Genomic DNA, 114,109 nt, shown 5'->3' on the forward strand with positions numbered 1-114,109 from the left:
CGGAGGCCTCGACCTGGGCAGGGGTTCGATAACCTAGCCCCTGGTGGATTCGCTGGCGGTTATAGAAGACCTCAATGTCGTTAAAGATCGCCAGCCACGCATGCTCCCTGCTGTGGAAGACCTTGTGATGCGTTAATTCGTTCTTTAAGTTGCTGAAGAAGCTCTCTGCGACGGCATTGTCGTAGGGATCCCCCTTGGCGCTCATGCTGATGATGATGCCGTGGTCCTTAAGCATGCCTCGGTACTCTGCCGAACTGTACTGCGCACCGCGATCGCTGCGGTGCAACAGTCCAGGATCGGGACGGCGCCGGGCTAGGGCCATTTGAAGTGCATGGACCAACAACCTGCGGTCGGCCTTCTCGGCCATGCTCCAGCCGATCACCGACCGAGAGTAGAGATCCAGCAGTACGGCCAGATATAGCCAGCCTGTCCGTGTTGGTACAACCGTTATGTCGCCCACCCAGACTTTATTGGGACATTGCACGGTGAACTGACGTTGCAGGCGGTTCGGGGCTGGCCCCAACAGCGAATGCTTCTCCAGCCGACGAAACCGCTGCTTGCGCAGCGCCTCGATGCCGGCTTGGCGTCGCAGTCTTGCGACGCGATGCTTGCCGCACGCCACGCCGTTGGCGTTAAGCGCGCGCCAGGTCTTTTCCGCGCCATACGCTTGCCGGCAGGTCTGATGGGTCTGCTCGATGGCCGCGAGCAGCTTGACGTCCTCTTGCTGCCTTGCCGAGGGTTCACGACGTTGTCAGTCGTAATACCCGCTGCGGCTGACGTGCAAGGCCCGGCATAACCGAGCGACCCGGAACTGCTGCTGATGAGCCTGCACAAAGGCGTACCTCACGGCAGTTCCCGCGCAAAGTACGCTGCCACTTTTTTTAAGATATCGCGCTCTTCGGTGACCTCGGCCAACTGACGCTTGAGGCGCTGAATCTCGGTCTGCTCGTCGGTGCGAGCCTTGCCTTTACCGGGAAATGAGACGTCTGGGCCGTGTGTCGCCAGCTCTTTCTTCCATCGGTAAATAATCGACCGCTTCACGCCCAGCATCAGCGATAGTTGCGTGCCGCTGACCTTGCCTTCCTCCAGTTGTCTGACCGCCTCGATTTTGAACTCCCGACTGTGATACTGGCGTTTGGCTTCAAGCGGCTTGCCTTCGGGTTTGGATTTATCCATGGAAGAATGGTGTCAGACTACAATTTCGTCACAATTCCACTTCTGAAACTGTAGCCTGACACGTTTATTTTCGAGCGGAATTAAAAATCGTCTGTTTCCTTATCATCAATTGGACTCCCATAAGCATCCTCATCATCCTCATACTCGAAGACATCATCAAGATCATCGAGTTCCAATAACTGAGAAATCGTATCGAAATTGTGGCGTTCCAGTGCATTCGGCTTAGGGCTAATGAGCGGAGTTATCAGTGCATCCGTATCATAGAAGCGGACCTCAAGCTTGCGGAGTTCATCAAAATGCGGGTCCGCCCTTATGTGCGCGTCCGACATGCCACCCCAGCCTCTCACCCCAGCTTCATAGCTGAGCAGCCATTGCTCTTCCCATAGCGCACTCGTTGCCTCGAATGGCTTCCAGCGGGAGTGTGCAAGCGTCTTGGGCAGGGAACCTGTTGAATCAAGGTCCAGCAAAATTAGCGCGCAGATCGAAGAGTCCATTGCTGCGACCGAGTCAACGTTTGTAGCCGAAATGGTCAAGCCGAGTTCTTTGCAGATCCACAGGCACCATGCGACCTCGCTATGGTGCTCAAGTGGCGCATGCTCTGCTATGAGTGAGTTGACAAGGCGCGACAAGCGTTCCTTGCCAATCGGGAATCCCAACCTTGAATATGTGGAAAGGAGTCTTGCAATCGACTGGAGCGTGACGGGGTGGGAGGCCGCAACAAGACAAAGCTGTGCTTCAAAAACGTCCCAATTCTCCAACCGCAAAATCACTGAGCTGACGCGGCGCAGAGCATAGACCATAACTGCATCGGTTGCATTGCGTCTGGCGAGATCACGCGCCAGTTCGAAGTAGTGGTTGATGTCGGAGCGCTGCCGCTGACCACTGGGAGCGATGGCGACGCTGCGAAGGGCATGCGTCCAGGAATCCTCTTCTAGTTCGTCGATGCGGCATATACGGGTCTTTTCGAAATTTATTTGCAGTTCGAAATCTCTAAGGCAACGCACCAAGCAAGCGAGTGCCCTATCCGCCTCGCCCTGCGTTCCAAAAAACAGGTAGTAGTCGTCTACGTAACGAAACCCAGCGATTTTTCCCTTCAGCTTGCGCTCCAGGTCGACGTCAATCGAAGTCGCGATGCACTCGGCAATGATGTGCGAACTATCCGGACCGATCGGAAGCCCAAATGTCTGTCCGTCCTGACCTTGACGACAGGCGAGGTCCAACAGGTTGCCGAAAAATTTCGCCGTAGGTTTTGTACTCTTTTTGCTTGCCGCCTTTCCGTGCAAGGCCCAAGGAATCGAGTGCGTATAAATAGTAGGAAAGAATCGCGAGATATCAGTTCGAAGAACGTAGCGATACCCCGCACCTTGTAACAGCCGTCGTTCGTATAAACCCTGCATGGACGGCAAACTTGCAGCACGACCAGAGTCGCGTCGAAACCGAGGATGACTTGCACTGATCTGCGAACGGCGAAAATGCGACACGATGTTGGCCCAGTTGTCGACGACGGCCTTGCTCAAAAAGGTCTGGGCGATCGGGTTCGACAAGCTCGTCGCCCGGCGTTGATGGCCAGCCCGCGCGACGCTGAACAATTCTGACTTTGACCGTGGCGACGTCGGAACACTAGCTTTGGAAGGGATGGCGACCCATGCAGCGTACAGATTCGTATGATGAAGCGCCACGTCGCTCGTCTTAAACGCCGGAGGCAATTGGGACGGCAGGTAGCCCAACTTCAGGAGCCTTTCAATTCGGTCCATATTATTCTTTCCGCGTCTTTTATATTAAAGCGAGGCGACTAAATTACCGACTCTGTCGGCATCAATTAATGATTTCAGACTATAATTTCGGAAGGGAAATTGTAGTCTGACATTATTATTTCGAAAACATTGGATCGGCTACACCCACTTCCTTACTCGTCGCTTGGGCAATGTGAACACGGAAATGAGCTTGAATGTGCTGGCCTACAACCTCAAGCGGGTAATGCAAGTCCTGGGCTCCACGCAGACGATGAAAGCGATGCGATCGATGGGCGGCTGAGCCCTTCATGTGCATCAATGATGCGCCTCATGCCCTATCCGACCCGTTCAAACGGTCCTGAATAAGCCTAGCGTCGAAAAATCGAAGGGAAGACCGCTCAAGTTGGTGCGGTCCAGTCGATTGAGCTGTGGCTTTCAGCACGACAGGCGTTTCCACACAACCTCGACCCACAGCGGTCCGTGCTTCCCCGAAGAAGCGGACCTTCTGGCGCGTGAACTAGCCAAATTCACCGCTTTGTCGCTGTCCGCCACTAAGGAGCTGTTCGTTGTCAACGAAAAGTGGACTTTTAACGCTGCATACGAACACTGAGACGACGCCCAGCGAGTTCAATGCTCTGCAGAGACGCAAGCAGTTCCTTGAAGGTTCCCGAAATAGGTTGTACTGTCACGAAAGCATAGCCACGATTGGCCCCAGGATGCTGGATGCTATCAGGTAAATCGACCGACAGGACTGAGCAATATTTTTCCAGCAAAGCGACAACGTCCTCCTTTTTGGATCTGTATGAAATATTGCTGAGATAGAGCTTTGCTTCATTGGATGTTTCGAGAACTCCGTAATCGTACTCCCTGGCTTCCTCTTTCGCCTTTGACTTCAACTCGGACGGTTTTCCAATGACCTTGAACATTGGGACGGAACGCTTTGGAATTTTTCGCGTCTTTGATATCGCAAACGCCTCTGAGTCGTCCTTCGTGCGAACAACTATGCCGAGTTGTCGCAGTGGCGTGAGGATTTGTCGAACCTGGTCCGTGTCGACGATGCCGAGACGATCGATGATGTCTTGCGTAGAAAACTCCTTGCCTTCGAATCCAAGAGCCAAAACCGCCGTCTGATTCTCGGGAAGCTTAAAGTCTTCGAAGAGCGTCAACCAAAGCTTGACACGAGGATCGTATAATGATCGATGAAATAGAGTGACGACAAAATCGTCGTTGTTGCTCTGAAGATCTGGCTCTGCCAGTGCATTACTACGCATTACGTCAAATATGCGATGGATACCCTCGCCCATTTCCCGAACATAGCCGATCTCACGCAGCACCCTAGCAATCAATGGATTGCGAGACTCATGTGCGCCTTTCAACTTACGGATATCATCCAATGATATGGTTGAGAGTATTCGCCCGGGGCTAAGGATTTCGAGACGGTCCGAAAAGATGCTGATCTCGATGCCTCGTCCCTGGACCGCATAGTTTCGATGAACTATGGCGTTAATAAGCGCTTCACGGCATGCGATTTGCGGGTACAGATAACTCTGCTGAAACTTTGCCTTATCGGTCAATGATGTGTGCATCGTAAGCGCATAACTCAGACGCTCCCACGCAGTCTCGACGAGTTTTACTACGTTGTCCGCTACGATGTCATCTTTCACTACATTGAATGCTTCACCCGAACGTCGTTCCTTACCTGCGATAGTAAAGATTCGGACAAAGCATCCAGGGTGAAATTTCCGGACATCCTTCGCGAAGAGAAGCAATGCCGCGGCTTTTAGCTTCAACCCCGCTGGAGTGAACTCCGCAAGGCCCAAGTGTTGCAGACATTTCTCGGCAGTCACTCCATAAGCAATTTGATTAGAAACTTGCTGGAGCGAAGGTATATCTAGATCTTCAAGGGTGGCAGAACCTTCTACTGCCCGGTCCCATGTCCTCGATGCCAGTTCGAGACGCTCAGCCTGAATCTTCTCAGCACCGACTGGAACTGACTCTAGGTCAAGCCGTTTGAGACACTTGCCGTCTGAGGTCAAGTACGCGAACTCATTGCCTTTTGATATCGAGAAGTAGAGAACCTGCTTTGGGCCTATCGCAACCAAGTTGATTGATGGCTTCGGGAGTGGTGTGTCAGCGTGTACGTGCGTTCGATATGCCTGCTTGAAATGCTCAAGTTCCTGTGGCTCGTGTGCGAGGCCCGTGATTTGGCCATCGTCTTCTATTCCAACAAAAAGTTCTCCACCATCAGCATTAGCGAAGGCAACAAGCGTCTTCGCAATGTCCCCACACACATCCCGAGTGGGCCTTTTCTTCTTAGCTCCTGGCGGCCCTTCTAGGGCACTCTTAAACTCTCGGTAGTGGCTTTCTCCTATGCGAGTTGCAAGTTCAACGCGTTCTTGGAGCAAGAGAGGTTGTTCCATCGAGATTCTTCTGAAAAGAGTTTGGATTGAGGGACATTTTGCCATGCTTTGAGCATTCCGAAATGCTCGATGCGGCTGGCGAACTGCTGCGACGATCGGCGCGTTGATCTATATTCTTGTGGTCAATGTAAGCTAACAACATCACGCAGTCCTTTTACCAAATTTTTGTGCAGTCGTATGACCGCCTAACAACAACTTGTCTAAAGGATGGCTCTTGGCCGAAATCAGACTCGTGCAGACGCCGGCTTTCGACCCGCAGCTGACACTAAACTGATCATGGCTAACGGCTGGCCTGAATCACGGGGATAGCATGCTGAAATCATTCCCCGCGCTGGTAACGTGCTCGCGGGCCCGGAGAAGGAAATAAGCAGTATTTTGATCTGCACTAAGCACGTCGGTCGCAACAATATGTCGAGCCATGCCGATTAATCGGGTGATATATTCCTGTTCGAGCTCGTCATCCCCGTGGAGGCGCCAGATAAATGAGCTATGACGGAATAGGCTTAGCATATTTCGCACGTCCCCTTGGCTCTCGAAGAGGTTCCAAAGAGATCTGTGAGCGCTGGAAAACAACGCATCAAAGCGCTCGCCATAAAAGTATTGGTATGCCTTGATAAGGTTCGTAAGGTCCGCAGTGGATAGAGTGGTTGATTCTGCCATCAACCGGGTGGCGAGGCGGACGATTGCCCGTGCAGCGGTATATAAGTCTCCTCCGGCTTTCGCCGTCTTGTAGACCTCCCGCAATGCATCGTGGGCATCCGTACTCTTGCTACCGATAGTTCTACTGAGCACAAGGTTGTTAGCGACGGTGTTATAGCCCCGCTTTCGGGCCTGAACTTCAAGTTTCAAAAGCTTGGCCGCGCTGTCCTCAGCCTCTCGCATTTCGTGAATGATCGATTCAGCTTGCATCGCGACGCTAGTCTTAGGTGTGAGACCCATCACCTGCCGAGCTACCTCTATTGCAGTTGGGTCTTGTAACGACTGAAGGCATAGGGCGAAATTCAGCAGCAGCTGTGCTTCTTCGTCTTTCGATCGACTGCCCGCATCTACGTCGAGCAATCGCTGAAATAGGGCGCGAGCTTCGTCATGCTCGCCAAGCATGCGTAAACTCTTGGCCAGCATGATCTCTATAGTGTCTCGACGAGTGGCGAAGCCTTCGTTTGGAATGATTGATAAAACATCTCGACAGACGATAGCGCAATTGCGGTAGTTTTTTGCTTTAAGAAGTGCTCCGCAATATATTTCGCATAACCTGAGGACCGGATCAGCCGAGGTGGATGATTCCAAAATCGAGGACGTTCTTAGAAGACGAATTACCAAGAAATGCGGGTTCTGAAGCAGGCTGCCATCATCTGAAATGAGCGTTCCATCAACCTTTCTTAAGCTTGTTGTACCGGATCTCCAGCCATCGCCAAAATACAGAGCAGTTGCCTTTTTCACAAAATTGTCAATCTCGTGCTGAGTCATGCACGAAAGCACATAGTCTCGAACTGGTCGAGGAGATACCAATATCTTTATTTTATCCTCCGCCCCTTCGCTTTGCCTAATCATGGAAGTGGCGGAGCGTACTTGTATCAGATCTCTCTCGAGCAATTCCTCGGCATGGCGTGGAAAAATGGGAGTTGCATGCTCAATGCGTTTTAGTCGTTGTAACGACTCGCCGTGTTGCAGAATGGCCAGCACCTTGAGTAACAGCCATGAGCGCTGTGTATCAGGGTCCGAGGAGTTTGCCAGTTCGCTAACCGCGTTCACAAGCGCCATTGGAATTGTTTCGCTCGACGACGAACTGGTCATTGAAGCGGCCTCCGTTGGCGGGCCGAGTTCTGCGAGGCCGACCACGCGAAGTGTGCCAAGTGCCCGATCGATACGTACCGGTAGCCCATCGGTATGACGGAAAATCTCACTAACGCCTCTCGGAGAGCGTGCTTCTGCTGTACCAAATGGATGAGCAAGCAAATACGTCCGAGTATCCGCCTCGTCCAGCACATCGAGACGTGTGACATCGATCGAATGGACCTTTGGCGCTTGCCTCGCAAGCAGAAAGACGATCGCGCTTGGACAGAAGTCGCGGAGCATCATCCCGATTTTTTCGGCATCGTGTCCAGAAGGATGGCCTGCATGGTTCCCGATACTCGTCGGGGCTTCGTCAAGCAGAATGATGCACGAACCTGCCGATGTTAATGCCTTGCAGAATTCCGGAAAAGAACATCCAACTGTCGTTGCGAAACTAGCAAGGAACTCACTGCGCGTCTTATAATTTCCCAAATCAACGCGATAAATAGATTGATTCTCTCTACCCATACGCTTCGCGACAGACCAGAGAAATCCGTCGCGACCAAGTCCCCAGTCCGCACACACCCAAGCCACTCGTCTCTGTCTCAAGCTCTCCATGCAAGATTGCTGCTGTAATGGGCGGATGGATAGATGTTGTTCTTGCTCGGGAAGAGGATATACAGCGGTTTGTAATAGACTTTGCCACTCAACCAGTGTCTCTTCAACGGACGTTGCTAGGTCTGCAGGTTTCGGCGCTTCGGCAATGACGGCCTGGGAAGCAATGGAGTTGCGCTTCAGGACGATTGGTTGTTCTAAATACTCTTTTCCCGGCAACAAATCAAAGCTGTCAACGTCCGGGACGATCCTGCGATCTCCATTCCGTCGATTGACGCGCCCCTTTCGTGGCCACAACTTAAAAGCGCCGCCCTCTTCATCAAGCCGAATCTGGCCTATGGAGTAGCCATGCTCCCTGCTGGTTTTTCCATCACCCAAGTACTCCATACCAAATAGCGACGAACTCTGGAAGGATCTGCGACCAGAGTCTCCTCCATGGGAGATCGTTGTGAGGTCAGGATCGTGCATATGGCCAAAAAAATGCGACGTAAACCGTCCTACTGGACTAATTTCCGTTTGGAAATGCTGCAAGGCTTCGGACGATAGCCAAGCGGGAGGATGGTGTGTCACCAAGAAGTTGACTTCGTGCCTGCTGCACCATTGCGGAGGATTATGCTCTGTCACCGCGTTCAGTTGCCGTAGGTCGAGTGAAAGCCGGCCCATATGATCCTCGTCCCCCAACTGAAGAAACGAAGAGTTTAGCGAAATGAGGCCAACCTCTATCTTGTCAACAGTTATAGATGCTGACATATCACCCGGTATTCTTCCCGAAACGTGGTTTGGAACCAAAAATCCTTCTCTTGAGAGATCCTTCAACCACGAGGAGTAATTACAAAAAGCATCTTGAACAAGATCAATATATTGATTCTTCTCGCTGGACCAGAACTCCGTAACAACGTCGTGGTCTTGCCCCCACTGCGCGAGAACTTTACGGCATGCGTCGTTTTTGGCTGGACGGACCAAATCGTGATTTCCAGGCGTCGGCAAAAGCACGGGGCTGTGCCCGAGCTTATCGAGAACTTCCCATATCTCGGCCAACTCATTGGAAACAGATCTAAACTCTTCGGCGCTACCGCGTTGCGTGAGGTCGCCCGAAAATATCACCAAGTTTATTGGGGCAGCTTCGCCAGCCAAACGCGTGAGGTCTTCCAAAAAAAGTGCTTTAAAGTTTGGCCATAGCCATTGATAAGACTGCCCTATGTGCAAGTCGCTCAAATGCAACCAAGAGATATTTCGGCTCATATTTTTGAAGTTATTAGCTTCTATTTTTAATGCACATTTGAAACGGTTGTGCTAAAGCCCGCAATAAAGGTGTCAGACTACAAATCCGTGGGCTAGTTGCTGATCTGACATCCTTCTATATAGATAAACGAGACAAGCCGACCATCACCCGCATCAAGCCGTCACATCCGTCCCATAGAAGCTCACAGTTTTTCTAAGCGCATCGGAGAGATTGTAAATTTCGTCAATAGACGAGATGGGATGCCGAGTCTCATTTTTGTTCTCGTCAAAAATTCCCACATACTTCTGCGCACGATTGAAGTGAAGACGACAAATGGGCTTCCTGTTGTTGTCATCCAAAAGTATGCCCATATAACTTTGCGTGTCTCGCTGAACGACGCGTTTGACGTCGACCACGGCTCGGACAATTGCTTTGACCACATGGTAGCCCTCGATTTCCTCAAGCGTCGTGGTAATCGAGTCGTCTGACTTATCTCCGATCTCTTCAGCTTCAGGCGTATCAGCCACTACCGATGCGACCGCATTACTATTCATAGCGGATTTAAGTCGCTCATTGATCTGATCATTCAAGAATTGACCAAGAGCACGTTTCGCTAACGAAGAGAATTGATCTCGAACTCGTTGCGTGATCACGCCCTCATACACTCGCGAAGCAAACAGCTTGACGAAATCTTCTTCAGGGGCAACGAATTGATTGGCGACAATCTTCTTGATCTGACTCAGATACTTAAGCTCTCCGGCAGCGCTGATGACCGATTCCAGATCAAACGCGCCTTTGGTGAGCTTCTTCAGTTCAGGGACGATGTAGTCGTCGATATCAAGTAGATCAAGCTCCAGAAATGGCTTCTGGTCCATCTTGTTGGGCGCATCTAGATCGGTGTAGAACTGATAAACCTGCCCATTCGTCAAAATGGATACTCTCGCGGTCGTGACGTGAAAGTAGCGGAACAGCTGAGAGGCGTGGTTTATGTTCAGCGGATCACCGAACTTCTTGCACTCGATCAAGATCTGGATTTGTGAGTTCTGAAGAATCGCGTAATCGACCTTTTCGCCCTTCTTGGTGCCAACGTCGGCAATGAACTCGGGCGTCACCTCGTTGGGATCGAAGACGTCGTATCCCAATATGTTGTGAATGAACGGCATCACAAACGCATTCTTCGTCGCCTCTTCGGTCTTGATTCCGGGGCCTTGCTGACGAATTTTTTCGGAAAGGCCTCTGAGTTTTTCCATCAACTCCATGCTCTGCTCCAATTTGCGTACGAGCTATCGCTCGCGTTGGTTCACAATCTCGAGAAAGTATCTAAGCGCCCAGTAAAAGTGATCGCGAACAAACCAGTTCGTGACAAATATCTACAGATATTACCTGAACTTTACTTTAGGGGCAGAGCGAGGACGGAGCGCTGGAGCAACACAAAAAGATAGGCCAACCAGAACAAGCAGCGTCTTGTGCCGCCAACACCGCTCAAGCTGTAGTGCGGCTAGTAAGTCTCCAAGACTTGAGGATCCGTCGCCAAGTGAGAAATCATGCTCGGGCTGGTGCCTAAAGGCCCATCCCGTGCTTTACCATTTTCCGTATATTGGTATTGCAGGCAGCCCCGAATCTCATCCACGTTAAGGAGACGATCCATGCCTAAGTTTGTGACGATCGGATATGGCGACCAAGAGGGTTACGATCGCACCCCACAGGCCATCCGAAACGCAGCCCATGCGCACGACGCAAAATTGCAGAAAGACGGGGTATTGATGGGCGTCGCAGGCAAGCCCGTACAAGTGCGCAACCACGAGGCCGCTCTCGTCGAAACAACGCCCGGCTCATTCATGAACTCACCCTTGCCAGTGGCCGGCTTCGCCATCATCGAAGCCGCCGACATGGCCGAAGCTATAGTGATGGTGTCGCAAACGCCCTGTGCCGTCGCGCACGGGGTCGTTGAGGTGTGGCCGCTGGAACAGCCGTAGCGACACCCCTCTCATCCGCACCGTAGATTTATGGCCGCAAGATCAAGGGAATAACAGCCCAGCGCCGATCCCCTACCCCGCGTTCACAAATGCCGATGGCTGCAAACCATAGCCTGCCCGATCAGCCCCTCGATCAGCGCGGCAAGCCCCCAGGCACTTCCATCATCCAGCCATTCCGTCCGAACCATCCGAAACCCCATCGCCAAGCTGTACTGCCAATCCAACTCCAATATCCGGTAATCGCGCCCATTCTCCGCACAATGCCACTGCGCAGCAGGATCCTCGTAAGCCGCCCCAATAAAATCAACATGCGAGTCAAACGGCGGCATGGATTCGAGCAGTTCATCTGACCCCGGCAAACTAGGCTCGGAGAGATTCTCCCCCACCGCCACATGCGGCTCAGGCCCGTCATAGGCCAGCAGCATCAACGGAAAATTCTTGGGATCTGCATCATAAGAAGCTCGCGTATCGTCAGTCAGATAGGCACGAGCCGCCGGCCCCAGGCAGTACTGCGGGCTGCTCCAGTCGCTGCCCTCGTTATCCGCATACCGATCCCCCGGCGTAATACCGTGTTCAGCCAGCAACGCCATGGCCTCTTCCATCGTGTCGTTATGGCGTATCGGTATCTCCGCCGGCAAATACCCCGCCCCCACGTACATCGCGATCACGTCACCCGTGGTGCGCAGGCCCTCTTGATACTGGTACGACCCTTCGTTCAGGCTGGCCAGATCGAAGCTCAGATTCAACAGCGCGCGATACGGAACACCGTCGCCGCGCGGTTCCATCACATATCCGCCTTCCAGCAGTTTGGTTTCCAGCGCCCGCCAATCAGGCGGCGGCAAATGCATGTCGCGGGGGCACAGAAACTGGTGGTGTTCAGACATGGGCGGGACTCACTCTGCTGAGGTGGTTGGGGCCGGCGAATTGTAGGCTGGCGCCCCGCGCATTTCCCCAAGGCAGAGGAATCAGGCAACGCAAACACTTAATCCACCTTCGCCCCCGACCGCTGCACCAGCGGCACCCATTTGGCGATATCCGCCTGGATAAATGCCGCCAGTCCGCTGGGCGGCCCGTCGTGGAAGATTTCATACCCCAAGGCCTGCAGCCGCTGGCGCTGTTCTGCGCTATCCATGACTTTGCGTGCCGCGGCGTTGAGTTTCGCCACGACGTCCGGCGGCGTGCCGGCGGGGGCCATCAGGCCGAGGTCGACGGTGATCACATAGCCCGACACGCCCTCTTCCATCATGGTCGGCACGTCTGGCAGCAAGGGGGATCGGGCCTCGCCGGTGACCGCCAACGCGCGCAGCTTGCCTTCCTTGACCAGGCCGGACACGCTGGGCGTGTTGTAGAAGGCGAAGGCGACCTCATGCGCCATGACGGCGGCCACGCCTTGCGGGGCGCCACGGTAGGGGATGTGCGCGGCCTGGGTGCCAGTGATCGACAGCAGCAGTTCGGCCGAGAGGTGGTGCGTGGTGCCGTTGCCGCCGGACGAGTACATCAGCTTGCCCGGTTGGGCTTTCAAGGCCGAGACCAGTTCGGGCACGGAGCGGTACGGGCTGTCGGACGGCACGACCAGCACATTGGAGCCGCCCGCCAGATAGGCGACCGGCACGAAGTCCTTGGTCGGATCGTAGGACAGCTTCGAGAACAGCCCCAGGTTGATGGCCCAGGTGTTGTTGGAGCCCAGCACCAGCGTATAGCCGTCGGGCGAGGCCTTGGCGACGTAGCTCATGGCGATCTGGCCGCCTCCGCCGGGCTTGTTCTCGACGACGACCGTTTGCCCCAGTTGCTGGCTAAGGCCGGGCTGGATCGAGCGCGCCAGGATATCGGCCGTGCTGCCCGCCGCCAGCGGCACGACCAGCGTGATGGGACGATCCGGAAACGGCGCCGCCTCGGCTGGCGTCGCGGCAAACGACGCACAGGCCAGTACAGCCCCCAGTAGAACCCCTTGTAGTGTTTTCATGATGCCTCCGCGCTGGCGCGAGCAATGGAAACCATGCGGGCTTGCATGATGCCGAGCAGCGTATCGGAGGAGGCAACCCCGAAAAATAGGCGGGGTGCTATAGCGTCATGCCATCACGGCATGGCGGCGTCGCGGCGCAGCCGTTGGGAGACCGAGCGGACCACGGCGACGAAGGCCTGGGCCGCAGGAGACAAAGGGTAGTTGGCCAGGCGCGCGATGGAGATCGGCCATTCCAGCGCCGGGTTGCGCAAGGCGATGCCCTTGATGCCGGCGGGCATCTGCCCGCGCGCGATCTGCGGCAGCATGGCCACGCCCATGCCGGCCTGTATCAGACCGATGGCCGTGGACAGCAGGACGACGCGCTGTTCGACGCGCGGATAGATGTTCGCGGCGATCAAGCGGCGGCTGATGTTGAGCCAGGCGGGCGCTTCGGGATTCAGCTGGATGCAGGGCAATTCGGCCAGCACCTTGGCGTCGACCTGGTCCAGCCTGGCCAGGGGATGATCCATGCGCGCGAAGAGCGCGACGCCGCTGTCCGAAAGCTGTTCCACCATGATGCGGGAGTCGTCGTCCTGCATGACCGCGCCCAGGCCGACATCGGCCTCGTGCGAGAGCAGGCGCGTGCGGATTTGCTGCACCATGCAGTCGACGACGATCAGGTCCAGTTGGGGGTGGCGCTGGCGGAACTCCATCAGGATATGCGGCAACAAGGTGGCCGCGCTGACGTGGCCCACGGCGACCATGACTTTGCCGCGCTTCAGGTCGGAGTGTTCGCGGCATTCCTGGATGGAACTGTCGATGGCCAGGATAGCGCGCCGCGCCGCGTCGACCATGGCCTGGCCGTCGCGCGTCAAGGAGACCTCGCGGCCGCGCACCACCAGCGGCTGGCCGACTTCGGCCTCCAAGCGGCGGATCAAGTGGCTGACCGAGGGTTGCGACAGGCCCAGGCGTTCGCCGGCGGCCGTGAAGCTGGCCGTTTCACCGATAGCGACCAGCGCGCGCAGCTGGCGCAGGGAGACGGACTCGATCGGCTCGGTCATGTAGCGACATCATGATGGAATAGTTTGCATACTATAGCTATATGGATGTGCGGTCCCTAAGATGGGATTTCCCTAACCCGCCAGGAACCGCAATGCCCCACTCTTCCTACGCCGCCGACCGCATGGGATCGGCCATCGTCGAACCTACCGGCCGCTTCGAAGCGGGCAGCTTCGCGTCGTTCACGCTGACGTACACCGCAGGCTATTTCGGCATCGACGACACCGGGTCGATCAAGATCGTGCACCGTTTCGCCAGCGACATGGGCAAGCCGCAGTTCGATCAGCCGGACGGCTGGAACTACACCACGGTCGAGGCTTCCAACGGCGCGGTGTTGCAGGTCGAGTACGACGGCAAGCGCAACATCCGGCCCTGGGACAAGACGCTATTCATCCGGGTGGTGCGCGGCTACCTGGAGGAAGGCGATCGCATCGTGGTGCGCTTCGGCGATACGCGGCAGGGCTCGCCCGGCATGCGGGTGCAGACGTTCAGCGAGCCTACGTTCGAATTCAAGGTGCTGGTGGACGCCTTCGCCACCTACAACTACACCGAGCTCCAGCACTCGCCCACCATCGCCGTGGTGGCCGGGCCGCCGGTCGCCTACAAGGCCATCCTGCCCAGCCAGGCGGTCGCGGGCGAGCCCTTCAGCCTGGGTTTCAAGGGCGAGGACAAATGGGGCAACCCCAGCGATCAGGTAGCGGGCGAGTTCACCCTGCGCAGCAGCCTGCCGCTGCGCGGCCTGCCCGCCACGTTCACTATGCGCGAGGGCGAGTTTGCCGCGCGGCTTGAGGGATTGGTGGCCGAGGCGCCCGGCGAGCTGCGCATCGAGGTGCTGCGCAACGGCCTGCCCGTGGCGCAAAGCACGCCCTGCTGCATCGTCGCGGCTGGCGGCGGCACGCGTGGGCACTACTGGGCCGACCTGCACGGGCAGTCCGAGGAAACCATAGGCACCAATTCCGCCGAGGACCTGATCCTGTTCGCGCGCGACCGCGCCTTTCTGGACGTCATGAGCCATCAGGGCAATGACTTCCAGATCACCACGCCGTTCTGGGAACAGTTGAATAAGCTGACCGCGCAATACAACCAGGATGGATCGTTCATCATCTTCCCCGGCTATGAATGGTCGGGCAACACCGGCTTGGGCGGCGACCGCAACGTGCTGTACCTGAAGGAAGGCCGCCCCATTCATCGTTCCTCGCACGCGCTGATCGACGACCTGTCGGACCTGGCGCTGGACGCCAACGATGCCGATGCGCTCTTCGACGCGTTGAAGGACGAGGATGTGGTGGTGTTCGCGCACATCGGCGGCCGCTACGCCGACATTACGCGGTCCCATGACGCGCGGCTGGAGCGCTCCATCGAGATCCACTCCGACTGGGGCACCTTCGAATGGCTGCTGGAGGATGCCTTCCGGCTGGGCTACCGCGTGGGCATCCTGGCCAACAGCGACGGGCACAAGGGCCGGCATGGCGCCAGCCATCCGGGCGCATCGTTGTTTGGCGCATATGGCGGCCTGAGCTGTCTGATTGCCGACCAGCTGACGCGCCAGTCGATCGCCGAATGCCTGCGCCAGCGCCGCCACTACGCCACCACCGGATGCCGCGCCTACCTGGACGTGCAAGCGCATTTCGATAGCCCGGCGCAGCGCTATTCCGATGATCCCAAGCTGGGCGCGCCGGTCACGCGCGAGCCCGTCACGCAGGCCGATATGGGCGCCATCCTGTCGTACGACGGCGACTCGCTGGAGCTGTCCTTCGAGGTCCTGACCCATGGCGCCATCGAGCGCGTGGAAGTCCGCAACCGCATGGACGTGGTGCAGACGCTGTACCCCTACGACGAGGCCGCGCTGGGCAGCCGGATCCGTATCGTCTGGGAAGGATCCGAGTATCGCGGCCGCGGCCGCCAGACGGTCTGGGACGGTAGCGCCACCCTGGAGGGCAACACCTTCGTCGATCCGCTGCCCATCAATTTCTGGAACCTGGACAAGACCTTGACGCAACCTCGCCCCGACATGCTGAGCTGGCGCTCGCTGACCACCGGCGGCTACAGCGGCATCGATGTGCGGCTGAGCAATCCGCGCGCCGGCGTGCTGAAAATCGACACGCCGGTGGTGCGTACCGAGATCCCCGTCGACCAGATTGGACTGGAGCCGGTCGTCGTGGAAAACGGCGGCATCCGGCGCCGGCTTCAAGTCTATCGCCTACCTGACGAGAATCCGGTGCAACGGATGCAGGCGCGGGTGCGCGTGCCGCTGCACACAGACTCCGACAATGCGGTGTACCTGCGCATCACGACCGAGGACGGCTTCTTCATCTATTCCAGCCCGATCTACGTGGAGCGGACCGGGTCCGGGCCCAAATAAGGTGGTCGGCCGCTAGGCGCCGGGGCGCCTGGATGGGCTCCTCGGACCTCTGGCATCGTGCTTTTGGATGGCTAGCCGCATCGGATCCTCGTTGCTACGCTGGCTACCAGCATTCGCCAGAAACGCTCGGTCCAATCATCTCCACCCAAGAATATGCTCAAGCGCCTGAAGGGTAATACCCCTTTTGTTCGGCTATTGCGGCTGTCGGCGCAAGGGACGGCGAGCCGCCATTGGTTGCCATTATTCTTGGTCTCGGTCCTATTGGCCGGCTGTGCCGCCCGTCCTCCTGGCGCCTATCCGATGTACACGCCCGCGCCACTCAAGCCTTTCGCCACCGTCCCCGAAGGCAATGACCGCCTTGTCGCCGAACGGACGGCGTATCAAGACCGCGCGGACCGGGCGCAGCTAGCCTTGTATGAACAGAGCGACTGGACGTTGGCAGGCGTGGTCGTCGGCGTCACGGGCGGCTTGATTGGAAACGTGGCGACCACGGCTACCGGCGCCGGCATTGCGGCAGGTGCGAGTCAATTGGGTGCGCGGTATCACCTGGAGGCTCAGCGCGGCCTTTTCGATACGGCGGCGAAGAAGGCGGGCTGTGTGGTCACGGTGACGTACGCCTTGCAGAACAGCGCCCCATCGGAGTTGAGCGACGAGCTCAACAAGCTACCCATCCTGGTGCGATCCATGAATTTCGCGTCGATGGAGATTCAATCGCAGCTGCGCCAGAATCTCAACGCGCTGACACCTGCTCCCATCGATGCCGCTGCCGTACTGGCTGCGTACAACGGCTATTACAAAATGCAGGGTACGCCGCTAAAAGGTTCAGCCGTGACTGTCCTGGGCAAAACCATTCCAGATTACGCAGCAGCTGAACGGCTCGCCAAGGAGGTAAAGCTGGCCCTCCTGGATATCGACTCATGCGTAAAGACGGGGTCTCCGGTAGTCCCTGCTTCAGTGGCAGCCGCCCTGGCTACCGCCGATACCGCAGCGCCGCTGGCGCCAACCGATCCGATCATCGATTCGCTGCTGAATCCCCCTAAACGCGAGGGCTCCCAGCCCAGCCGGTAAGCAAGGCACCGTGAACACCAGAGATGAAGCAGGCCGACGCCATGTGCCCGAACGCGCGCTCACAGGCAAGATGCCGATGGACTCGCACCAGACCGGCTGACCTACCCGGCCCCTTATCCTCTCAAGCCAACGGCAGCTCCAGCACCTGCTTCGTCGTCATGATGTCGCCGAAGGTGTCATCGATGCTCGCCAGCGCCGCACGATGCAGCATCGCGTGCGGCAACGCAGCCTGCTCCCCCGCACCCGTATCCAGGTCGCGCGTGGCGCAGGCATCAGCCGCCACGATCACCTGATACCCCAGCGGCACCGCGTCCCGGGCAGCGCCTGCAACGCAGGCGTGGGTCATCAGGCCGGTGATCAGCAGCGTGCGCACGCCCGCCGCCTTCAGGCGCTGGTCGATGTCAGTGCTGGGGAACACGCTGACCGTCGATTTGCGCAGCACCGTATGGCCCGCCGCGGGCTGCAGGTCGGGATGGAACTCGATGCCGGCGCTGCCGTCGGCGAAGACCGGGCTGCCGGCCGGCGTGGCGTGTTGGATATGGAAGACCGGAATGCCATGCCGATCGGCATGGGCGACGAGCTTAGCCGCGTTGCGCAGGGCCGCCGGACCTTCGGGAATGGGCAGCCTGCCGCTGAAGTATTCATTCTGGAAGTCGATCACCAGCAAGGCGGTGCTGGCCGGGTCGATGGACTGCGGGGCGGTGGCGCCGGCGATGGCGCGGATGGTCGGGTGGTTCATCTTAGGTCCTTGATCTGTAGGCGTTTAGTGTGCCGTTCACGCACGAGGGCGAACGGCATCAAGAATGCGCCATCGGGTTTGAACCCGAAAGTGGCCCAAATACCAATAAATGATAGGATCGGGCCAAATCCGCATTCCTGCCCATTGCGCCATGCATACCATCGCCGTCGTCGCCTTCGCGGGCATCAGTTCCTTCCACCTGTCCGTGCCCTGCATGGTGTTCGGCGACGACCTGGCCCGGCTGGGCGTACCGCGCTATCGCCTGCTGGTATGCGGCGAAGCTGTCGGGCCGGTCGCGACCATGTCGGGTTTCGATATCCATGTGCCGCACGATTATTCGGCCCTGGCCGAGGCCGACACGGTGATCGTGCCCGCCTGGCGCGATCCGGACGAGCGCCCGCCGGAAACCATGTTGCAGGCCCTGCGCGATGCGCATGCGCGCGGCGCGCGCGTCATCGGCCTGTGCCTGGGCGCCTTTGTGCTGGCCGAGGCGGGTTTGCTCGACGGCCGACCGGCTTCAACGCACTGGGTCTGGAGTGACGACTTCGCCCGCAAGTACCCGCAGATCCGGCTCGACCGCAAGGCCTTGTACGTGGACGACGGCGACATCATGACCTCGGCCGGCACCGCTGCCGCCATCGATTGCTGCCTGCATCTGCTGCGTTGCGACCATGGCGCGGAGTTGGCGAACCGGGTGGCCCGCCGCATGGTGATGGCGCCACATCGCGATGGCGGGCAGGCGCAGTACATCGAACGGCCGCTCACGCGCGAGGACGGCGGCGATCCGATAAGCGTGGCCATGGAATGGGCCATCGAGCATTTGCAGGAGCCGCTGGGGCTGGACCGCCTGGCCAACGAGGCCGGGCTGAGCCGCCGCAATTTCACGCGGCGCTTCAAGCTGAAGACGGGCACGACCGTGACGCAGTGGGTGCTGAACCACAGGCTGGCCGCCGCGCAGCGGCTGCTGGAGACGGGCGGGCTGTCGGTGGACCGGGTGGCCGAGGCCACGGGGTTCGGGTCGACGGTGTCGCTGCGGCAGCATTTCACGGCGGCGTTCTCGGTGTCGCCTGCGGGGTATCGGAAGCAGTTCCGGCAGCGGTAATGGCGGCCCTTCCCGTGCCGCGCGCCGGATAGCGCCGGCCTATCGGAATGATCGCCATCGAACAGAAAAAGATCTTCCAATACTTGCCTAAAGCAAATAATAATATGCCTTAAGCAAGTAATTGGAACTTCCCATGACAGAGCAATCGCTCTACGACCGCGCCGAAGCGGTCCGGTACTTCAACCGCTTCTACACCCGCCAGATCGGGGTGCTGCACGAGCATCTGCTGGCCAGCGAGTTCTCGCTGACCGAAGTCCGCATTCTCTACGAGCTGGCTCACCGGCCGGCGCTCAGCACCTCGGACCTGTGCCGGGAGCTGAATCTGGACGCGGGGTATGTCAGCCGCGTGATCTCGGGCTTCGAAAAGAAAGGTTTGATCGGCAAGACGCGCTCGGCGGCCGATGCACGCGTGGGTTTGCTGGAACTGACGGACGCGGGCCGGGCGGCGTTTGCGCCGCTCAATGAAGCGTCGCGCAACGAGATCATCGCCATCCTCAAACAGCTATCGGAGCCGGCGCAAGCGCAGCTGGTCAATGCCATGAACGAAATCCAGAACCTGCTCGGCGACAAAGCCCCCCTGCCCTACGTGCTGCGCGATCCGCGGCCGGGCGACATGGGGCTGGTAGTGGCGAACCAGGCGAGGGTCTATGCCCAGGAATTCGGCTGGAACTCGGAGTACGAGGCGCTGGTGGCCGAGATCGTGGCGAAGTTCATCCGGGAATTCGACCGCGAGCGAGAGCGCTGCTGGATCGCCGAGAAGGACGGCAAGATGGTGGGCTCGGTCTTCGTGGTGCGGCAGGACGAAACCACGGCGAAGCTGCGCCTGTTGTACGTGGACGGCGCCGCGCGCGGGCTGGGCATAGGGCATCGGCTGGTGGACGAGTGTCTGCGTTTTGCGCGGCAGGCCGGCTACCAGCGCATGGTGTTGTGGACCAACAGCGTGCTGACGGATGCGCGCCGGATCTATGAAAAGGCCGGTTTCGAGCTGGTCGAGGAAGAACAGCATCACAGCTTCGGCAAGGATCTGGTGGGCCAGTATTGGGCGCGGGATCTGTAGGAAGCGCAATGCGTCCCAGCAACCAGATGAAATCCGTGCTTGCGGACAGGCGCGGCTCCGATGAGTGAACGCGCCCAGGCCATTTGCGCCGCCGCGATCACGGGCGCGCTGGTGGGGGCCGCAATGGTCTCGACACGCGCAGTGTCGAACGACGTGTCACCGGAGACCTTGGCTTTCCTGCGTTATGCCATCGGGGCGCTCATGCTTGCCGCGCCCATGCTGCGGCGATGGTCGGTACGGTTTACGGCCAAGGATTTCTGCGCGGTGGCGGGCCTGGGCATACTGCAATTCGCGATGCTGATATTGCTGTTGAACTACGCGCTGGCCCGCCTGCCGGCCGCCACGTGCGCGCTGGTGTTTTCCACGCTGCCGCTGGTGACGCTGTGCCTGGCGATTGCCACGGGACGCGAACGGTTCAGCTGGCCGCGGCTGATCGGCGCGGGCGTGGCGGTCTCGGGGATTGCACTATTGCTGCAACCTTCTGCCGCCGCGGTGGGCAGCGCCGCGGATGGCTGGGCTTGGGCCGCATTGTTGGGCGCGACGTTTATCGGCGCGGCTTGCAGTCTTTTATATCGTCCGTACCTGCGTCGCTATCCATCCATGTATGTCAGCGTGGTGGCGATGCTTGTCTCGGTCTTGTTCCTGGCAGGCGTCTGCCTGGCGCGAAGCGCGCCATTGCTGCCCAGCCTGTCGGGCTTTCAGTGGGCGAATGTGGTGTTCATCGGACTATCCAGCGCGGTGGGCTATTTCTGCCTGCTGTGGGCGCTGAGCCGCCTGGAGGCAAGCCGGGTCATGTCGTTTCAGGCGCTGGCACCGATCACGGCCGTGTTGATCGAGCTATTGAGTGGCTCGTATCCGTTGACCTGGCGCCTGACAGGGGCTTTTGTTCTGGTCCTGTCCGGCGTCTGGTTCGGCACGCACGAACGGCGCGCAAGCGCACCCGCAAGCGCCGCTTGAGCGGCCTCCGGGCCGCCAAACCGTTCAGGCCTCTGGATTGATCCGGGCGCGTGTTTTCTCGTCCAGGACGCTGCGCACCAGCGCAAACAAGGGATCCGCGTCGGTATGCTTCTGGCCGTAGGTCAGATTGAACCCATAATCAAAATCCGGCGGATTCAAACCCTGCGAGTGCTGCAAGATCGTCTCCAGCTTGTCCAGGGCCTTGACGGCCTTGGCTTCCGGTGTGGCGGCATCCTCATATTCCTGCCAAAGCGCCATGATTCCTGCGCGCTGCTTCTCGTCCAGGGACCGCGTCAGATGCAGCAGGTCGGCTTTCTCCTGCTCGCTCTTGTCCGGGTGCTGGTGCTTCTCGATGGCCGGCACGTCGCCGTGTATGGCCTCGCCCAGATCGTGTAGCACGCACAGCTTCAGGACCTTGAGCATGTCCAGGCCGGCCAACTCGTCCTCAAAGGCCATGGCCATCAGGCACAAGCGCCAGCTGTGTTCAGCCGTGCTTTCCGGGCGGCCCGTGGACGTGAATCCGCTACGCAGCACGCTCTTGAGTTTTTCGGCTTCCTGCAGAAAGGCCAGCCGGCCTTTGATTTTGTCGATGTCCATGCTCAATCTCAACCCATTGCGGCGCGGCCTAGCGGCAAGGTTCCTTCGGCAGATCGAACCCGACCTTGACGCTGGTCGCGGCCACATTCCTGAAGGCGGCCTCGGCCACATCGTTGTAGCGGGCGTCGCAATTGAATTTGTTGTTGAGCAGGTAATCCTGGCCTTCGGCCTTTTCCATCTGCGAGGCCCATCTTTCGGCTGCATCCAGCGCCTCGTCTCCGGCCTGCACAAAGCCCAGCATGACCTCCATGCCGCCGGCTGCGCGCGGCGCGGTCCAGCTTGCGTAGACCCAGGGATCGGCGGCATTGCCGCAGTCCGTCAGGCAATCGGCCGTATAGGTCAGGTCCGGGCCAAAGGCGGCGGGGGTGAGTTTCTGCCCTGGCTTGGGCGCATATTCGCCAATGAAACTGGCGAGGTCGGGCTGGCAGGCTTCGGACGCATCCATGCTCAGCGCCGATACCTTGCCCGACTTGATCGTCGCGGTGATCAGGCAGCCCTGCACCTCGAACACGCGATCATCGCCGTAGGACTCCTGCGGCGCGCCGGTTATCGATTCGAAATGCGCCTGGCTCTTGCCCAGCATTTTTCCGTTGAAGACGTCCTGCACCGTGGCGGCCTGCGCAATGTTGCCGCCGGCCATCAGCAGCCCTATGGCCAAAACTCTGAAATGCATACTGGATCAGGCTCCGTCGAATATGGGTCTTGCGGCTGGCAAACCACGCGCGCAAACGGCGCGTATTCAAACACAAATGGCACGGCACGAATGGGCAAAAAATCGGCAATCCATGGGCATATGCCTGCGGATAATCCGAATTCACTGGAAGCTGTGGATTCAAGCAGTAACAACTGCCCCGACGGGGCAACAAGTTATCACGTTTACGACACGGCCCCGGCAGATCGCGGTATGACCGGCCTCCGACTAGCTCTTGGGCGCGAATATCACCTTGACCGGCGCGCCCTGCTTGATCGTGCTGGCCCAAGGGCCATTCTTCGGCTCGAACGCGGGATGCCAGGCCCTGAGTTCCGTATCGGAAATCCATTCAAGCTGCAGTTGCTCATCAGGCGTATACGACCGGAACTGTGTCAGCGCCACGATGAACGCATTGCACTTTTCCGATACGCCTGCCTCGACCACGGATACCTGGGTCTGCTCGTCCCAGGTCAGGGACCCGCGCTGCGGACACTTGCGGACCTCGACGTGATATTTCCCGTCAGGCGAAGGCAGATCGGCGATGATTTTGTCGGGACCGCAAGCCGTCAGCAGCATGGACGACAGCAATACCAGTGGCATGCTTTTTTTCATTGAAGAGCCTTCTGACTGTCAAGGAGGTCGAGCCGTGAAAACCAGCGCATGATACCTTGCGACACACCGTTGAAGCCTGAAGAGCTCCAGCACGGAGGACCTACGAACATGCATTTGCAATATTGCAATCAGAAATTTGCCCTTATGCCCTGGAGGCTCGCATGCCGATAGCCCTGGCCGATCTGGAGCAAGGCGTCATGGAGCGGTTGCGCGCGCAGCCTGCGTTCGCGGGCTGGAAGAAAAAGGGCAAGCGTTGCCTGTGGCGAGCCTGCGGCGAATTGCAGCAAGGCGTGGAACTGATCCGCTACAAGGGTTCGTTCGACAACGCGCAGCACGTGTCCTTGGGCGTCTACGTGTCCTTTCCGTATGAAAAGGAATGGCCGGTCTACGTGCCGGCCGAGGTATGGAACAAGGGGTGCATGTACCGCCGCGCTTATTTGAAACCGGGAGAGGGGCTGGTCCAGGAACCCACCCTGGGCAGCGGCGCTGTGCTCAAGATCAGCGATGCGCAAGACATGGAAGACTGGCTGTCGACCTTGGCGACGGATGTTGAAAACCATCTTGCGCCCTGGTTTCAGCGGTATCAGACGCTGGAGGAGGCATCGTACGAGTATCGAATTCCATCCTGGCGTCTGATTGCGGCAGGCATCAAACCGGAAGCTGTTTGAACCCAACCCAAAGGTCACCTGCCCCCAAAATCCGCCGCCGGAATCTGTTGGGCATCCTCATATCCGCCGCCCTGCCCGGTGAATTCGAATCCGATGGTGGTGTAGCGCAGCCTGCCGGCGTCCACCGACGACGGCCCCTGGGTCAGGGAAAAGTCCTTGGTCCTGTAGAACTTCCTGCTCATCAAGTCTTGGAACGCCAGGTAGTAATCGCCCGGCGCAACATTGACGATCGAGAATTGTTGGTTGGGTCCTACATAGACATGCCTGCTGCTGAACTGGACGCCCCGTGCGCTGCTGACCAGCTTCACAAAGAATGCGTTGCCTGTTTTTTGATTGACCAGGTTGACGACCGAACCACCGAAATCCCGCGACTCATATCCGTTGACGTATCCTGCTCCGGTCGGCCACGTTGCCCCGTTCGGCGCTTTGGGTACGCTGAGCGCCTGCTCCTGCCTCTGAGGGGTACCCATTGCAGCAGGTGCTGGTGGCGTTTGCGCAATCGCGGCGTTGACTGCGGGATTGGCCGGCGCCGACGCGTTCGATGTATCCGGTTTGTTGCCGCTCGAAAGAAACAGGAAACCGGCTAGCACTGCGGCTCCCAATATGCCCGGCCCCACGATTTTCACATCCCGATTGCCGCAGTTCGGACACTTCAGCGAACGGCTGTTGCCCCTTGGATACCAGGTGTGGCCGCATTCGCGGCACGCATTCTGAGGTCGCTTGGTCTTTCTTGCCGCCATACGTACTCCTTGGACAGAAACTTGCCGCGCAGGCTCCTGTCTGCTGCCAGCAACGCAATACCGGACCGATCAATGGGAGCCGATCGGGTTGAAGGTTTAGGGGTTGTGCCAGGCGCCGTCGCTATCTGAATGGAAGAACCGCACGTCCTTGACGCCTATATCCGTAAGCGCTTTGTGCGCGTGGTCGCAATACGTCTGCATGCCTTCGTGGACAGACACGGCGACGCGATCGGGCGCTGCCGCGGCGATCTGATTGAGGATGTGCCCTTCCTGCTTGGCGATGCCCCAGCCATAGATGACGAGGGACTTTCCGACCTCGCTCAAGGGGCCGTTGTAAACGCTGCGCAAGTAATGCGACTTCTGGATGGCGTCCAACTTCTGGTCGGACGTGCCGTCGCACACGAACAGCGGCACGCGGCCGCCCGAGCGCCACTCTTCGAAGATCAGATCAAGCAAGCCCTGCGGTCCGGCTACGAGCTTGTGTTCTTCGAAGGACGGCGTCACTCCCAGCACGATGTTGCCGTGCGGGTAGCAATAGATCGTTGGATTATCGACAGATCCGTAGGATTGCCGATACATCGCCCAGTTATCCGCGAAGGCGTTCTTGTTGAAGCCGTCCTTGAAGTGATAGCGGCTGCCCAGCGCTTCATTGCCCAATTGCGCTGCCCAGTAGACGATGAGGTCGTAGTTCAATGAAACGACTGTGCGGAACCGCCGCATGAACTTGTAGATCGGTTCCAGGTGGGGTCTGGCCTCCTCGTAGGAAACATGTACTTTCCGGACCGTTTGAATGAGCGCCTTGCGTACCGCGGCATAGGCTTCGTCCACCTCTTTCACGGCGATACCCAGGGCGGCATTCACTTGCTTTGCTTGCCAGAGCCGCCGGAGCACGAATTCAAAATCATCGGTCTCAAAGCGCTCGAATACATCCTGCGCCTTGGCGTCGATAAAGCTGTGCACCTGCGCGGCTTCGAACAAGCCCGTGTATCCGAACTCGCCGCTGACGGCGACGCTCGCTCCGTTGCCGACGAGCAAGGTGTCGGAGAAGTCATTTTCGAGGTCCTGCCAATTGAAGATCTTGTGAGCCATGTTGCAGCCTTATCCCTGGTGATTGGGGCGACGCGGGGTATTGGCTGAAGACCACACCGTCCGGCGCCGCCTTGCGCGCCAAACTTGGTCTTGGCTACAAGGCGCTGCGGGCGATGACACGATGCCTGTTCAGCCTCGGCGAAAATACATTTTGAAACCTATGTTCGTATACTGTCATTTTTGGCGAGGCGTTCAACTCTGAAACTAAGGCAGCTTGTGCCCCTTCTTTCCCAGGCCCCAGCAGGGCCTGAACGTGAAGCCGGCGCCCGTTTTCTATTTGTCATATTTTTTGCCATTTTGTCGCATCGGTTTCGCAAACTTGCGCCCAACTAAGGCATCATCTGCCCGCCCCGCCCGCGGGTAAATCACGTCCCCTTCATCAGGTGCCTCCTTGCAATCCCTCTCCTCCATCCGCCGCGACGTCCGCGCCCTGGTTCAATCCCGCGCCTACGCGCAGCTCGACGCCTATTACGCCGACCTGGAACAGCAAGACTGGGCGGACACGGAAAACCCCGGCGCGCCCTATTTCGAGGCGGCCAATTCCGGCACGCTGTTCGACTATTCGACCGTGTCGTACCAGGACGCTTCGGACTTTCTGCAAGCCTGGATAGCCGCCTGCCCGGACTCGTATCACGCGCAGTTGGTGATGGGCAATTTCTGCTATGGCCGCGCGGCCGATATACGCGGTTATGGCTGGGCGGACAGCGTGACCCAGGACCGTTGGCTGGGCGCGGCGCTGGCTTGTGAAAGCTCTGCGGCGGCGCTGCTGCAGGCGATGGCGCTTTCTCCGCGCCCGATTGCAGCCTGCGTGACGATGATGCAGCTGGCCGCGCATTTCAAGGAACCCTACTGGCTGCGCGCGCTGTTCACGGGTAATCCGCCCGCGACCTTGACGCATGACGACATCGAGGAAGAAGGCCTGATGGATGCGGCGCTGGCGCATCTGGCGTCAGTGGGCGTGCCGCGACTCGCGCATGCGCCGCAAGCCTTGCCGGCCTGGCTGGCGCCGCGCGCCGAGCACGAAATGGATCAGGCCAAGGATTACTGGCTGCTGCGTGCGCTGGAACTGCGGCCCGGGCATCTGGGTGCGTTGACGGCCTACGCGCAGTACCTGCAACCGCGTTGGGGCGGCAGCTACGAGGACATCGACGGCATGGCCGGCGGCCCGCTATGCGCGGCGCTGACGGAGCCGCAGCGCAATGCGATCCGCTGGATCGGGATTTATGACTCGCTGGACAGCTATCCGGAACCGGACGACACCGAGGCGGTCGACGAGTACCGCCGCATTTTCGAGTCGTTCCTGGCGCGCGAGCTTCGGCCGACCGAGCGTGGCATGGCCTTGGGCTACTACGCGCAGTTCGCCAGCTATTCGCTGCAGGACCAGGCGCGCGCCCGCGCTTTGCATGGCCAAAGCGTGGCGGCATTCGGGCCGAACGAGTATTTCGCGCAGGTGGACGGGCCGTTCCGCAGCTTCGCGCATGTGAGCATCATCCATCACCAGCCCGACGACGACGGCGCGTTCAAGCGCGTGCTGGAACGCATGTGCGGCTGGGATCAAGTGGCCACGGCGCATGCGCTGGCGGCCGTGGCGCATCAGTTCGGCCGCTGGGGTTTTGCTCAGGATCCGGCGCGAGCTCAGCAGCTGCTGGACCGCGCAGCGGTACTGGCGGCGGACCAGATGGATGACGATTTCAACGTGCTGGCGGCCGCCGCGATGCTATGGGATGGCGGTGACCATGAGCAGGGCTATTTCCTGTCGCGGCAGTTGGCGGATCGGCGCGTGCCGGACGCCGCCTGCAGCATGTACGACATCCACCGTGGGTTCCGCGACAACACGCCCGACAGCTACCTGGACAACGAAGTGCGCGACCATTGGCTGGCGCGCGCGGTGGAGGACGGTTCGCCGCTGGCGAAGTACAACATGGCCCATCGCAATATCTTCGACGGCGAGATGGACTTTTCGCGCCGCGAGAACCTGGACCGGGTGTTGTGGCTGCTGCAAGGCGCACGCGAGGAGCCGCGCGCGGAGGCGCTGGCCCGCCTGCGCATCGGCGTGCTGCTGCGCGACCACGGCACCGAGCAGGAGCAGCAGGAAGGCGTGCGCGCCTACCTGCGCCCGCTGGTCGAGGAAGACGACGACTGGCGCGCCGGGCGCGCCAGCGCCGAGATCGCGCTGGCCTACACGCATGGCCGCGGCGCCAAGAAGAACCGCTTTGCCGCGATCGAATGGGCGCAGCATGCCTGCCGTCTGCAGCCGGACGACGAGGACATCGAAGACATCCAGGCTCAGGTGATGAACTCGCACAGCCTGGTCAAGACCATAGGCACGGTGTTCGGCGCCTATCTGGGCCGCGGCGGCGTGTCGGCCGAAGACCTGCCGCCCAAGCCGGCCGCGCAGTAAGCATGGCGCGCGGCAGCCTGTCGGGATTGAAGCTGTCTGCCCGGCTATGGCTGGGCGATGCCGCCTTGGCGGGCGCCGGCGTGGCGCTATGCACGGCGCCCGCATGGCTGTACGCAGCCTTGCCGGGAGTGCTGGGCATGGCTGCGGCGGCGTTGACGCTGCCCCTGCCGTTCGCGGGCTGGGCGATGCTGCGGCTGCCTTTTGCCGCGCGCCCGCCAGGCGCGGAGGACGGCATACGCCTGCAACCCGAAGACGCTCCCGCGCTGTTCCGCGAGATCGAGCAAGTGCGCGCCCGCCTGGGTGCGCCGGCGCTGGATGCCGTCTACCTGAACGGCGAGTTCAACGCCAGCATCCGGCAGCACCGGCGCCTGCTGGGCCGCACGCGCAACGTGCTGTGGCTGGGACAGCCGCTGCTGGAGATGCTCTCGGCCGAGTCCTGCCGCGCCATCCTGGCGCATGAATGCGCGCATATCGCGGGCAGCCACGGGCGCTACGCCAGCCGGGTGTACTTTGCGCGCCTGCAATGGCAAGAAGCCGCAAGGCAGCTGGAACGGCGCAAGGGGCTGTCGACGGGACCGCTGCGCCTCTTCATGAATTGGCACGTGCCGCGCTTTTTGGCGGCGAGCCTGGATTTTGCGCGGGAGTGCGAGTACGAGGCCGATGCGCAGTCTGCGCTAGCCTGTGGCGCCGATGCCGCAGCGAGCGCGCTGCTGGCCGTGTCCTTGCAGGGCCGGGTCTTGCGCGAGTATTGGCCGGACGTCTACGCACAAGCCTCTGACGCACAGCCACCCTCGCCACATGCGCGGCTGGCGGGCGCGGCCGAGCTGCCCTGCCCTCGCGACGAGGCCGAAGCGCAGGCCTGGCTGCATCAGGCGCTGTGCATCCCAACCGCCGATGACGACACGCATCCTTCCCTGTCGGACCGTCTGGCCGCGCTGCATGCAGCCAGCGCCAGTCCCCTGCCCTGGCGCCGCGCCGCGCCCAATGCCGCTGAAGCATGGCTGGCCGACCAGCGCCTGCCCCTGGCCCGTGCGCTGGATGAATCGCAGCGCGACGCCATTGAGCAGGCCACCCGCGAGGCGCAAAATGAAAGCGACGAAGCCATTGCCGGCCATCACGAGCTGCTGCGCAAGCAGCGCCTGCGCACACTGTCGGCCGACGAACGGGCGCGCATGGCCTGGTACGCCGACACGCTGACCGGCGACGCGGACGGCGCCGCCGCCATGCTCGAACAGAATTTGCAGGATCATCCCGGCCACCTGCCCACGCTGTGCCAACTGGCCGCGCTACAGCTACGACGGGCTGCCCACCAGACCAACGCCGAGACTTCGCGCCTGGAAGCAGGCGCCGAGGCGCTATGGCAGCAAGCCATCGAGCAACCCGGCCTCCATCGCCAGCCCTGCCTGCGCCAGTTGACGGCAGCGGCGCTACGGCGCGGTGATGCCAGCCAAGCGCAAGCTTGGCGGGTGGAGGCGGACAGGCTGCAGCGGCAGCTCCAGACCGAGGACGGCCACGCGCGCTACCAACCGCATGGTCTCAGTGAATCCGAACTGCGCAAATTCGCCGACACGCTGGATCCGCTGCTGCGCGCCGCCACCGGCGTCTGGCTGCTGCGCGACGCCGGCAACGGCCATCTCGCGCTGCTGGTGCTGGCGCGGGATTCGGCATGGGCGCGCGCCATCGGCAAACTGACGGGCGAACAAAGCTATTTGCGGCGCGATTGCGAGATGCTGCTGGCGCGGCTGCTGCCGCGCCTGCGCCTGCCTGTCGAACCGGTGCTTATGGAAGCCGGCGATCCCTTGCTGAGCCAGTGCACACCGGCCGGCCTGCTGCGCCGGACCGGCGCCTGAGCGGCTCGAACACCGAACGCGGCCTATCCTGCCCGATCCGCGAACCGCGATGCCCGATCAGCGGAACCGCAGGTGCCGCCGCTGCAGTTCGGCGACGGTCCTGCAGCCCATCAGCTTCATGGCCCGCTCGATCTCGACCCGCATCAGTTCCAGCGCGCGCTCCACGCCCGGCCGGCCCGCGGCCGCCAACGGGAACAAATAGTAGCGGCCCAGCCCCACGGCCTTGGCGCCCAGCGCCAGGGCCTTGAGCACGTGGGTGCCGCGCTGCACGCCGCCGTCCATCATCACGTCGATGCGGTCACCAACCGCGTCGACGATTTCCGCGAGCTGGTCGAAGGCGCTGCGCGATCCGTCCAATTGGCGGCCGCCGTGGTTGGACAGCACGATGCCGGTGCAGCCGATGTCGGCCGCGCGCCTGGCGTCTTCCACCGACATCACGCCCTTCAGGCAGAATTGCCCGCCCCATTCCTGCACCATCGCGGCGACGTCGTCCCAGGTCATAGCCGGGTCCAGCATGTCGGTGAAGTAGCGGCTGATGGACATGGCGCCGCCGCCCATGTCGACGTGGGTGTCCAGCTGCGGCAGCCGGAAGCGTTCGTGGGTGAGGTAGTTGAGCGCCCAGGCGGGCTTGATGGCGAACTGCGCGATGCCGGCCAGGTTGAGCCTGAACGGAATGGCGAAGCCGGTGCGCTTGTCGCGCTCGCGGTTGCCGCCTGTGATGCTGTCCACGGTCAGCATCATGACCTGCACGCCGGCCTCTTTGGCGCGGGCCATCATCTCGCGGTTCAGGCCGCGATCCTTGTGGAAGTAGAACTGGTAGACCTGGGGGCCGCCGCTGATCTTGCGGGCTTCTTCCAGGCTGACGGTGCCCAGCGAGGACACGCCGAACATGGTGCCGAACTTGCCCGCGGCGGCGGCCACGGCGCGTTCGCCGTCATGATGGAACAGGCGCTGCAAGGCGGTGGGCGAGCAATAGACCGGCAGCGCCAGCTTCTGGCCCATGACCGTCACCGACATGTCCACCTCCGCCACGCCGCGCAGCACGTCGGGCAGCAGGTCGCAGGATTCGAAGGCCGCGGTGTTGCGGCGGTAGGTGGTTTCATCGTCGGCGGCGCCGTCGATGTAATTGAAGATGGGGCCTGGCAGCCGCTGGCGGGCCATGCGGCGAAAGTCGTGGAAGTTCTGGCACTGGTTCAGACGCATGGGTGGACCTTTATCGACACTACACGTACAGATAGCCTGAGCCCCCGGATGGAGCGGGACGAATTGTAGACCGACGGCCGCATTTCCCGGCGCGTCGAAGCGGCCGCCACCAAAGATCGTGTTAAATGCGGGCTCTTGCTTCTTGAACGGACTTGGCCCGCAATGCCCCATCCCCTGCTAAAACCGGCCGCCTGGATCGCCGCCGCCGTGCTGTCGCTGCCCGCGGCAACCGCCTTGGCGCAGCAGAACCTGGAGCGGGCCACCTCCCTGGCCCAGATCCACGCCATCATGGAGTATTGCAAGGTGCTCACCCCTGAACTGCTGGAGATCCTGAAGAAGCGGCAGCAGTCGGCAACGCGCGAGTCCGGCGTGTCGTCGCTGGCATTCGATGCGGAGTATCTGCGCGCCTACACCAAGGCGCGCAAGGACATGGCGGATTTCGGAGAGGAAGAAAAGGAACTGACCTGCCAGCCCATGCGGGCCATGGCCGGCCAGGACTGAGCGGGCATCGCCACGCGCCCGAATGGCTGTGCGGCGCCTTGAAACATGGCGCCGCCAGGCGTAGTCTCACATCGCTGATTCTTCTCCCACTGCCAAAGCCAGGAGCGATTCATGGCGCAAAAAGAACGACACAAGGGCCGCTTGATCGATCACATCGGGCTGGTCGTGCGCGACCTGCCCGCCAGCAAGGCGTTCTACACGGCGGTCTTCGATGCGTTGAAGATTCCCATCGGCGGCTCCGACGGCGCAGACTTCTGGACGGACGAGCTGTTCATTTCGTCGCGCGGCAGCGCCGAGGTGCGGGGCGAACTCACCGGCCGCATCCACCTGGCCTTCCAGGCGGAAGACCAGGCCATGGTGGATGCCTTCTACAAGGCGGCGATGGCGCACGGCGGCCGGGATAACGGCCCACCGGGCGAGCGCGCCACCTACCATCCCGGCTACTACGCCGCGTTTGTGCTGGACCCGGACGGCAACAACATCGAAGCCGTCACCCGCGCGGGCGCACAGCGCAGTGCGGCTTCGGTGCGGATCACTTACTGAACGCACCGCCCGCGCCCGAGGCCGGCTGTCATGTCGCGCCCCGCGGCGCCTGGATCATCTTCCAGCCATTGCCCGCCGGATCGCGGAAGCCCGCGTCCACGCTGCCGTAGCGTTCGATGGGTTCCTGCGTGAACTCGACGCCCAGGGCCTGCAACCGGGCATAGTCTGCGCGGCAGTCGGCCACATGCAGGACCAGGGGCGGCATGGCCCCCTTCGCCACCATGGCGCGCAAGGTCTGCGCCGTGGCCTCGTCGTGGATGGGCGGGCCGGGCGCGAACAGGCCGAGCTGGAACGAGGGCTGGTCCGGATGCTGGACCGTCAGCCAGCGGTACGGTCCGTTGCGCACGTCCGTGTGGACACGGAACCCGAGCTTGTCCACGTAGAACGCCAGCGCCGCGTCCTGATCATCCACGTATATGCCCGCCACATTGATGCCTGAGTTCATGAGACCTCCTTGGTTGATGGCGGCAATTTACCGTCAGCCTCGCGGCGGCGCTTCTCCAAAACAGCGATGTTGAGATCAGGGCGCTGCGCGGCCTTCGCAACGCAACCGGGCATGCGGTCCAACAGCGGCGTTCCCTCCCGCGCCTGCGCCCGCATGGCGCTGGGGCTGAGACCGGTAATGTCGCGGAAGATGCGGCTATAGGTGCCCAGGCTTTCCCAGCCGGTGGCGTAGGCGATTTCCGTGACGCTCCGCTCCGTGTCCCGCAGCATGGCCACGCTTTGCTCGATACGCCGCGTCAGCAGATAGCGGTGCGGCGGCAGGCCGAAGGCGCGCTTGAAGGAATGCGCAAAATGGGCCTTGGAGATGCCGCTGACATCGGCCAGGCGCTCCACCGGCCAGGCCTCGTGCGAGGCCGCGTCCATGCGGTCCTTGACGCGCAGCAGGCGGCGCAGCAAGCCCGGATCCTGCTGCGCGCCCGCGCCTGGCGCGGTTTGCGCCAGCAGCGTTCCCAGCTTCAACAGGGCGTCTTCCTGCACCGTGCTATAGCCCACCACCACGCCCGGCGCCAGATCCACCGTGCGGCAGAAGTCCGCCACCGGCTGCATGCCCACGCCCGCGGCCCGCGCCGCCGCCACGGCCTGCGCCACATCCCAGCCCGGAGGCAGCCACCACAGCAGGTGAAAGCCCGCGTGCTCGCCACCGACGCGTAACGCATCGCTGCCGACGGCCTGGCGCAAGGCGCGCAGCACGGCGTCGCGCCGTCGCGCGTACACGCCGCGCGCCTTGCGCACGTGGCGCGCGAAACTGCCGTCCTGCAGGAACGCCGCCAGCGTCATTTGCTCGATGATGCTGGGCGAGCGCCCCGCGCGGCGGCGCGCCTGCACGAAAGCGGCCGCCAATTCCTTGGGAACCACCGCATAGCCGATGCGCAGCGCGTTGAACAGGGTCTTGTTGAAACTGCCGCAATGGATGACGCGGTCGGCCGTGTCCAGGCTTTTCAGGGCGGCCAGCGGCGCGCCGTCGTAGCTGAATTCGCTGTCGTAGTCGTCCTCGACGATCCAGCAGCCGGCCTGCGCGGCCCAGTCCAGCAGCTCCAGACGGCGGGACACGGGCATGGTGGCGCCAGTGGGCGCCTGGTGCGCGGGCGTGACGTGCACCAGCTTCACGCCGCGCTGGCGCCGCGCCTGCGCCACCGGAAAACCTTCGGCGTCGATGGCCAAGGGAACGATGTGCCGCGTGTACTGGCCAAAGATGGGTTCGGCGTTCAGGTAGCCCGGATCCTCGATCAGCACCTTGTCCTGCGGCTGCAGCAGGAGATGGCCGCAGAGGTCCAGGCCGTCGCGGATGCCGCCCAGGACGATGACCTGGTCCGGATCGCAGCTGATGCCGCGGGCCGCGCCCAGGTAGCGGGCGATCTGCTCGCGCAAGGGGCGCCAGCCTTGTGGTTCATCGTTGGCAAGCTGGGCCGGCGTGACGCGCCGCGCGCTGGTCATCAGCCCCTTGCGCCAGCGTTCCATGGGAAAGAGCGCGGCGTCGGCGCTGCGGGAATAGAACTGGGAGTTGGGCTGCGTCGGCGCGAAGATCGCATCCATGTGCGGGGCGGACCCGGGTGCGCCGACCGTTGGCCCGCCTGCTTGCGTTGCCGGCCGCGGCCCCGGGGTCTGGGACGTTGCGGCGCCCTCGCCCGGCAACCCCGCCCGGAAAAAGTTGTCCGGAATCACCGCCGCCACATGAGTGCCCGAACCGACCGTGCCCGCGGTATAGCCTTCGCTGCGCAATTGATCGTAGGCAGCCTCGACCGTGGAGCGCGCAATGTGCCAGCGCCCGGCCAGGCTGCGCGTGGACGGCAGGCGCGCACCGGACGGCAGCGCGCCCTTCAGTATGCGTTCTCGGATCTCGCGGTAGACCCAGGCCTGCTTGGATTCCCCGGGCCGCGCGGCGTCCATCGGCAGATCCAGGCTGGCTTCCTGGCGTTTCGCGCCTGGCTGCGCTACGGAAAGTGGCTTGTTCATATTGGCAGAAATGGCTCTATTCCACGTAGCCATTCTATCGGTAGATTGACTGCCTGAGCCCCTAGCGGGGCAAATTTCCTGGAACCCGCCATGACCGTCACTGCGCCCTGCCACACCATCACCCTGGAGACCGGCCCCTTCGTCGCGGACGGCACGACCTCGATCCTGGAGGCAGCGCTGGCCCAGGGGATACCCGTGCCCTTCTCCTGTCAGCGCGGGGCCTGCGGCTCGTGCCGCGCCGTGGTCGTGGCGGGCAGCTATGAGCGTATCGCCCCGCCCGCGGACGGCAGCTACCAGACCGCCAGCGACGAGTTGCTGATGTGCCAGTGCCGCGCCGCCAGCGACCTGACGCTGCGCTTCCCGCATTGGCGCGCCCCCGAAGAACCCAGGCCGCCGCGCAGCGCCCGCGTGGCGTCGCGCCTGCCGCTGGCGCCGGACGTCACCCAGCTCATCGTCGAGTTGCAGGACGGGGAAGACTACGGCTACCTGCCCGGCCAGCATGCCCGGCTGATCCTGGACGGCGGCGCCCGCCGCAACTTTTCGATAGCGAATGCGCCCGGCGCGGCGGGGCCTGCCCGGCTGGAGTTCCACATCCGCCGCATGCCCGGCGGCGCCTTCACCGATGGCATTCTTCCCGGTCTCCAGCCCGGCGACATGCTGACCCTGGACGGCGCGCAAGGCGGCTGCACCTGGCCCGCAGAGATGCCTGCCGGCATCGATCACCTGGTGCTGCTGGCCACCGGCACGGGCTATGCGGGCGTGGCTCCCATCCTTATGGCAGCGTTGCAAAGCCGCGCGGTGAAGACGGTGACTTTGTACTGGGGCGGACGCACGCCGGACGATTGCTACGCCGGGCAGATGCTGGATGCCTTGCAGGGCAAGGGCGAGGGGTTCCAGTGGCATGCGGTGCTGTCCCAGGCCGATAGCGCAGGTGGCCGGCCCCGCCGCCACGTGCAGGACGCCGCCATCGCCGCGGGCCATGACTGGTCCCGCAGCCTGGTCTACGCCTGCGGCAATCCGGCAATGGTGCAGGCTGCCCGCGACCGCCTGCTGGCGGCCGGCCTGCCCTCCGAACGCTACCGGTCCGAAGCCTTCCACCCCGCAGCCGGGGACGCGGCCAGCGTCGCGCCGCAGCGCGAGGCGCACCCCTGGGAACGCCTCAGTCCGCGCTATACGCTGGCAGGCATCCTGGACGCGCGCCGGCGATCCATGCAGGCGGTGGCGGAAATCGCCGCGCTGATGCGCCCCGGCATGACCACGCGCGAGGCCATCGCCACGGCGGATGAGCACCTGCGTCAAATGGGAGCATCCAACAACTGGCACCCGACCTATGTGCGCTTCGGCCCGGACACGCAATCGCCGCCCGTCCAGCGCACCGACTACGACCGCAAGCTGCAGGCGCACGACATCTTCGTACTGGACATCGGCCCGGTGTGGGACGGCCACGAGGGCGACTACGGCGACACCTTCGTGCTGGGTGCGGATGCGGACCGCCTGCGCTGCGCCGAGGCCGCGCGCGAGGTCTTCCGGCGCGCACGCCTGGCATGGCTGGAAGGCCTGACGGGAGCCGCGCTATACGACCGTGCCTCGGAATATGCACGCGAGCATGGCTGCGAACTGGTGCGCGAGATTCCCGGACACCGGGTGTCGGATTTCCCGCATGCGCTGTACGGCAAGCATTTGCTGGCGCAGGCGGACTTCGTGCCCGCCGACGGCATCTGGGTGCTGGAGATCCAGGTGCGCGATGCGCAGCGGCCGATCGGCGCGTTCTACGAAGATGTGCTGCTGCGTTAGGGCGGCGTCCCGATCCAGTCCGGCTAGGCCATGCCCTGGTCGTAGATCACCGGCATCCGCCCCTTCCACCGGTTCCATGTGGCCGCGTCGGTGGCCAGCTCGGCCATGAAGTGCGCCACATGGATGCGGCTTGTCGCCCCTGCGTTGAAGATGGCGCTGCGGGTGGGCGAAGGATGCACCTCATAGCCGGTGGCTGCGGCGCCATCGCGCAGGCTGTCGGGCCGGACCACGGCCCACTCGACCATGCCGTCAGCCTGGCCCACTTGCGTGCGCAGATAATCCGAAGCCTGTTCGTTGTCGGCGTGTGGCGGCACTAGCAGACGCACGAACCCGACCACGCATTTCTGGCCGAACGAAACAGGCTCCGCCAGATCGCGGTTGCTGTTGCCCGCCGTGTTCATGAGCACGAATCTGACCGGCGCGTCCGGCCGGTTCGCCCGGATCGCCGTACACAAGCGTCGGGCCGCATCCGCCACCAACCTGCGAGGCGCGCCGTACATGCCCTTCAGGGTCATGTTGTGGCCCAGGCAGGACAGCACCGCTGTGCAGCCGCTGGCGCACCGGGCAATCTCGGCGTCGCCAAGTTCCAGGACGCTGGCCTGTATGAGCGACAGCCTGGCATCGCCAGCGAGGTCCGCAAGCGCGCCGGGAGACCGCAGGATGGCCCGGACTTGCTGCCCGCGATCGAGCAGCTGCCTCACGAGCAGCCGCCCCGTTGCTCCGCTTGCTCCGACCACCAGCACTGCCATCGCCGCTCCGACGGTCATTTCCGTGCTGCGGATTATAGGGGTGGCGCGCCGCCCTAACCGCGCTGGCTCAATGCCCGGCCGATCCGGTGCTTCGATACCGTGGTCTTCGGCACATGGAACGGGAACCAGCTACGCACGTCCTCGTCCAGCCCGATGCCATGCATGTAGTTGTAGATGGCCTTCTTCAGCGCGCGGCCCAGCGCGTCGTGATCCACGCCGGTAGGGTCATGGAAGCCGACGTCGTTCTTGGCGAAGGTGATCGGCGGCAAGGGCTTGAGGGTAACGCCGTATTCCTCGGGGTTCTGCCCCACGGGCGAATGCACTGTACAGGCGAATCGGTGGAAAAAGCCGCTCTGGATGCAGCCATTGTCGAACAGTTGCCGCACGTACTCCAGCGCATCCACGGTATCTTGCACGGTCTGCGTGGGAAAGCCGTACATCAGGTAGGCATGCACCAGGATGCCGGCGTCGGTGAAGGCGCGCGTGACCCGCGCCACCTGATCCACCGAGACGCCTTTCTTCATCAGGTTCAGCAGGCGGTCCGAGGCGACCTCCAGGCCGCCCGATACTGCGATACAGCCGCTGTCGGCCAGCAGTTCGCAGAGTTCGGGGCTGAAGGTCTTTTCGAAGCGGATGTTGCCCCACCATGAAATATCGGTATTGCGCGCAATCAGCTCGGTCGCCAGCGCCTTGAGCGACTTGGGCGGCGCGGCCTCGTCGACGAAATGGAAGCCGGTCTGCCCGGTTTCGCGCACGATGGCCTCGATGCGGTCGGCCAGCACCGCGGCGGATGCGCCTTCGTAGCGGTCGATGTAGTCCAGGCTGACGTCGCAGAAGCTGCATTTCTTCCAATAACAGCCATGCGCCACGGTCAGCTTGTTCCAGCGCCCGTCGCTCCACAGCCGGTTCATGGGATTCAGCATGTCCAGCAGCGACAGGTAGCGGTCCAGCGGCAGCCCGTCCCAGGTGGGCGTACCCACTTCGGCAAAGGCGATATCGGGTTCGACCATGTTCACATAGCGCACCGCGCCGCTGTCCGCGTCGCGCAGGAAGGTGCGCACCAGACGCTGGCGCGAGCGTTTGCCCTGCAGGTGTTCCAGGAGCGACAGCAAGGGACGCTCGCCCGCGTCCAGGGTCACGTAGTCGAAGTAATCGAAGACCCGCGGGTCCTTCAGTTCGCGCAGTTCGGTGTTGACGAAGCCGCCGCCCAACACGGTGACGATGCCGGGATCGTGCGCCTTGATGGTCTGGGCGATGCGGAAGGCGGCATAGACCGCGCCGGGAAACGGTACGGAAAGCAGCACCACGGTGGGCGTGTGGCGGGCCAGCGCTTCCGCGGTCAGGCTGCGCAGCATGTCGTCCACCAGCGTGGGCGGCGCCGCCAGCGCCTGGGCCAGCGGGTCGAACGTGGGCTGGCTGCCCGCCAGCGACTCGGCATAGCGCACGAACTCGAAGCGCGGATCCACCGCGTCCCGCAGCACGTCGGCCAGGTCGTTCAGATACAGCGTCGCCAGGTGCTTGGCGCGGTCATGCAGGCCCAGGGCGCCGAAGGCCCAGCCCAGCGGATCGCCGCCGTCTTCGTCCAGATACGCGTCCAGCGAGCTGAAGCGCGGCCCCTCGGGCAGGAAATGGCGGCCGACGATACGGTGCGCCAGCGTCGAATCGCGGCCCTGCAGGAAGGCGATCACCGGCCCGATGGTCGCCAGGTAGCGCGCCTGCTGCGCCACGAAGGACTGGACCGCGGGACTGTGCTTGTTCGCCGGCAAGGCGGCGACGCGTTCCGCCACGGCGCGCAGGCCGTCGGCCGACAGCAGGCGCAGCACCAGGGCCAGCGCCAGGTCTTCCTGGAACGAGGTCACGTCGCGCGACCGCAGAAAGCCGGTCAGGTAGGCGGTGGACGGATACGGAGTATTGAGCTGCGTCATCGGCGGAATGACCGACAGCACGCGTAGAGGCAAAGAGGACATGAAACACGGCAAGATTGCCGTCGAAGCGAGGATCGGGGCCATTATAGGCAGCGCGGCGGGACCGGCCCCGCCGGCCGGACTACGCCCGACGGGTTGCGCCGGACACAGACCTCAAAGATCGCCGAGCACGCGGGGATCGAATCGCCAGCGGTGGCTGCCATTCACGCAGCACACCGCCATCGTCTCCTTATGGCGCTTCGGACCGATCTCCCTTAGCTTCAATTCCCCATCGCACACCGGGCACTGGCCGCCAATCTCCGTGTAGAAAACCTCGCCGGCGCGATTGGCCTCCAGGCTGCACATCATTAAAAACCGCGAGTAGCGCATGCGATTCAGGTCACGCCCCGTGTCCAGGCTGATGAGGCTCAGGAAAATCAGGATGAACCACCACGTCGACATCCCCCAGGCGTAGACGCCCAGGGCGGTGATCGCCAAGCCTGCCGCGCCGGCAGCCAACAGCCAGACCGTCTTGACGGGCTTGCCGCGCAGCCGCAGGGGCACAATGTGGTAGCGCTGGAATGCTTCAGCCCAGCTGCCGCGAGAGGCCGCGGCAGCTGGCGGACTGGCGGCGGGCTGCGGATTCATGGCCGGCTGCGGACTCGTCACCGCCGGCGGCGTCTGGTCCGTCGAAAAACTGCCGGTGTCCGATGCGAAGATGTTCTTGCTGGGCATGTTGCCCAGCACTCTTGCGCATTCGTCGCATACGCTGTTCTTGCCCTTGTGGGCGGCTCCGCATCTAGAGCAATGCACGCTATCCCCTCGCAGTCGAAACTTTAATCCGGCACCATTATTACCATTATTCTTGGCTTCCCGCCGCAACCCGTCCCGCCAGCAGTCACCTCATGCGCAACCGATCAGACCCATTCGCCCCGCCCCCGAAACAACGGACCGTCCGCCTCAATTCGCTGCTCTGGATCCTGGAACCGCTGGAGCGCGATGCCGGCTACCTGCGCCGCAAGATGTTCGGCTGCGATGCGGCGTATCTGGACGGCCTGCTGTATCTGGTCGCGGCCGATCGCGAGGATCCCTGGAGCGGCCTGCTGGTCTGCACCTCGCAGGAGCGCCATGAGGCGCTGATGGCGGAGTTCCCCGCCCTGCGCGTGCATCCGGTGCTGGGGAAATGGCTGTACCTGCCCCAGACCGACGAGAACTTCGAGACGACCGCAGCGCTGATGGCGCGGCTTGCGCTGGCGCGGGATCCGCGGATGGGGGTGACGCCCAGGCCCAGGTCGCGGCGCCGGACCTGATCCGCGCCGGCTGCGGTCAGCAGTTCACCGCGCTTGCGGCGGCACCCGCCAGTTCCACCCGGTTGCCGCCCAGCGCCTTGGCCTGATACAACGCCCGGTCGGCCGCGGCCAGCGCGTCGGCCAAAGGCGGAACCTTGTCCTCGAACTGCGCCAGCCCGACGCTGACGGTGGCCGGTATGCCCAGGCTGTCGTCCCGCCCGGACACCGTCACGGCGAAGCGTTGCGCCACGGCCGCGCCCAGGACCGTGGCGCGGCGCGCGTCGGGGCCGGACAGCAGCGCGGCGAACTCTTCGCCGCCGATGCGGGCAAGCAACACATCGTCGCCCAACACGCAACGCGCGCTATCCGCGAAGAATTTCAACACCTGATCGCCCGTCTGGTGGCCGTACCTGTCGTTGATGGCCTTGAACTGGTCCAGATCGAAGGCCAGCACCGCAACCGGTCCGCGCCCTGCCCCGCCCTCGATGATGCGTGCGCCCTGTTCGAAGAACCAGCGGCGATTGCCCAGCCGGGTCAGATAGTCCGTCTGCGACTCTCGCAGCAGCTGGCCATGGGTCTCCTCGCGGATCAGTTTGAGCAGCGTCATCGGCAGCACGATCGAATACAGCACGCCTTCGTACATGGTGAGGGTGCTGGCGGTCAGGTGTATGGCCGGCCCGTGCTCCGCCACCCACCACGGCAGGATGAAGGCGCGCGCGGCATAGACCAGTGCGTGGATGGTTACCGCCGCCGTTGCGATGCGCAGCGGCGTCAACGACCTGAGCGACTGGCAGCGCAGCAGTTCCCAAGCGGTCACGCCGCTGACCAACGCGATCGGGAATGCACTGATGTACTTCCAGACCAGGTCCTCCCGCTGGGTGCCGGCCGCCAGCCAGATCAGCGCCATGACGACCAGCAGGCCAATGGAAGCGCCGCGGTGGCGCCTGCCGCTCAACGAGGCCGCGCCGTTCATGAGGAGGAGATAGCCGCTGAGGACGATGAGATTGGCGACGGCCGAGCCCAGCGGGCTGGGAAGCCTCGCGCGAAACAGCGCGACAGTGCAGCCCACGGCCAGCGTGGCGAAACCCGCCGCCAGGATGCGCAATGATCCGCTGCGGCTGGGATGGGTCCGATGCTCCCAGAACGTCAGGCCTGCACTGGCGAGCAGCGTTCCGATAATGATGAAGTAAAGGGTGAGGAGATCGACGTACATCTTGAACGCGTGGGTATCGCGCCGCAGCAATCGCCGCGGCCAGCAAGAATTCTACGTGGGAAATGCCTCATGGAAACATAGCGTAACTACTGTCACAAGCCGTGTTGCGCATCATGCAACACCGGACCTCGCAGTCATCTCGGGAAACGAAAGAATCCGTGCAAGTGGCAAATTTGCCACTCATCTACAATCCGGGGCGGTGCCGATTGCCAACTGCAATCGGGCAGTAGCTCACAGGTAGTAATGACGCGCGCGAAGACACCCGCTTCCAAGAAGAGAAGTCCCCCAAGCAGATCCAAGGCCCGGGCCCGATCCCGATCCAGCGGCCGTTTCCCCCGATTCCTGAAGGCCTTGCTGTTCTCGTCGCTGGCGAGTTTCGGCGCGGCCACCTATATGCTGAATCCGCAGTGGCGGATTCCGGCGCCGGTGCAGGAAGTCATCACGCGCCTGGGCTGGCCGCAGCAACGCCAGCCCGCGGCGCCCGCGGCGGTGCCGACCGCAGCGCGGACAGGGGCGCCTGTTCAAACGATGTTTGCCGAATGCCGGCAGTTCTTTCCGCATTCGCGCCCGCCGGAAGTCCCGGGCGGCCAGAAGCTGCGGGAGGTGTGCTTCTCGGCCTTCGCCATCCTGCACGACGGGCAGACCAAGACGCCGGTATTCGTGGCGGAACGCCTGAATCGCCAGATGCTGACCCAGGCCCAGGGCATGCGCCGCACCGACAAGTTCTACGCCGAAGCGCGGCTGCCGCGCGCCGAGCGGGCCGAGCTGGACGACTACCGCGGCTCCGGCTATTCGCGCGGCCACATGGCGCCGGCAGGCGATATGTCCACGCCGGAGGCGATGGCGCAGAGCTTCTCGCTGGCCAACATGGTGCCGCAGGACCAGATTCACAACGGCGGCGCCTGGAGCAGCATCGAACAGGACACGCGCAAGTACGTGATGCGCGCCGCGGGCGACGTGTACGTCTTCACCGGCCCCGTCTATGCCGACAAGCCCAAGACCATAGGCGCGGGCGTGGCCGTGCCCACCTACATCTACAAGGTCGTGTACGACGCGACCACGGGACGCTCCTGGGTCCATTGGCAGGCCAACGCCGCCAGCACCAAGGCCGGGCCGCCCATCAGTTACGAGGAATTCGTCAAGCGCACCGGACTGCACGTGCTGCCGGCCGCAGGCTGAAGCGCGCGCCGGCAGCCTCAGCCATTCAACTGGTAGATCTGTATCAGGTTGCCGCAGGTGTCCGAGAAGATCGCGATCGTCACCGGACCCGCGGCGGTCGGATCTACCGTGAAGACCACGCCCTTCTGCTTCAGGCGTTGCGCTTCGGCCTGGATGTCGGCGCTTTCAAAGGCGGTGACGGGGATGCCGTCATTCCTGAGCGCGGTCTGGTAGGCGCTGGCCGCCGGATGGCCGTTGGGCTCCAGCACCAGCTCCAGATCGTCCGGCCCCTCGGGCGAAACCACCGTGATCCAGCGCGCGCCGCCCGCGGGAAAATCCTGCTTCTTGATAAAGCCGAGCACCTCGGTGTAGAAGCGCAGCGCCTTGTCCTGATCGTCGACAAATATGCTGTTCAGCTTGATCCTCATCGTCTCTCCTTATGCCTGGGCGCAAAATCCGGCATGACCATGGCCGGGCCGCAAAAGCCCCAGCATGGCTCAAAGCCGGCGCCGCGTCTTCTCGAAAATTGCGATAGCGGCTGGTCCGCCCATCAGCAACAGGCATGCCGGGGGATGCGGCGTCCAGTCGGGGATATGGACGACTTGGCGCAGACTGCGCTGGTATTGCGCGGGCGAGACCCCGATCCTGCGCGCGAACAGCGCGCTGAACGAGCCCAGGCTGCTGTAGCCCAGTTCCAGGCACACGTCGGTCACGGCGTGGCCATGCGCAAGCAGCCGCTGCGCGGCCGCCAGTCTTTCCCGCGTGCGGAACTGGTGCGGCGTTTCGCCGAACGCGGCCTCGAAGCGGCGGATGAAGTGAAATGGGGACATGCTCGCTTCGCGCGCGGCATCCGCGACCGAAACCTGCGCGGACCGCAGATCCGCGAGCAGGTCCCGCGCGCGGCAGAGCCGGGAAAACGCCCTGTGATCCGGACTGGCGGGCAATCGCACTGTCTGCGCTCCGTGGCGTATCGCAATCAGTGCATGTTATGCCAGCTCGCGGCACCCGCACAGCGGCGCGGGCTCACTGGCGTTCGTAGTATTCCACCTCGATGCGGTCCGCGCTGAGATAGCCGCAGAGATTGGCCGGGAAGCGCGCCCGGCTGCATGCGGAATAGGCGTTTCCGTACAGCACCGCGGTCTGGAGGAAATTGCGGCTGAGCGCCGTGCTGTCGGTCTGGATGGTACGGACGAGTTCGGCTTGCATCTGCTCGCTCGCCGTGCGCATCGGCCGCAGGATTTCCGCCTCGAACTTGCGCGCCACGCGCAACTCCGCATCGCTCGCCGGGGCGCTGGAATGCTCGGGGTCATAGGCGTCCAGCAAGTCATTCGGCGCCCGTCGCGCGCAATAGAACGCCTGGTAGTACGGCCCCGTCGCGGGCCGTTTCAGCCGCGCCTGCGCCAGGTAGTTCAACGACGGCACGTGCGAACTCCAGGAAATCAAAGTGCTGGTCGTGCCAGGCTTCACCGTGCTCACGTACACCGCCATGCAGGCGCCCAGAGGCTCGCGCCTGGATTGCAGATAAGCCAGCTTCGCAGCGGCATAGCGGTCGCTGTAGCGCAGCACGTCCTCGTAGTTGCCGCTGAGAAAGCTGCCTATGATGGCGCCTTGCACCGCCCAATTGCAGTAGCCATCGATGGACCGCCCGTCCTGGCAATACGTTGCCAATGCGCGCTGCATGCCAGGCCCCATCGCCTGAAAGCCCTGGTCCAAGGCGCTGGAATAGGCCTTATACAAGGCTTCGCTCCGTTCCGTTCCCAAACCCAGCGGCGCGCCCAAGGTCGAAGACGCCAGCACGGCCGCCATGACCGACGCGAACAATGACATATCACTTCTCCTGTTGGGTGCGTGAAAGCCGGCTTACTGGCGCTCGTAATAATCGACCTCGATGCGGTCGGTGCTCAGGTAGCCGCAGAGGTTGGCCGGGAAACGCGCCCGGCTGCATGCCGCATACGCGTTTCCGAACAGGACGGAGCGTTTGAGCAGGTGACGGCGGCCCGCCGCGCGGTCTTGATCGGCGGTCTGGAGGAGTTCCGCGTGCAATTGTTCATTCGCGACGCGGAACGGCCGCAGGATCTCCGCCTCGAACTTGCGCGCAACACGCACTTCCGCCTCGCTGGCCGGCACGCTGGAATGTTCAGGGTCATAGTCCTCGAACAGATTGTTGGGCCCACGGCGCGCGCAGTAGAACGCCTGGTAATAGGCGCCGCTCGCGGGCAGCCTGAGCTTGGTCTGAGCGAAGTAGACCAGGGACGGCAAAAGAGCGTCCCAGGAGGCCGTAATCCTGCTCGTGCGTGGATTCACCACTGCTGCGTTCAAGGGCATACAGGCGCCGGCCGGAACGCGGTTGGCGCCCAGGTAGGCAAGCATGGCCGTTGCGTACCGGTCGCTGTAGCGCAGCACAGCCTCGTAATTGCCGCTGAGATGACTGCCTATGATGGCGCCGTGCTCCACCATGCTGCAGTAGCCGTCGATGGACAGCCCGTCCTGGCAATAGGTTGCCAGCGCGCGCTGCATGCCAGGCCCCATCGCCTGAAAGCCCTGGTCCAAGGCGCTGGAATAAGCCTTGTACAAGGCTTCGCTGTTTCCCATTCCCGAGCCCTGCGGAGCGCCCAGGGTCGAAGACGCCAGCACGGCCGCCATGACCGACGCGAACAATGACATGTCACTTCTCCAGCTGGGTGGCCGAAAGCCGGCTGCGGTCGCGCGCGCTCAGCACGGTATCGGGATAGCGGTAGGCCCAGCGGCCGTCCTTGCATTGGTAGACGCGTCCGCCGTACACGACGGTCGACCCTTCGCTGTAATAGTTCAGATGCGCGGCATCCGAGGGCCGCGTGAAGTACTCGCAGGCCTGGCCGGCGTAATCGAGCCCCGGGTCCTTGGCCCCGGCCTTGGCTGAAGCCGGAGGGTTCGGCGCGTCGGCGGGCGCATTGCGGGGCTTGTCGCGGCTGGCGGAACCGCTACCCCACGGATTCAGCGCGGGATCGGCGCCATAGCGCTCCTTGATCCGGTCGCGATTCCGCTGATAGTCGGCCTCTTGCTGCTTCGCGCGGGCCTGAGCCGCCGCGCGCTGCGCCTCCTCGTACTGTTGACGCAAGCGGTCCTGCGCGTCCTGATCGAGCAGCGCGCCGTCCTGCTGGTCGGAACTGCGCAGATAATCGCTCAGCGCCTTTTGCGCCGCGTCGATGGCGGCGCCGGTGTTGTTGCTGCGCGAGGACGATGAGGAGCGCGACGTGCCGGTGGCCTCCATGGCCTGTCCGGGCCCCGCATGAGCCGCGGCGCCGCAGCCCGCAAGCACGACAAACGCCATCAGGCGAACCGCGAGCGTGGCCATGGCAAAAGCTCCCCGAGCAAGATAACGCAAGCACTTGCCACCCTCGGGATGAACCATGCGGATGGCTGCCCCGGCGCGGCGCTTCCATGATAGATCGCGCGGTTCCCGCCGGAATCAGCCAAAAGGAGGAATCCTCCCCCTACCCCCGCCGCGCGGCCTCGATGGCCGCGATGTCGATCTTGCCCATGGTCATCATCGCGTCGAACGCGCGCTTGGCGATGGCAGGGTCGGGGTCCGAGATCGCTTCGATCAGCACGCGCGGCGTGATCTGCCAGGACAGGCCCCACTTGTCCCGGCACCAGCCGCATTCGCTCTCCTGGCCGCCATTGCCGACGATGGCATTCCACAGGCGGTCGGTCTCGGCCTGGTCCTCGGTGGATATCTGGAAGGAAAAGGCCTCGCTGTGCTTGAAGGCCGGGCCGCCGTTCAGGCCCACGCAGGGGATGCCTGCCACGGTGAACTCCACCGTCAGCACGTCGCCCTGCTTGCCGGAAGGATAATCCCCCGGCGCGCGCAGCACCTTGCTGACGGCGCTGTCGGGAAAGGTCCGGGCATAGAACTGCGCGGCTTCCAGGGCGTCGCGGTCGTACCAGAGGCAAATCGTGTTTTTGCTGGGCATGCTGGATCTCCTGTCTTTGGGGGGGGACTGGCTTGAAGGCACGGCGGGCTGCGCTGCAGGTTTACGCATCGTCTGAGAATACCCGGCCAGGCCAGCCTGTCCAGTTACCAAGATTTGGAAAATGTTGACTGAACGGCGGGCGATCGGCGCGCGATGCGCCCGCGTCATAGCGCAAGCAAAAACCGTTGCGCAAATCCATCGCGAATAGCTATTGATCGGGTTTCGCGTTGCAGACGGCCGGCTCCCCATTTATTGTTGTCGAACTCAACGCGGTCGATACCCCCCCAAGCATGGAATATTGCACGGAGTCTCGATGAGCCCTCGGTCTAGCCACGCAGGCCTGCGCAAGCGCAAAATCGGCCTGCTTGCAGTGCTGGTCGTCCTGGCCGTACTGAGCGTCGCCGTCGGTTTTTCCAACGCCATGTACTCCAGCTACCAGGTACAGAAGGCGCAGATCATCAAGAATGCGCTGGCCGCCAACCACGCGCGCGCCGAGAAGCTGGCCGAGGTCATCGACGTCTACATTGCCGCCTTGCATCGCCAGGCCCGCAATGCCGCCGGCCAACTCGCTGCCTCCATGGGAAAACCGCAAGCGCTGCAGAACGAATTGCAGCGCCTGGCCGGGCAGGTCGACTCGCTGCACGCGGTCATGCTGGCCGACGCCGAAGGCCGTATCGTTGCCCGCTCGCCTACGGGCCAGCTTGCGGATGCAAAGATCCTCCGTCTTGCCGATCTGGGCGTGAGCGCCCCAGGCTCGGGCGCCTGGGTGACGGAGATACCCGGCGCGCAGGCCGCGGTGCTTACCGTGGCCGAACCCGTGGAAGACGCGGCCGGCGCGCCCCAGGCTTATCTGGCCATTGCCATCACGCTGGATGCCGGCAGCGGCATGGACCGGATCATCGGCGACCGGGACGAAATCGCCGGCATGTCGGTGTTCCTGGTCGGCAGCAACGGCGACGTGCTGTACCGCCGGCACGCCGCGCCCGACACGCTCGATCTGGCCAGCATCGAATCGGCCCGGAACGCCGGCGCCGCCCTGCGTCCTAAGGCGGACGGCGGCGCCGTATTGACCGGCTACGCGCCCTTGCCCAAGGGCAATTGGGCGGTGGTGGCGCAGCGTACGCTGGATCAGGTACTGTCGCCGCTGCGCGAATTGCTGGGGGATGCGCTGCGCTCCGCCATCCCGGCCATCGCGCTCACGCTATTGCTGGTGTGCGGCCTGGCCTATGCCATCGCATCGCCGCTGTCGCGCCTGACGCGCGCCATGACCGCAGGCAAGTCGGGCGGCGTGGACCTCGCGCGGCTCAACGCGTGGTACGCCGAGGCCGACACGTTGCGCGAGGCCGTCCGATCGACGCTGGACCAGCATCAGGACGAAGTGGGACGCCTGAACACCCAGGCGCTGACGGATCCGATGACCGGTCTGCTGAACCGCCGGGCCATGACCGAGGTGCTGAACGCCTACGCGGCAGACGGCGCATCCGTGGCGGTCATCGCCATGGATCTGGACCACTTCAAGCGCATCAACGACAGCTTCGGCCACATGACGGGCGACAAAGTGCTGATCGCGCTGACCGAGGTGATCCGCGCCGGCCTGCGCGACCAGGACCGCGCCTTCAGGGTGGGGGGAGAAGAATTCATCGCCCTGTTGCCCACCGGTTCGGCTGAAAAGGCTTGCGAGGTTGCCGAACGCCTGCGCACGGCCGTGGCGCGCCGTCTCATGCCGGACAGCGTGGGCCGCGTGACGATATCCATCGGCGTCGCGCTCTGGCCGCAGGACGGCGAGTCCGCTTCCGAAGTCATACGGCGGGCTGACGAGGCCCTGTACGCGTCCAAGCAGGCGGGGCGCAACCGCGTCACGCTGTGGCGCGATCAGGCCCAGGCTGTGCCGCCGTACCCGACCAACCGCAATTGAACGCGTGGTGACCTGATGAACTATTCCCTTCTGCTGGCGGGTCTGGCGGTCCTGTTCTTCGCGCTGCTGCTGCTTGCGATGCGCATCGGCAAGCGCCTGGGCCATCGCGCCGACGACAAGAGCGGCGCCGGCGCCGCCGCCATCGAGGCGTCCGTGTTCGCGCTGCTGGGCCTGCTGGTGGCTTTCACGTTCTCGGGCGCGGCGCAGCGCATGGCCGAGCGCCGCAACCTCCTGGTGCTCGAGGTCAACGCCATCGGCACGGCCTGGCTGCGGATCGACATGCTCAATGCCGCGGACCAGCCCAAGCTGCGCGAGCAGTTCCGGCGCTACGTGGACGGGCGCATCGAATACTACAGTCACGTTTCCGACCTGGGCCAGCGCGAAGCGATCGCAGGCCGGGTCGGCGCGCTGCAGAAAGAAATCTGGACCACGTCCATGAGCGCCGCCCGCAATACCGTGCCGCCCTTCGCGGCGTCGTACATCGGCGCGGTCAATGACATGTTCGACGTGTCCACCGCCCAGACCGTGGCGCAAAAGGTCCATCCCCCCGTCGCCACCTACGCGTTCCTGGTGTTTCTGGCGCTGGTGTGCGCCTGCCTCATCGGATCCAAACTGGCTGTCGCCCAGCGCGACAGCATGCTGCACCAGCTGGTCTATGCGGTGGTCATGACGGCGGCGATCTACATCATCGTGGATTTCGAATTTCCGCGGATAGGAACCATCCGCATCGACCAGAGCGACGCTCTGCTGGCAGCCCAGCGCCAATCCATGGTTGACCCGCCTGCCACCGCCCCCTAGATTGCCTGACGCCCCAAGGCTGGCTGCCGCCATTGGACACGCATTCGTTCCGGAGATGACATGCCCCTGCCCCTGAGCATGGCGAAGCGACATATGGGCTGGCTGCTTGCCCTGCTGGCCTGCGCAGCGGCTGCTCCCGCCCTGGCGCAGCAAGGCTTGCGCCTGAGCAAGGACGACCTGCAGAAGCGCGCCAACGGCGTGCTGGCCATCATGTCGTTCTCCATCGTGCCCGACATCACGACCAGCGCCCTGAACATCGGCGCCGGCACTGGATCGGTCTCCGGGTCCAGCGAATTCTCCATGTCGCAGCTGGGCGGCGGCGACACCATTTCCAAATCCGTGCCCATCTACCTTGAAGGCGTGCTGGCCTGGAGCCGCTACGATCCGACTTTCGTCGCCACGCAAGGGGCGGAGTCTCGCACCGTCCCCACCAAGTGGAACAGCGTATCCGCCACCGGCGGCATCGGCTGGGACTTCAAGCTCACGGACGAACTGAAACTGCGCCCCATCTTCAATTTCGCGCTGGGCAATGTCACCAGCGACCTGCGCGCGGCCAGCTGGTATGTGGGACGCCAGACTGGCAAGGACATCGATTTCCTGGACAAGGGTTCGCTCAACGCCTACGGCCTGGGCGGCTCGCTCATGTTGGATTACGAGCACTACCGACCCGGCTACGAGGTCGACGTGGAGCTGCGCTATTCGGACCTGCGCCTGCAGAGCTTCGACAGCTCCGCGGCCGTGCAAGGCCATGCCACGGCGCAATCGGCCAATCTGTGGGCGCGCTACCGCGCCCCCACGGGATTCGTCATGCTGCAACGGCCGCTGCGCTACGTGCTGGAACTGACGCACTCGGAGTTCCTCGGCGACCAGCGCGGCATCCTGGGCTTCGACCGGCTGACCTCGGTGGGCGCCGGCCTTGAGCTGGACTCCAGCGCCTACAACATGATCATCACCCGCACCCGGCTGGTGGGCCGCTATGTGTTCGGCAACAACGTGTCGGGCTTCTCGGTGGGCTTGGCGGTAAGTTTCTGAGCCGGCCGCCGGCGGAATTGCGCCGGATTTGTTACTCCCCCCTCTCTGCCCGGCGATGCCAGACTGTTTCCAGGCCGCCGAGCAGCCAGTCTGCGCGCAGACCCTTGCGCCAGGGCGCCGGCCCGCGATAAGGAGGTAGGAAATCATGACTGCATCAAGCAATGGCACCCCCATGCGCACGCCCCCGGTCGTCTCGCCCCAGGACTGGGAAACCGCCCGCCAGCAGTTGCTGGTCAAGGAAAAAGCCCACACCCGCGCCCGCGACGCGCTGGCCGCCGAACGCCGGCGCATGCCTTGGACGGAAGTGGCCAAGACCTATGTGTTCGAGGGACCCTCGGGCACGCTCGCCCTGCCCGACCTGTTCGACGGCCGCCGCCAACTGATCGTCTACCGCGCCTTTTTCGAACCGGGCGTGTACGGCTGGCCGGAACATGCCTGCCGCGGCTGCTCCATGGTGGCGGACCAGGTCGCTAATCTGGCGCACCTGAACGCCCGCGACACCACGCTGGTCTTTGTTTCCCGCGCGCCGCAGGCGGACATCGCGCGCTTGAAAGCGCAGATGGACTGGAAAATGCCCTGGTACACGCTGACCGACGGCTTCGATGCCGACTTCGGCGTGGACGAGTGGCATGGCACCAACGTGTTCTACCGCGACGGGGACCGCATTTTCCGCACCTACTTCCTCAACAACCGCGGCGACGAGCAGATGGGCGGCACCTGGAACTACCTGGACATCACGCCGCTGGGGCGCCAGGAAGCCTGGGAGGATTCGCCCGAGGGCTATCCGCAGACGCCGACCTACAAGTGGTGGAACTGGCACGACAGCTATGTGCCGGACGCCGCGCCCGACAGGAAATGGGTCGAGATTTCCGATGCGGGCGAAGCCGCCTTCCGGGCGCAGAGCGCAGCCGCCAAACAGTGAGTGGGCGGGGGGCATGGACTGCCGCGGCGTCTGGAGGTATTCATTGGTAATGCAAATAACCAATGGATACACAAGCTCAAACAACAGCAATTATCGGGGTCCGATGACCATGCTAAGTTATGCGCCCGCCGACCCTCGGCCCAGGCGCATCCCTGGCGGCGTCCCCGTCAGGTTGCCCGGACCGGGCGGCCGCGCCCTCCTACCCTTACTTGACGAGAACCATGCACAAGAACCTCGAGCGCGACACCCCCATCGCCCTGGGAAAAAAGCGGATGTCCAGCCTGCTGCTGGCGGCAAGCCTGGCCATGGCCGCGGCTGTGCCGACGATGGCTGCGGCCCAAGTGAGGGCGCATCAAGGCGCTTCTGCCCCGACCGCTGCGGCTGCGGCCCCGGCCGCGGCCGCGCCCTCGGGTTCGGTGCAGAAGACCGACATCCAGAACCAGGCCGCCTACGAGCGCCTGATGAACAACAGCGGCATCACGCTGCAATGGCTCTGGTCCGCGCAGCGCGGCCACCTGACCGCGACGGATGAAAACGACGTGGTCCGCATCGAAGGCACTCAGGCCAACCACGAAGGCACGCTGAAGATCAAGGGCGATATCGTCTCCATCGCCAGCGACCGCTTCATCTTCCGCGGCACGATCCTGATCCTGGACGCGCCGGACAAGGGCCGGCGCTGCGAGCGCAACGGCGAATTCGAGTTCCGCGCGACCGGCAAGCGCAAGTACTGGCGCCTGCAGCAGATGGAAGCCTGCGGCGGGCTGACGGACTACGTGGACGTGTATTACTGAGCCAGCCTGCAACAAGGCTATGCTTGCGGATGCATGCCGGCGGCCTCCCCACCCACAGCCGCCGGTCCCCACGCGCCGCGCGGCATACACAAGGAGGCTCGCATGATTACAGAAACGGACAAGAAGCACCTGGCGCGCTGTATCGAACTTGCCAGACAGGCGCTGGAAGCTGGCGACGAGCCCTTCGGCTCGGTCCTGGTCTCGCCCGACGGCGTGGTCCTGTTCGAAGACCACAACCACGTCTCCGGCGGCGACCGCACGCGGCATCCGGAATTCGAGATCGCGCGTTGGGCCGCCAGCAATGTGCCGGCGGCCGAGCGCGCCGCCTGCACCGTCTATACCTCGGGCGAACACTGCTCCATGTGCGCGTCGGCGCATGGCTGGGTCGGATTGGGCCGCATCGTCTATGCCAGCTCCTCTGCGCAATACCGTGAATGGCTGCGGGAATGGGGTGTCGCCCCCACGTCCAAGGTGCGGCCGCTGGCCATCGCCGAGGTCGTGGACGGCATTCCCGTCGAAGGACCGGTGCCGGAGTTCGCCGAACAGGTCAGGCTGCTGCACCAGGAAAGAATGCGGCGCCGGCCCTAGGCGGCGGCGCCTTGCCCGGATCGCGGTTACCGCCCGTCTCAATCGTCAGCAGCAATCCGCAGTATTCTCGCTGCACCGCATTATGAACAGGACTCCCGCATGCCCTCTGCCCTGACCAAGTGGCTCACCAGCATCGCGTTCGGCCTGCTCGTCGCCTGGGCCAGCGGCGGCGTCGTCAATCCGGTCATGCAGCACGCGTTCGGGCTGGCGGACTTGACTGGGCTTGCCTATATGGCAGCGCTGGACAGAATGCTGATCACGACGGGCATCGTGTCGCTGCTGATAGGCTTGGCGCTCGTCGCGGCGCTGGTCCGTATTCCCAATTTCCGCCGCCTGATCGGCTGGGGCTGCGCCATGCTCGGCCTGGCCGTCCTGCTGAACCTGCTCGGCGCCCTGCTTGCAATGGAACCCGGCATCTTCAATCCGGCCACCGGCGGCAAGCAGGCGGCCAACGACGCCTATACGGCGCTGTTTTTCTGGGCGCTGATTTTCGGCTTGCCTTATTTGGGGGCCGGCCTGGCGCTGACCATAGGCGGCTGGGTCCTGATCCGCAAGAATCCCGGCCCCGGCGCCGCCAAGCCGGCATGACACGGGTGCCACGCCCCCTTACAGTGTGAATTTACCGGGAGCCTTGGCGGCTCCCCTCCCTCTTTCTTTTCGTCCTACTCGCTCCATGTCCAACCTCATCGTCCACGGCGGCACCCCATTGCGCGGCCGCGTCATCCCTTCGGCCAACAAGAACGCGGTCCTGCCGGTGCTGTGCGCCACCCTGCTGACGGACCAGCCGCTGCGGCTGCACGGCGTGCCCGACATCACCGACGTGCGCAAGATCCTGGACATCTTCCGCACCCTGGGCAGCGAGGTGCGGCTGGACGAGTCCACCCGCACCCTGGACCTGCACCACCGCGACACTGCCTTCGACGCCGCGCGCCACCGGCTGCCCGAGGAAATGCGCTCGTCCATCATGCTGGTGCCGCCGCTGCTGGCCCGCTTCGGCGTGGCGCGGCTGGAAGACAACGTCAAGGGCTGCACCCTGGGCGTGCGCGAGATCGACCCGCACGTGGACATCTTCCGCTCCTTCGGCGGCGAAGTGGAGCGCGCCAGCAGCTCGCTGCTGGTCCGCAGCAGCGGTCCCCTGAAGCCGACCCACCACTGGCTGGACTACGCCTCGGTGACGACCACCGAGAACTTCGTGCTGTGCGCCGCCGCCGCGCAGGGCGAATCGACCCTGACCAACGCCGCCTCCGAGCCGCACGTGCAGGAGTTCTGCCGTTTCATGGCGATGATGGGCGCGGACATCGACGGCATCGGCACCTCGCGGCTGACGGTGCGCGGCGGCGCCCGCCTGGGCGGCGGCGAATTCACCTTCGAGGAAGACTTCCACGAGATCACCACCTTTCTCGCGCTGGGCGCGATCACGGGCGGCGACGTGGTGGTGCGCAACAGCACGCCCGCGAACTTCCCGCTGATCGACCGCACCTTCGCCAAGTTCGGCGTGCAGATCGTGCACGAGAACGGCTGGTCGCGCGCGCTGCGCTCGGGCCCGCTGAAGGTGCAGACGCCCTTCACCAGCAATGTGCTGACCAAGGTCGAGGCGGCGCCGTGGCCCTATTTCCCGGTGGACCTGCTGCCCATCTTCATCGCGCTGGGCGTGTGCGCCGAAGGCAACGCCATGTTCTGGAACAAGGTCTACGACGGCGCGCTGGGCTGGGCCAGCGAACTGTCCAAGTTCGGCGCGCACGTGTTTTCGTCCGATCCGCACCGGCTGATCACGTTCGGCGGCCGGCCGCTGACGCCTGCAGTGGTCGAAAGCCCCTACATCATCCGCGTCGCCATCGCCCTCTTCATGATCGCCAGCAGCATCGACGGCCGTTCGGAAATCCGCAACGCCACGCCGATCCGCCGCGCCCATCCGCGCTTCGTCGAAAACCTGCGCAGCCTCGGCGTGCAGGTGGAATGGACCAGCGAGGAGTAAGCTTTCCAGATACGCACGCCACGGCGCGCAAAACGGGAGCGGGCCGACCGGCTCCCGGCGCGGCGCGCCGCCCTTTCCGGGTCATGGCCCTCTACCCAGGAGGCGTCTCCCATGCCGCGCCCGAACCCATAGGCGGCCAGGGCCTGCTACGCAGGCCCCAGTTTCAGAGGTTGTTCACGAAGCAGCACCTTCAAGGAGGTGTGTGATGAGCAAACTTTCCGATAGCGCCCTGGATGATCTGAAAGCCTCGGCCCGAGGCCAGGTCCTCTGCCCGGGCGACCCCGGCTACGACGACGCCCGCAAGATCTGGAACGCGATGATAGACCGCCGGCCGGCGGTGATCTTCCGATGCGCGGGCGCGGCCGACGTGCGCCGCGCCGTGGATTTCGCGCGCAACAACGGCCTGGTCCTGTCCGTGCGCGGCGCGGGCCACAACATCGCTGGCACCGCGGTCTGCGACGACGGCATGATGATCGACCTGTCGCCGATGAAGTCGGTGCGCGTCGATCCCTTGCGCGCCCGGGCCTATGTGGAGCCCGGCGCGACGCTGGCCGATTTCGACCACGAAGCCCAGGCCTATGGCCTGGCCACGCCGCTGGGCGTGAATTCCACCACCGGCGTGGCCGGGTTGACGCTGGGCGGCGGCTTCGGCTGGCTGACCCGCAGGTTCGGCATGACCATCGACAACCTGCTCTCGGCCGATGTCGTCACCGCGGACGGCAAGCTGCTGCACGCCAGCGAGCAGGACAACCCGGACCTGTTCTGGGCGATCCGGGGCGGCGGCGGCAATTTCGGCGTGGTCACGATGTTCGAATTCCAGCTGCATCCGGTCGGCCCCGAGGTGTATGGCGGCTTGGTGGTGCTGCCGCTGGAACAGGGCAAGCAAGCGCTGTCGAAGTACCGCGATGCGCTGGCGACGCTGCCCCAGGAACTGACGGTCTGGGCCGTGCTGCGCCTGGCGCCGCCGCTGCCCTTCCTGCCTCAAGATGTGCATGGCAAGCCCATGGTCGCCTTCGCCATGTGCTATTCAGGGGATCCGGCGCTAGGTCCGGCCGCGGTCGAAGTGGTGCGCGGCTTCGGCACGCCTTATGGCGAGCATCTGGGCCCCATGCCCTATACCGCCTGGCAAAAGGCCTTCGACCCGCTGCTTACGCCCGGCGCCCGCAACTACTGGAAGTCGCACAACCTGGGGGGCCTGGAAGACGGGCTGATCGACGCCATCGTCGCCGCGGTGGAAAACCTGCCGTCGCCGCAATGCGAGATCTTCCTGGGCTACATCGGCGGCGTGGCCGCGCAGGTGCCGGTGTCCGCCATGGCCTATCCGCACCGTGCGGCGCAATTCGCCATGAACGTGCACGGACGCTGGGACTTTCCGGAAGAAGACGAGCGCTGCATCGCCTGGGCCCGGACGCTGTTCCGCACCACCGAGCCTTATGCGCAAGGAGGCGTGTACGTGAACTTCCTGACGCAGGACGAACCGGAGCGGCTGGGCGCGGCCTACGGCCCGAACTTCGACCGGCTGGTCCAGGCCAAGACCCGCTACGACCCGCACAACCTGTTCCGGCACAACCAGAACATCAGGCCGGCGGGGGCCTGACATGATCGGCGCGCCCGTTTGTCCTGGCTGCTATCCTGATGCCCCGGCATCCGCCGGGGCACGGGACGCCAGGGTGGAATTCCTGGCGTGCGTGGCAACGACATCCGAGGTTTGCTTCCCTGCATGGCTTCCCGCTTTTCCCTACGCCGCATTTTTGCCGTCGGCTTCTCTCTATGGGCGTCGTGGTGCTCCGCCCAGACCGTGGCCCTGACCTTTGACGACGGACTCGATCCCGATAAGCAGCCCCAGGCCGCGCTATGGAATTCCCAACTGCTGGAGGCCTTGCAGAAGCACGGGATCCAGTCCGCGCTGTTTCCCGCGTTGCGCAGCATAGGTGGCGCCGACGGGCTCGCGCTGGTGGCGCAATGGTCGAGGGCGGGACATTGGGTTGGCAACCATACGGCCAGCCACCGCAGCCTTGCCGACCCCAAGGTGTCGCTGGAAGCGTTCATTGCCGATGTAAAAAGCGCCGATGGCGCCCTGCGGAGCCTGCCTACCTTCGTGCCGATGCTGCGGTTCCCGTACCTGAAAGAAGGCGATACGCAAGCCAAGCGGGACGGCATGCGGGACTGGATGGCGCAGAACCGCTACAGGAATGGGCTGATATCCATAGATGCCAGCGACTGGTACTACAGCCGCGTCTATGCCGATCACATGAAGGCGGGCGACACCGCCCGGGCCCAGCGCGTGAAACAGCGGTACGTCCGCCATTTGCTGGACCGGGCGGCCTATTACGACGGGCTGGCCCGCGAGGTGCTGGGCCGCAGCCCCAAGCATGTCATGCTGCTGCACACCAACCAGCTCAATGCGGCAGCCCTGCCGGACGTGATTGCGGCGCTGAACGCCCAGGGCTGGACGATCGCCCCGGCGAGCGCCGCATTTGAAGATCCGCTGTACGCCCAGGCGCCCGACACGCTGCCCGCCGGCGAGAGCATCGTCTGGGCGCTGGCCAAGGCCGGCAAGCTTGCGGACCTGCGATATCCGGCGGAAGGCTCCGAGTATGAGGAGCCGCTGTTGCGGGAGGCCGGGCTGTTGCCCTGAACCTCAGGCGCGAGCTATTTTTTCGCGCCTGCCGATTTCCCCGCCGCATTCAGGCGCACCGCGGCGCGGATCAGCGCAGCCAGGGCCGTTTCGTCCAGGGTTTCACCCTGGCGGATATCGATGGCGCGCCGCGTGTTGCCGTCCAGGCTGGCGTTGAACAGCCCGGTGGGGTCCTCCAGCGCCGCACCCTTGGCGAAGGTCAGTTTCACGGCGCCTTTATAGGTTTCGCCAGTGCAGATGATGCCGTCGCGCGACCACACCGGCACCCGCCACTTCCATTCCTCTACCACGCCCGGATCGGCCTGCCTGATGATGGCCCTGACCCGCGCGAGCGTCTGGCCGCGCCAGTCGTCCAGTTCGCGGATCCTGGCGTCTATCAGGCTGGAGGGTGTCTCTTGTGTTGCCTCTTTTGTTGCGCGGCTGGTCTTGGTGTTCATGCCATGTCCCGGGAAAGATCGCAGACGGATGCGTCAGGAAGAATACCTGCATAGCTGCCGGAAAATTTGTTAACTTGGTTAGCAAACCAAATATCTAGCACCGTAACGGGGTCACGGAAGAGGAGAATCAAGCGCAATGGCCAATCTGGTTTTGCTGCTGCTGGGCGTGGACTATCTGCGCAAGCGCGCCCGCGGGCTGTATATCATCGGCGGCCTGCTTTGCATTACAGGCGTCACGCTGTTCATCGACGCGCTCGACAACGCCGTCTATTTCCCGCTGAATTTCTTCGCGGCGCTGCTGGTCATCGAAGGCCTGGCCACGCTGATGATCGCCAAGTCCGGCGTGGGCGGGCAGCGGGTGCTGCGCTATGCCAAGGGCGCCATCGTGCTGACGGCCGGCAGCCTGGTCCTGATCGGCCACCATCACGGGCATTTCGCGCTATCCATGCTGTTCGGCCTCATGTTCCTGGTGGACGGCCTGATCCAGTGCACCGCCGCCTACGTGGTGCGCTACGAGCGCTGGCGCTATGTCTTCGCCTCGGGCGTGGCGGAAATCCTGCTGGCCATTTTCTTTTTCCAGCCCTACCCGACCCATTACGTCGGCACGGTGCCATACTGCCTGGGCCTGTTCCTGGCGTTTACAGGGCTGCGGCTGCTGTCGCTGGCGCGCCGCGTCCGCCACCTGGACTCCAACCCGGCGCTGGACGTCAATCCGCATCCGGACTTCATGCCGACGCGCGCCGACGCGCCCGCGCAGACGGTGTTCGACGGTCCCCCGCTGGAATCGGAGCGCGCGCTGACCGTCCACGTCTGGACGCCGTCGGGCTCGGCCAAGACCGAGACGCGCAACTACCCCGTGGTCAATCGCTACATCGCCGCCGTCGACATCAACGGCGTGGTGTCGACCGGCCACGCCGCGCTGGAATCGCCGGAAGGCGTGTACATCAGCCTGTATCCGGCCCGGGAGATCGACCACTCTCCGGAACAGTTCGGCACTCTGCTGCGCGCCACCGCCGAGAACAACGTGCCAGGCGTGTACCAGCCCGACTACGCCACCGAATCCAAGGCCTGGACGCCGTCCACGATGCGAGTGCGCATCCGCAACTACGACGCGGCCAAGCTGCAGGCCTTCTGGAACGAGTACCGCAAGACCGAGATCTACAACCTGACGCACCGCAACTGCTCCAGTTCGGTGTCCAGCGCGCTGGAAGCGGCGCTGGACGGCGTGGTGGGACGCCTGCATGGCCCGAAGGCAGGATGGCGCGTGCTGCTGCGCCTCTTGCTGACGCCTGAACTGTGGGTGGCCGCGCAGATCCGCAAACGCGCGCTGACCATGGCCTGGACCCCGGGCCTCACCCTGGACTATGCGCGCGCGCTCAGCATGCTGGCCGACCCGCGCCCGTTCGGCTGGTGGAAGATGTCGCAGGACGCGCTGCGCCAGATCGCCCGCATGCGCGCGGGCTGGCGCAAGCAGGACCGCAAGGCGCAGGCCCGCAACGCGGAGCAGGCCGAATCCTCGCAAGGGGCGCAATGACGGCCCCGCAACGCGCATGAAGACGCCATGGTTGCGCAGATCGTAGGCGGAGTGGCCATCGTGGCCGGCGCGGCCTGGGGCGCGGCGGCGCTCTGGTTCCAGTCTCCGTTCCCCGGCCGCGCGCGCGCCGTTCTGCCGGCGGCATGGCTCGCGCTCGCGGCCGCCGCGCTGGTCGGACTGTCTATCGGAGAGTCCCGGCCTGCCTGGCTGTTCGGCGTTCTGCTGCTGGCGCTGTTGGCCTGGTGGCGGCTGGGCGTGCGTCCGTCCAACGACCGTCAGTGGATGCCGGAAGTGGAGCGCCAGACGCAAGGCACCATCGAGGGCGACATCGTCACCTTGCGCAACGTGCGCAATTTCGACTGGCGCACGCGCACGGACTACGACGTGCGTTGGGAGACCCGTCGCTACGATCTGTCGCGCCTCGCCTCGGTGGACCTGGCGCTGTCCTATTGGGGCCGGCCCGCCATCGCCCACGCCCTGGTGTCGTTCGGCTTCAGCGACGGCCAATACGTGGTGTTCTCGGTGGAGATCCGCCGCAAGCTGCACGACGAGTTCTCGGAAATCGGTGGCTTCTTCCGCCAGTACGAGCTGTCCGTGCTGGCCTCGACCGAGGAAGACAGCCTGCGCGTGCGCACCAATGTGCGCGGCGAGGAAGGCTATCTGTACCGCGTGCACATGCCAGAGGGCGCGGCCCGCAAGCTGTTCCTGTCCTATGTGGACACCGCCACCCGGTTGGCGGACAAGCCGCGCTTCTACAACACGCTGACGGGCAACTGCACCACCATCGTGTACCGGTTGGCCGACCAGATCGTGCCGGGGCTGCCGCTCGATTACCGCGTGCTGTTCTCCGGTTATCTGCCCGAGTACCTGTACCGCCTGGACGCCCTCGCAGGCGCGGACAGTCCGCAGGCCTACCGGCAGGCGGGCCATTACACGCAGCGCGCCCGCGCCACCGTGGATGCGGCCGAATTCTCGCGCAACATCCGGCGCGGCGTGCCGGGCGTGGCGCAGGCGCCCGCCCCCGATCAGGAGGCCGGCGCAGGCGTGCGCAGCCGCGCTACGTAAGCCCCCAGGGTCTCCGCGTGGCGCTCTTCCGAGCGCAGCCCGACATGGCCGTCCGCCCTGACGGCCAGCACCAGGATATGCCGCACGCCCAGCCTGCCGGCCATCGATAGATCCAGATAACCGTCCACGCCGCCGATATCCCCGTTCGCCGTCAAGGCGACCACGGCCTCGATGATGGCGCCGTCGAACAGCGGCTCGATTGCGGCGCGGACCTGGGCGAGCGCGTCCGCGGACGTCCGCGGGCCGCCCAGGATGAAGACCGTATGGCCCTTGCGGTGGGTGCGTTCGTGCAGCATCCCCGCGCCGCCCGCCGCAAGGCGGATCGGGATCTGGTCCGACAGCCGCTGGCCGGGCGAAACCGGGTCGTGCCGGTCTCCCATGACGATGGGCGAATCGCGGTAGTCGATGTCCAGCTCCGCCTCGGCCACCGCCTCGTGATGCTGCGAGGCGCCGTCCTCGAAGGCTTTGCGGATGGCGGCATTGCGCTCGCGCAGCACGTCGGGGTCCGTGGCCAATTGGGCGCTCTCGGCCTCGTCGCCCGATGCCAGCACGCGCTGCGCGGCCGGCCGGCGCTCGGCCTGGTAGCTGTCGAGCAGCCAATCCGGACACTGCCCGCCACAGACCAGCGCAAGCTTCCAGGCCAGGTTGACGGCGTCGTGCAGGCCGCTATTCATGCCATGGCCCTGGGCCGGGCTGCAGGTATGCGCGGCGTCCCCGGCCAGCAGGATGCGGCCGGCCCGGAATTGCCGCGCGACTTTGGTGTAGCAACGGAAGCGCGCCGGGTGGGCCACGTCTTCGAAATTGGCCTGGGGCAGATAGCGCCGCAACGTGGACAAGGCATCGGCCACCAGATCGGAATCTTCGGCGCTGGGCCGCAGGTACACGCGCCAGCGCTGGCCCGGCAGCGCCGTCAGGATCACCGGAATCCGGTCCAGGTAGGCGTAGTTGGCCTCGAAAATCTCGGGCCAGCCGCTGATTGCGGCATCGAACACCGCCCAAGGCTGGCTGATGTCGTGGCCGTCCTGTTCGATGCCGGCCAGTTCGCGCACCGTGCTGTGGTGGCCGTCGCAGCCTATCACCCACTCGGCCAGCACTTCGATATCGCCGTCCGGCCGTTCGATCCTGGCCAGCATGCCGTCGGGCCGTTCCTGCAGGTCCACCAGCTTGCTGGCCCGCTGCACGCTGCCGCCGTGGCTGGCCAGATAATCGGCGAGGATGGACTCGGTGATCTCTTCCGAAATCCCGATGTTGTAGGGGTAGCGGCTGCCGCAAAGGTCCAGGTCGATCTCGCCCAGCACCTTGCCGTCGGCATGGATGCGCGCGCCGCGCTGCTTCACGCCCGCGGCCAGCAGCGGCTCGACGATGCCCAGCGAGTCGAAGATCTCCAGCGAGCGGGGGTGGACCACGGTTGCGCGGTCCCATTCCAGCGGCCGCTCGTGCGCATCGATCAACAGGCATTGGACGCCGCGCCGTTGCAGCTCGGCGGCGGTGAGCAGGCCCGCCGGACCGGCGCCCACCACCAGGACTGTCGTTGCAATCACCATGATGTCGCCTTGGAGAATGTCGAGGCGGCGTGGATTGCGCCTCGGCAGGAATCCAAAAAAATAAGGCCGCGCATGGCCAACCGTCAAAGATATTGAGGCTTACGCCGCTGGCATGGCGTCTGCGGCGCGCCTCAACCTTTTGGACCGATCCGTTACGGCTCAGGGGTGGGCAGCCAGCTGCGCGGCCTCGCCCAGCAGCGCGTCCAGCAGGCGGCGCGCCGGCACGGTCAGCGGCGCATCGGCGCGGTGCGTCACATAGATGACGGTCTTGGGCAAGGGATCGGCGATGGCCAGCCGCACCAGGCCCAACGTCGGCCCGTAGCGGTCCAGGAACCCCTGGGGCATGATGCCGATCAGGTCCAGCTGCGGCATCAACGCCAGCAGCGTGGAAAAAGACTCGCATTCGAGCTGCAGGTGCAACGCGCGCGCCTGCGTTTCGTCGGCATACAGCGCCCTGGGATCGCCCGGCCCCTGCGCCGGCCCCGTCAGCACCCAGGCCGCCTCGGCCAGCTCGCCCAGACGCCGCGCGCCTGCCAGCGGATGCGATGCCCGCGCGACGATGACCGACTGGCTTTCGAACAGCGGCTGCACGGCCAGGTCGCCGCCGCCGCCCGCTTCGGGCAGCGGCCCCAGTGCCATGTCCAGTTCGCCGGAACGGATGCGCTCCAGCGCCTGCGGATACAGCGTGTCGCGCACGCGCAGCCGCACCTGCGGCCAGCGCGCGCCATAGCGCGCCACCGCGCCCGGCGCCAGCAGGATCGCGGCGGCGGGCGATACGCCCAAGGTCACCTGGGCTTCGGCGCCGCGCAGGTGCCAGGCCAGGTCTTCGCGGGCCTTTTCGATTTCGCGCATGACGACCGCGGCGCGTGCCGCGAGGATCTCGCCGGCCTGCGCCAGCCGCACGCCCTTGGGCGTGCGCACCACGAGCTCGGCGCCGACCTCTTCTTCCAGCTGGCGCAGCGACTTGGTCAACGCCGGCTGCGACACGTTCAGCACCTGCGCGGCGGCGCGCATGCTGCCGGTCCGGGCCAGGGTGAGCAACAGGTTCAGATGCTGGAGTCGCAAACCGCCTCTCCGGCCGATTACCTGGGGTAATCGACATCAAAACAATTCAAGGGATGCGCGCGCAGGCCGTCGATAGAATTCCTGCATGCCCATCGGAGACAGGAGCCTAGCATGACCCGAGGCGTGAAGAACATTCTCTTCATCATGTGCGACCAGCTGCGCTACGACCATCTTTCCTGTTTTGGCCACCCCAGGCTGAAGACCCCGAATCTGGACGCGCTGGCCGCGCGCGGCGTGATCTTCGACCGGGCGTTCGTGCAGTCGCCCGTTTGCGGCCCGTCGCGCATGAGCTACTACACCGGGCGCTACGTGCATGCGCACGGGGCCAGCTGGAACTTCGTGCCGCTGAAGGCCGGCGAGATGACCATAGGCGACCATCTGCGGCCCTTGGGCGTGCGCTCGGTGCTGGTGGGCAAGACCCACATGCGCGCCGACACGGCGGGCATGTCGCGGCTGGGCATAGACCCTGCCTCCGTCATTGGCCGCCGCATTGCCGAATGCGGCTTCGACGCCTACGAGCGCGACGACGGCATCCATCCCTATTCGGGCCACGATCCGGACCCGCGCTACAACGACTATCTGCGCGCACAGGGTTATGGCGGCGACAACCCCTGGGAAAGCTGGGCCAATTCCGCGGTCGACACGGACGGCAGGGTGCGCTCGGGCTGGTTCCTGAAGTATTCCAACCTGCCCGCGCGCGTGCCCGACGAGCATTCGGAAACGCCCTACATCACGCGCCGCGCGATGGACTTCATCACCGAGGCGGGCGAGCAGCCCTGGTGCCTGCACCTGTCCTACATCAAGCCGCACTGGCCGTATCTGGCGCCGGCGCCCTACGCCGGCATGTACAGCGCGCAGGACGCGCTGCCGGTGGTGCGATCGGAGGCCGAACGCGCCGACCCGCATCCGGTGTATGCGGCGATGATGCAGCATCGCGTGTCGGCGACCTTCTCCGAGCCTGGCGTGCGCGAGGCGGTCATGCCCGGCTACATGGGGCTGATCAAGCAGATCGACGACCAGCTCGGCGCGCTGTTCCGCTTCATGGAGGCGCGCGGCCTGTTCGACAACACCATGATCGTGTTCACGTCCGATCACGGCGACTATCTGGGCGACCACTGGATGGGGGAAAAAGACCTGTTCCATGAACCCGTCATCCGCGCGCCGCTGATTGTCTATGACCCGGATCCGCGCGCCGACGCCGCCCGCGGCACGCGCTGCGCCGCCATGGTCGAGGCGATAGACCTGGCGCCCACCTTCCTTGAGGCCTGCGGCGGCGTGCCGGTGCCGCACATCATGGACGGCCGTTCGCTGCGGCCCCTGCTGTTCGGCCAGGCGCCGCCGGATTGGCGCGACCACGTCATCTGCGAGTACGACTACGCCTTCCAGGATTCGCGCATCACGCTGGGCACGCCCGCGCGCCAGGCCTGGCTGCGCATGGTGCGCGATGAACGCTGGAAATACGTGCTGGCCGAAGGCTACCGGCCGATGCTGTACGACCTGCAGGAAGACCCGAACGAATTCGTCGACCTGGGCGCCTCGCCCGCGCACGAGGCGGTGCGCAAGCGCATGGAGGACCTGCTGTTCCGCTGGGCCCGCCAGCCTCGCCAGCGCGCCACGGTGGCCGACGGCACCATCGAGTCGATTGAAGTCCAGCCGCGCATTTCCGAAGGCGGCATCCTGATCGGCTACTGGGACGAAGCAGACCTGGCCCGCGCCAGGCAGACGTTCAAGCCCCGTTTCGCATCATCCAACCCGCTCGTGAAGCCGACGCTGGATCGGCTGTCGCAATCCTGAGGAGTGCAGCATGATTCTCGAAACCCCCGACATCACCCGCGCCCAGGCCGGCCTGGACGGCGTCTCCTGGAACATCCTGGGCCAGGTGTACGTGCCCAAGCAGGTCAGCCTGGACAGCATTTCCTGGCACGCCACGTTTCCGGAAGAGAGCTTCGTGCCGCCACACGTGCATCCCAATCAGGACGAGTACATCTTCGTGCTGGACGGCCGCATCGACCTGCTGCTCGATGGCAAGAAGACCTCGGCCGGCCCCGGCGACCTGGTGCGCATGCCCCGTGGCGTGCCGCATGCCTTCTTCAACAATTCCGGCGTCGCCGCCACCGCGCTGTTCTGGGCCGCGCCCGCGGGCAAGCTGCTGGAGCTCTACCGGCGCATCCACAACATGTCGAGTCCGGCGGAGGTCGTTGCGGTGGCGCCGGAGTATGACGTGATCTTCATGCCGCCTGTCTCGTCCGCGGCCTGAACCATGCGCCGCCGCACGCTACTGAAGGGCCTGTCCGGCGCCCTGGCCTGTACCCTGCCCTGGGCCGCCCGCGCCGCGTACCCGGACAAGCCCGTACGCATCATCGTGCCGCTGCCCGCGGCCAGCCCGCCCGACGTGCTGGCGCGCGTGATCGGCGAAAGGCTGCAGCGCCTGTGGGGCCAGCCGGTGGTGGTCGAGAACCGGCCCGGCGCGACCGGCATGATAGGGCTGGACGCGGTCGCGCGCAGCGCGCCCGACGGCTATACCGTGGGCATCATGTTCCTGACGCATACCGTGCTGCCGGCGCTGTTCGGCAAGGTGTCGTACCGCACGGATGGCGACTTCGCGCCGATCGCGAATCTGGTCTGGCTGTACAACGCCCTGCTGGTGGCGCCGGGCAGCGAATACGGCGACGTCCGCGGCCTGGTCGAACAGGCGAAGCGCCAGCCCGGCAAGCTCAGCTACGGTTCCGGCGGCAATGGCTCGCCTGCCCATCTGCTGGGTGCGGCCTTCTGCCAGGCGGCCGGCATAGACATGCTGCACGTGCCGTTCAAGGGGCCGGCGGAAGCGGCGCAGGCGCTGATGGGCGGCTACGTGCAGACCATGTTCGCCACCGCATCCGTCGCGGTGCCGCTGGCGCAGTCCGGCAAGCTGCGCGCCCTCGCCGTCACGCGCGATGGCGGCATGGCCGCCCTGCCCGGCGTGCCCACGCTGGCCGAGGCCGGGGTGCCTGCATTCAATCTGAAGGAATGGGAGGGAATCGTCGCGCCCGCGGGCACGCCGCCTGACCTGATCGCCAAATGGAACGGCGCCATGCAGACCATCCTGGCCGACGCCGAGGTGCGCGAAAAGCTTGCCGGCCTGGGCATGGAAGCCGCCCAGGCCAACACCCCGGCCGAGTTCGCCGGGCTGATACGCGGCGAGCTGCAGCGCTGGTCGGCGTTCGTGTCGGAACAGAAGCTGCGCAACGGATGACGGCCGGGCGGACTAGCCCGGCCGCCCGCCTGGCCGCCTACTTCGCCACGCCCCCCACCCTGCCCAGGAACTCCAGCACCGCCAGATAGGAGCCTTCGTTGCCCGCCGCGTTGGCGCTGGGCGTGCCGCCCGCGTCCAGCAGCAGGCCGGACATGGCGTGCGGCTTGCTGATCAGGGTCGCGGGCAGGCAGGGATAGTGCACGTGATGGCCCGCGCCCATGCAGACGTGGTGGAACGTGGGCAAGCCATGTTCCTGGCGCCGCCGCATGACGATTTCCGAGTAGGCGGTGCTGGGCCAGAAGCCGTCGTCCGACGCGCTGACCAGCAGCACCGGGCCGGGATAGTTCTCGACCGGAATGCGGGCGCGCTCGAACGCCGCGCTGTCGCGCGTGGCGCTGAGGAAGGCGTGCGTCTGGCGGTACGGCGGCTGGGACGCGTAGGCGGCGTCCCAGTTGGCGCTGGTGTTGTCCTGCCACAGATGCGGCAGCGGTTCGCCGCCCTTGGTCCAGACCTGCGCGTCGCGGCCGGTGCCGGGCGCGCCGGCGCTGACCACGCCATGCATGACCGGCGACGGCACGTAGGCGACCACCGCGCTGACCAAGTCCGGGTAATGCGAGGCCACCAGCAGCGAGGTCTCGCCCCCGCGGCTGATGCCGGACACGGCCACGAAGCCGTCGCGCGGCGTAAGCTCCGCGCGGGCCCAGCGCAACACATGCTCGAAGTACTCCAGCGGCATGTCGTTCAGGTACTTGGGGCGGCCTTCGTAGTTGAAGATGGCCAGCGCCAGGCACTGGTAGCCACGGGACGCGAACAGCGCCGCGCGCGGCGCGTTGACGCCGCCGGACGAGCCGTTCATGTAGATCACCAGCGGGTGCGGGCCGGGACCGGCGGGCGTATAGAGTTCACCCGACAGCGTCATGCCGCCAACCTGCTCGCGCACGCTGCGCTGCGTGACGCCTTCGGCCTGGAATTCCTGCACCAGGGTCGCCGCGGCGGACTGGCGGCCGTCGCTGGCTTCGATGCGGATGACGAGCGGCTCGGTCCGGTCCGGCGGGAACACCACGCTGGCCACGTCCTCGCAAGCCATGGACCAGACGATGCCCATGGCCGCGGGCTCGGCATAGCTGCCGGACACGGGACAATCGCGGGCCAGGTCCAGGCTGCCGTCGTGGCCGGCCACGAATACGGCTTGCGAGCGCCATGGCGCGCCGCACATCGTCATGCTGGCCGTGACGGTGATGAAGGCATAGGCCGGAAAGCCGCTCACGCGGATCTCGCGCGCCACGTCGATCAGGGCGCGTTCCGGGCTGACGGTGATGCTGGGTTGTTCTGCCACGGTGGCTCCTTAGCTCTTCAGGTCGGTCTTGGGCACGCCGTTGGCCTTGATGACCTGGGCCCACATGGCGGACTCGTCGGCGATGACCTTGTCCAGGTCGGCCGACGAAGTGAACTCCACGGTCACGCCCTGGTCCGCGAACTGCTGCACCAGGCTGGGATCGCGCGTGCCTTCGCGCACGGCGTTCTCCAGCGCCGCGACTACCGGCGCCGGCATGGCGGCCGGACCCGAGATCATCATGCGGGTATAGAGTTCGAAGCCGTCCAGGCCAGCCTCCTTCATGGTCGGGACGTCCGGCAGGCTGGAGAGACGCTTGTCGGAGGTCACCGCCAGCACCTGCAACTTGCCCGACTTGATGTTGGGCAGCGCCGAGGTCGGGAAGTCGAAAGTGCTCTGCACCGTGCCTGCCATCAGGTCCAGCAGCGCGGGACCGCTGCCCTTGTAGGGCACGTCCTGGAACTGGGTGCCGGTCTTGGACTGGAAGTGCAGCAGCGCCAGGTGGTTGATCACGCCGCGGCCGGCGTGCGCGCAGGTGATGTCGCCCGGCTTCTTCTTGGCCAGCGCGATGAATTCCTGCACGTTCTTCACTCCCAGCTCGGGATGCACGATCAGCAGCATCGGCGACTTGCCCATGGAGCCCAGCTGCTTGAAGTCCGATGGCTGGTAAGGCAGGTTGTTGTAGAGCAAGGGGTTCAGGATCATGCCATTGGTGCCGGCAAAGCCCAGCGTGTAGCCATCGGGCTCGGCGCGCGCCACCGCCACCGTGGCGATGATGGCCTGGCCGCCGGGACGGTTTTCCACCACCACGCTCTGCTTCAAGGTCTTGCCCATGCGCTCGGCCAGGGCGCGCGCCGCGATATCGGTCAGCCCGCCAGGGGCAAAGCCCACCAGCAGGCGCACGGGGCGGGTCGGAAAAGTGTTCTGGGCCCAGGCGGGGCGCGAGATCAGAGGCAGCGCGGCGAGCGCGCCCAGGGCATGGCGGCGGGTAAATCGCATACAACTCTCCAGGCAAGGACAACGCCCCCGCGCCCGGGAGAGGCCGCGGGGCAAAGCAATCGAAGGGAAAGGACGCACGGGCCGCTCACCTTACGGCGAGCTGTCACGGCGTCAGTATGTTGTATGCAATACCGCGGACGGGCTATCTAGGGATATCCCGAGGCTTACCAGGAGACGATGAGCACTTTATTCCGAGCAGCGGTATTTGGTATGCGATCCGATGGCGTCAGGCCTTGGTCATCAGCTTCTTCCAGCCTTCCAGCCCCAGCCGCTTCATCGTATCGATGTTCTTCTCGTAGATTTCGGCGGCATCCGGGAAGGACTCCACCGCGCGGTCGATGCTGTCTTCGCGCAACAGGTGCAGGATCGGGTACGGCGACCGGTTGGTGTAGTTCTCGATGTCGTCCGGCTGCGTGTCGGCGAACTGGAACTGCGGATGGAAGGTCGCCACCTGCAGCTCGCCCACCAGGCGCATGCGCTTGAGCAGACGGTCGGACAGGTCTTCGAAGTCATTGAAGTCCATGAAGTCGTCCAGCGCGTCGGGGATGATCAGCAGCGTGGTGTCGATCTTTTCCGGATCGGTCTCGGCCAGCAGCGCCAGTTCGTCCTGCAGGTCGGTGAGTACGCCTTCGGCGTCGGTGGCGTCGCTGACGGCAAAGCGGATCTGGTCCTTGACCTGCACCGCCTTGGCGAAGGGACAGAGGTTCAGGCCGATCACGGCCTGGTTCAGCCAGTGCTTGGTCTCAGCGACCACGTTGGCATAGGCGTCGGAAGTGGAAATCATGGGTGTCCGTCCTGGAAAAAAGAAAAGCGCGGGCGTTGCGGCCCGCGCTTTGAAGAGCGTCGCCGCCGCTTACGCGGCCGGCATGGCGGCCATGGTCTGGGCCACGGCTGCGGTCAGTTTCTTGCCGTAGGGCACGTGCAGGAATTCATTGGGGCCGTGGGCGTTGGACTTGGGGCCCAACACGCCGCAGACCATGAACTGGGCCTTGGGGAAGCCCTTCTGCAGGATGCTCATCAGCGGAATGGTGCCGCCCTGGCCGATATAGCCGCAGGACGCGCCGTAGTACTGCTGCGAGGCCGCGTCCAGCGCCTGGGTCAGCCAGGGCGCGGAGGCCGGGGCGTTCCAGCCGGTGGCGGCGCCTTCGTTGGCCTTGAAGATCACCTTGGCGTTATAGGGCGCGTCGGCTTCCAGCAGCGCCTTGATTTCTTGCGAGGCGGCCACGGCGTCGATCAGCGGCGGCAGGCGCAGCGACAGCTTGAAGGCCGTGCGCGGACGCAGCACGTTGCCGGCGCTGGACAGCGGCGGCAGGCCTTCGGCGCCGGTCACCGACAGCGTCGGACGCCAGGTGCGGTTCAGCAACGCCTGTTCGGGTTCGGTCGTCATGGGCAGCACGAAGCCGCCGTCGGCGCCGCAGCTCCAGGGGAAACGGCGCCAGACTTCGTCGCCCAGGATGCGCGCGGTGGCGTGCACTTGTTCCACGCGTTCGGCGGGGATCTCGCAATGCAGGCTCTGCGGCAGCAGGCGGCCGGTGCCGCTGTCTTCCAGGCGGTCCAGCAGATGGCGCAGGATGCGGAACGAGGACGGCACCACGCCGCTGGAGTCGCCCGAGTGCACGCCTTCGTCCAGCACCTGCACTTCCAGCGTGCCCGACACCATGCCGCGCAGCGAAGTCGTCATCCAGAGCTGGTCGTAGTTGCCGGCGCCCGAGTCCAGGCACACCACCAGGGCCACGTTGCCCAGGCGGTCGCGCAGCGCGTCCACGTAGGGCAGCAGGTCGTAGCTGCCGGATTCCTCACAGGTTTCGACGATGCCCACGCAGCGCGGGCGCGGAATGCCCTGCTTGTCCAGCGCCATGATGGCGGTCAGCGAGGCGTACACGGCATAGCCGTCATCGGCGCCGCCGCGGCCGTATAGCTTGCCGTCTTCGAGCTTGGGGGTCCAGGGGCCGAGGCCGGCGCGCCAGCCCGAGAATTCGGGCTGCTTGTCCAGGTGGCCGTACAGCAGCACGGTGTCGCCGTTGTCGCTGCGGGTGGCGGGCGCGTCAAAGAAGATGACGGGCGTGCGGCCCGGCAGGCGCACCACTTCCAGCTTCAGGCCCGAGACCTTCTGTGCCTCGACCCACTGCGCGGCGTCGCGCACCACGCGCTCGATGAAAGCGTTCTTTTCCCAGTCCGCGTCGAAAGCCGGGCTCTTGGCCGGGATGGCGATGTAGTCGGTCAGCGCCGGGATGATCTCGTTGTCCCATTTTTCGTCGACGAAAGCCTGCAAGGCCTTCGGGTCCAGAGTGGGAGGAAGAGCGTCTTCGGGGATGCGTGCGTTCATGGCGCGGGATCCTGTGTGCGGGAGGGGGTAGGCAATCCGCTATTTTATGCCTGTGCGGCGCGGCTGGCATCTTTTGTCCCTGATTGTCATAGGCGCCGGGAAATGGTGCCGCCACACGGACCGCACATCCGGCCCATGGACAAAGCCCCCAGTCGCACACGCGCTGGGGGCTTTGTTCCCGTTCACGGCCAGCCATCCGGGCCGGCCGCCATGTGCTGGCGCGTTCAGGCGCCGAGCAAAGCCGGTTCGCCGTTGCGACCCACGGCCGGCGCATCGGCATCGATCACGCGGCCCGTCTGCAGCTTGAATACCGCCACGGCTTCGCGCAGGCGCTGCGACTGGGTTTCCAGGGATGCCGCGGACGCCGCGGCCTGCTCGACCAGCGCCGCGTTCTGCTGTGTCACGCTGTCCATCTGCGACACGGCCTGGTTGACCTGCTGGATGCCTTGCGACTGCTCCTCGGACGCGCTGGAAATTTCGTTGATGATGTCCGTCACGCGGCGCACCGAGGTCACGATTTCCTGCATGGTGGCGCCGGCGGCTTCAACCTGGTCGGAACCGATCGATACCTTCTGCACGGAGTCGTCGATCAGGCCCTTGATTTCCTTGGCGGCGGCAGCACTGCGCTGCGCCAGGGCGCGCACTTCGCTGGCCACGACCGCGAAGCCCTTGCCCTGCTCGCCGGCGCGCGCCGCTTCCACCGCGGCGTTCAGCGCCAGGATGTTGGTCTGGAAGGCGATGCCGTCGATCACGCCGACGATGTCGGCGATGCGGTTGGAGCTGTCGGCGATGCCGCGCATGGTGCCGACCACGTCGCCCACGGCCTGGCCGCCGCGCGTGGCCACTTCGGATGCCGCCACGGCCAGTTCCGAGGCGCTGCGCGAGCTTTCCGCGTTGTTGCGCACGGTGGACGACAGCTCATCCATGCTGGCGGCGGTTTCCTCCAGCGAGGCGGCCTGCTGTTCGGTGCGCGAAGACAGGTCGATGTTGCCCGCGGCGATTTCGCGCGCGCCGGTGTGGATCTCTTCCACGCCCAGGCGCACGGCCGACACGGTGCGCGCCAGGCTGTCCTGCATGCGCTTGACGGCGGCGTAGAGCACGCCGATTTCGTTATTGCCGCGTTGCTCGATGCGGTTGGTCAGGTCGCCGCCGGCAATGCGGTCGAACAGGCGCCCGGCTTCATGCAGCGGACGGAACACCGCGCGGCCGAACACCGCGTACAGGCCCACCACCAGCGCGGCCACCACGACCAGCAGGCCGACCAGGACGGCGATCGCGCCGTTGATGCGGGTGGAGGCGTCACGCGCCACGCGCTGGCCGACCTCATCGGCATAGTCCACGTATTTCTGGATGGCGGCGGTAAAGGTCAGGCCCAGCGGCGTGACTTTTTCCAGGTTGAGGCGATTGGAATCCTGGGCGTTGCCGGCGCGGATGGCCGCAATCATGGGCACGATGGCGTCGCGGTGATAGACGTCGTAGGCCGCCAGGGCCGCGTCCAGCAGGGGCTTGCCCTGGGCCGAGGTTTCGGGAGTCTTGCGCACCAGGTCGATCAGCTCGCCGGCCTTTTTGGTATAGCCGTCCAGGCGCTGCATGCTGGCCAGGTTGTCCAGGCTCTTGCCTTCCATCAGCGCGGTCTGCGCGGCCAGCAGCACCAGGCGGGCGCGCAGCAGTTCGGTGCCGGCGCCGTTCACGGCATTGGCGCGGACCAGGTTGGTGTCCAGCAGCACTTCGATGGAATTGCGGTTGGACGTCAGCTGCTGGTGGACGGCGATGCCGGTTAGCAGGAAAAGCGCGAAGAAAACGGCTAAAGCGGTCGTCAAGACCGCGCGAATACTGAGATTCTGGAACATTGGGGTCACTCCGGGTTGCGTATAGCGGCTACCTATGCTTTACGACAGGTTGCAATGAAAAGTTAAACATCTCATTTGATTGCATGCCGCATTTCCCTCGGCGTCGCCCTTGCCCAACACAATTAACAACGATTATCATTTGCAATCTTTGGACCTGACGGAAACCCATCGTGACGGCGGCCACCCAGCCCACGGCGCAACATGCCTTGAACCTGCTCTACCGCGACCATCATGGATGGCTGGCGGGCTGGCTGCGGCGGCGGCTGGGTTGCGCCCATGACGCGGCCGACCTGTCGCACGACACGTACGAGCGGCTGCTGAACTCGGGCCGCCTGCCCGAAGCCGGCCAGGCGCGCGCCTTCCTCACCCAGATCGCCCGGGGCCTGGTGGTGGACCTGTACCGCCGCCGCGCCCTGGAAAGCGCCTATCTGGACGCCTTGGCCAGCCTGCCCGAAGCGCACATGCCTTCGGCCGAGGCGCGCGCGCTGGCGCTGGAAACGCTGATGGCGGTGGACGCCGCGCTGGACGCCCTGCCCGCCCGCGCCCGCCAGGTCTTCATCCTGTCCCGCTTCGAGGGCCGGACCTATTCCGACATCGCGCAAAGCCTGGGCGTGTCGGTGGCGCTGGTGCGCAAGCACATGCTGCGCGCCGCCCAAGCCTGCCTGGCCGCGCTGTGAGCGCCCGGCACGGGAACATCCCCGAACCGATACTGGCGCAAGGACTGGAATGGCTGGTCATCCTGTGGTCCGGCGAAGCCAGCGCCGACGAACGCGCCGCCTGGCAACGCTGGCGCGCGGCCCATCCGGACCATGAACGCGCCTGGCAGCAGGTGCAACGGATCGACACGCGGCTGATGGACGTTTCGCCCGAGGCATCGGCCCAGGCTCTGGCCCGCTCGGGCCGGCAGGCGGGACGCCGCAAAGCCCTGCGCCTGATGGGCTGGGCGGTGCTGGGCGCCGGCGCCGCGGGCCTGGCGGCCCAACGCCTGCCTTGGCAGGCCTACGCCGCGGACTATCGCAGCGCGGCAGGCGAACGGCGCGAAATCATGCTGGCCGACGGCACCCGGCTCATACTCAACGGCGCTAGCGCCGTGGACATGGAATACACCGCCGAGGCGCGCCGGCTGGTCCTGCGGCGCGGCGAGATCTACGTGCAAACCGGCCACGGCCCGGCTGCCGCGGGCCGCCCCTTCTTCGTCGCCACCGCCTATGGCGATGTGCAGGCGCTGGGCACGCGGTTCACCGTGGAGCAGCAGCGCGACCGGATACGGGTCGGCGTCTACGAAGGCGCGGTGGAGGTCCAGCCCTCCCGCGGCCGCCCCCTGCGCCTGGACGCGGGCCAGTCCGCCGCGTTCACGCCGCTGGCGGCCGAGCCGATGCCGGACGCCCTGCAGCAGGCGCCGGCCTGGCTGCGCGGCCAGCTGGTGGCCGAACGGCTGCGCCTGGCGGACTTCCTGGACCAGGTCGGGCGCCACCGGCGCGGCGTGATCCGCTGCGACCCGCGCGTGGCCGACCTGATCGTGTCGGGCGTGTACGCCCTGGACGACACGGACCGGATCCTGGCCTCGCTTGCAAGAGCCCTGCCGCTGCGCGTGTCGCGCTACACGGCTTATTGGGTGGTGGTGGAACCCAGATAGCCCTCTACAAAAAAAATTCGCGAAAACCGTAGCACTTTTTATTTCTCGTTCGGGATACCTGCATATCCGCAGCATTCACGTCCGCAACGAGGAACCCACTCCATGCAAGCCCGCTCCACTCCCAAGCCCGCCCGCAGCACGCTGGCGCTGGCGCTGACCGCCCTGGCGCTGGCCGCGCCCCCCGCCGCCATGGCCGCGGGACCAGGCTCCCCCTCGCCCCAGGAGCGGGCCGCCAGAAGCTACGACATTCCCGCCGGCCCATTGGACCAGGTGCTGAACGCCTACTCCCAGCAGGCGGGCGTGACCATCGCCATCGACGGCGCCCTGACCGCGGGCCGCCGCAGCCCCGGCCTGCGCGGCGCCTATGGCCTGAACGCGGGCTATGCCGCGATCCTCGCCGGCAGCGGCCTGGCCGCGCGGCTGGAAGGCGGCGGCTACGTGCTGCGTCCGCTGCCGCCCGGCGCGGCAGGCATTTCCACGCTGGAGCCTGTCACCGTGCGGGCCTCGAGCGTGGCGCCCGACAGCTACGTGGCCGAGGAAACCCGGGCCGGCACCAAGACCGACACGCCCATCCTGGAAGTCCCGCAGTCGATCTCGGTGGTGACGCGGGCGCAGATGGAAGCGCAGAACGCGCAAAGCGTGACCGAAGTGCTGCGCTACGTGCCCGGCGTGACGGTGGAAACGTATGGCGTGGATCCCAAGGGCTTCGATTGGGTCATGCTGCGCGGCTTCAACGCCCAGGCCACCAGCGACTACAAGGACGGCCTGCGCCAGGCCACGTCCGGCTACACCCTGTTCCGCAGCGAACCGTACGCGCTCGATCGCATCGAAGTGCTGCGCGGCCCCTCTTCCGTGCTGTACGGCCAGGGCGACGCGGGCGGGGTCATCAACCGCGTGAGCAAGCTGCCCTCGGCCACGCCGCACTACGAGGCCGAGCTGGAGTACGGCAGCTTCCAGCGCAAGCAGGCCGCGGTCGATCTGACCGGCCCCGCGACCGAAGACGGCACGCTGATGTACCGCATCATCGGCGTGGCGCGCGACGCCAACACGCAATTCACCTACCCCAACGGCGACCGCATTTCCGACGACCGCCTCTTTCTGGCGCCTTCGCTGACCTGGGCCCCTTCCGCCGCGACCCGCTTCACGCTGCTGACGGAGTACCTGCGCGACCGGTCCGGCGGCACCATCGGCACGGTCACGGTGAACGGCAAGCCCACCAATCTGCGCAACGGCGATCCCAATTTCAATCGCTACGACCAGGACCAGAAGAGCATCGGGTATCTGTTCGAGCATCGTTTCAACGACACGCTGCAGGTGCGGCAGAACCTGCGCTACGGGCGGGTCGATTCGATCCTGGACAACATGTTCCTGGCCGGCCTGACGCCCACCGGCATCGCCCGCACTGCCCGCCGCTACGACGAAAGCATGACCGCGCTGGCGTTGGACAACCAAGCCCAGTTCGACCTGCGCACCGGCCCGCTGGCCCATACGCTGCTGCTGGGCCTGGACTTCAACCGCAGCAGCGCGGATGTGTCGCGCACCATGGGGCCCGCCCCCAGCCTGAACCCCTTTGATCCAGTCTATGGCGTGGACGTGCCCACGCCGACCATACCGCTGGCCAACTACCTGGAGCGCACGCACCAGACCGGCCTGTATCTGCAGGACCAGGTCCGCTTCGACGAGCGCTGGGTGCTGACCCTGGGCGGCCGCTACGACTGGTACAGCCAGAAGACCGAAAACCGGATCCTGAACAACGACTCCGATCAAAGCGGCAGCCGCTTCAGCGGCCGCGCCGGCCTGAACTACGTCATGCCCAACGGCGTCGCGCCCTACGTCAGCTTCGCCCAGTCCTTCCTGCCCAATACCGGAACCTCGGCGCCGGCCAATGGCAGTTCTCCGTTCGCGCCCTCGCGCGGACGTCAATGGGAAGGCGGCATCAAGTTCCAGCCGCCCGGGTCGAATGCGCTCTACACGCTGGCGGTCTTCGACATCAAGAAGAGCAACGTACTGACCAATGACCTGCAAAACCCCGGATTCCAGGTCGCTTCGGGCGAGGTGCAATCGCGCGGCGTGGAACTGGAAGGCAAGTTCAGCCTGGGCGACGGCTGGGACTTCACCGGTTCCTATACCTATGTGCGCGCCCGCATCACCCGCGCCAACAACGGCACCGAAGGCAACCGCCCTGCCCTGGTGCCCGAGCACAGCGCGTCGGGCTGGCTGAACTACACGGTGCGCAACAGCGCGCTGGCCGGACTGAGCCTGGGCGCGGGCCTGCGCTACGTGGGCTCGACCTACGGCGACAACGCCAACACGCTGGAAATCGCCGGGCGCACGCTGGTGGACGCGGGCGTGTCCTATGCGGTGGACAAGCACCTGACGCTGTCGGTCAACGCCACCAATCTGTTCGACAAGGAATACCTGGCGACCTGCTCCGACCTGAGCGATTGCTATCCGGGCAGCCGCCGCAGCGTCATCGGCCGGGTGAAGTACCAGTTCTGAGCGCCACAATGAAAACGCCCCGCCAAGTAGTGGGGCGTTTCGCGCAAGCGCCGGGAAGCAAGCCCCGGCGCCAGCGTTTGGCTTACTTCAGCCAGACGCGCGCGTTGCGGAAGATGCGCATCCAGGGGCTGAACGCGCCGCCGGCATCCGCCTTGCCCCACTTCTCGGGCGCCCAGGACATCATGACGTTGCGCGTCACGCGTTCCGGGTGCGGCATCATGACCGTGAAGCGGCCGTCGGCGGTGGTGACCGAGGTCAGGCCGCCCGGGCTGCCGTTCGGGTTGAACGGATAGGCTTCCGTGGCCTGGCCGCGGTTGTCGATGTAGCGCGCGGCGGCCAGCAGGCGGCTGGCGTCGCCCTGCTGCGAGAAGTCCGCATAGCCTTCGCCGTGCGCCACGGCCACCGGAATGCGCGCGCCTTCCATGCCGGCGAAGAAGATCGACGGCGACTTGGCCACTTCGATCATCGCCAGGCGGGCTTCGTATTTTTCCGACAGGTTGCGCGTGAAGCGCGGCCAGAATTCTGCGCCCGGAATCATCGGCGCCAGCGCGGCCATCATCTGGCAGCCGTTGCACACGCCCAGCGCGAAGGTATCGGGACGCGCGAAGTAGGCGGCGAACTGATCCGACAGCTTGCTGTTGAAGCGGATGGTGCGCGCCCAGCCTTCGCCAGCGCCCAGCACGTCGCCGTAGCTGAAGCCGCCCACGGCCACCAGGCCTTGCACCTGCGCAAGATCCACGCGGCCGGACAACAGGTCGGTCATGTGCACGTCGATGGCTTCAAAGCCGGCGGTGTCGAAGGCCCAGCCCATTTCCACCTGGCTGTTGCAGCCCTGCTCGCGCAGGATCGCGACGCGCGGACGCTTGCCGGTGTTGATGAAGGGCGCGGCCACGTCTTCCTGGGGGTCGAAGTCCACGTTGGGGCTCATGCCCGGATCCGTGACGTCGTTCCAGACGTCGAGCTCGGCCTGGGCGCAGGCCGGGTTGTCGCGGCGCGACATGATGCGGTAGGACACTTCGCTCCAGGCGCGGCCGAGTTCGGCGCGCGGCTGGCCCCAGACCTTCTTGCCGTCGCGGTAGAACTCGACTTCGTCGGCGCCATTCAGGCCGCCGATCACGTGCGAATGCGCCGACAGGCCCGCGCCGCGCAGCACCTGCATGACGGCGTCGCGCTGGGCGGCCGGCACCTGGATGACGGCGCCGGCTTCTTCGGAGAACAGCGCCTTGAGCGTCAGTTCCTCGCGCTGCACCGCCACCTGCTCGGGACGGATCTTGTAATCGCCCCAATCCGCCGATTGCGGATCGAAGGTCAGCATGTCCAGGTTGACCGAGATGCCGGTGCGGCCGGCGAAGGCCATTTCGGTCAGGGTCGCGAACAGGCCGCCGTCGGAACGGTCGTGGTAGGCCAGGATGGTGCCGGCTTCGGCCAGGGTGCGGATCGTGACGAAGAACGCGCGCAGGTCTTGCGGCGCGTCGATGTCCGGCACGGTTTCGCCGACCTGGTTGTAGGCCTGCGCCAGGATCGAGCCGCCCATGCGGTGGCGGCCGCGGCCCAGGTCGATCAGGATCAGCACGCTGTCGCCGGCGTCGGTGCGCAGCTGCGGGGTCAGGCTGGCGCGCACGTCGGCCACGGGCGCGAAGGCCGTGACGATCAGCGACACCGGCGCCACCACCTGGCGCTGTTCGCCGTCCTGTTCCCAGGACGTCTTCATGGACAGGGAATCCTTGCCCACCGGGATCGACAGGCCGGTGGCCTGGCACAGTTCGCTGACGGCGGACACGGTGTCGTACAGCGCGGCGTCCTGGCCGGCCACGCCGCAGGCGGCCATCCAGTTGGCCGACAGCTTGATGTCTTCCAGGCGCGCCACGTCGGCCGCGGCCAGGTTGGTCAGGGCCTCGGCCACGGCCATGCGGCCCGAGGCCGGCGCGTCCAGCATGGCGATCGGGGTGCGTTCGCCCATGGACATGGCTTCGCCGCGGAAGCCTTCGTAGTCGGCCAGGGTCACGGCGCAGTCAGCCACCGGCACCTGCCACGGACCGACCATCTGGTCGCGGCTGGACAGCCCGCCCACGGTGCGGTCGCCGATGGTGATGAGGAAGGACTTGTTGGCCACCGTGGGGTGGCGCAGCACGCGGTAGGCGGCTTCGGTCAGGTCGATGCCGGCCAGGTCCAGCGGCGCCGACACGCCGGGCAGGCGCGTGACGTCGCGGGTCATGCGCGGCGGCTTGCCCAGGATGACGTCGATCGGCACGTCCACCGGACGCACTTCGGCTTCGCCCTGCGGACGGATGGTGTCCAGGCCCGGCAGGCCCTCGCCGTCCACCACGCGCAGCTGGCGCTCTTCGGTGGCCACGCCCACCACCGCGTAGGGGCAGCGTTCGCGGCGGGCGATGGCGTCAAAGCGTTCCAGGTCCTTGGGCAGGATCGACAGGACGTAGCGTTCCTGGGATTCGTTGCTCCAGATTTCGGCGGGCGACAGGCCCGATTCTTCCAGCGGCACGCGCTTGAGGTCGAAGATGGCGCCGCGGCCGGCGTCGTTCACCAGTTCCGGGAACGCATTGGACAGGCCGCCCGCGCCCACGTCGTGGATCGCGATGATGGGGTTGTTCTCTGCCTGCTGCCAGCAGCGGTCGATGACCTCCTGGGCGCGGCGCTCGATTTCAGGGTTGCCGCGCTGGACGGAATCGAAGTCCAGTTCGGCCGAGTTGCTGCCCATGCTGATGCTGGAGGCGGCGCCGCCGCCCATGCCGATGCGGAAGCCCGGGCCACCCAGCTGGATCAGCAGCGCGCCCGGAGGAATCACGTCCTTGTGCGTCAGGCCGGCATCGATGCTGCCCAGGCCGCCCGCGATCATGATGGGCTTGTGGTAGCCCCAGCGCGTGCCGCCGGCGGTCTGTTCGAACGAACGGAAATAGCCCAGCAGGTTGGGACGGCCGAATTCGTTATTGAACGCCGCGCCGCCAATGGGGCCGTCGATCATGATGGACAGCGGCGAGGCGATGCGCTCCGGCAGGCCGTGATGGTCGGCTTCCCAGGGCTGCAAGGCATCGTCAAAGCGCAGGTGCGACACGGTGAAGCCGGTCAGGCCGGCCTTGGGCTTGGAGCCGCGGCCGGTCGCGCCTTCGTCGCGGATCTCGCCGCCGTTGCCGGTCGAGGCGCCGGGGAACGGCGCGATCGCGGTCGGGTGGTTGTGGGTTTCCACCTTCATCAGCGTGTGCACGGTGGTGTTGCGGCGGATGTACTTGGCGCCTTCGACGCCCTCGCCCGTCACGCCCGGCACGCCGGCCTGGAAGCGCTGCGCGGGGCCGCCTTCCATGATGGCGGCGTTGTCCGAATAGGCGACCACGGTGCCCTCGGGCTGCGCCTTGTGGGTGGCGCGGATCATGCCGAACAGCGTGTTGGGCTGTTCCTGGCCGTCGATCACCCACTGGGCGTTGAAGATCTTGTGGCGGCAGTGTTCGCTGTTGGCCTGGGCGAACATCATCAGTTCCACGTCGGTGGGATCGCGGCCCAGGTCGCTGAAGGACTTGGCCAGGTACTCGATTTCATCGTCCGACAGCGCCAGGCCCAGCGAGACGTTGGCCTCGGTCAGGGCTTCGGCGCCGCGCGCCTGCACATCGACCGTGCGCATGGGCTTGCCGGCCAGCGGCTGGAACAGCGCCTGGCCGTCGAAGCTGGCGTCCACCACGGTTTCGGTCATGCGGTCGTGCAGGCAGTCGGCCGCGCGCGCCAGCATGGCGTCGTCGAAAGACTTGGTACCCAGCAGGCCGCGCTCGGGAGTGATCACGTAGCGCACGCCGCGCTCGATGCGGTGCACGGACGCCAGGCCACAGTTGTGGGCGATGTCGGTGGCCTTGCTGGCCCAGGGCGAAATCGTGCCCAGGCGCGGGATCACCAGCAGGGACAGGCTCTTGGCCGGCGCGTCGCCGGTGGCGGGGGTGCCGTAGTCCAGCAATTGGGTCAGGTGTTGCTGCTGTTCGGCCGTCAGGGCCGCGTCGGTGCTGACGAAGTGCTCGTAGCGGGCGGATATGTCGGCCACCGGCAGGCCGGCTTCCTTCAATTGCGCCAGGAGGCGATCGCGACGGAAGGAGGACAGGACGGAGGAACCAGGCAGATGCTGAACTAGGGACACGATGCGGGCGCCGTATAAAGAGAAGGAGAGCAAAACGTGATTTTACCCGTTTAGGGGGTTTTCCCGGAGAGCTTGTTCCACCGGCCTCCGATGGCCCGATTTCGACCACTGTTACAAAAGAATTCCAGGCATCCCGCGGTTTGATGGTGCAGAGCAATATCGACGACAAATTCCCGCCATTGCGAACCTTTCCCAACACCAGCCGCGCCGCAAGCCCGGCGCTTATGCGGCGGCGCAACATGTTGCGCTTATCCCGCACCGCGGGAAAACACGAACTTCCGGCCCCACGGCGCAACGGTAGGATGCAGCGACCCCCATTAATGCATGGCGCCTACCCGCGCGCTGGCCGCCGCCTCACATGTCCCGCCCCGAAGCCCCCGCCGAGCCTGTCGAACCGATCATTCCCACCGAATCAGATCCCGCAGTCAAAGTGCCGCTGGCCATCGAGGACTGGCTGGCCGTGATCCTGCTGGCGACCCTGGCCATCATTACCTTCCTGAATGTGCTGGTGCGCTACTTCACCGACCAGTCCTTTGCCTGGACGGAAGAGATCTCGGTGTTTCTGCTGATCGTGCTGACCATGGCCGGCGGCAGCGTGGCTTTCGTGCGCAACCACCACATCCGCATCGAGATCCTGGCGGACTCGGGTTCGCCGCGCCGCCAGCGCATCATGGCGCTGATCTCCAACAGCTGCGTGCTGGCCTTCTTCCTGCTGCTGACCGTGCTGTCGGTGAAGCTGGTTTCCGACGAGTACATCTACGAAGAGACCTCGCCCGCCATCGGCGTGCCGACCTGGTGGTATTCGATCTGGCTGCCCGTGATGGCTGCGGCGATCTCGCTGCGCACCATCGGCACGCTGCGCCGCATCGCCAAGAGCGGGCGCGCCGCCGGGCAGGATCAGCAATGATCGCCGCCATCCTCTTCACCGTCTTCATCGTCCTGATGCTGATCGGCGTGCCGGTCGGCGTGGCCCTGGGCCTGGGCGGAACCGTGGCCATCGTGCTGTCCAACCTGGACACGCCCTGGTATGGCCTGCTGACCGTGCCGCAGAACTTCTACGCCGGCCTGGCCAAGTATCCGCTGCTGGCCATCCCCATGTTCGTGCTGGTGGGCTCGATCTTCGACCGGTCCGGCGTGGCCAAGCGACTGGTGGATTTCGCCATCGCCATCGTCGGCCGCGGCCCGGGCATGCTGCCGCTGGTATCGATCGCCGTGGCCATGTTCCTGGGCGGCATCTCCGGCTCCGGCCCGGCCTGCGCCGCCGCGGTGGGCGCGGTGATGATCACCGCCATGTCCCGCGCCGGTTATCCGGGCTCGTTCTCGGCAGCCGTGGTCGCGGCCGGCGCCGCCACGGACATCCTGATCCCGCCCTCGGTGGCCTTCATCATCTACTCGGTGCTGGTGCCTGGCGCATCGGTGCCGGCGCTGTTCGCCGCCGGCATGATCCCCGGCATCCTGGCCGGCTTCGCGCTCATCATTCCGGCGGTCTGGCTGTCGCGCAAGTACAAGATGGGCGCGCTGGAAGCCCACCTGCCCCGCCCGCCTTTCTGGGCCAGCCTGCGCGAAGCCTCATGGGGCCTGGCCGCGCCGGTGCTGATCCTGGGCGGCATGCGCATGGGCTGGTTCACGCCTACCGAAGCGGCCGTGGGCGCGGTGTTCTACGGCCTGTTCGTGGGCATGTTCATCCACCGCACCATCAAGCTGCGCGACCTGTACACCATCCTGCGCGAAGCCGCCGAGCTGTCCGCCGTCATCATGCTGGTGGTCACGCTGGCCGGCATCTTCGCCTGGGCGCTTTCCACCCTGAGCGTGATCGATCCCATCACCCACGCCATCGTCAACTCCGGATTGGGCGAATGGGGTGTGCTGGCGCTGCTGATCCTGCTGCTGATGACGGTAGGCATGTTCCTGGACGGCATCTCCATCTTCCTGATCTTCGTGCCGCTGCTCATGCCCATCGCCAACGCCTATGGCTGGGATCCGGTGTGGTTCGGCGTGATCCTGACCTTGAAGGTCGCCCTGGGCCAGTTCACCCCGCCGCTGGCCGTGAACCTGATGGTGTCGTGCCGCATCGCGCGCGTGCCGATGGAGTCGACGGTGCGCTGGGTGGTGTGGCTGCTGGGCGCGATGTTCCTGGTGCTGGTCGCGGTGCTGGTGTTCCCGCAGCTGGCGCTGTGGCTGCCCAAGAAGCTGGGTTATTGAAAGGGCCAAACAGGACGCCCCCAAGGGGCGACCCCAAGGCCGGCGGTACCGGTATTCACTACAACAACAGACACGCAAAGAGAGGAGACGCAACATGAAATTCCGCAACCTGATCGGAGCGGCCCTGTGCGCGGCGGCCGTCGTCGGCATGGCGCCTGCGCATGCGCAGAACTACAAGCCCGAATACAAGCTCTCCATCGTGGTCGGCACCACCTTCCCGTGGGGCCAGGGCGCTGAAATCTGGTCAAACCTGGTGCGCGAGCGCACGCAGGGCCGCATCAACATCAAGGTCTATCCCGGCACCTCGCTGGTCCAGGGCGACCAGACGCGCGAATTCACCGCCATCCGCCAGGGCGTGATCGACATGGCCGTGGGCTCCACCATCAACTGGTCGCCGCAGGTCAAGCAGCTGAACCTGTTCTCCCTGCCCTTCCTGATGCCCGACTACGCCGCCATCGATGCGCTGGTGCAGGGCGACGTGGGCAAGGAAATGTTCAAGCTCATCGAGAAGGCCGGCGTGGTGCCGCTGGCCTGGGGTGAAAACGGCTACCGCCAGCTGAGCAACTCCAAGCACGAGATCAAGAAGCCCGAGGACATGAAGGGCCTGAAGCTGCGCGTGGTGGGCTCGCCGCTGTACATCGACACCTTCACCGCGCTGGGCGCCAACCCCACGCAGATGAGCTGGGCCGATGCCCAGCCGGCGCTGGCCAGCGGCGCGGTGGACGGCCAGGAAAATCCCCTGTCGATCTACACCGGTTCCAAACTCTACACCGTGGGCCAGAAATACCTGACGCTGTGGAACTACGTGGCCGATCCGCTGATCTTCGTGGTCAACCGCGAGGTCTGGAATTCCTGGTCCGAAAAGGACCGCGACATCGTGCGCCAGGCCGCGCTGGACGCCGGCAAGCAGCAGATCGTGATCGCGCGCAAGGGCGTGACGCCTGAAGACCCGTCGCTGCTGAAGGAGATCGCGGGCCACGGCGTGACCGTGACCTCGCTGTCGCAGGCGGACCACGAGGCCTTCGTCAAGGTGACCAAGCCCGTCTATGACAAGTGGAAGAAGCAGATCGGCGAAGACCTGGTGAACCTGGCTGAAAAGTCGATCGCCAATCGCAAGAAGTAGGCCGCAAAGAACAAGCAGCAAGCCCCAGGGGAACGGCGGCGCAAGCCGCCAACCGAGGCAGGGACGTCAGATCCCGCCCACCAACGGGCGCCGGCCACAAGCTGGCGCCCGTTTTCTTTTATGCGGGATAGCTGACTTCCAGGATGTCCAGCTCTTCGATCCCGCCGGGCGTGCGCAGCACCACGGTGTCGCCTTCCTTGGCCTTGATCAGCGCGCGCGCCACCGGCGAAATCCAGCTGATCTTGCCCGCCAGCGGCTCGGCCTCGTCGACACCGACGATGGTCACGTTGTGTTCCTCGCCGGCCTTGTCGGAATACAGCACCGTGGCGCCGAAGAAGACCTGGTCGCGGTTGGGCTGCGCGGCCGGATCGACCACTTCGGCGATATCCAGCCGCTTGGTCAAGAAGCGCATGCGGCGGTCGATTTCGCGCAGGCGCTTCTTGCCGTACAGATAGTCGCCGTTCTCGGAACGGTCGCCGTTGGACGCGGCCCACGACACCACCTGCACCACGGAAGGACGCTCCACGTTCATCAGGTGCGTGAGTTCGCCGCGCAGGCGCTCATAGCCGCCGGGCGTCATGTAGTTCTTGGTGCCGGCAGGCAGGGCCTGGGCTTGCGGCAGATCGTCGTCGTCCTCGTTGTCCGACTCTTTGACAAAGGCTTTGTTCATGGCGGTTGCGCCGGTCGGGCGCGATTACAGTCGATCGTGTGCAAGGGCTGGCGGCATGGCCGCCGCCTGCGTCAGAACCAGTCGTGCCAGACCGGTTTGAGGTCGGGCGGCAGCGCCGGCAAGCGGCCCAGGTCCACCCGGCTTTCCTTCGGACTATGGAAGTCCGAACCGCGCGACGCCAGGAATCCATAGCGGCGCGCCACATCCGCATAATAGCGGGCCTCTTCCGGGGTATGGCTGCCGGTGTTGACCTCGATGCCCAGGCCGCCCAGCTGCAGGAATTCGTCGAACAGCGCGGCAAACTGCAGCGGCGTGTACTTGTAGCGGCCGGGATGCGCGATGACGGCGATGCCGCCCGCGCCGCGGATCCAGCCCACGGCTTCCGCCAGCGTGGCCCACTGCATGGGCACGTGGCCCGGGCGGTCATCGCCCAAATGCTTGGTGAACACGGTCTGCACGTCGGGGCAATAACCGGCTTCGACCAGATAGCGCGCAAAGTGCGTGCGGCTGATGAGTTCGGGGTTGCCTGCGAACGGCAGCGCGCCTTCATAGGCGCCGGGCATGCCCATTTCCGCCAGGCGTTCGCCGATGCGCTTGGCGCGTTCGGCGCGGCCGGAGCGGGTCTTGCGCAGGCCTTCGATCAGGGCAGCGTTCTCGGGGTCGAAGCGCAGGCCCACGATATGCACGGTCACGCCGGCCCAGGTCACGGAGATCTCGACGCCGGTGGCGAAGTCCATGTCCAGCTCGCGCGCCGCGCGCGCCGCTTCGGCCACGCCGCCGATTTCGTCGTGGTCGGTCAAGGCCCATACGTCCACGCCGTTGGCATGCGCGCGCTGCGCCACGTCGCGCGGCGCGAGCGAGCCGTCCGAGACGGTGGAATGGCAATGCAGATCGATGTTCAGTGTGCGCGCGTTCATCCAGCTATTGTAGAGAAGGCCCGGCAGCGTGGATAGCGCCGAGCCGTCCCCTGTTTACGGCGCGGTCAGGACAGCAGAAAGGACGCGACCGGATCCACCTGCTCGTCCGAGATCAAGGTGGGCGCATGGCCCACGCCGGCCACTTCATGGGCCTGTGCGCGCGGATTGCGCTTGAGCATTTCCTCGACGGTGGCGCGCGTCAGCAAGTCGGATTCCGCGCCGCGCACGATCAGCACGGGGCACGGCAGGGAATCATACGAACGCCACAGGATCTGTTCGCCGGCCGCCAGTTCCTCGGGGGTCTGCGCGGCCAGGGCCTGCGACAGCGCCAGGTCGTAATGCTTGACCCACTTATCGCCCTGCCGGGGATACAGATAGCGCGCCAAGTCCGCCCACTGCGCGTCGGTATGCGGGCCGAACGTGGTGGAGTTGGCGCGCATGGTGGCCACGGCCTCTTCGAAGCTCGCGAACTCGCCGGGTTCGCCCACGTACTGGCCGATGCGCGCCAGGGCGCCCGTCTCCAGGCGCGGCCCGACGTCATTGAGCACCAGCTTGTCGAGATGGAAGCCTTGCTCGGGCGGCAGCATGCCCGCGTGCGGACGCATGGCCAGCATGGCGCGCGCGAACACGGCCGCGCCCGACAGCGCCAGGCCGATCAGGCCGCCCATCGACGTCCCCACCCAGGCCAGCCGCGCCGGCTTCAGGCGCGCAAGCAGGGTCACCATGTCCGAGACGTACTGCGGCACCGTGTAAAACGCGGGATTGGCCAGCCAGTCGGAGCGGCCACGTCCCACCACGTCCGGGCAGACCACGCGATAACGCCCCGCCAGCCTCCGCGCCAGCGTATCGAAGTCCCGCCCGCTGCGGGTCAGTCCGTGCACGCAGACCAGCACCTGGTCGTTGGCCGGGTCGCCCCATTCCCAGTAGGCCATGCGGTGCAGTCCCGCCGGGCTGGCGCATGTGACGAAATCCAAACGGGGTTCCAGGCTGGCGTCCACCATCGATACACTCCACAAGTCGTTGCGCGCCATGGCGAAGGCGCGCCAGGCCGGTATCTTATAGGACGGCGGGCTGCGCCGCCGCAACACCCCGGCCGTGGGGTTCTGGACTATCGGCCCGGTCGTCGCTACGATCCTGGCATCCGGATCGCCGCCGCCGCGGAATTGCCATTGCCTATCGAGGCGATCCAATCATTAAATTGGAGTTGCGGACCTGTTAGGATCAGAGTCGGAAGTTTCAAGCATTGCCAGATCAGTCATCCCAAAATTGATATGGAGTCCGTATGCAGCAGAGCAGTCCTTCCTCGCCGCTGGCCGCCACCGGCCATCAATCCGCCAGTTCCCCTCCCCCCGAACCTCCCAAAGTGCTCCAGGACATCCTGGCCCGGGCCGACGTCCGCATCAACGGCAACCGCCCCTGGGACATCCAGGTTCATGACAAGCATATGTACGACCGCGTCTTCGCCAGCTGGTCGCTGGGCCTGGGCGAATCCTACATGGACGGCGAATGGGACTGCGACCAGCTCGACGAACTGTTCACCCGCCTGCTGCGCGCGGACATGGGGTCGGCGGCGCTGGGCCTGGCGCGCGTCAAGCTGATCGCCGAACACCTGCGCCACAAGCTCTTCAACCTGCAGTCCAAGCACCGCGCGTTCGAGGTCGGCGAACAGCACTACGATGCGGGCAACGACGTGTTCGAGGCCATGCTGGACAGCCGCATGATCTATTCCTGCGCCTACTGGGAAAACGCCCAGACGCTGGAAGAGGCGCAGCTGGCCAAGCTGGAGATGATCTGCCGCAAGCTGCAGCTGCGCGAAGGCGAAACGCTGCTGGATATCGGCTGCGGCTGGGGCGGGCTGGCGCGCTTCGCCGCCGAACGCTACGGCGTCAAGGTCACGGGCGTGACCGTGTCCAAGGAGCAGTTGGCGCTGGCGCAGGAACGGGTCAAGGGCCTGCCGGTGCAACTGCTGCTGCAGGACTACCGCGACCTGCAGGGCAGCTTCGACAAGGTGGTGTCGGTGGGCATGTTCGAGCACGTCGGCCCCAAGAACTACGACACCTACTTCAGCAACGTGCAGCGCCTGATGGCGCCGGACGGCGTGTTCCTGCTGCACACCATCGGCATCGCCGCCACCAGCCAGAGCACCGATCCCTGGATCGACCGCTACGTGTTTCCCAACGGCAAGCTGCCATCGGCCCGGGAGATCGCCACCGCCGTGGAAAGCCGCTTCATCATTGAAGACTGGCATAACTTCGGCGCGGATTACGACCGCACCCTGATGGCCTGGTGGGACAACTTCGAGCGCGCCTGGCCCGGCCTGGAATCGCGTTATGGCAACCGCTTCTACCGCATGTGGAAGTACTACCTGATGTGCTGCGCGGGCTTCTTCCGCTCGCGTGAGGGCCAGCTCTGGCAAGTGATGCTGACCCACCCGCAACGCCAGGAGATGTACCGCTCGCTGCGCTGAAGGCAGTGACGCCATCGCCAGCAAGCCGCCCCAAGAGGGCGGCTTTCTTTTCTGCGGCGCCCGGCGTCGTTTCAGCGCGCCGCGGCATCCTCGCGGATCATGTCGGCAGCCCGCTCCGCGATCATGATGGTCGGCGAATTGGTGTTGCCCGACGTGATCAAAGGCATCACCGAGGCGTCGGCGACGCGCAGGCCTTCCAGGCCGTGGACGCGCAGCCGCGCGTCCACCACCGCCCCGCCGTCCGCGTCGCGTCCCATGGCGCAGGTCCCCACCGGATGGAAGATGGTGGTGCCGATCTTGCCGGCCGCTTCCCGCAGCTCGGCGTCCGTCTGGAACGCAGGCCCCGGCAGCCATTCCTGCGGCTGGTAGCGCTGCAAGGCCGGCGCCGCCGCGATCCGCCGCACCAGGCGGATCGAGTCGGCCGCCACGCGCAGGTCTTCGTCGGTGCTCAGATACCTGGGCGTGATGGCGGGCGCTCCCTGGGGCCCCTGCGCATGCACGCTGCCGCGCGAGGTCGGCCGCAGATTGCACACGCTGGCGGTGAAGGCGTCAAAACCATGCAGCGGCTCGCCAAAGGCGCCCAGCGACAGCGGCTGCACGTGGAATTCGACGTTGGCGCGCGCCTGGCCCGGATCGGACTTGGCGAACGCGCCCAGCTGCGACGGCGCCATGCTCATCGGGCCGCTGCGTTTGAGCAGGTACTCCAGGCCGATGCCGGCCTTGCCCAACCAGGTGGAGGCGATGCGGTTCAGCGTTTTCACGCCCTGCACCTGGATGATGACGCGCAGTTGCAGGTGGTCCTGCAGGTTCTCGCCCACGCCCGGCAGGGCATGATGCAAGGCGATGCCGCTTTCGCGCAGGCGCGCGGGCTCGCCCACGCCGGAGAGTTCCAGCAGATGCGGCGTATTGACCGCGCCTGCCGCCAGCACCACTTCGCGGCGCGCGCGCAAGGTCGCGCTCTGGCCGTTGCGGCGCAGTTGCACGCCGACGCAGCGCTTGCCCTCGAATACCAGTTGCTCGGCATGGGCGCCGGTCATCACGCGCAAGTTCGGGCGCTTTTGCACCGGCCGCAGGAATGCCTTGGAGGTATTCCAGCGCCAGCCGCCGCGCTGGTTCACTTCGAAATAGCCGCAGCCGAAATTGTCGCCGCGGTTGAAGTCCTGCACGCGCGGAATGCCCTCCTGCTCGGCCGCGCCGGCGAAAGCTTCCAGGATGTCCCAGCGCAGGCGCTGCGATTCCACGCGCCATTCGCCGCCTGCGCCATGGAATTCGTTCGCGCCGCGGTGATAGTCCTCGCTGCGCTTGAACACCGGCAGCACCTGGTCCCAGCCCCAGGCGGGATCGCCGGACAGTTCGGCCCAGTCGTCGTAGTCCTGGCGCTGGCCGCGCATGTAGATCATGCCGTTGATCGATGAACTGCCGCCCAGCACGCGGCCGCGCGGGTAGATCAGGGAACGGCCGCCCAGACCGGCTTCCGCCTCGGTGCGGTACATCCAGTCCGTCCTGGGGTTGCCGATGCAATGCAGGTAGCCGACCGGGATATGGATCCAGTGGTAGTTGTCGTTCCCGCCCGCCTCCAGCAGCAGCACCTGCAGGGCGGGGTCGCGGCTCAGGCGGTTGGCCAGCACGCAGCCGGCCGAGCCCGCACCGACGATGATGTAGTCGTATGTCTCCATAAGCTCTTCTTATCTTCTTGCCGGGGCGGTACGCCTGCGGACTGGGTGAGCCGACCCGGCTCTGGCGACCTTGCACGCGCCGGGCATCTACCGTGACTCTCGCGCAGCCGGGCGGAACTGTCCAATGAATTGTTGAAAAACGGTTTATAAGCAACTTAAATAATGCTCAGCCCCTTTTGCTGGCCGCCTACTCCGGGAACCGCCCCATGGACCTGAAGCACATCCGCACTTTTGCCGCCGTGGCCCGCGAGGGCAACCTGACGCGCGCGGCCGAACATCTGCACCTGACCCAGCCCGCGCTCAGCCTGCAGCTGAAGAATTTCCAGGAAGCGCTGGACCTGACCCTGTTCTCGCGCACGGCGCAGGGCCTGGCGCCCAATGCCGACGGCCGCGCGCTGCTGCCCTCGGCGCAGCGCATCCTGGACGCCCTCGACGACTTCCAGCGCGCCCTGGGCGCCTTGCGCGACACCGTCCAGGGCGATCTGCGCATCGGCACCATCCTCGATCCCGAATTCCTGCGCCTGGGCGCCACGCTGCAATACCTGGTGGAGCACTACCCCAAGATCCGCCCCACCCTGCGCCACGGCATGTCCGGATCGGTGGCGAAACAGGTGCGGGCGGGCGAGCTGGACGTGGGCTTTTCCCTCGGGCCGCAAGGGCGCGACGCGGCTCCCGCCGGGCTCGAGGCGCTGCCGCTCGCCTCCTTCGCCTATTTCGTCGTCGCCCCCAAGGGCTGGGGCGCGCAGGTGGCCGGCCGCGACTGGGCCGCGATCGCCGCCCTGCCCTGGATCTGGACGCCGCCGGATTCGGTGCACCACAGGCTGCTGTCGGATAAGTTCGACGCGCTGGGCGCCGCGCCCAACGCCGTGGCCGAAGTGGACCAGGAAGCCTCGATGCTGGACCTGGTGCGTTCGGGCGTGGGCCTGTCGCTGGCGCGCGACTCGATCGCGCTGCGCGAGTCCCAGGCCAGCGGGCTGGTGCTGGTCAAGGGGCTGGCGATCCAGGCCGAACTCGCCTTCATCACCCAGGCCTCCCGCCGCGACGATCCCCTGGTCGCAGCGGCCTTCGCCGCCGTCCAGGCGGCGTTTGCCTAGGTCCATCCGCTGCGCCAAACGGGTGCAGCGACGCACGGCAATATGCACCGCCTTGACGCACGCCGGCTGCAGCTGCGCGGCGCGCGACGCGCGCGCCAAAAGCCATTCTGGGTCCGCTTCCCCTATGAAGATCCGCGCGCGCCGATGGTCATCGGCATCCCTGGCACAGACTTTGCTTGATGGTTCATGCGCGGGCCGCAAGGCTGGCGAGACAACTTGAGCAGCAACGGCAATGGCGCCCCGACCGCAAGGTCCAGGGCGCCATTGCGTTTTCTGAAACCCGAATACCCAAGCCCCGGGGACATCCCATGAAAGTAGCGGCCGCATCCGATTCTCTGCAGACCCTCGTCGTCATCGGCAACGGCATGGTGGGTCACCATTGCGTCGAGCAACTCATCGCCGGCGGCGCGCTTGCGCGCTACCGCATCCACGTCTACGGCGAGGAAAGCCGCCGCGCCTACGACCGCGTGCACCTGTCCGAATACCTGAACGGGCGCGACGCGGAATCGATGGCGCTGGGCGATGCCGCGCTGTATGAACACGAAGGCGTGACCCTGCACCTGGGCACACCCGTGCTGGAGATCGACCGCCGCCAGCGCGAAATCGTGACCGCCAGCGGCCGCAGCGCCTACGACAAGCTGATACTTGCCACGGGCTCCTATCCCTTCGTGCCGCCGATCACGGGCGCGGAAGGCGCATCGCGCCTGGTGTACCGCACGCTCGACGACCTGGACCTGATCCGCGAGGCCGCCCGCGGCGCGCGCCGCGGCGTGGTGGTGGGCGGCGGCCTGCTGGGGCTGGAAGCCGCCCATGCGCTGAAGTCGCTGAACCTGGAGGCCCACGTGGTCGAGTTCGCGCCGCGCCTGATGCCGGTGCAGCTGGACGAGCAAGGCGGCGCGGCGCTCAAGGCGCGCATCGAGGCGCTGGGCGTGGGCGTGCACCTGTCGCGCGCCACCCAGGACATCAAGCCCGGCACGCAGTACCGCTACCGCATGCGCTTTGCCGAAGGCGCCCCGCTGGAAACCGACCTGATCGTGTTTTCGGCCGGCATCCGGCCGCAGGTGGCGCTGGCGCGCAAGGCCGGGCTGACGCTGGCCGAGCGCGGCGGCGTAGCCATCGACGACCAATGCCGCAGCAGCGATGAAAACATCTACGCCATCGGCGAATGCGCGGCCTGGAACGGCAGCGTGTTCGGGCTGGTGGCGCCTGGTTATCAGATGGCGCGCACGGTGGCGGCTGCGCTTTGCGGCAACGCCGATCAGGCGTTCAGCGGCGCCGACATGTCCACCAAGCTCAAGCTGCTGGGCGTGGACGTGGGTTCGATCGGCGACGCCCACGGCGCCACGCCCGGCGCGCGCAGCTACCGCTACATCGACGAGGCCGGCGCCGGCTACCGCCGCCTGGTGGTGTCGGCCGACGGCAAGCGCGTGCTGGGCGCGGTGCTGGTGGGCGACAACAGCTACTACGACACGCTGCTGCAATACGTGCAGAACGGCAGCGCGACGCCCGCCGACCCGGCCAGCCTGATCCTGCCGCAGGGCCAGGGTGCGCCGCTCCTGGGCGTGGATGCGCTGCCCGCCGCCGCCACCATCTGTTCCTGCCATAACGTGAGCAAGGGCGCGGTCTGCGCCGCGATCGACGGCGGCTGCGCGGACCTGGGCGCGGTCAAGAGCTGCACCAAGGCCGCGTCCGGCTGCGGCGGCTGCGCCAGCCTGCTCAAGCAGGTGGTCGAGCACGAACTGGCCAGCCGCGGCGTGGCCGTGGACAAGAGCCTTTGCGAACACTTCCCTCACACCCGCCAGGAGCTGTACGCCATCGTGCGCGTCAGCGGCATCGAATCCTTCGACGAGCTCCTGGCCAGCCACGGGCGCGGCCAGCAGGGCTGCGACATCTGCAAACCCGCGGTGGGCTCCATCCTGGCCTCCTGCTGGAACCGCCCGATCCAGGATCCCCACCTGGTGCCGCTGCAGGACACCAACGACACCTTCATGGCCAACATGCAGAAGAACGGCACCTACTCGGTCGTGCCACGCATCCCCGCGGGCGAGATCACGCCCGACGGCCTGATCGCCATCGGCGCGGTCGCCAAGAAGTACCAGCTGTACACCAAGATCACCGGCGGCCAGCGCATCGACCTGTTCGGCGCGCAGCTGCATGAACTGCCGGACATCTGGGCGGAATTGATCGCCGCCGGGTTCGAGACCGGCCATGCCTACGGCAAATCCACTCGCACCGTGAAGTCCTGCGTCGGCAGCACCTGGTGCCGCTACGGCGTGCAGGACAGCGTCAAGATGGCGCTGGACATCGAGCACCGCTACAAGGGCCTGCGCTCGCCGCACAAGCTGAAGTTCGCCGTGTCCGGCTGCACCCGCGAATGCGCCGAGGCGCAAAGCAAGGACATCGGCGTCATCGCCACCGAAAACGGCTGGAACCTCTACGTCTGCGGCAATGGCGGCATGCGCCCGCGCCACGCGGAACTGTTCGCCACCGACCTGGACGACGCCGCCCTCATCCGCACCATAGACCGCCTCTTGATGTTCTACATCCGCACCGCCGACAAGCTGCAGCGCACTTCGGTGTGGCGCGAATCGCTCGAGGGCGGCCTGGACTATCTGAAGCAAGTGGTGCTGGAGGACAGCCTGGGCCTGTGCGCCGAGCTGGAAGCGCAGATGCAGCTGGTGGTCGATCGCTACGAATGCGAATGGGCCAACGCGCTGAACGATCCGGAAAAGCTCAAGCGCTTCCGCACCTTCGTCAACGACGCCAGCGCCGACCCCGGCATCCAGTTCGTGCAGGAACGCGGCCAGCCCCGGCCCGCTCCCGCCCGCGTCATCGCCATCACCGAGGAGATTGCCTGATGGACGCCCTGATCCGCGAACCCCAAGACTGGCGGCCGGTATGCCGGCGCCAGGATCTGGTGCCCAATTCCGGCGTGGTGGCGCTGGTGGATGGCGCGCAGGTCGCCTTGTTCTACGTGCCGCAAGCCGCCGGCGACGGCGTCTATGCCATCGATAACCGCGACCCCAAGTCCGGCGCCAACGTCATCGGCCGCGGCATCGTCGGCCACGTGGGCGGCGAACTCATCGTGGCCTCGCCGCTGTACAAGCAGCACTTCCGGCTTGCCGACGGGGTATGCGTGCAATACCCGGAGCAGCGGCTGCGGACCTGGCTGGCGCGCTTGAACGGCGATGCGGTGGAGATCGCCTGAAACGCGCCGCCCCCCGGCTCAGCCCAGTCCGATGCGCCGGGCGCCCGCCCTGAACAGCGCTTCGGCATCGCCGGCCAGGCGGAAGGCCGCCAGGAAGTCGTCCACGCGATATGCGGGATGCGTCTTGCGTATCGCGGCCAGCAAGCCGGAGGTTTCATCGTCCTTGCCAGCTATCGCCAGGCAGCAGGCCGCGATCGCCAGGATGTGCACGTGGGCGTTGGGGCGGGCCGCCGCCTTCAGCGCCCAGCCGGCGGCTTCCTCGAACCGGCCCAGGCGCACCAGCGCCAGGGCGCGCACGGCCAGCATGCCGAACAGCAGCGGGTCGTAGGGACTCAGTTCGCGTGAATGGTCGGACGAGCCTATCGCGGCCTCGGCGTCGCCCGACTGGCAGTGGACGAAGCCCAGGGTGTAGTGCGCCAGCGCGAAGTTCGGGCTCAGGTCCACGGCGCGCGTCAACTCGGCCAGCGACTGATCCTGGCTGCCGCGCAGCCATAGCGCGCGGCCCATGGCCCAATGCGCCGCCGGGTCGCGGTCGTCGGCGATCAGGCCCTGGCCGGCGGCTTCGAACGCCAGGTCGATGGCCGGCGCCTGCTCGCCCCAGCGCTGGAAAGCGTCCTGCCAATGGGTGAACGACAGGCCCGCGTAGGCCCGCGAGAACGTCGGGTCCAGCCGCAAGGCCATCTCGAAAAAGTGCCGCGCCTGCTCGTTGTCGGCCCGGTTGAAGCGGTACATATGCCACAGGCCGCGGTGATGGGCCTGCCAGGCGTCCAGGGAGTTCGGCGGCTTCAGAATGGCGCGGTTGCGCTCGGCGGCCTCGATTTCGATGTCGACGGCGGCCACGATCCGGTTGCCGATTTCATCCAGGGCCAGCAAGGCATCGTCCAGTTCGCGGTCGTAGACATCCGCCCACACGATGCGCGCGGTCCGGGCTTCTATGAGTTCAACGGCCACGGCGATGCGGTCTTGCCGGCGCTGCAGCCACCCGCTCACCACATAGTCCACATTAAGCGTGCGGCCGGCCTCGTCCGGCCCCACGTTGCGCTGGTCCAGCGCGAACACCGTGCCTTGCGCTATGACGAACAGGCTGCGCAGCTTGGCCAGCCGGGCGATGATGTCATAGGCCAGGCCATCGGCCAGCCCGCCGCGCACGCCGGCCTGCGCCGAGCGGTCCACGAACGGCATCACCGCGATCGAGGCGCGGCCCCCGCGCTGCGCGGGCGGCTCCTCGGGCGGCTCTCCTGGCGCGGCCTCCGGCTGCGGCGCCTGGCCGGTCCGCCCCCTCAACGCCCGCCACGCGTCGCGCAAGGGCCGCCAGTCCAACCCGTCCGCCTCGAAGGCCCGCACCGCGGCGGCCAGATGCTCCTCGCCTTCGCGCCACTGGCCGCGCTGCGCCAGCAGGCCCAGCAACAGCTCGTGCGCACGCCGGTCGAAGGGCGCGAGCTGCAGCCACTTGTCCAGGCAGGCGAAGGTATCGCCTGACGCTGCCGGGAGCCTGGCCGCCAAATGCTCCAGGACGGCGGCATGGCAGGCTCTCAGCCGCCGGCGCTGCGCGGTCAGCCAGTTGTTGAAGAAGGGATTGCGGTCGATCTCCAGCCCCTCGAGGAAATCACCCGCGAACAGCCCGGCCAGCGCTTGCAACCGCCCGCAGTCCAGCTGGGCGATGCCCTGCTGCATCGCGCTGCCGATTTCGATGGCATCCACATGGCAGTCGGCCAGGTCCAGCCTCACCGTATCCTGCGCCGTCTCGACCCTGCGCCGGCCGGGCTCGTCCAGCAGCGCGCGGGCCTTGCTGAGGCACCAGCGCAGTTCGCCGCGCGGATCGTTCGGAACGTCCCACAGCAGTTCGCACAGATGCGCGCGCTGCACGGGCTGCGGGGCAAGCGCCAGATAGGCGACAAGCGCGCGCAGCTTGCGCGACGGCGGCAGCGACAAGGCCGCGCCCGCCCGGCTGATCGCCATGGGTCCGAGCAGGCGCAGCCGGACCTCGCCGCCGGGGACGGAACCGGCCGGCCGCGCGGGGCCGGCCGAACCCTCGGCCGATTCCACGCCCGCTACCACGCCCGCCTCCATGGCCCGCTCTTAACTTGGATCTCGGGATGCACGGTGCGCGCAAGCCTGCGCGGCGCCGGTTGCGATTCCCCGGCAGGCCGGTATCGCGCGCTGCCGCATACACAGAGCCTTAACGGAGACAGACCATGTCCATTTCCTCCCTCGCCACCAGCCCCGTGCGCGACTCCGCGCAGCCCGACCTGGCCGCCTTGAAGACACGCCAGCAAGGCACCTGGGCTTCCGGGGACTATGCCGTAGTCGGCACCACGCTGCAGATCGTAGGAGAACAGCTGTGCGAATCGCTGGATGTCCGCGCCGGACAGAAGGTGCTTGATGTCGCCGCTGGCAACGGCAATGCCTCGCTGGCCGCCGCCCGCCGCTGGTGCGATGTCGTTTCGACCGACTACGTGCCGGCGCTGCTGGGCCGCGGCCGCGAACGCGCCGCCGCCGAGCACTTGAAAATGGAGTTCCAGGAAGCCGACGCCGAGGCCCTGCCGTTCCCGGATGGCGGATTCGACGCGGTCGTCTCGACCTTCGGCGTGATGTTCACGCCCGACCAGGACCAGGCGGCGGCCGAACTGGTCCGCGTCTGCCGCTCCGGCGGCAAGATCGGCCTGGCCAACTGGACCCCCGAAGGCTTCATCGGCCAGGTCTTCAAGACCATAGGCAAGCATCTGCCGCCGCCCGCCGGCGTCAAGTCGCCGGCGCTTTGGGGCACCCGCGCGCGCATCGAGGAAATGTTCGGTCCGCACGCCTCGTCGATCCAGACCCAGCCCCGCCACTTCGTGTTCCGCTACCGCTCCCCGGAACACTGGCTGCAGGTCTTCAAGACCTACTACGGCCCCCTGCTCAAGGCGTTTGGCGCATTGGATCCGGCCGCCCAAGCCGCGCTGACCAGCGATCTCATGGTGCAGATAGACCGGTATAACCGCTCCGGCGACAGCGCGATGGTCGTACCCAGCGAATACCTGGAGATCGTGGTGACGCGCCGGTGACCGGACCTTGATGCCTGGCTTGGGCCGGTCCGGGCCATCCACGCGGACAGCGGACGGGAAGCGATCCATGGCGCAACGCCTTCACGGCCGCCCGCGGAATGGCCCGGGCGGCCGATGTAGACCAACCATACGATGAGATAGGCAATGGCGTGCCGGCCATTGCCGGACGGGGTGCGAGCCCTTATGCGGAATCATACGCCCGCCCTGGCTCGCGCGCCGCTACAGCGCGCAAGCCAGCGCGTACTCCATGTAGAGCTGCCGCAGCTCGCGGCACACGGGTCCGGGCTGGCCCGTGCCGACGCGCTGGCCGTCCAGCTCGATGACCGGCAGCACGAAATGCAGCGCCGACGTCAACACCAGCTCCGTCGCCCGCCGGCATTCGTCCAGCGTGAACTTGCGCTCCTCCACCGCCACCCCGCGCTTGGCGGCCAGCGCCAGCACCGCCGCGCGCGTGCAGCCCGGCAGTATCTCGCGCGACAAGGGCCGCACCACGATCCGTCCTTGCGCGTCGACCAGCAGCGCGCTCGACGAGGCGCCTTCCGTCACCACACCGTCGGCATCGACCATCAACGCCTCGAACGCGCCCGAGGCCTGCGCGGCCTGCTTGGCCAGCACCTGGGCGATCAGCGACACGCTCTTGATGTCGCGCCGCTGCCAGCGCATGTCCGGCACGCTGGCCACCCGCACGCCAGATTCCGCCAGCGGATTGACGCGCAAGGACTTCTCGCTGACGTACATCATCACGGTGGGCTCGACGTCGGCGGGAAAGGCGAAATCGCGCTTGCTGTCCGTGCCGCGCGTCACCTGCACATAGACGGACCCCTCGCGCAGGCCGTTGCGCAGCACCAGTTCGCGGCAACGCGCCAGCAGCGTGTCGCGCGGCAGCGGATTGCGGATGCCGACTTCGGCCAGGCTGCGCGCCAGGCGGGCGGCGTGCCGCTCGAACTCCAGCAGCAGGCCGTCGATTACCGCGATCACCTCATAGACGCCGTCGCCGAAAAGAAAGCCCCGGTCCAGCGCCGGGATGACGGCCTGCTCGGCCGGAACAAGATTGCCGTTGATATGGAAAATGGAAGACATGGATGCCTAGGTGGAGTGAAGGAAATCAGTGGCTGATGATGCGGGACAGGAAAGCTCGCGAACGCGCCGACGCGGCGTTGCCGAAGAACGCCGCGGCGCTGGCATCGTCGACGATCTCGCCGGACTCCATGAACACGACGCGGTCGGCGACGCGGCGCGCGAATCCCATTTCATGCGTGACGACCATCATGGTCATGCCGTCGCGCGCCAGCCCCGTCATCACGTCCAGCACTTCACCGATCATTTCCGGGTCTAGCGCCGAGGTCGGCTCGTCGAACAGCATCACCACCGGGTCCATGGCCAGCGCCCGCGCAATCGCGACCCGCTGCTGCTGCCCGCCCGATAGCTGTCCCGGGTGCTTGCCGCCATGCGCCGCCACGCCGACGCGTTCCAGCAGCGCGGCCGCCTTCTCCAGCGCTTGCGCGCGGCTGCGGCCCAGCACGCTGACCTGCCCCAGGCAGACGTTCTCCAGCACCGTCAGATGGGGAAACAGCTCGAAATGCTGGAACACCATGCCGACGCGGGCGCGCAGTTTCGGCAGATCCGTGCCGGGCGCGCCGACGTCGGTGCCGTCGACCACGATGCGGCCCGCATCGAAAGGTTCCAGACGGTTCACGCACTTGATCAGCGTGGACTTGCCCGACCCGGACGGCCCGCAGACCACCACGACCTCGCCGCGCTGCACGCGCAGCGAGCATTGCTTGAGCACCGGCAGATCGCCGTAGCGCTTGCCGACCTGTTCGATCTCGATCATGTATGTAGACTCCTCATGGAAACAGCTTCAGGCCCCGATCCGGGCGCGCAGCGCCCGCACGCCGCGCGAGGCGGTGAACGAGATCACGAAAAACACCAGCGCCACCAGCATGTACATTTCCACCAGGCGGTTGTCGCGCTGCGCGATCTTGGTCGCGGCCCCCAGAAAATCCGTGAGCGACAGGACGTAGACCAGCGCCGTTTCCTGGAAGATGACGATCACCTGGGTCAGCAGCACCGGCAGCATGTTGCGAAATGCCTGCGGCAGGATCACCTTGCGCAGCACTTGCGCATGCGTGAGGCCCAGGGCGCTGCCGGCGGCATACTGGCCTGGCCCCACGCTCCCGACCCCGGCCCGGATGATTTCGGAAAAATACGCGGCTTCGAACAGGATGAAAGTGATGAAAGCCGACCCCATGGCCCCCAGCACGATGGGCCGCTCAGCCCCCGTGACCGCCTGCAGCGCATACGGCAGGATGAAATAGATCAGGAAGATCACCAGCACCAGCGGCAGCGAGCGGAACAGGTTCACGTACACCGTGGCAGGCCACGCCAGCAGGCGGCCGCCATACAGCCGCGCAATCGCCAGCAAGGTGCCCAGCAGCACGCCGCCCACGGTCGACGTGAAGGTCAGCAGCAGGGTAAAGCGCAGGCCCGACAGGATCAGGTACGGCAACGCGTCAACGATGGCTTGCAGGTCGAAATCCGTCATGCCCTGCCCCCTTTCGCCGCGCGCCCGCCGACCGCGCGCCCCGGAATGCGCAACTTGTATTCGAGCGCCCGCATCACCACGATCACAATCAGGTTGAGCGCCAGATAGGCCATGGTCGCGGTCAGGAACGCCTCGAACACCTGGAACGAAAACTCCTGCATCGCATGGGCCTGGGCGGTCAGTTCCGCCAGCCCGATGGTCAGCGCCACCGAGGTGTTCTTGATGGTGTTCAGGCAGTCCGACGTCATGGTGGGCAGGACCGTGCGCAGCGCATTCGGCAACAGCACGTGCCAGTACAACTGGGGCAAGGTCAGCCCCAGCGCCAGGCCCGCGTTGCGCTGCCCCTTCGGCAGCGCTTCAATCCCCGCGCGCAGCTGTTCGCCGATGCGCGCCGACATATACATGCCGATGGCCAGCGCCGCCGTGTAAAAGGACGCGTCGGGCAGTTGCTTGATCCAGTCTCCCGCCGCCGTCGGCAGCAGTTCCGGCAAGACGAAGTACCACAGGAACATCTGCACGATCAGCGGGATGTTCCGGAACACTTCCACGTAGACGGCCGCCGCCGCGCGCACCCCGCGATACGGCAGCGTGCGCGCCACGCCGACCGCCAGGCCCAGCGCCAGCGCGATCAGCCACGCCAGCGCCGCCGTCTTGACCGTCACGCTCAATCCATCCAGCAGGGTTTGCAGATAGGTTTGCCCGCCATCGGGCGACGGGGCCAGCAGCACGCCCCAGTTCCATTGATATGCCATGCTTTTCTCGATGATCAGGCCGCGCGCGGTCCCGGCCCGGGGGCGGGGCCGCGCATCGGCGTATTGCGGCAGGTTCCGGGCCTAGCGGTAGGCGGCCGGATCGCCCGAGTCGGTGGGAGTGGCGACCACGCGCTTGAGCGCCTCGCTCATCGCCACGTTCAGGTTGATGCCCTTGGGCGGCAGCGGGCTGCGGTACCAACGGTCGTACAGGGCCTGGAACTCGCCGCTGGCATAGAGCGTCTTGATGGTGTCGTCCACCAGCGCCTTGAACTGCGGATCGTCGCGGCGCAGCATGATGGCGTAGGGCTCGATCGACAGGGACTCGTCGGACACCTCGTAACGGTCGGGCTGCTTGGCGTTGGCGATCAGGCCGTACAGCAGGATGTCATCCATCACGAAGGCGGCGGCGCGGCCGGTCTCCACCATCAGAAAGCCTTCCGCGTGCTCCTTCACGGGCACGATGCGCATGCCCAAGCCCCGCGTTTCATTCAGCTCGTTGATCTGACGGATGTTCGCGGTCCCGGAGGTCGACGCCACCACCTTGCCCTTCAGGTCGTCGATGGAACGCAACTTGGACGACTTCTGGCTGAGGAACCGGTTGCCGGTGACGAAGGTCGTGACCGAGAACGCCACCTGCTGCTGGCGGTCCAGCGTGTTGGAGGTCGAGGCGCACTCCAGGTCTATGGTGCCGTTGCCCATCAGCGGAATGCGCGTGGCGGAGGTGACGGGCAGGTATTTGACCTGGATGTCGCTGCGCTTCAGACGGGCCTGCACCGCGCTGACGATGCGATTGCAGATGTCGATGGAGTAGCCGACGGGTTTCTGGTTGCCGTCGTAGTAGGAAAACGGGATCGAGGTCTCGCGATGGCCGATGGTGATCGCGCCGGTGTCAGCGACCTTCTTCAGCGTGCCGTCGAGCTGCTGGGCCGCGACGGGGCCCGCCATTGCAACCGTCAATGCCGCGATCAATGCCTTGATGGAAAGTGCCATGCTTTTCTCCTTGGGATTCATGTACTTGTGGGGTGCTGCGCAGGACTCGCCGCCGAGCGCGCCCGTCTCCCGCCCGTGGCGGGAGTGGCGGGCGCGGCCAGTCAACGTTGGGTATACAGGTTGAACACGCGCTGCACCGGCTCCTGGGCCGGCCCCTGGCGGCGCGCATACATGCAGATCTGCATCGGGACGGCGCAGCGCCGGTCCTTGATCGCGACGATCTCTCCCGCGTCCACCGACGCCCGGGCGCTGGACTCGGGCAGCCACGCCAACCCGACGCCGGCGCTGACCAGCGTGCGCGCGCCGTCCACGAAATCGGTTTCGCAGACGCGCTGCAGGACGGGACGTTGCAACAGGTCGCCGCAAGACAGGTCTACCAGCCGCCGGAAATAGGCGCCCTGGGCATGCGACACATAGGGGTAACGCGCCTGGGAATCGGCGTCGTACAGCGCGGTTTCGTCCACCGGCATCGCGGCGGGGCGGAACAGGCGCAGGAAGTCGGGTTCCATGCCGGTCCGCATATAGGCTTGCGGATCCAGCTGTATGTCTTCCGCGGCGTGGCGAAAGCACACCAGCAAGTCCACCACGCCGGCCGCCAGCCACTCGACCGAATCGTGCACATTGCCCACATGCAGGCGCAGCGACTCGACCCCGCTCTCCTCCTTCCAGCGGACGCACCACCCCGGGAAGTGCGAGGTCGCCAGGCAATGCGGCATCGCCACCCTGAGGACCGCGCCGTCATGTCCGGTGACGCTGGCCTCGCCGCGCGCATCCACCACCTTGCGCACGATCTCGGCGGCATTGGAACGGAATTGCTCGCCCGCCACCGTCAGCCGCAAGGGAAAGCAGCCCCGGTCGATCAGCGCCGCGCCTGCCCAGGTTTCCAGGGACTGGATGCGGCGGCTGAACGCCGACTGCGACACATGCCGCAGCTCGGCCGCCGTGGTGAACTGCCCGCATTCCGCCAAGGTCAGGAAATCCTGGAACCAACGTAGATCCATTGCAACCGCCGCGCCGTCAGAGTGAATGCGAGGCAGTATAGGGACCGCGCCAGGCGGGCTTATGCATAGTTTGCATAACGCGCCCGCAGTCAGGGTTACTCCCGACTCTTCCGCCTAGGGCAGGTTTTCCCGGAAGATCACCTGGCTGCGCGCCAGTTCCACCCCGTTCATCGGGCTGCGCTTGTCGCGCAGGTTGCAGAAGATGCGCACGCAGCTCATCAGCGCCTCCATCGGGCTTTGCGTGATGACCGCGTCCATGGTGCCGTCGATCAGCAGCGCGCGGGTGTCGGGCGTGAGGCCGTGGCCGATGAAGACCACCCGGTGCTGCTGCCCGGCTTCCTTCAGCGCGCGCGCCACGCCGTCGGACGCGCCGCCGATGTTGTAGATGCCGGCCAGCTGCGGGTATTGCTCCAGCAGTTGGCGGGTCTGTTCGTAGTTGCGCTGCGCGTCGTCGTAGCCTTCGCGCAGGTCCACCACCTGCATGGCCTGGAACTGTTCGGCGTACAGCTGCAGGAAGCCGCCTTCGCGTTCTTCGTGGGCGCGGTAGTGGCGCGACCCGGCGATCAGCGCCACGTGCGCCGCGCGCGACCCGATGAAGCGCGCGATCAGGTAGCCCGCGGTGCGCCCGGCGGCGCGGTTGTCCAGGCCCACATAGGCCACGCGGGCGCTGTTGGCCAGGTCGGAGATCAGCGTCACCGCCGGCACGCCCTGCTGCGCCAGCAGGTTGACCGCCTCGCGCACCGCGGGATGCTCCAGCGCCATGAACGCAATGCCGTCGGCGCGCTTGCCATGCTTGGCCAGCGCCTGCGCCAGCGCGTCCGGATTGAAGCTCTCCACGTACTCGACCTGGCACCTGGCGTTGAGCGGCGCGAAGTGCTCCTGAGCATAGCTGACGGTGTCGCCCAGCATGCGCAAGTAGCGGTTGCTGCCTCGCGGCAGCAGGAACACCAGCCGCAAGGGTTCGGGCGCCGCGGCCGCGCGGACCTCCTGCTCCGGCAGGTAATCCAGCTCGATGGCCGCCTTGAAGACTTTCTGGGCGGTGCTGGCGCGCACGCCCGGCCTGCGATTCAGGACCCGGTCGGCGGTCGCGGTCGACACTCCAGCGCGCTCCGCCACATCGGCCAGGCGTGCCAGCTTGCGTTCGGGAGGCGTTCGATTCACATCAAAATCCATCATTAATCAGGTTTGACGATGTTGGCAACGATTCACTATTGTCCAGTCTGCCGCATGGTACTGGCGCTGTTGTGGCACATCAAAAAACATCATAACCAAGATTATGGAGACAAGCATGAAGCTGCTGACACGCCGTAGCGCCCTGCGCCGCCTTTGCGCGGTTCCCGCCGTCGCCCTGGCCTCGGGCTTTCCGCTGATCGCCCGCGCCGCCGACTACACGCTCAAGTACGGCAACAACCTGCCGGTCACGCACCCGCTGAACATCCGCGCCCAGGAGGCCGCCGAACGCATCCTCAAGGAAAGCAACGGCCGCGTGGACATCAAGATCTTCCCGAACAACCAATTGGGCGGGGACACCGACATGCTGGCCCAGGTGCGCTCGGGCGGCATCGACTTCTTCACCCCGTCCGCGCTGGTCATCGCGACCCTGGTGCCGGTCGCGGCGATCAACGCCGTAGGCTTCGCCTTCAAGGACTACAACCAGGTCTGGAGCGCCATGGACGGCGCGCTTGGCGCCCACGTGCGCGCCGCCATCGCGCAGCGCCGCCTCTACGCCTTCGAAAAAATGTGGGACAACGGCTTTCGCCAGACCACCAGTAGCAAGGCGCCGGTCAAGTCCGCCGCCGACATGGAAGGGCTGAAGATCCGCGTGCCGGTCAGCTCGCTGCCGATCTCCATGTTCAAGGGCCTGGGCGCCGCCCCTGCCAGCCTGCAGTTCAGCGAGGTCTATTCGTCGTTGCAGACCAAGGTGGTGGATGCGCAGGAGAACCCGCTGCCCATCATCCAGGTAGCCAAGCTGTACGAAGTGCAGAAGTACTGCTCGCTCACCAACCACATCTGGGACGGCTACTGGTTCATCGCCAACGGCCGCATGTGGGAAGGCCTGCCGCAAGACCTGAAGACTGTCGTGGCGCGCGGCATCAACGAGGCCGGCCTGGCCCAGCGCGAAGACATCAAGAAGCTCAACGCCTCGGTGCAGTCAGACCTGGAGGGCAAGGGACTGCTGTTCAACCAGCCGTCGGCAGACAGCTTCCGCGAGCAATTGCGCGCGGCAGGCTTCTACAAGGAATGGCAGGGCCGCTTCGGCAACGAGGCCTGGACCCTGCTGGAGCAGGCCGTCGGCAAGCTGGCCTGAGGACGCGCCATGTCCTCCCTGTCCGCTCCCCACGCCGCGCCGCAGGCGCTGCCGGCCCACCCCTTGCGCCGCGCCGCCGGCGCGCTCGACGCGCTGCTGGGCAGCGTGGTCGAACACGTGGCCGCGGCCATCGTGCTGGTCGAGATCGCGGTGCTGTTCGCCGGCGTGGTGGCGCGCTACGCCTTGCACAGCCCGCTGGTCTGGTCCGACGAACTGGCATCCATCCTGTTCCTGTGGCTGTCGATGCTGGGCGCGGTGGTCGCCCTGCGGCGCGGCGAACACATGCGGATGACGGCGCTGGTCAACAACGTCAGCCCGGCGCGCCGCGCCCAGCTGGAAACGCTGGCGCTGGCCGCGTCGCTGGCCTTCCTGGCGCTGATCCTGGCGCCCGCCGTGGAATACGCGCATGAAGAACACTTCATCATCACGCCCGCGCTGGAACTGAGCAACGCCTGGCGCGCCGCCGCGATTCCGGTGGGCATGGGGCTGATGGCGGTGGTGGCGCTGCTGCGCCTCCTGCGCACCCAGACCGCGCCGCAGATGCTGGCGGCGCTGGCGGGAGCCGCGGCCGTGGTCGCGCTGTTCTGGGTGGCGCAGCCCCTCTTCGCCACGCTGGGCAAGCTGAACCTGCTGATCTTCTTCGTGGGCATCGTCGCCGCCACGGTGTTCTCGGGCGTGCCCATCGCGTTCTCGTTTGCGCTGGCCACGTTCTCCTACCTGGCCCTGACCACCAACACGCCCATGGTGGTGATGGTGGGCCGGCTGGACGAGGGCATGTCGCACCTGATGCTGCTGGCGGTGCCGCTCTTCATTTTCCTGGGTTCGCTGATCGAGATGACCGGCATGGCGCGCGCCATGATCCAGTTCCTGGCCAGCCTGTTGGGCCACGTGCGCGGCGGGCTGTCCTACGTGCTGATCGGCGCGATGTACCTGGTGTCCGGCATCTCGGGTTCCAAGATCGCCGACATGGCGGCCATCGCGCCCGTGCTGTTCCCGGAAATGCAGAAGCGCGGCGCCAAGCCGGGCGACCTGGTGGCGCTGCTGTCCGCCACCGGCGCGCAGACCGAGACCATTCCGCCGTCCATCGTGCTCATCACCATCGGCTCGGTGACGGGCGTGTCCATCGCCGCGCTCTTCACCGGCGGGCTGCTGCCGGCCGTGGTGCTGGGCCTGGCCCTGTGCTCGGTGGTGTGGTGGCGTTACCGCAAGGAAGACCTGAGCCTGGCGCAGCGCTTCAGCGCCCGCGAGATCGGACGCTTCTTCGTCATCGCCCTGCCCGCCGTGGCCCTGCCCTTCGTGATCCGCGCCGCGGTGGTCGAAGGCGTGGCCACCGCCACCGAGGTCTCGACCATAGGCATCGTGTACTCGGCCGTGGTCGGCCTGCTGATCTACCGGCGCTTCGACTGGGCCCGCTTGAAGCCCATGCTGATCGAGACCGCCTCGTTGTCGGGCGCCATCATGCTGATCGTGGGCTGCGCCACGGCCATGGCCTGGGCGCTGACGCAGTCCGGCTTCTCCGGCGACCTGGCAAAGCTGATGGCCGGCATGCCCGGTGGCAGCTACGGCTTCCTGGCCGTGTCCATCGTGGCCTTCATCATCCTCGGCAGCGTGCTGGAAGGCATACCCGCCATCGTGCTGTTCGGCCCGCTGCTGTTCCCGATCGCGGCGCAGGCCGGCGTGCATGAGGTGCACTACGCCATGGTCGTGATCTTCGCCATGGGCATAGGCCTGTTCGCGCCGCCCTTCGGCGTGGGCTACTACGGCGCCTGCGCCATCAGCCGCGTCGATCCCAACGAAGGCATCGGCCCGATCTGGGGCTACGTCGCCGCGCTGCTGGTGGGCCTGGTGATCGTCGCCGCCTTCCCCTGGTTCTCCATCGGTTTCCTGTGAGATCCGCGGCCCGCAGCGGGCCGCATCCTCCCGACATCCTCAAACCTCTCCCGCAAAGAATCCATCATGAGTCGTTTCCTGGGCGAAATCCGCCAACTCGGTTATGTAGTGCACGACATCGAAGCCGCCATGGACTACTGGAGCAGCACGCTGGGCGTGGGCCCCTGGTACTACAACCCGCGCGTGCCCATCGTCAACTACCAGTACGACGGCGCGCGCCACGAACCGCACAACTCGGTAGCGCTGGCCAACTCCGGCTTCGTGCAGGTCGAACTGATCCAGACCCGCAACGACGTGCCCTCCATGTACCGCGACTTCCTGCAGGCCGGCCGCACCGGGCTGCAGCACGTGGCCTACTGGACCGAAAGCTACGACGCCGACCTGGAGCGCCTGCTGGCGCAGGGCTTCAAGCCCAAGATGAGCGGCGAAGTGGGCGAGAAAGGCCGCTTCATCTACTTCGACACCGAATACCACCCGGGCACCGTGATCGAACTGTCCGAAGTCGCCGGCCCCAAGGGCCGCCTGTTCGACCTGATCCGCGACAGCGCCCGCGATTGGGACGGCAAGGACCCCGTGCGCCCCTTTCCCGACCTGAACCGGATCTGATTCCCTTACCCGCCACCGCCGCCATGAATTCCCAATCGTTTAGCGCCACCTACCTGATCGAAACCCCGCTGGACCCCGCAAAGGTCGCGGAGATCATGGCCGGCGAGCAATCCTGCGGCACCTTTACCCGGGTGCAGGGCGAAACCGACGAGCTGCGCGCCCGTGCCCGCGCGCGCATCGAGTCCATCGAGTCCCTGGAATCCGTGTCCGCGCCCAGCCTGCCCAACGCCTGGCTGGCGCGCCAGCCGGGCGGTATGCCCGGCCGCTACCAGCGCGCCCGCGTGCGCATCGCCTTTCCCGTCGCCAACGTCGGCGCCAACCTGCCGACGCTGGCTGCCACGGTAGGCGGCAACCTGTACGACCTGGGCGAAGTCACCGGGCTGCGCCTGGAAAGCATGGAGCTGCCGGCCAACTACCGCGCCCAATTCGACATGCCGCGCGCGGGCATCGCCGGCACGCGCCAACTGACCGGCGTGGCCCACGGTCCGCTGATAGGCACCATCATCAAGCCCAACGTCGGCCTGTCGCCCGAACAGACCGCGCACCTGGCGGCCCAGCTGTGCGCCGCGGGCGTGGACTTCATCAAGGACGACGAGGTCTGCGCCAACCCCGCCCACGCGCCGCTGGCCCAGCGCGTCGCCGCCGTCATGGCGGTGGTGCGCGCGCACCGCGAACGCACCGGGCGCCAGGTCATGGTGGCGTTCAACATCAGCGACGAAACCGACGCCATGCGCCGCCACGCAGACCTGATTGAACGCGAAGGCGGCACCTGCGTCATGGCCAGCCTGAACCATTGCGGCTACTCGGCCATCCAGACCCTGCGCCGCGGCACGCCGCTGGCGCTGCATGGACATCGCAACGGCTACGGCGCGCTGTCTCGTGCCCCCTTGCTGGGCGTGGGCTTCCAGGCCTACCAGACGCTATGGCGACTGGCCGGCGTGGACCATATGCACGTGCACGGCCTGCAGGGCAAGTTCGCCCAGGAAGACGCCGAAGTCGTCGAGTCGGCGCGCGACTGCCTGGCCTCGCTGACTCCCGGGATCGACGACCCCGTCATGCCGGCATTCTCGTCCGGACAATGGGCCGGCACCGTGCCCGCCACCTGGGCCGCCGTGCGCAGCGACGATCTGCTGTTCATGTCCGGCGGCGGCATCCTCGCCCACCCGGACGGCCCCGCCGCGGGCGTGCTCAGCATCCGCCAGGCCTGGCAGGCCATGCGCGACGGCGAGCGCCTGGAAGACTACGCGCGCAACGCGCCGGAACTGCGCCGCGCCATCGAGCGCTTCGGCGGCCGCGCATGAATTCAGCGGCGCAAGAAGAAACGCGGCCGCGGCTGGGCTGGTACGGCGACGACTTCACCGGCGCCACCGACACGCTGGCCGAAACCGCCCGCGCCGGCCTGCGCAGCCTGCTGTTCCTGGGCGTGCCCACGCAGGAACAACTGGGGCGCGCCGGGCCGCTGGACGCCATCGGCATCGCGGGCGCGGCGCGCGGCATGGCGCCGGCCGACATGCAGGCCGAACTGCGCGCCGTGGGCCGCTACATGGCGGGCGCGGGCGTGCGCGTGCTGCACTACAAGTGCTGCTCCACCTTCGACAGCGCGCCGCATGTGGGCAGCATCGGCGCAGCCGTGCGCGAGCTGCGCCGCCACATGCCCAACCCGCTGGTGCCTATCGTGGGCGGGCAGCCCAGCATCGGCCGCTATTGCAGCTTCGCCCAGCTGTTCGCGCGCGCGGGGTCCGCGCCCGAGATCCACCGCATCGACCGCCATCCGGTCATGAGCGCGCATCCCGTCACCCCCATGCACGAGGCCGACCTGCGCCTGCACCTGGCGGCGCAGGGCTTGGCGGACATCCGCTCCTTGCCGCACACGGCCTACCCGCGCCTGCGGCGGGCGGCGGATGCGCCGCTGCTGGACGACTGGATGCACCAGGTCATCGACAGTACCGACGGACCGCTGCTGCTGGATCTGGTCGACGAAGAACAGCTGGCCATCATCGGCCGCCTCATCTGGCGCGCGGCGTCCTGCCTGCCGCTGCTGGCGGTCGGCCCCAGCAGCGTGCAGCAGGCGCTGGCCCGCGCCATGCCAACCGGCGGCACAAGCGCCGCGGCCGCGCCGCTGCAAGCGGCCTCGGGTCCGGTGCTGGCGGTCGCCGGCAGCCTGTCTCCGGTCACGGCCAGGCAGATCGCCGCGTGCCGGCAATACCAGCGCCAGCCGCTGCAGGCGGAACGGCTCTTGCGGGACCCTGCCTATGCCGCGCAACAGGCGCAGCTGGCCGCCGCCACGCTGGCACAGGGCCGCAACGTACTGGCGCACACCGACCGGCCCGCCCAGCCCCTCGCCCCACATCAGACCGCTGCAACCGCCCGCGCCACCGGCCAACTGGTGGCGGACATCGTGCGCGCCAGCGCGCAAGCCGGCGCGCGCCTGTCGCGCATCGGCATCGCCGGCGGCGATACCTCCAGCCAGGCGACGCTGGCCCTGGGCGTCTGGGGCCTGGCGTTCCGCTGCGTGCTGGCGCCCGGCGTCACCGTCAGCCTGACGCGCAGCGACGACCCCGTGACCGACGGCATCGAGCTGATGCTCAAGGGCGGACAGATGGGCGGCGATCTGCTGTTCGATGAGTTGGCGTCGGGGCAGCGCTGAAGCGTGCGCGTCCGGGTTATGCTGCGCCGGTGCGCCCAGCCGGCGGGCGCTGCATCCCCAGGAGACTTGCCCACATGAACTGGCCGATACGCGCCTGCGCCATGGCCGCGATCGCCTTGTGCGCGTCCACGGCGGTTTCGGCCGCCGCCCCCGCCAATCAGGCCGAGTGGACCACCGGCGCAATGCGCAAGCTGCAGAGCCATCTGGAAATGCCCAAGGAGGCGTACGAACTTGACGGTCCCCTAAGCCTGCGCCTGCGCCTCACCGTCCTGCGGGACGGCAAGATCGACGCGGTGGACCTGGCCAGCTCCTCGGGCTATGTCGCCATCGACAAGGCCGCGGTCCGTATGGTCCGGCGCGCCAGCCCGCTGCCCGCCTTCACCAGCGACATGCACGCCGACAGGCAAATCCTGATGCTGCCGGTGCGGTTCCAGATGATCGACGAGCCCGCCAGCGACGCCGAGCGCCGCTATGCCGACCGGACGCGCGGATTCGGCGTAGCGGTGCCGGCGGCATATCGGATCGTGAAGCACGGAAAGTCCGACGAATTCGACGTGCTGGTCGAGATCGTCCGCGCCAACGGCGCGCCGCAAGTCCCGGATGCGGCCGGCTACCTGTGCGGCATCGGCTTCAGTACGCCGCGCAAATCGCTGAAGACGCATCCCGGCGCCGAAGCGCCGCTCTCTGCCGCCGAGCGCATGGCCGCAGCCGAGGCGATCCTGGCCGCGCAGGGCGAATCGCCCGAGCAGCGCAGCGGCTTTGAGTTGCAAGGCGCCAAGGGCGTCGACTATGTCGCGCCCGCAGGCGCCCGGCCGGATGGCACCCGCCTGCGGGAGTACAACGCGCTGGTGGATACGGCGACGCTGCGCGTGGCCATGCGCTGCACCGTGGCAAGCGAAGACATGCCGGCAGCCCTGCCCGCGTTCCGCAAGATCCGGGACGGCATCAGCCTGGGCGGACAAGCGCCCGGACCCGCCGCGCGCTAATCCAGCATTTCGAAGTACGGCGCCATGCGCTCGCGCGACCTGAGGATGTGGTCGCGCATGGCATCCTGCGCGCCTTCAGCGTCACGCTCGTTCAGCGCCCGCACGATGCGCGCGTGCTCGGTCACGGCTTCTTCCGTAACCCGCGAGTGGAAACGCAGCCGGAACAGATGGGTATGCGCATACAACCGGGCCAGCGCTTCGGCAAGCAGCTCATTGCCGCTCTGTTCCGCGATCCAGGAGTGGAACTGCGCGTCCAGCACGGCGAATTTGCCATAGGCCACGCGCGCGTCATCGGCGCTCGGGGCGCTCATCGCCGCAGACAGCGCCGCCAGTTCCTGCAGTGACGCGTCCGTCATGCGTTGCGCTGCCAGCCCTGCACCGAATGGTTCCAGCTGCAAACGCAATTCGTACATCTGCTCGAAACGCCTGCGCGTAGGCATGGGCGCCGCGCTGTATCCCACGTGATGCGTCTTGACCACCAGCCCTTCGGTTTCAAGCCGGATCAGCGCGGCGCGTATCGGCGTTTGCGAGACGCCTAGCTCACGCACCAGCGCATCGACCGCGATACGCATGCCGGGCGCGATCTTCAGGGAAATGAGCTGCGACAGCAGGGTTTCATAGACCTCATCGCCCAACGACCGCACGCGCTCGCCCAGGCGCTGGCCGGCCGCGGGCGGGGTCGAGAGTACGGCTGCGGAACCGCGAGAGAGTGTCGTCATGGTTGTTTCACCCTGATTTGCCAACTATGTGTTGACGTCCAATTTGTTACGAGGTTAGCATAAATCAGATCGTATTTCAGATCCGATCGGATTTAACAACTTAAAGACACTATGACGACAACGATAAAAATGGGGGAGGCACGGCAAGTCTGCATCCGCGCACTGGAACTGGCCGGAACCCCGGCCGACCACGCCGCGACGCAGACCGACCTGCTGCTTGAAGCCGAATTGCGCGGCCGCGCGTCCCACGGCCTGTTGCGCCTGCCGCGCATCATCGAACGCATCCACAACGGCGTGGCCGACCCGAAGACCCGCGGCACGGCCGTCTGGCGCTCCCCAGCCTTCCTGGACATGGATGGCGAGCGCGGCCTGGGTCCGGTGATCGCGCTGGCAGCCCTGGAGCAGATCCGCGAACGCGCCCGCGAGACGGGAATCGCCATCGCCGCGGTCAGCAACAACAACCATATCGGCATGCTGGCGCTCTACGCGGAAAGAGCGGCGCGCGAAGGCCAGATCCTTTTGGCCCTGTCGACCAGCGAGGCCCTGGTCCATCCCTGGGGCGGCCGCCACGCCCTGATCGGCACCAATCCTATCGCCATCGGCGTGCCCACCGCGGACGAACCGTTCGTGCTGGACATGGCCACCAGCCAGGTCGCCATGGGCAAGATCCACGACTACGCCAACCATGGCCGGCCGCTCGATCCGGGCTGGGCGCTCGACGGCGCCGGCAACCCCACCACGGATGCCGAAGCTGCCAAGGCGGGCGCACTGGCCCCCTTCGGTGAAGCCAAGGGTTACGCGCTGGGCCTGGCGTTCGAGGTCCTGGTCGCCAGCCTGACGGCATCCGCGCTGGGCAATGCCGTCAAGGGCACGCTGGATTCCAGCGAAATATGCAACAAGGGCGACGTCTTCATCGCGATCGAGGCTGGGTCGGGCGGGATTGCCAGCCGCGTCACCAGATACCTGGATGACATCCGCGCCTGCCCTGCCCTGCTGCCCGGGCGGCCCGTCGCGGTGCCAGGCGATCGGGCGCGCACCGAACGCCGCCTGCGGCTGGATAGCGGCATGGAACTGGCCGACGAGGTCTGGCGCCGCATCCTCGATCTCGCGCAACGCACCGCCTGAATTTCCCGAGACTCCCCTTCAAGGATCCACAATGAGTGAATTGTTTGGAATCATGCGCGCACCGCGCGCCGTGCTGTTTGGCAACGGCCAGCGTCTTGCGCTGGGCCGCGTCGCGGCCGCCCTGGGCCAGCGCGCGCTGATCTGCACCGACGAGCGCTTCGCCGCCACGGCGGAAATGTCCGAACTGCTGGCCACGCTGGAAAGCGCCGGCGTGCGCGTCCAGGTGTACGACCGCACCCAGCCGGACCTGCCCGTCGAGGGCGTCTACGAATGCGTGGCAGCGCACGGCGCGTTCCAACCACAGGTAATCGTCGGACTGGGTGGCGGCAGTTGCCTGGACATGGCCAAGCTGGTCAGCCTGTTGCTGACGCATGGCGGGAAGGCCTCCGATTACTACGGTGAATACAAGGTGCCTGGCCCGGTGTTACCCGTGATCGCGCTGCCCACCACATCGGGCACGGGCTCCGAGGTCACGCCAGTCGCCGTGCTGGCCGATAGCGCCCGCGATCTGAAGGTGGGCGTCTCCAGTCCGCACCTGATTCCCCACACCGCCATCTGCGATCCTGAACTGACGCTGACCTGCCCCAAGGGACTGACCGCCATCGCCGGCGCCGACGCCTTGACCCATGCCATCGAGGCCCTGACCGCGGTCCGCCGCAGTCCGGATGCCGACATTGCTCAGACCCGCGTATTCGTCGGCAAGAACGCCTTCAGCGACCAGCAGGCGCTGATTGCCATCCGCGCGCTCGCGTCCTATCTGCCCCGCGCCGTCGACGACGGCGCCGACCTTCATGCCAGGGGCCAGGTCATGGCCGCGGCGCTGGCCGCTGGCCTGGCCTTCGGCGTGGCGGGCACCGCGGCGGCGCACGCCATCCAGTACCCGATCGGCGCGCTGACGCACACGGCGCACGGCGCGGGCGTGGCAACCCTGATGCCCTATGTCATGGATTTCAACGCAACGGCCTGCAGCGCCGACTATGCGGCCATCGCTACGGCGATGGGGGACACGGAAACCGATCCCGCGCGCCTCGCCGCCCGCGCGCCGCGCCATGTGTATGACCTGTTCTCGCGCATCGGCATCCCTGCGACTCTGGCCGGACTGGGCGTGCGCGCCGACCAGCTCGAATGGATCGCCGCGCAGTCCATGCTGGCCGCGCGCCTGGTCACGAACAACCCGCGCCCGCTGGACCAGGACGGCATCGCCGCCATCGTGGC

Annotated in this window: 97 protein-coding genes and 3 pseudogenes (2 of these 100 running past the window's edge); 50 read left to right on the forward strand and 50 right to left on the reverse strand. The window is 65.4% G+C overall.

Annotated elements, in window-relative coordinates; all coding sequences use genetic code 11:
• From ACM1PE_RS15095 to ACM1PE_RS15105, 3 genes and pseudogenes are all read right to left on the reverse strand, one after another.
• A pseudogene (locus ACM1PE_RS15095) lies at positions 1-736 on the reverse strand (IS3 family transposase); its annotated part reaches 8 nt to the left of the window's first position; the annotation flags it as partial.
• Between the two features lie 107 nt (positions 737-843).
• Positions 844-1,176, reverse strand: a complete 333-nt coding sequence (locus ACM1PE_RS15100; RefSeq protein ID WP_419343699.1) for a transposase — start codon at positions 1,174-1,176, stop codon at positions 844-846.
• 80 nt (positions 1,177-1,256) lie between these two features.
• Entirely contained in the window at positions 1,257-2,930 is a 1,674-nt protein-coding gene (locus tag ACM1PE_RS15105) for an RNA-directed DNA polymerase (protein ID WP_419343700.1), read from the reverse strand.
• A gap of 124 nt (positions 2,931-3,054) precedes the next feature.
• Between ACM1PE_RS15105 and ACM1PE_RS15110 the strand changes: the two are divergent.
• A pseudogene (locus ACM1PE_RS15110) lies at positions 3,055-3,210 on the forward strand (IS5/IS1182 family transposase); the annotation flags it as partial.
• 286 nt (positions 3,211-3,496) lie between these two features.
• On the opposite strand, the gene ACM1PE_RS15115 reads toward ACM1PE_RS15110, so the two are convergent.
• From ACM1PE_RS15115 to ACM1PE_RS15125, 3 genes are all read right to left on the reverse strand, one after another.
• Positions 3,497-5,329, reverse strand: coding sequence for an ATP-binding protein (locus ACM1PE_RS15115; RefSeq protein WP_419343701.1), 1,833 nt, complete (start codon positions 5,327-5,329; stop codon positions 3,497-3,499).
• Between the two features lie 297 nt (positions 5,330-5,626).
• Positions 5,627-8,959 carry a metallophosphoesterase gene (locus ACM1PE_RS15120; RefSeq protein WP_419343702.1) on the reverse strand — a complete coding sequence of 1,111 codons (3,333 nt, stop codon included), beginning with the start codon at positions 8,957-8,959 and terminating at the stop codon, positions 5,627-5,629.
• A gap of 153 nt (positions 8,960-9,112) precedes the next feature.
• A complete protein-coding gene (locus tag ACM1PE_RS15125; RefSeq protein WP_419343703.1) occupies positions 9,113-10,198 on the reverse strand; it encodes a type I restriction endonuclease in 1,086 nt (361 codons plus the stop codon).
• 387 nt (positions 10,199-10,585) lie between these two features.
• On the opposite strand from ACM1PE_RS15125, the gene ACM1PE_RS15130 reads away from it, so the two are divergent.
• Entirely contained in the window at positions 10,586-10,915 is a 330-nt protein-coding gene (locus ACM1PE_RS15130) for a transcription initiation protein (protein WP_419343704.1), read from the forward strand.
• Between the two features lie 83 nt (positions 10,916-10,998).
• On the opposite strand, the gene ACM1PE_RS15135 is transcribed toward ACM1PE_RS15130, so the two are convergent.
• The 3 genes from ACM1PE_RS15135 to ACM1PE_RS15145 all read right to left on the reverse strand — a co-directional run bounded on the left by ACM1PE_RS15135 (position 10,999) and on the right by ACM1PE_RS15145 (position 13,918).
• The gene (locus tag ACM1PE_RS15135; protein ID WP_419343705.1) at positions 10,999-11,799 is read right to left on the reverse strand and encodes a hypothetical protein; all 801 of its coding nucleotides are present in this window, start codon (positions 11,797-11,799) and stop codon (positions 10,999-11,001) included.
• Between the two features lie 98 nt (positions 11,800-11,897).
• Positions 11,898-12,878 carry a tripartite tricarboxylate transporter substrate binding protein gene (locus ACM1PE_RS15140; protein ID WP_059373272.1) on the reverse strand — a complete coding sequence of 327 codons (981 nt, stop codon included), beginning with the start codon at positions 12,876-12,878 and terminating at the stop codon, positions 11,898-11,900.
• A 113-nt stretch (positions 12,879-12,991) separates the two neighbouring features.
• Positions 12,992-13,918: a LysR family transcriptional regulator gene (locus ACM1PE_RS15145; protein WP_059373274.1), complete on the reverse strand. Its 927-nt coding sequence runs from the start codon at positions 13,916-13,918 to the stop codon at positions 12,992-12,994.
• Between the two features lie 92 nt (positions 13,919-14,010).
• Between ACM1PE_RS15145 and ACM1PE_RS15150 the strand changes: the two genes are divergently transcribed.
• Entirely contained in the window at positions 14,011-16,278 is a 2,268-nt protein-coding gene (locus ACM1PE_RS15150; RefSeq protein ID WP_419343706.1) for a DUF3604 domain-containing protein, read from the forward strand.
• A gap of 153 nt (positions 16,279-16,431) precedes the next feature.
• Complete coding sequence (locus tag ACM1PE_RS15155) at positions 16,432-17,346, forward strand: hypothetical protein (RefSeq protein ID WP_419343707.1); 915 nt, start codon at positions 16,432-16,434, stop codon at positions 17,344-17,346.
• Positions 17,347-17,467: 121 nt separating this feature from the next.
• On the opposite strand, the gene ACM1PE_RS15160 is transcribed toward ACM1PE_RS15155, so the two are convergent.
• Positions 17,468-18,085: a cysteine hydrolase family protein gene (locus ACM1PE_RS15160; RefSeq protein ID WP_306637142.1), complete on the reverse strand. Its 618-nt coding sequence runs from the start codon at positions 18,083-18,085 to the stop codon at positions 17,468-17,470.
• A 151-nt stretch (positions 18,086-18,236) separates the two neighbouring features.
• Here ACM1PE_RS15160 and ACM1PE_RS15165 point away from each other — a divergent pair, with 151 nt between their 5' ends.
• From ACM1PE_RS15165 to ACM1PE_RS15180, 4 genes and pseudogenes are all read left to right on the forward strand, one after another.
• Positions 18,237-19,187, forward strand: coding sequence for a GlxA family transcriptional regulator (locus ACM1PE_RS15165; RefSeq protein ID WP_419343708.1), 951 nt, complete (start codon positions 18,237-18,239; stop codon positions 19,185-19,187).
• Positions 19,188-19,320: 133 nt separating this feature from the next.
• A pseudogene (locus tag ACM1PE_RS15170) lies at positions 19,321-19,614 on the forward strand (MarR family winged helix-turn-helix transcriptional regulator); the annotation flags it as partial.
• A 63-nt stretch (positions 19,615-19,677) separates the two neighbouring features.
• On the forward strand, positions 19,678-20,244 hold the full coding sequence (locus ACM1PE_RS15175) for a GNAT family N-acetyltransferase (protein ID WP_419343840.1): 567 nt from the start codon (positions 19,678-19,680) through the stop codon (positions 20,242-20,244).
• 60 nt (positions 20,245-20,304) lie between these two features.
• On the forward strand, positions 20,305-21,201 hold the full coding sequence (locus ACM1PE_RS15180) for a DMT family transporter (RefSeq protein ID WP_419343709.1): 897 nt from the start codon (positions 20,305-20,307) through the stop codon (positions 21,199-21,201).
• A gap of 24 nt (positions 21,202-21,225) precedes the next feature.
• Here ACM1PE_RS15180 and ACM1PE_RS15185 read toward each other — a convergent pair whose 3' ends face one another.
• From ACM1PE_RS15185 to ACM1PE_RS15195, 3 genes are all read right to left on the reverse strand, one after another.
• Positions 21,226-21,798 (reverse strand): HD domain-containing protein, encoded by a 573-nt coding sequence (locus tag ACM1PE_RS15185; protein ID WP_419343710.1) that lies wholly within the window; start codon positions 21,796-21,798, stop codon positions 21,226-21,228.
• Positions 21,799-21,826: 28 nt separating this feature from the next.
• Positions 21,827-22,471, reverse strand: a complete 645-nt coding sequence (locus tag ACM1PE_RS15190) for a hypothetical protein (RefSeq protein ID WP_059373295.1) — start codon at positions 22,469-22,471, stop codon at positions 21,827-21,829.
• A 246-nt stretch (positions 22,472-22,717) separates the two neighbouring features.
• Positions 22,718-23,089 carry a hypothetical protein gene (locus tag ACM1PE_RS15195; RefSeq protein ID WP_280016267.1) on the reverse strand — a complete coding sequence of 124 codons (372 nt, stop codon included), beginning with the start codon at positions 23,087-23,089 and terminating at the stop codon, positions 22,718-22,720.
• 173 nt (positions 23,090-23,262) lie between these two features.
• Between ACM1PE_RS15195 and ACM1PE_RS15200 the strand changes: the two genes are divergently transcribed.
• Positions 23,263-23,769, forward strand: a complete 507-nt coding sequence (locus ACM1PE_RS15200) for a hypothetical protein (protein ID WP_419343711.1) — start codon at positions 23,263-23,265, stop codon at positions 23,767-23,769.
• 14 nt (positions 23,770-23,783) lie between these two features.
• Here ACM1PE_RS15200 and ACM1PE_RS15205 read toward each other — a convergent pair whose 3' ends face one another.
• Together ACM1PE_RS15205 and ACM1PE_RS15210 are read right to left on the reverse strand one after the other, a co-directional pair.
• Positions 23,784-24,509 (reverse strand): hypothetical protein, encoded by a 726-nt coding sequence (locus ACM1PE_RS15205; RefSeq protein ID WP_419343712.1) that lies wholly within the window; start codon positions 24,507-24,509, stop codon positions 23,784-23,786.
• Positions 24,510-24,605: 96 nt separating this feature from the next.
• Positions 24,606-25,598, reverse strand: a complete 993-nt coding sequence (locus ACM1PE_RS15210) for a DUF4917 family protein (RefSeq protein WP_118932135.1) — start codon at positions 25,596-25,598, stop codon at positions 24,606-24,608.
• A 391-nt stretch (positions 25,599-25,989) separates the two neighbouring features.
• Here ACM1PE_RS15210 and ACM1PE_RS15215 point away from each other — a divergent pair, with 391 nt between their 5' ends.
• Both ACM1PE_RS15215 and ACM1PE_RS15220 read left to right on the forward strand, forming a co-directional pair.
• Positions 25,990-27,999, forward strand: coding sequence for a DUF4034 domain-containing protein (locus ACM1PE_RS15215; RefSeq protein WP_419343713.1), 2,010 nt, complete (start codon positions 25,990-25,992; stop codon positions 27,997-27,999).
• Positions 28,000-28,001: 2 nt separating this feature from the next.
• A complete protein-coding gene (locus ACM1PE_RS15220) occupies positions 28,002-29,849 on the forward strand; it encodes a M48 family metalloprotease (RefSeq protein ID WP_419343714.1) in 1,848 nt (615 codons plus the stop codon).
• 57 nt (positions 29,850-29,906) lie between these two features.
• Here the strand turns inward: ACM1PE_RS15220 and ACM1PE_RS15225 are convergent, their stop codons facing one another.
• A complete protein-coding gene (locus tag ACM1PE_RS15225) occupies positions 29,907-31,052 on the reverse strand; it encodes an alpha-hydroxy acid oxidase (RefSeq protein ID WP_059373308.1) in 1,146 nt (381 codons plus the stop codon).
• Positions 31,053-31,214: 162 nt separating this feature from the next.
• On the opposite strand from ACM1PE_RS15225, the gene ACM1PE_RS15230 reads away from it, so the two are divergent.
• Both ACM1PE_RS15230 and ACM1PE_RS15235 read left to right on the forward strand, forming a co-directional pair.
• The gene (locus ACM1PE_RS15230) at positions 31,215-31,553 is read left to right on the forward strand and encodes a hypothetical protein (protein WP_059373310.1); all 339 of its coding nucleotides are present in this window, start codon (positions 31,215-31,217) and stop codon (positions 31,551-31,553) included.
• Positions 31,554-31,664: 111 nt separating this feature from the next.
• On the forward strand, positions 31,665-32,096 hold the full coding sequence (locus ACM1PE_RS15235) for a VOC family protein (protein ID WP_419343715.1): 432 nt from the start codon (positions 31,665-31,667) through the stop codon (positions 32,094-32,096).
• Between the two features lie 28 nt (positions 32,097-32,124).
• Here the strand turns inward: ACM1PE_RS15235 and ACM1PE_RS15240 are convergent, their stop codons facing one another.
• Both ACM1PE_RS15240 and ACM1PE_RS15245 read right to left on the reverse strand, forming a co-directional pair.
• The gene (locus ACM1PE_RS15240) at positions 32,125-32,541 is read right to left on the reverse strand and encodes a VOC family protein (RefSeq protein ID WP_059373314.1); all 417 of its coding nucleotides are present in this window, start codon (positions 32,539-32,541) and stop codon (positions 32,125-32,127) included.
• Positions 32,538-34,553, reverse strand: coding sequence for an aminotransferase class I/II-fold pyridoxal phosphate-dependent enzyme (locus ACM1PE_RS15245; protein ID WP_419343716.1), 2,016 nt, complete (start codon positions 34,551-34,553; stop codon positions 32,538-32,540). Before ACM1PE_RS15245 ends, ACM1PE_RS15240 begins: the two co-directional genes overlap by 4 nt.
• A gap of 90 nt (positions 34,554-34,643) precedes the next feature.
• On the opposite strand from ACM1PE_RS15245, the gene ACM1PE_RS15250 reads away from it, so the two are divergent.
• On the forward strand, positions 34,644-36,347 hold the full coding sequence (locus ACM1PE_RS15250; RefSeq protein WP_419343717.1) for a M24 family metallopeptidase: 1,704 nt from the start codon (positions 34,644-34,646) through the stop codon (positions 36,345-36,347).
• Between the two features lie 23 nt (positions 36,348-36,370).
• Here the strand turns inward: ACM1PE_RS15250 and ACM1PE_RS15255 are convergent, their stop codons facing one another.
• From ACM1PE_RS15255 to ACM1PE_RS15265, 3 genes are all read right to left on the reverse strand, one after another.
• Positions 36,371-37,114 (reverse strand): NAD(P)-dependent oxidoreductase, encoded by a 744-nt coding sequence (locus ACM1PE_RS15255; protein ID WP_419343718.1) that lies wholly within the window; start codon positions 37,112-37,114, stop codon positions 36,371-36,373.
• A 35-nt stretch (positions 37,115-37,149) separates the two neighbouring features.
• On the reverse strand, positions 37,150-39,063 hold the full coding sequence (locus ACM1PE_RS15260) for a B12-binding domain-containing radical SAM protein (RefSeq protein ID WP_419343719.1): 1,914 nt from the start codon (positions 39,061-39,063) through the stop codon (positions 37,150-37,152).
• Between the two features lie 111 nt (positions 39,064-39,174).
• Positions 39,175-39,735, reverse strand: a complete 561-nt coding sequence (locus tag ACM1PE_RS15265) for a hypothetical protein (RefSeq protein WP_419343720.1) — start codon at positions 39,733-39,735, stop codon at positions 39,175-39,177.
• Between the two features lie 170 nt (positions 39,736-39,905).
• Here ACM1PE_RS15265 and ACM1PE_RS15270 point away from each other — a divergent pair, with 170 nt between their 5' ends.
• Positions 39,906-40,310, forward strand: coding sequence for a hypothetical protein (locus tag ACM1PE_RS15270; protein ID WP_419343721.1), 405 nt, complete (start codon positions 39,906-39,908; stop codon positions 40,308-40,310).
• A gap of 16 nt (positions 40,311-40,326) precedes the next feature.
• Here the strand turns inward: ACM1PE_RS15270 and ACM1PE_RS15275 are convergent, their stop codons facing one another.
• Positions 40,327-41,502: a sensor domain-containing diguanylate cyclase gene (locus ACM1PE_RS15275; RefSeq protein WP_251881459.1), complete on the reverse strand. Its 1,176-nt coding sequence runs from the start codon at positions 41,500-41,502 to the stop codon at positions 40,327-40,329.
• 243 nt (positions 41,503-41,745) lie between these two features.
• On the opposite strand from ACM1PE_RS15275, the gene ACM1PE_RS15280 reads away from it, so the two are divergent.
• Positions 41,746-42,681, forward strand: a complete 936-nt coding sequence (locus ACM1PE_RS15280) for a DNA/RNA non-specific endonuclease (RefSeq protein ID WP_419343722.1) — start codon at positions 41,746-41,748, stop codon at positions 42,679-42,681.
• A 17-nt stretch (positions 42,682-42,698) separates the two neighbouring features.
• Here ACM1PE_RS15280 and ACM1PE_RS15285 read toward each other — a convergent pair whose 3' ends face one another.
• The 6 genes from ACM1PE_RS15285 to ACM1PE_RS15310 form a co-directional block, all read right to left on the reverse strand.
• Positions 42,699-43,088: a VOC family protein gene (locus tag ACM1PE_RS15285; RefSeq protein ID WP_118932125.1), complete on the reverse strand. Its 390-nt coding sequence runs from the start codon at positions 43,086-43,088 to the stop codon at positions 42,699-42,701.
• A 69-nt stretch (positions 43,089-43,157) separates the two neighbouring features.
• Positions 43,158-43,610: a helix-turn-helix transcriptional regulator gene (locus ACM1PE_RS15290; protein ID WP_419343723.1), complete on the reverse strand. Its 453-nt coding sequence runs from the start codon at positions 43,608-43,610 to the stop codon at positions 43,158-43,160.
• 73 nt (positions 43,611-43,683) lie between these two features.
• The gene (locus tag ACM1PE_RS15295) at positions 43,684-44,487 is read right to left on the reverse strand and encodes a hypothetical protein (RefSeq protein WP_419343724.1); all 804 of its coding nucleotides are present in this window, start codon (positions 44,485-44,487) and stop codon (positions 43,684-43,686) included.
• 33 nt (positions 44,488-44,520) lie between these two features.
• Entirely contained in the window at positions 44,521-45,324 is an 804-nt protein-coding gene (locus ACM1PE_RS15300) for a hypothetical protein (RefSeq protein WP_419343725.1), read from the reverse strand.
• 1 nt (position 45,325) lies between these two features.
• Complete coding sequence (locus tag ACM1PE_RS15305) at positions 45,326-45,994, reverse strand: hypothetical protein (protein WP_059373331.1); 669 nt, start codon at positions 45,992-45,994, stop codon at positions 45,326-45,328.
• A 139-nt stretch (positions 45,995-46,133) separates the two neighbouring features.
• Entirely contained in the window at positions 46,134-46,613 is a 480-nt protein-coding gene (locus tag ACM1PE_RS15310) for a VOC family protein (RefSeq protein ID WP_059373333.1), read from the reverse strand.
• Between the two features lie 313 nt (positions 46,614-46,926).
• Between ACM1PE_RS15310 and ACM1PE_RS15315 the strand changes: the two genes are divergently transcribed.
• From ACM1PE_RS15315 to ACM1PE_RS15360, 10 genes are all read left to right on the forward strand, one after another.
• A complete protein-coding gene (locus ACM1PE_RS15315; RefSeq protein WP_419343726.1) occupies positions 46,927-48,528 on the forward strand; it encodes a diguanylate cyclase in 1,602 nt (533 codons plus the stop codon).
• Between the two features lie 15 nt (positions 48,529-48,543).
• Complete coding sequence (locus ACM1PE_RS15320) at positions 48,544-49,326, forward strand: hypothetical protein (protein WP_419343727.1); 783 nt, start codon at positions 48,544-48,546, stop codon at positions 49,324-49,326.
• Positions 49,327-49,386: 60 nt separating this feature from the next.
• Positions 49,387-50,358 (forward strand): hypothetical protein, encoded by a 972-nt coding sequence (locus ACM1PE_RS15325; protein ID WP_165867804.1) that lies wholly within the window; start codon positions 49,387-49,389, stop codon positions 50,356-50,358.
• Positions 50,359-50,530: 172 nt separating this feature from the next.
• Positions 50,531-51,280, forward strand: coding sequence for a DUF899 domain-containing protein (locus tag ACM1PE_RS15330; protein WP_419343841.1), 750 nt, complete (start codon positions 50,531-50,533; stop codon positions 51,278-51,280).
• A 221-nt stretch (positions 51,281-51,501) separates the two neighbouring features.
• A complete protein-coding gene (locus ACM1PE_RS15335) occupies positions 51,502-52,071 on the forward strand; it encodes a hypothetical protein (protein WP_059373342.1) in 570 nt (189 codons plus the stop codon).
• A 102-nt stretch (positions 52,072-52,173) separates the two neighbouring features.
• Positions 52,174-52,659 carry a nucleoside deaminase gene (locus ACM1PE_RS15340; RefSeq protein WP_280016550.1) on the forward strand — a complete coding sequence of 162 codons (486 nt, stop codon included), beginning with the start codon at positions 52,174-52,176 and terminating at the stop codon, positions 52,657-52,659.
• A gap of 99 nt (positions 52,660-52,758) precedes the next feature.
• Entirely contained in the window at positions 52,759-53,247 is a 489-nt protein-coding gene (locus ACM1PE_RS15345; RefSeq protein ID WP_306637113.1) for a hypothetical protein, read from the forward strand.
• An 85-nt stretch (positions 53,248-53,332) separates the two neighbouring features.
• Complete coding sequence (locus ACM1PE_RS15350; RefSeq protein ID WP_419343728.1) at positions 53,333-54,634, forward strand: UDP-N-acetylglucosamine 1-carboxyvinyltransferase; 1,302 nt, start codon at positions 53,333-53,335, stop codon at positions 54,632-54,634.
• 205 nt (positions 54,635-54,839) lie between these two features.
• A complete protein-coding gene (locus ACM1PE_RS15355) occupies positions 54,840-56,231 on the forward strand; it encodes an FAD-binding oxidoreductase (protein ID WP_419343729.1) in 1,392 nt (463 codons plus the stop codon).
• Positions 56,232-56,354: 123 nt separating this feature from the next.
• Entirely contained in the window at positions 56,355-57,272 is a 918-nt protein-coding gene (locus ACM1PE_RS15360; protein ID WP_419343730.1) for a polysaccharide deacetylase family protein, read from the forward strand.
• A gap of 14 nt (positions 57,273-57,286) precedes the next feature.
• On the opposite strand, the gene ACM1PE_RS15365 is transcribed toward ACM1PE_RS15360, so the two are convergent.
• Positions 57,287-57,709: a DUF1801 domain-containing protein gene (locus tag ACM1PE_RS15365; RefSeq protein ID WP_059373355.1), complete on the reverse strand. Its 423-nt coding sequence runs from the start codon at positions 57,707-57,709 to the stop codon at positions 57,287-57,289.
• A 136-nt stretch (positions 57,710-57,845) separates the two neighbouring features.
• Between ACM1PE_RS15365 and ACM1PE_RS15370 the strand changes: the two genes are divergently transcribed.
• Positions 57,846-59,243, forward strand: a complete 1,398-nt coding sequence (locus tag ACM1PE_RS15370; RefSeq protein ID WP_059373356.1) for an HdeD family acid-resistance protein — start codon at positions 57,846-57,848, stop codon at positions 59,241-59,243.
• A 27-nt stretch (positions 59,244-59,270) separates the two neighbouring features.
• Positions 59,271-60,308, forward strand: coding sequence for a DUF4105 domain-containing protein (locus ACM1PE_RS15375; RefSeq protein ID WP_419343731.1), 1,038 nt, complete (start codon positions 59,271-59,273; stop codon positions 60,306-60,308).
• Here the strand turns inward: ACM1PE_RS15375 and ACM1PE_RS15380 are convergent.
• Together ACM1PE_RS15380 and ACM1PE_RS15385 are read right to left on the reverse strand one after the other, a co-directional pair.
• Positions 60,269-61,852 carry an FAD-dependent monooxygenase gene (locus ACM1PE_RS15380; protein ID WP_419343732.1) on the reverse strand — a complete coding sequence of 528 codons (1,584 nt, stop codon included), beginning with the start codon at positions 61,850-61,852 and terminating at the stop codon, positions 60,269-60,271. The genes ACM1PE_RS15375 and ACM1PE_RS15380 overlap by 40 nt on opposite strands.
• Positions 61,853-62,011: 159 nt before the next feature.
• Positions 62,012-62,917, reverse strand: a complete 906-nt coding sequence (locus ACM1PE_RS15385) for a LysR substrate-binding domain-containing protein (RefSeq protein WP_059373363.1) — start codon at positions 62,915-62,917, stop codon at positions 62,012-62,014.
• Between the two features lie 111 nt (positions 62,918-63,028).
• Between ACM1PE_RS15385 and ACM1PE_RS15390 the strand changes: the two genes are divergently transcribed.
• Genes ACM1PE_RS15390 through ACM1PE_RS15400 form a run of 3 tightly spaced genes read left to right on the forward strand, consistent with a single transcriptional unit; the run spans position 63,029 to position 66,149 of the window.
• The gene (locus tag ACM1PE_RS15390) at positions 63,029-64,711 is read left to right on the forward strand and encodes an alkaline phosphatase family protein (RefSeq protein WP_419343733.1); all 1,683 of its coding nucleotides are present in this window, start codon (positions 63,029-63,031) and stop codon (positions 64,709-64,711) included.
• A gap of 10 nt (positions 64,712-64,721) precedes the next feature.
• Positions 64,722-65,174, forward strand: a complete 453-nt coding sequence (locus tag ACM1PE_RS15395; RefSeq protein WP_054456254.1) for a cupin domain-containing protein — start codon at positions 64,722-64,724, stop codon at positions 65,172-65,174.
• A gap of 3 nt (positions 65,175-65,177) precedes the next feature.
• Entirely contained in the window at positions 65,178-66,149 is a 972-nt protein-coding gene (locus ACM1PE_RS15400) for a Bug family tripartite tricarboxylate transporter substrate binding protein (RefSeq protein ID WP_419343734.1), read from the forward strand.
• Positions 66,150-66,186: 37 nt separating this feature from the next.
• Here the strand turns inward: ACM1PE_RS15400 and ACM1PE_RS15405 are convergent, their stop codons facing one another.
• The 5 genes from ACM1PE_RS15405 to ACM1PE_RS15425 all read right to left on the reverse strand — a co-directional run bounded on the left by ACM1PE_RS15405 (position 66,187) and on the right by ACM1PE_RS15425 (position 72,657).
• Positions 66,187-67,485 (reverse strand): alpha/beta fold hydrolase, encoded by a 1,299-nt coding sequence (locus ACM1PE_RS15405; protein WP_419343735.1) that lies wholly within the window; start codon positions 67,483-67,485, stop codon positions 66,187-66,189.
• 9 nt (positions 67,486-67,494) lie between these two features.
• The gene (locus ACM1PE_RS15410) at positions 67,495-68,481 is read right to left on the reverse strand and encodes a Bug family tripartite tricarboxylate transporter substrate binding protein (RefSeq protein WP_118932105.1); all 987 of its coding nucleotides are present in this window, start codon (positions 68,479-68,481) and stop codon (positions 67,495-67,497) included.
• A gap of 226 nt (positions 68,482-68,707) precedes the next feature.
• Entirely contained in the window at positions 68,708-69,265 is a 558-nt protein-coding gene (locus ACM1PE_RS15415; RefSeq protein ID WP_059373378.1) for a DUF1415 domain-containing protein, read from the reverse strand.
• 69 nt (positions 69,266-69,334) lie between these two features.
• Positions 69,335-70,807, reverse strand: coding sequence for a M20 family metallopeptidase (locus ACM1PE_RS15420; protein WP_118932104.1), 1,473 nt, complete (start codon positions 70,805-70,807; stop codon positions 69,335-69,337).
• 224 nt (positions 70,808-71,031) lie between these two features.
• Positions 71,032-72,657, reverse strand: coding sequence for a methyl-accepting chemotaxis protein (locus ACM1PE_RS15425; protein ID WP_118932103.1), 1,626 nt, complete (start codon positions 72,655-72,657; stop codon positions 71,032-71,034).
• A 170-nt stretch (positions 72,658-72,827) separates the two neighbouring features.
• Here ACM1PE_RS15425 and ACM1PE_RS15430 point away from each other — a divergent pair, with 170 nt between their 5' ends.
• The 3 genes from ACM1PE_RS15430 (at position 72,828) to ACM1PE_RS15440 (ending at position 76,792) form a co-directional block, all read left to right on the forward strand.
• The gene (locus ACM1PE_RS15430; RefSeq protein WP_419343736.1) at positions 72,828-73,334 is read left to right on the forward strand and encodes a sigma-70 family RNA polymerase sigma factor; all 507 of its coding nucleotides are present in this window, start codon (positions 72,828-72,830) and stop codon (positions 73,332-73,334) included.
• Positions 73,331-74,293, forward strand: a complete 963-nt coding sequence (locus tag ACM1PE_RS15435) for a FecR domain-containing protein (protein WP_419343737.1) — start codon at positions 73,331-73,333, stop codon at positions 74,291-74,293. Before ACM1PE_RS15430 ends, ACM1PE_RS15435 begins: the two co-directional genes overlap by 4 nt.
• Before the next feature lie 102 nt (positions 74,294-74,395).
• A complete protein-coding gene (locus ACM1PE_RS15440) occupies positions 74,396-76,792 on the forward strand; it encodes a TonB-dependent siderophore receptor (RefSeq protein ID WP_419343738.1) in 2,397 nt (798 codons plus the stop codon).
• Positions 76,793-76,874: 82 nt separating this feature from the next.
• On the opposite strand, the gene purL is transcribed toward ACM1PE_RS15440, so the two are convergent.
• Positions 76,875-80,924: a phosphoribosylformylglycinamidine synthase gene (gene purL / locus ACM1PE_RS15445; RefSeq protein ID WP_419343739.1), complete on the reverse strand. Its 4,050-nt coding sequence runs from the start codon at positions 80,922-80,924 to the stop codon at positions 76,875-76,877.
• A 358-nt stretch (positions 80,925-81,282) separates the two neighbouring features.
• Between purL and ACM1PE_RS15450 the strand changes: the two genes are divergently transcribed.
• The 3 genes from ACM1PE_RS15450 (at position 81,283) to ACM1PE_RS15460 (ending at position 84,249) form a co-directional block, all read left to right on the forward strand.
• Entirely contained in the window at positions 81,283-81,831 is a 549-nt protein-coding gene (locus ACM1PE_RS15450; RefSeq protein WP_059373394.1) for a TRAP transporter small permease, read from the forward strand.
• Complete coding sequence (locus tag ACM1PE_RS15455; RefSeq protein ID WP_419343740.1) at positions 81,828-83,126, forward strand: TRAP transporter large permease; 1,299 nt, start codon at positions 81,828-81,830, stop codon at positions 83,124-83,126. Before ACM1PE_RS15450 ends, ACM1PE_RS15455 begins: the two co-directional genes overlap by 4 nt.
• A 94-nt stretch (positions 83,127-83,220) precedes the next feature.
• Complete coding sequence (locus tag ACM1PE_RS15460) at positions 83,221-84,249, forward strand: DctP family TRAP transporter solute-binding subunit (RefSeq protein ID WP_059373398.1); 1,029 nt, start codon at positions 83,221-83,223, stop codon at positions 84,247-84,249.
• A gap of 118 nt (positions 84,250-84,367) precedes the next feature.
• Here the strand turns inward: ACM1PE_RS15460 and greB are convergent, their stop codons facing one another.
• From greB to ACM1PE_RS15475, 3 genes are all read right to left on the reverse strand, one after another.
• Entirely contained in the window at positions 84,368-84,919 is a 552-nt protein-coding gene (gene greB / locus ACM1PE_RS15465; protein ID WP_059373400.1) for a transcription elongation factor GreB, read from the reverse strand.
• Positions 84,920-84,990: 71 nt separating this feature from the next.
• Complete coding sequence (locus ACM1PE_RS15470; protein ID WP_059373401.1) at positions 84,991-85,836, reverse strand: 3',5'-nucleoside bisphosphate phosphatase; 846 nt, start codon at positions 85,834-85,836, stop codon at positions 84,991-84,993.
• Between the two features lie 65 nt (positions 85,837-85,901).
• Positions 85,902-86,837, reverse strand: a complete 936-nt coding sequence (locus ACM1PE_RS15475; RefSeq protein WP_059373403.1) for an alpha/beta fold hydrolase — start codon at positions 86,835-86,837, stop codon at positions 85,902-85,904.
• 281 nt (positions 86,838-87,118) lie between these two features.
• Here ACM1PE_RS15475 and cfa point away from each other — a divergent pair, with 281 nt between their 5' ends.
• Positions 87,119-88,303, forward strand: coding sequence for a cyclopropane fatty acyl phospholipid synthase (gene cfa, locus ACM1PE_RS15480; protein ID WP_118932097.1), 1,185 nt, complete (start codon positions 87,119-87,121; stop codon positions 88,301-88,303).
• A 71-nt stretch (positions 88,304-88,374) separates the two neighbouring features.
• Here cfa and ACM1PE_RS15485 read toward each other — a convergent pair whose 3' ends face one another.
• Positions 88,375-89,979 (reverse strand): GMC family oxidoreductase, encoded by a 1,605-nt coding sequence (locus ACM1PE_RS15485; protein WP_419343741.1) that lies wholly within the window; start codon positions 89,977-89,979, stop codon positions 88,375-88,377.
• A 206-nt stretch (positions 89,980-90,185) separates the two neighbouring features.
• Between ACM1PE_RS15485 and ACM1PE_RS15490 the strand changes: the two genes are divergently transcribed.
• The 3 genes from ACM1PE_RS15490 to nirD all read left to right on the forward strand — a co-directional run bounded on the left by ACM1PE_RS15490 (position 90,186) and on the right by nirD (position 94,281).
• A complete protein-coding gene (locus ACM1PE_RS15490) occupies positions 90,186-91,073 on the forward strand; it encodes a LysR family transcriptional regulator (protein ID WP_419343742.1) in 888 nt (295 codons plus the stop codon).
• A gap of 308 nt (positions 91,074-91,381) precedes the next feature.
• Positions 91,382-93,931 carry a nitrite reductase large subunit NirB gene (gene nirB, locus ACM1PE_RS15495; protein WP_419343743.1) on the forward strand — a complete coding sequence of 850 codons (2,550 nt, stop codon included), beginning with the start codon at positions 91,382-91,384 and terminating at the stop codon, positions 93,929-93,931.
• Positions 93,931-94,281: a nitrite reductase small subunit NirD gene (gene nirD / locus ACM1PE_RS15500; protein ID WP_059373409.1), complete on the forward strand. Its 351-nt coding sequence runs from the start codon at positions 93,931-93,933 to the stop codon at positions 94,279-94,281. Before nirB ends, nirD begins: the two co-directional genes overlap by 1 nt.
• An 18-nt stretch (positions 94,282-94,299) precedes the next feature.
• Here nirD and ACM1PE_RS15505 read toward each other — a convergent pair whose 3' ends face one another.
• Positions 94,300-96,351, reverse strand: coding sequence for a transcriptional regulator (locus ACM1PE_RS15505; protein WP_419343744.1), 2,052 nt, complete (start codon positions 96,349-96,351; stop codon positions 94,300-94,302).
• Between the two features lie 125 nt (positions 96,352-96,476).
• Here ACM1PE_RS15505 and ACM1PE_RS15510 point away from each other — a divergent pair, with 125 nt between their 5' ends.
• On the forward strand, positions 96,477-97,325 hold the full coding sequence (locus ACM1PE_RS15510) for a class I SAM-dependent methyltransferase (RefSeq protein WP_118934853.1): 849 nt from the start codon (positions 96,477-96,479) through the stop codon (positions 97,323-97,325).
• A gap of 219 nt (positions 97,326-97,544) precedes the next feature.
• On the opposite strand, the gene ACM1PE_RS15515 is transcribed toward ACM1PE_RS15510, so the two are convergent.
• The 7 genes from ACM1PE_RS15515 to ACM1PE_RS15545 form a co-directional block, all read right to left on the reverse strand.
• Positions 97,545-98,405: a D-amino acid aminotransferase gene (locus ACM1PE_RS15515; protein WP_118934855.1), complete on the reverse strand. Its 861-nt coding sequence runs from the start codon at positions 98,403-98,405 to the stop codon at positions 97,545-97,547.
• 25 nt (positions 98,406-98,430) lie between these two features.
• Positions 98,431-99,159 (reverse strand): amino acid ABC transporter ATP-binding protein, encoded by a 729-nt coding sequence (locus tag ACM1PE_RS15520; protein WP_306637085.1) that lies wholly within the window; start codon positions 99,157-99,159, stop codon positions 98,431-98,433.
• Positions 99,160-99,186: 27 nt separating this feature from the next.
• Complete coding sequence (locus ACM1PE_RS15525; RefSeq protein WP_059373420.1) at positions 99,187-99,870, reverse strand: amino acid ABC transporter permease; 684 nt, start codon at positions 99,868-99,870, stop codon at positions 99,187-99,189.
• Positions 99,867-100,622: an amino acid ABC transporter permease gene (locus ACM1PE_RS15530; RefSeq protein WP_059373422.1), complete on the reverse strand. Its 756-nt coding sequence runs from the start codon at positions 100,620-100,622 to the stop codon at positions 99,867-99,869. Before ACM1PE_RS15530 ends, ACM1PE_RS15525 begins: the two co-directional genes overlap by 4 nt.
• 81 nt (positions 100,623-100,703) lie before the next feature.
• Complete coding sequence (locus tag ACM1PE_RS15535) at positions 100,704-101,612, reverse strand: transporter substrate-binding domain-containing protein (RefSeq protein WP_118934859.1); 909 nt, start codon at positions 101,610-101,612, stop codon at positions 100,704-100,706.
• Between the two features lie 101 nt (positions 101,613-101,713).
• Positions 101,714-102,613 carry a LysR family transcriptional regulator gene (locus ACM1PE_RS15540; RefSeq protein WP_059373425.1) on the reverse strand — a complete coding sequence of 300 codons (900 nt, stop codon included), beginning with the start codon at positions 102,611-102,613 and terminating at the stop codon, positions 101,714-101,716.
• 114 nt (positions 102,614-102,727) lie between these two features.
• Positions 102,728-103,789, reverse strand: a complete 1,062-nt coding sequence (locus ACM1PE_RS15545; RefSeq protein ID WP_059373427.1) for a LacI family DNA-binding transcriptional regulator — start codon at positions 103,787-103,789, stop codon at positions 102,728-102,730.
• A 112-nt stretch (positions 103,790-103,901) separates the two neighbouring features.
• Between ACM1PE_RS15545 and ACM1PE_RS15550 the strand changes: the two genes are divergently transcribed.
• The 6 genes from ACM1PE_RS15550 (at position 103,902) to ACM1PE_RS15575 (ending at position 111,050) form a co-directional block, all read left to right on the forward strand.
• Positions 103,902-104,921: a TRAP transporter substrate-binding protein gene (locus ACM1PE_RS15550; protein ID WP_306637083.1), complete on the forward strand. Its 1,020-nt coding sequence runs from the start codon at positions 103,902-103,904 to the stop codon at positions 104,919-104,921.
• 9 nt (positions 104,922-104,930) lie between these two features.
• The gene (locus ACM1PE_RS15555) at positions 104,931-106,811 is read left to right on the forward strand and encodes a TRAP transporter large permease subunit (RefSeq protein ID WP_059373429.1); all 1,881 of its coding nucleotides are present in this window, start codon (positions 104,931-104,933) and stop codon (positions 106,809-106,811) included.
• 66 nt (positions 106,812-106,877) lie between these two features.
• Complete coding sequence (locus ACM1PE_RS15560; protein WP_059373431.1) at positions 106,878-107,417, forward strand: VOC family protein; 540 nt, start codon at positions 106,878-106,880, stop codon at positions 107,415-107,417.
• Positions 107,418-107,440: 23 nt separating this feature from the next.
• Positions 107,441-108,718 carry a ribulose-bisphosphate carboxylase large subunit family protein gene (locus ACM1PE_RS15565; RefSeq protein WP_419343745.1) on the forward strand — a complete coding sequence of 426 codons (1,278 nt, stop codon included), beginning with the start codon at positions 107,441-107,443 and terminating at the stop codon, positions 108,716-108,718.
• The gene (locus tag ACM1PE_RS15570) at positions 108,715-110,064 is read left to right on the forward strand and encodes a four-carbon acid sugar kinase family protein (protein ID WP_419343746.1); all 1,350 of its coding nucleotides are present in this window, start codon (positions 108,715-108,717) and stop codon (positions 110,062-110,064) included. Before ACM1PE_RS15565 ends, ACM1PE_RS15570 begins: the two co-directional genes overlap by 4 nt.
• 74 nt (positions 110,065-110,138) lie before the next feature.
• A complete protein-coding gene (locus ACM1PE_RS15575) occupies positions 110,139-111,050 on the forward strand; it encodes a TonB family protein (protein WP_419343747.1) in 912 nt (303 codons plus the stop codon).
• Here the strand turns inward: ACM1PE_RS15575 and ACM1PE_RS15580 are convergent.
• Entirely contained in the window at positions 111,047-111,769 is a 723-nt protein-coding gene (locus tag ACM1PE_RS15580; protein WP_306637077.1) for a GntR family transcriptional regulator, read from the reverse strand. The two genes, ACM1PE_RS15575 and ACM1PE_RS15580, sit on opposite strands and share 4 nt — an antisense overlap.
• 111 nt (positions 111,770-111,880) lie before the next feature.
• Between ACM1PE_RS15580 and ACM1PE_RS15585 the strand changes: the two genes are divergently transcribed.
• Both ACM1PE_RS15585 and ACM1PE_RS15590 read left to right on the forward strand, forming a co-directional pair.
• Complete coding sequence (locus tag ACM1PE_RS15585) at positions 111,881-112,894, forward strand: Ldh family oxidoreductase (protein ID WP_223283248.1); 1,014 nt, start codon at positions 111,881-111,883, stop codon at positions 112,892-112,894.
• A gap of 31 nt (positions 112,895-112,925) precedes the next feature.
• Positions 112,926-114,109, forward strand: the 5' portion of a protein-coding gene (locus ACM1PE_RS15590) for an iron-containing alcohol dehydrogenase (RefSeq protein WP_251881528.1). The gene runs 40 nt beyond the window's last position; only the first 1,184 of its 1,224 coding nucleotides appear in the window; the start codon lies at positions 112,926-112,928; the stop codon falls past the right edge of the window.

Source organism: Achromobacter sp. PD1, assembly GCF_048541815.1.
GTDB classification, from domain to species: domain Bacteria; phylum Pseudomonadota; class Gammaproteobacteria; order Burkholderiales; family Burkholderiaceae_B; genus Achromobacter; species Achromobacter bronchisepticus_A.

Bases quoted from the DNA above. Each gene is read 5' to 3' on its own strand.
- ACM1PE_RS15100 (WP_419343699.1), bottom strand. From the start codon at position 1,176: ATGGATAAATCCAAACCCGAAGGCAAGCCGCTTGAAGCCAAACGCCAG.
- ACM1PE_RS15105 (WP_419343700.1), bottom strand. From the start codon at position 2,930: ATGGACCGAATTGAAAGGCTCCTGAAGTTGGGCTACCTGCCGTCCCAA.
- ACM1PE_RS15115 (WP_419343701.1), bottom strand. From the start codon at position 5,329: ATGGAACAACCTCTCTTGCTCCAAGAACGCGTTGAACTTGCAACTCGC.
- ACM1PE_RS15120 (WP_419343702.1), bottom strand. From the start codon at position 8,959: ATGAGCCGAAATATCTCTTGGTTGCATTTGAGCGACTTGCACATAGGG.
- ACM1PE_RS15125 (WP_419343703.1), bottom strand. From the start codon at position 10,198: ATGGAGTTGATGGAAAAACTCAGAGGCCTTTCCGAAAAAATTCGTCAG.
- ACM1PE_RS15130 (WP_419343704.1), top strand. From the start codon at position 10,586: ATGCCTAAGTTTGTGACGATCGGATATGGCGACCAAGAGGGTTACGAT.
- ACM1PE_RS15135 (WP_419343705.1), bottom strand. From the start codon at position 11,799: ATGTCTGAACACCACCAGTTTCTGTGCCCCCGCGACATGCATTTGCCG.
- ACM1PE_RS15140 (WP_059373272.1), bottom strand. From the start codon at position 12,878: ATGAAAACACTACAAGGGGTTCTACTGGGGGCTGTACTGGCCTGTGCG.
- ACM1PE_RS15145 (WP_059373274.1), bottom strand. From the start codon at position 13,918: ATGACCGAGCCGATCGAGTCCGTCTCCCTGCGCCAGCTGCGCGCGCTG.
- ACM1PE_RS15150 (WP_419343706.1), top strand. From the start codon at position 14,011: ATGCCCCACTCTTCCTACGCCGCCGACCGCATGGGATCGGCCATCGTC.
- ACM1PE_RS15155 (WP_419343707.1), top strand. From the start codon at position 16,432: ATGCTCAAGCGCCTGAAGGGTAATACCCCTTTTGTTCGGCTATTGCGG.
- ACM1PE_RS15160 (WP_306637142.1), bottom strand. From the start codon at position 18,085: ATGAACCACCCGACCATCCGCGCCATCGCCGGCGCCACCGCCCCGCAG.
- ACM1PE_RS15165 (WP_419343708.1), top strand. From the start codon at position 18,237: ATGCATACCATCGCCGTCGTCGCCTTCGCGGGCATCAGTTCCTTCCAC.
- ACM1PE_RS15180 (WP_419343709.1), top strand. From the start codon at position 20,305: ATGAGTGAACGCGCCCAGGCCATTTGCGCCGCCGCGATCACGGGCGCG.
- ACM1PE_RS15185 (WP_419343710.1), bottom strand. From the start codon at position 21,798: ATGGACATCGACAAAATCAAAGGCCGGCTGGCCTTTCTGCAGGAAGCC.
- ACM1PE_RS15190 (WP_059373295.1), bottom strand. From the start codon at position 22,471: ATGCATTTCAGAGTTTTGGCCATAGGGCTGCTGATGGCCGGCGGCAAC.
- ACM1PE_RS15195 (WP_280016267.1), bottom strand. From the start codon at position 23,089: ATGCCACTGGTATTGCTGTCGTCCATGCTGCTGACGGCTTGCGGTCCC.
- ACM1PE_RS15200 (WP_419343711.1), top strand. From the start codon at position 23,263: ATGCCGATAGCCCTGGCCGATCTGGAGCAAGGCGTCATGGAGCGGTTG.
- ACM1PE_RS15205 (WP_419343712.1), bottom strand. From the start codon at position 24,509: ATGGCGGCAAGAAAGACCAAGCGACCTCAGAATGCGTGCCGCGAATGC.
- ACM1PE_RS15210 (WP_118932135.1), bottom strand. From the start codon at position 25,598: ATGGCTCACAAGATCTTCAATTGGCAGGACCTCGAAAATGACTTCTCC.
- ACM1PE_RS15220 (WP_419343714.1), top strand. From the start codon at position 28,002: ATGGCGCGCGGCAGCCTGTCGGGATTGAAGCTGTCTGCCCGGCTATGG.
- ACM1PE_RS15225 (WP_059373308.1), bottom strand. From the start codon at position 31,052: ATGCGTCTGAACCAGTGCCAGAACTTCCACGACTTTCGCCGCATGGCC.
- ACM1PE_RS15230 (WP_059373310.1), top strand. From the start codon at position 31,215: ATGCCCCATCCCCTGCTAAAACCGGCCGCCTGGATCGCCGCCGCCGTG.
- ACM1PE_RS15235 (WP_419343715.1), top strand. From the start codon at position 31,665: ATGGCGCAAAAAGAACGACACAAGGGCCGCTTGATCGATCACATCGGG.
- ACM1PE_RS15240 (WP_059373314.1), bottom strand. From the start codon at position 32,541: ATGAACTCAGGCATCAATGTGGCGGGCATATACGTGGATGATCAGGAC.
- ACM1PE_RS15245 (WP_419343716.1), bottom strand. From the start codon at position 34,553: ATGAACAAGCCACTTTCCGTAGCGCAGCCAGGCGCGAAACGCCAGGAA.
- ACM1PE_RS15250 (WP_419343717.1), top strand. From the start codon at position 34,644: ATGACCGTCACTGCGCCCTGCCACACCATCACCCTGGAGACCGGCCCC.
- ACM1PE_RS15255 (WP_419343718.1), bottom strand. From the start codon at position 37,114: ATGACCGTCGGAGCGGCGATGGCAGTGCTGGTGGTCGGAGCAAGCGGA.
- ACM1PE_RS15260 (WP_419343719.1), bottom strand. From the start codon at position 39,063: ATGTCCTCTTTGCCTCTACGCGTGCTGTCGGTCATTCCGCCGATGACG.
- ACM1PE_RS15265 (WP_419343720.1), bottom strand. From the start codon at position 39,735: ATGCCCAGCAAGAACATCTTCGCATCGGACACCGGCAGTTTTTCGACG.
- ACM1PE_RS15270 (WP_419343721.1), top strand. From the start codon at position 39,906: ATGCGCAACCGATCAGACCCATTCGCCCCGCCCCCGAAACAACGGACC.
- ACM1PE_RS15275 (WP_251881459.1), bottom strand. From the start codon at position 41,502: ATGTACGTCGATCTCCTCACCCTTTACTTCATCATTATCGGAACGCTG.
- ACM1PE_RS15280 (WP_419343722.1), top strand. From the start codon at position 41,746: ATGACGCGCGCGAAGACACCCGCTTCCAAGAAGAGAAGTCCCCCAAGC.
- ACM1PE_RS15285 (WP_118932125.1), bottom strand. From the start codon at position 43,088: ATGAGGATCAAGCTGAACAGCATATTTGTCGACGATCAGGACAAGGCG.
- ACM1PE_RS15295 (WP_419343724.1), bottom strand. From the start codon at position 44,487: ATGTCATTGTTCGCGTCGGTCATGGCGGCCGTGCTGGCGTCTTCGACC.
- ACM1PE_RS15300 (WP_419343725.1), bottom strand. From the start codon at position 45,324: ATGTCATTGTTCGCGTCGGTCATGGCGGCCGTGCTGGCGTCTTCGACC.
- ACM1PE_RS15305 (WP_059373331.1), bottom strand. From the start codon at position 45,994: ATGGCCACGCTCGCGGTTCGCCTGATGGCGTTTGTCGTGCTTGCGGGC.
- ACM1PE_RS15310 (WP_059373333.1), bottom strand. From the start codon at position 46,613: ATGCCCAGCAAAAACACGATTTGCCTCTGGTACGACCGCGACGCCCTG.
- ACM1PE_RS15315 (WP_419343726.1), top strand. From the start codon at position 46,927: ATGAGCCCTCGGTCTAGCCACGCAGGCCTGCGCAAGCGCAAAATCGGC.
- ACM1PE_RS15320 (WP_419343727.1), top strand. From the start codon at position 48,544: ATGAACTATTCCCTTCTGCTGGCGGGTCTGGCGGTCCTGTTCTTCGCG.
- ACM1PE_RS15325 (WP_165867804.1), top strand. From the start codon at position 49,387: ATGCCCCTGCCCCTGAGCATGGCGAAGCGACATATGGGCTGGCTGCTT.
- ACM1PE_RS15330 (WP_419343841.1), top strand. From the start codon at position 50,531: ATGCGCACGCCCCCGGTCGTCTCGCCCCAGGACTGGGAAACCGCCCGC.
- ACM1PE_RS15335 (WP_059373342.1), top strand. From the start codon at position 51,502: ATGCACAAGAACCTCGAGCGCGACACCCCCATCGCCCTGGGAAAAAAG.
- ACM1PE_RS15340 (WP_280016550.1), top strand. From the start codon at position 52,174: ATGATTACAGAAACGGACAAGAAGCACCTGGCGCGCTGTATCGAACTT.
- ACM1PE_RS15345 (WP_306637113.1), top strand. From the start codon at position 52,759: ATGCCCTCTGCCCTGACCAAGTGGCTCACCAGCATCGCGTTCGGCCTG.
- ACM1PE_RS15350 (WP_419343728.1), top strand. From the start codon at position 53,333: ATGTCCAACCTCATCGTCCACGGCGGCACCCCATTGCGCGGCCGCGTC.
- ACM1PE_RS15355 (WP_419343729.1), top strand. From the start codon at position 54,840: ATGAGCAAACTTTCCGATAGCGCCCTGGATGATCTGAAAGCCTCGGCC.
- ACM1PE_RS15360 (WP_419343730.1), top strand. From the start codon at position 56,355: ATGGCTTCCCGCTTTTCCCTACGCCGCATTTTTGCCGTCGGCTTCTCT.
- ACM1PE_RS15365 (WP_059373355.1), bottom strand. From the start codon at position 57,709: ATGAACACCAAGACCAGCCGCGCAACAAAAGAGGCAACACAAGAGACA.
- ACM1PE_RS15370 (WP_059373356.1), top strand. From the start codon at position 57,846: ATGGCCAATCTGGTTTTGCTGCTGCTGGGCGTGGACTATCTGCGCAAG.
- ACM1PE_RS15375 (WP_419343731.1), top strand. From the start codon at position 59,271: ATGGTTGCGCAGATCGTAGGCGGAGTGGCCATCGTGGCCGGCGCGGCC.
- ACM1PE_RS15380 (WP_419343732.1), bottom strand. From the start codon at position 61,852: ATGGTGATTGCAACGACAGTCCTGGTGGTGGGCGCCGGTCCGGCGGGC.
- ACM1PE_RS15390 (WP_419343733.1), top strand. From the start codon at position 63,029: ATGACCCGAGGCGTGAAGAACATTCTCTTCATCATGTGCGACCAGCTG.
- ACM1PE_RS15395 (WP_054456254.1), top strand. From the start codon at position 64,722: ATGATTCTCGAAACCCCCGACATCACCCGCGCCCAGGCCGGCCTGGAC.
- ACM1PE_RS15400 (WP_419343734.1), top strand. From the start codon at position 65,178: ATGCGCCGCCGCACGCTACTGAAGGGCCTGTCCGGCGCCCTGGCCTGT.
- ACM1PE_RS15410 (WP_118932105.1), bottom strand. From the start codon at position 68,481: ATGCGATTTACCCGCCGCCATGCCCTGGGCGCGCTCGCCGCGCTGCCT.
- ACM1PE_RS15415 (WP_059373378.1), bottom strand. From the start codon at position 69,265: ATGATTTCCACTTCCGACGCCTATGCCAACGTGGTCGCTGAGACCAAG.
- ACM1PE_RS15420 (WP_118932104.1), bottom strand. From the start codon at position 70,807: ATGAACGCACGCATCCCCGAAGACGCTCTTCCTCCCACTCTGGACCCG.
- ACM1PE_RS15425 (WP_118932103.1), bottom strand. From the start codon at position 72,657: ATGTTCCAGAATCTCAGTATTCGCGCGGTCTTGACGACCGCTTTAGCC.
- ACM1PE_RS15440 (WP_419343738.1), top strand. From the start codon at position 74,396: ATGCAAGCCCGCTCCACTCCCAAGCCCGCCCGCAGCACGCTGGCGCTG.
- ACM1PE_RS15450 (WP_059373394.1), top strand. From the start codon at position 81,283: ATGTCCCGCCCCGAAGCCCCCGCCGAGCCTGTCGAACCGATCATTCCC.
- ACM1PE_RS15455 (WP_419343740.1), top strand. From the start codon at position 81,828: ATGATCGCCGCCATCCTCTTCACCGTCTTCATCGTCCTGATGCTGATC.
- ACM1PE_RS15460 (WP_059373398.1), top strand. From the start codon at position 83,221: ATGAAATTCCGCAACCTGATCGGAGCGGCCCTGTGCGCGGCGGCCGTC.
- greB (WP_059373400.1), bottom strand. From the start codon at position 84,919: ATGAACAAAGCCTTTGTCAAAGAGTCGGACAACGAGGACGACGACGAT.
- ACM1PE_RS15470 (WP_059373401.1), bottom strand. From the start codon at position 85,836: ATGAACGCGCGCACACTGAACATCGATCTGCATTGCCATTCCACCGTC.
- ACM1PE_RS15475 (WP_059373403.1), bottom strand. From the start codon at position 86,837: ATGGTGGACGCCAGCCTGGAACCCCGTTTGGATTTCGTCACATGCGCC.
- cfa (WP_118932097.1), top strand. From the start codon at position 87,119: ATGCAGCAGAGCAGTCCTTCCTCGCCGCTGGCCGCCACCGGCCATCAA.
- ACM1PE_RS15485 (WP_419343741.1), bottom strand. From the start codon at position 89,979: ATGGAGACATACGACTACATCATCGTCGGTGCGGGCTCGGCCGGCTGC.
- ACM1PE_RS15490 (WP_419343742.1), top strand. From the start codon at position 90,186: ATGGACCTGAAGCACATCCGCACTTTTGCCGCCGTGGCCCGCGAGGGC.
- nirB (WP_419343743.1), top strand. From the start codon at position 91,382: ATGAAAGTAGCGGCCGCATCCGATTCTCTGCAGACCCTCGTCGTCATC.
- nirD (WP_059373409.1), top strand. From the start codon at position 93,931: ATGGACGCCCTGATCCGCGAACCCCAAGACTGGCGGCCGGTATGCCGG.
- ACM1PE_RS15505 (WP_419343744.1), bottom strand. From the start codon at position 96,351: ATGGAGGCGGGCGTGGTAGCGGGCGTGGAATCGGCCGAGGGTTCGGCC.
- ACM1PE_RS15510 (WP_118934853.1), top strand. From the start codon at position 96,477: ATGTCCATTTCCTCCCTCGCCACCAGCCCCGTGCGCGACTCCGCGCAG.
- ACM1PE_RS15515 (WP_118934855.1), bottom strand. From the start codon at position 98,405: ATGTCTTCCATTTTCCATATCAACGGCAATCTTGTTCCGGCCGAGCAG.
- ACM1PE_RS15520 (WP_306637085.1), bottom strand. From the start codon at position 99,159: ATGATCGAGATCGAACAGGTCGGCAAGCGCTACGGCGATCTGCCGGTG.
- ACM1PE_RS15525 (WP_059373420.1), bottom strand. From the start codon at position 99,870: ATGACGGATTTCGACCTGCAAGCCATCGTTGACGCGTTGCCGTACCTG.
- ACM1PE_RS15530 (WP_059373422.1), bottom strand. From the start codon at position 100,622: ATGGCATATCAATGGAACTGGGGCGTGCTGCTGGCCCCGTCGCCCGAT.
- ACM1PE_RS15535 (WP_118934859.1), bottom strand. From the start codon at position 101,612: ATGGCACTTTCCATCAAGGCATTGATCGCGGCATTGACGGTTGCAATG.
- ACM1PE_RS15540 (WP_059373425.1), bottom strand. From the start codon at position 102,613: ATGGATCTACGTTGGTTCCAGGATTTCCTGACCTTGGCGGAATGCGGG.
- ACM1PE_RS15545 (WP_059373427.1), bottom strand. From the start codon at position 103,789: ATGATGGATTTTGATGTGAATCGAACGCCTCCCGAACGCAAGCTGGCA.
- ACM1PE_RS15550 (WP_306637083.1), top strand. From the start codon at position 103,902: ATGAAGCTGCTGACACGCCGTAGCGCCCTGCGCCGCCTTTGCGCGGTT.
- ACM1PE_RS15555 (WP_059373429.1), top strand. From the start codon at position 104,931: ATGTCCTCCCTGTCCGCTCCCCACGCCGCGCCGCAGGCGCTGCCGGCC.
- ACM1PE_RS15560 (WP_059373431.1), top strand. From the start codon at position 106,878: ATGAGTCGTTTCCTGGGCGAAATCCGCCAACTCGGTTATGTAGTGCAC.
- ACM1PE_RS15565 (WP_419343745.1), top strand. From the start codon at position 107,441: ATGAATTCCCAATCGTTTAGCGCCACCTACCTGATCGAAACCCCGCTG.
- ACM1PE_RS15570 (WP_419343746.1), top strand. From the start codon at position 108,715: ATGAATTCAGCGGCGCAAGAAGAAACGCGGCCGCGGCTGGGCTGGTAC.
- ACM1PE_RS15575 (WP_419343747.1), top strand. From the start codon at position 110,139: ATGAACTGGCCGATACGCGCCTGCGCCATGGCCGCGATCGCCTTGTGC.
- ACM1PE_RS15580 (WP_306637077.1), bottom strand. From the start codon at position 111,769: ATGACGACACTCTCTCGCGGTTCCGCAGCCGTACTCTCGACCCCGCCC.
- ACM1PE_RS15585 (WP_223283248.1), top strand. From the start codon at position 111,881: ATGACGACAACGATAAAAATGGGGGAGGCACGGCAAGTCTGCATCCGC.